We start from the raw sequence: 115,038 nt of genomic DNA, 5'->3' as shown, positions 1-115,038 counted from the left end.
AGGAGCGGCAGGAACTCGTCGGTGCTGCCGGCCGTACCCGGCCGGGCGATCGGGGCGGTCGGTTCGACCACCAGCGCCGGGTGCAGATCGCCCTCGATCAGCACCAGGCCGCTGGTGACACCCAGCACGGCCTGGTCGCCCTGGTCGGCGCCGGCCGCGCCGGACTGCGCCGGCTCGTTGCCGGTGATGGACCGGACGGCGCCCTGGAGCTGGTCCTCGGCGACCTGGACGACCTGGGAGGGGATGCAGGTGGCGTGGGCGAAGGCGAGGACCGCGGTCTCCTCGCCGACGAACAGCACCGTGCTGGTCCGCTCCTGTTCGGAGTCGCCAGGGGTGCGGCAGGACGTGCAGTCGTAACTGCCCGGGGAGTTGTCGCCGGCCAGCAGCCGGTCGGCTTCCTCGTCGCCGATCTCGGCGCGTACGTCCTCGCTGACATCGAGCATGCGCGGCACGGGTGGCTCCTCGAACTCGGTGCGTGGGCCGGGCTGTTCCCGGCTCGTACAGAAGACAACGGGTGAGCCGTGGCCCGGGTCACGCGGATCGGGGAACGGAAATCGAACCGTCCGGCACCGCGGCGACCGATCGGCGGGAATCAGTCACCGCGTCCAACGCCCGGCGGGGACGGGCACGTTGACCCGGGGTCCCGGGCGGGACGGTCGTCACGTCGACGGATCGATTCGGCGCAGGTGGCGACCGTGCCGTCACGGTCGACACATCGGGAAGTCGATGATCGGGGGAGGTGGCCGGAAAACGCCTGGTCCTTTCGGTCGCCGGCGCGCCGCCCGTACCGGATCGCGCGCATCTGCTCGAAATCGGCACCGAACGCTCCATTCGAGCGTCTAACCGGTCGAGCCGATACGACAGGGACGACGAGGGGGACCCACCCACGTATGCGCCTTTCCTTCCTGCTCCACAACGCCTACGCCGTCGGCGGGACGATCCGGGCGACGTTCACGCTCGCCGCCGCGCTGGCCGAGCGGCACGAGGTCGAGATCGTCTCGGTCTTCCGGCACCGGGACGAGCCGGCCCTGGGCGCGCCCGCCGGCGTCGAACTGCGGCACCTGGTCGACCTGCGGCCCGGCAGCCCCCGGTACGACGGCGAGGCCGCGGAGCACGGGCGCGCCAGGATCTTCCCGGCCGGCGACAGCAGGTACCGCCAGTACAGCGCCCTCACCGACCACCGGATCGGCGCCCACCTGCGCTCCCTGGAGGCGGACGTCGTCATCGGCACCCGCCCCGGGCTCAATGTCCACCTCGCGCGGCAGGCGCGCCGGGGCCCGGTCCGGGTCGGCCAGGAGCACCTGAGCCTCGACACCCACGCGAGCCGCCTGCGCCGCGAGATCCGCCACCGCTACCGGCTGCTCGACGCCGTCACCACCGTCACCGAGGCCGACTCCCGCGCCTACCGGACCGGGCTGCGGCTGCCCGGCGTACGGATCACGGCGATTCCCAACAGCGTGCCCGCGCCCACCGTCGCCCCCGCCGACTGCACCGGCAAATGGGTGGTCGCGGCCGGCCGGCTCACCAGGGTCAAGCGGTACGACCTGCTGGTACGGGCCTTCGCCCGGGTGGTGGACGTCCGCCCCGACTGGCGCCTGCGGATCTACGGCGGCGGCGACGCGTCCGGCGACGAGAAGGACACGCTGCGCGGGCTGGTCGAGGAGTACGGCCTGCACGAGCACGTCCTGCTGATGGGGTCCGCCACCCCGCTGGAGGCGGAGTGGGTCAAGGGGTCCGTCGCCGCCGTCACCTCCAGCCGCGAGTCCTTCGGCATGACCATCGTCGAGGCGATGCGCTGCGGCGTCCCGGTCGTCGCGACCGACTGCCCGCACGGCCCCGCCGAGATCATCGAGGACGGGGTCGACGGGCGGCTCGTGCGCAACGGGGACCTGGACGCGATCTCCGGCGCGCTCCTCGCCCTGATCCAGGACGACGCGCTGCGCGGCCGCACCGGCCGGGCCGCGCTCGCCGCCTCCGCCCGGTTCGACCCCGCGCTGATCGCCACCCGCCACGAGGCGCTCTTCACCGAGCTGGCCAAGGGCTCGCGCGGCAGGCTGCGCGACCCGCTGCACCGGGGCCGGGGCGCCGTACTGGCCCGCGCGCACAGCGCGCGCAACCTCGCCGTCGACGTGATCCGGAAGGGCAGGACCCCATGAGCGAGGACCCCAGGAGCGGGCGGAACGGACGGCGCCGGGCGGCGGAACGGATCGCCGACTGCATCGCCGACTCCGCGGGAGGCATCACCTTCGACCTCGCGGGAGCGGCCGGGCCCGCCCCGGTGCTCGTCCTGCGCCGGCGCGACGGCGCCCCCGAGGACGGCACCGACCACGAGGTACGGCTGCCGCTCACCGGAGGCGGCGGGCACGGGCCGGGGGCGGGCGCCGGGCCGGCGCTGCGGGCCGTCCTGCCCAGCACGGTGCATCTGGCCGAGGGGTACTGGGACGTCAGGACGGGGGCCGACGGCGAACACGCCGTACGCCCCGGGGTCAGGGACGTACGGGCGCTCGTGGACCGGATCCCCGGCTCCGACCGGGTCGCCGCCCGGATCCCGTACCCGACGGGCGACGGCCGGCTCGCCGTCCGCAGCTGGGTCCGCACCCCGCACGCCGAGGCCGGCGCGATCCGCTGCGAGCGGGGCGCGATGACGGTCGGGGGAGTGCTGTACGGCGCCGAGGCGCGGCCCGGCGCGGTGGCCGAGGCGCGGCTGCGCGGCGGCGGCGCGGTCCACCGGGTCCCGGTCACCGGCCGGGGGTCGTCCTTCGCCTTCACCCTCCCGTACGCCCTGCTGGCCGACGCGCCGGTCGGGCGGCGGCAGCGGTGGGACCTGTGGCTGCGGCCCGCGCCGGACGCGGACGGCGTCCGGATCTCCCGCATCCTGGACGACATCTGGGACAAGCGGAACATCCTCGTCTACCCGCGCTTCGTCCGCCGGGGCCCCGGGGCCTGGTCGGCCGCTCCCTGTTACGCGGCCGACAACGGCCTCTGCGTCCGCCTGGAGCCCGCGGCGGCCGCGCCGTAGGGCGGGTCCGCGAGCCCCGCCCCGCGGGTCTGCCCGGCGCTCACGCCGCGCTTACTTGAGAGCGAAGTGACCGAAAACGAACGGGCCGGCCGTGTCCGCCGTCGGTGGATCGTGCGAGGGAATCGTGAATTCCGCATGGTCCGACAATTCTCCGGCACTCTCGCCGGGACGGCGGCGGTGTGAATTCGGTAAGGGTGAATTTATGTGATCTTAGGGGGCGTGGAATTACTCCGGAGTGCCGAATCGGAGGGCCGAACGAGTGAAGTCGGGGCGTTGCTCCAGGAGGCGTGATCCTGTGACACAAGTGTGACGGCGGACCGGCGGGAAGGGTCCGTGTCCGGCGATTGCCCGGCTTCCTTCCTCGCCCCGGGGCGCCTACCGTGAGTGGCATGGCACCCACACCGACCCCCCAGGACCCGCCCTCCGACGACCTCGGTTCGTACGTGGGGCTCGACGCCGACGACGCCGGGAGCCGGGCCCGGCAGCGCGGCTGGACGACGGTCCGGGCGCTGCCGCCCGGCGCGATCATCACCATGGAGTACGTGGTGGGGCGCCTCAATTTCGAGGTCGAGCACAACCGGGTGGTGCGGTGCTGGCGCGGCTGAGACGCCGCACGAGCGCGGAAAAGGCCCCCGGCCTCGGCCGGGGGCCTTTCGTGTCCTCCAAGCGCCCTGAAAGCCCCTCCCGGGGCGTCCCGGTGTCCTCGGCGGCCGCTCAGCCGCCCGTCACCGGCCGCGAGCGCGGCGGACGGCGGCTGCCGGCCGGGGTGATGGGCGTACGTTCCGAGCGGACCGCGTGCGGGCGCGGCTGCGTGTGCGTCGCGGGCCGCCCGGCCGCCGTCCGCCCGGGGTGACCGGCGCCGATGGGCTCGCGCGGCGCGTCGTCGTCCTCCGGGTGTCCGCCCCGCACCGGGACGGGCCGGGGACCGCCCGCGGCGACCGGGGCCGGCGCCGCGAGCCTCCCGCGGGCGCGCAGCCGGTCCAGGACGGAGTCTCGTACGGCGAGGATCGCGCGCTCCATCCGGCCGATCATCGGCTCGCACCACGGCAGGGCGAGCAGGATCAGCAGCCCGGCCGCCCAGCCCAGCAGGACGTCGCTCAGCCAGTGCGTACCCAGGTAGACGGTGGTCGCGCCGACCCCCAGGGCCACCATGGACGACGTGATCGACAGATACCGCCTGGCCCGGGGCGTACTGGCCAGATAGGCCAGGATTCCCCAGGTCACGACGGCGTTGGCGGTGTGTCCCGAAGGAAATATATCGCCGCCCGCGAACAGCTCGGCCGAGCCGATCTGGGTCGCGTAGTGGGGGCCGAGCCGCCCGAGGCCGATCTTGACCGCCCCGACGGTGATGTTGAGCAGCAGCAGGGCGGTGCCCAGGGCCAGCAGGGGCCGCACCGTGTGCTGGCGCCAGGAGCGCCACCCGAGCCAGGCCGCGATCATCACGGCCGTGGGGCCGCGCTGCCCGAGCACCACGAAGTAGTCGAGGAAGGCGTGGAGTCCCGGCCACTGCTGGTACGGCCGGAACAGCATGACCTTCCAGTCGAGGGTCACCAGCCAGGAATCGGCGAGCACGGCGACGACGATGGCGAGATAGAACGCCAACGTTCCGCCGAGGAGAGCCTTGCGGGTGCGACTCATCCGCGGGATCTCTATCTTCGGCGGCTCCGGCTCCCGATCCAGGCGGGCAAAGATGTTGGTGCGCACGTAATCGACGTTACAGCGAGTGAGTGACCGAACAGGGCGATCAGGTCTCTTTGTGATGACGATGTGATGTGGAGTATGTCTCAGGTCACGGTTTATCCGGCCCCGTTCCCGAAATCCACGGGACTCCGAACCCTATTCACCGGCATGGCGTTCCCGGAACTGTCTTTGTGCGGAACAGAATGAGTTCACCGGGACGCCGTGTGGAATTTCCCCGCCGCTTGCGGGAGCCCCGGCCGCGACGGAGATGTCCGGTGTGGCGCACGCCACACCGGATGATCCGAACCGTGAGACCTGCACCACGTGACATGCGCGTTCCCTCGCGTACTGTGGCGGATCACCCGCGCGTCGACGCTGGGTCGCTGTGGGGTCGCCCGGTGAGGCTAGGGTCCCGGTCGGCCCTCCGAGTGCGGGGGACGCATCGGGAGGTACTCAGATGACCGGGACCACCACGGCCGCCGCACGGTCGCGCGCCGCCGTCGGCGGTGCCAACCGTTGGGTCGTCCTCGTCGTCCTCTGCGTCAGCCTCCTGCTGGTCGCGCTGGACGCGACCGTGCTGCACGTGGCCGTCCCCTCCGTCACCGCGGACCTGAACCCGAGCGGCGTCCAGCTGCTCTGGATCGTGGACGCCTACCCGCTGGTCTGCGCCGCCCTGCTGATCCTCTTCGGCACCCTCGGCGACCGCGTCGGACGCCGGCGGGTGCTGCTGCTCGGGTACGGGCTCTTCGCCGCCGCCTCCGCCGTCGCCGCCTTCGCGGGCTCGCCCGCCGTGCTGATCGGGGCGCGCGCCCTGCTCGGCGTCGGCGGCGCGATGATCATGCCGGCCACCCTGTCCATCCTCCGCGCGGTCTTCCCCGACCGGCGGGAGCGGGCGGTGGCCATCGGGGTGTGGACGGCGGTCGCCGCGGTGGGCGCCGCCGTGGGGCCCGTCCTCGGCGGCTTCCTCGTCGAGCACTTCTGGTGGGGCTCGGTCTTCCTGATCAACCTGCCGCTGCTGGCGGTCATCCTGCCGCTCGGCCGCCTCGTGCTCCCCGAGTCCAAGGGCAGCACCGACGGCCCGTGGGACGTGCTCGGCGCGCTGATGGCCGCGGCGGGGGTGCTCGGCCTGGTCTTCGGGGTGAAGCGCCTCGGCGCCGGGGAGGGCCCGCTCGGCCCCACCACCCTCGTCCCGCTCTGCGCCGGCGCCGCCCTGCTGGTCCTCTTCGTCCGGAGGCAGCGCCGCCGGGCCAACCCGCTGATCGACATGCGGATGTTCGCCAGGCCCACGTTCTCCGTCTCCATCGGCTGCATCGTCCTCGCGATGCTGGCGCTGGTCGGCCTGGAGCTGATCGCCGTCCAGTACCTCCAGCTGGTGCTGGGGCTCAGCCCGCTGGAGACCGGGCTGCGGCTGCTGCCGCTGACCTTCGCCGCGATGGCCGCGGGCGCCACGGGATCGCTCACCCTGCGCCGGATCGGGCCGCGCCGGATGGTGTCCTGGGGCTTCTCCCTCACCGCCGCCGCCGTGCTGCTGCTCGTGATGATGGGCCAGCACGACCGGCCGGGACTGCTGACCGCCGCGTTCGTCCTGCTCGGCTTCGGGGTCCAGTCCACGCTCTTCGGCGCGTACGAGTCGATGCTCAGCGAGGCCCCCGCCGACCAGGCGGGCGGGGCCGCCGCCATCGGCGAGACGTCGTACCAACTCGGCGCGGGCATGGGGATCGCCCTGCTCGGCAGTGTGATGAACGCGTCCTACGCGCCCGCGCTGGCGTCCGTGAAGGGGGTCCGCACGTCGGACTCCACGGCCGCCTCCCAGTCCCTCGGGGAGGCGTACCAGGTCGCCGACCGGCTGGGCGGACCGGCCGGGGACTCCCTGCGGAGCGCCGCCCGCCACGCGTACGTCCACGGTCTGCACGTCACGCTGCTGGTCAGCGCGGCCCTGCTGCTGCTCGGCGCGCTGGCCGCGCTGCGGCTGCCCCGGATCATGGAGTGCCCGGCGCCCGGCACCGCGGCGGGCGCACCGGAGCCGGCGGGGACCTCGACGGCTCCGGCGGCTCCGGAGGCGGCGGTACGCGAGCCGGCGGGCGTGATACCGGAACAGCGGGCGCAGGAGCGTCACGTACCTGACCTCCGCAAGGCCGCGCCCCCGGAGAAGGAGCAGCAGCCGGACCCGTCACGCCGGCGGCCCGCCCTGGTGCCCCGCGGCCCGTCCGGCTGACCGCGGCCCGCTGCCCCCTGGGGGCGTTGCGGTTGCCGCACCGGCGCCGTAACGTCTGCGCCGAGCCGTAACTAACACTGCTAGTTTGACCCGCGCCGAGCCGCCGGAGGCAGCCCCCATGCCCGTCCCTTCCTTCGACCCCGGTGATCCGCTCGGCCTCGACGACCTCCTCGGCCCGGAGGACCTGGCGATCCGGGGCACCGTCCGCGCCTGGGCGGCCGACCGGGTCCTGCCGCACATCGCCGAGTGGTACGAGAACGGCGAACTGCCCGTCCTGCGCGAACTGGCCCGGGAACTCGGCGGGCTGGGCGCGCTCGGCATGTCCCTGACCGGATACGGCTGCGCGGGCGCCACCGCCGTCCAGTACGGGCTCGCCTGCCTGGAGCTGGAGGCCGCCGACTCCGGCATCCGCTCCCTCGTCTCCGTCCAGGGCTCCCTCGCGATGTACGCGATCCACCGCTACGGCTCCGAGGAGCAGAAGCGGCGGTGGCTCCCCGGCATGGCGGCCGGCGAACTGATCGGCTGCTTCGGCCTCACCGAGCCCGACCACGGCTCCGACCCGGCGGGGATGCGCACCCGCGCCCGCCGCGACGGCACCGACTGGGTCCTCGACGGCCGCAAGATGTGGATCACCAACGGCTCGGTGGCCGATGTCGCGGTCGTCTGGGCGCAGACCACCGACCAGCCGGACGGGGTGCGGGGTTTCCTCGTACCGGCGGGCACCCCCGGATTCTCCGCCCCGGAAATCACCCGAAAGTGGTCACTGCGTGCCTCGGTCACCAGCGAACTGGTCCTCGACGGGGTGAGGCTGCCGGCCGACGCCGTCCTCCCGGAGGTCTCCGGGCTGCGCGGACCGCTCAGCTGTCTCAACCACGCGCGGTACGGAATCGTCTGGGGCGCGATGGGGGCCGCGCGGTCCAGTTTCGAGTCGGCGCTGGAGTACGCGCGGACGCGGGAGCAGTTCGGCCGGCCGATCGGCGGGTTCCAGCTCACCCAGGCCAAGCTCGCCGACATGGCCCTCGAACTCCACAAGGGCATCCTGCTCGCCCACCATCTGGGGCGGCGGATGGACGCCGGCCGGCTCCGCCCGGAGCAGGTCAGCTTCGGGAAGCTGAACAACGTCCGGGAGGCCATCGGGATCTGCCGTACCGCGCGCACGATCCTCGGCGCCAACGGGATCTCGCTCGCCTACCCGGTCATGCGGCACGCGACGAACCTGGAGTCGGTCCTCACGTACGAGGGCACGGTCGAGATGCACCAATTGGTCCTGGGCAAGGCGCTCACCGGTCTCGACGCCTTCCGGTGATCCGGGCGATTCCCGGATGAAACCGGACGGACCGGTGCGCGCCCCGCTCAGCTCTGGTTGAAGAAGCCGTCCTGCGCGCGGCCCGCGGGCTCACCGTTGACGATCTCGGTGTCGGCGGGGGTCAGCAGGAAGACCCGGGTGGCGACGCGTTCGATCGAGCCGCGCAGCCCGAAGGCCAGCCCGGCGGCGAAGTCCACGACCCGCTTGGCGTCGGAGGGCTCCATGGCGGTGAGGTTCATGATGACCGGGGTGCCGGCCCGGAAGAGCTCGCCGATGTGCCGGGCGTCCCGGAAGCCGTCCGGGGAGACCGTGGCGATCCTGCGGTCCTCGGGGGCGGCCTGGGAGGCGACCCGCGCCCGGGGGTCGGTCTGCCAGGTGTCGTCGTTCTCCGCACCCTCGGCGTACTCGTCGTCGTAGTAACGCTCGTCGTTGTCCTCGACGAGGCCCAGCCAAGCACTCGCCTTGCGCACCGATCCCATGGACGCCTCCTCTCACCGCGGTCACTAGTGGTTCCGCACTCCCTATGGTCGACCATGATGCGGATTCCGCGCCAAGGGGATAGCGGCCGCACAGGGCATTCGTGACGGTACTGGTGCAGAAGATGTGGCGGTTCGTCAAGGTTCCTCCTGCGTACGGGCCCTGACGCGGTACAAAATATGACGTTCGGGCCAGATGGGTGACGCGGGGGTCGTACGGGTGAACGGGGGAGTCGATACGATGCCCACCGCACAGACGAACGACTCCGGGGGGACCGTCGTGTTCGGAATCGTCAGACCCTGCGGGCACCGTCTCGCCGACGGCCTCAAGGCCGAGTGGACGGCCCATCTCTGCGGAATGTGCCTGGCACTTCGCTCCGACCACGGGCAGCTGTCCCGGGTCGTCACCAACTACGACGGCCTGATCGTCTCGGTCCTGACGGAGGCTCAGTCGGGACCCGGGCCCGGCCGGCGGCGCACCGCGGGCCCCTGCCCGCTGCGCGGCCTGCGGACCGCGCCGGTCGCCCGGGGGGAGGGCGCGCGCCTCGCCGCCGCCGTGTCGCTCGTCCTGGCCTCGGCGAAGGTACGGGACCACGTGGCCGACGGGGACGGGCTGTTGAAGCGCCGACCGCTGGCCGCCGCCGCGCGCAGGGTCGCCGCCGGCTGGGACCGGGCGGGCGCCCGTACCGGCGCGGAGCTGGGATTCGACACGTCCGTCCTGGTCGACGCCGTCGACCGGCAGCAGGGGATCGAGGCCCTCGCCGGTCCCGGCACCGCGCTGCCGGCCGTCACCGAGCCGACCGAGACGGCGACGGGCGCCGCCTTCGCGCACACCGCCGTGCTGGCGGGCCGGCCGGGGAATCGCGCGCCGCTGACCGAGGCGGGACGGCTCTTCGGACGGCTCGCGCACCTGCTGGACGCCGTGGAGGACCAGGAGGCCGACGCCGCGTCGGGAGCCTGGAACCCGCTCACCGCGACCGGCACGCCCCGGGCGGAGGCCCGGCGGCTCGCCGACGACGCCGTGCACGGCATCCGTCTCGCACTGCGGGACGCGGAGTTCACCGACGGCCGGCTCGCGCACGTGCTGCTCGCCCACGAACTGCGGGTGTCGGTGGACCGGGCGTTCGGCACGACGGCGTGCGCGCACCCGGGGCACGGCGGCGCGCCGGCCGGACACCTGCCGGGCACACCCCCGCAGGCACCCGGGGCGCCGGGCGTGCCGGGAGCGCCCCAGGGGCCGCACCCCGAGCCGCCCCGGCCGGGCTCACGCGGATTCCTGGCCGGCTGCGCGGCCTTCGCCGCGCTGTGCTGTACGTGTCGGATGTGCTGCGCGGAGAGCTACGAGGGCCCGTGGTCGGGGAAGCAGCGGGAGGGCTGCTGCCACAAGTGCGACTGCGACGGGAACTGCTGTGACTGTGACGGCGGTTGCTGTGACTGCTGCGGATGCTGCGACTGCAGCTGCTGACAGGGCGCGAGGGGGATGACGCGTGGAGCGCCGCATGTGAAGGCACGCGGGAGACGGCGGATGAGCGCCGGTGGTACGGAGGCCGTGCAGGGCGTCAGCTCAACAGGACGAGGACCACACTCGACCGAAGTCGATGTGGGAGCGGGTGACCAGCCACTGCTGCGCATACATGTGCCAAGTGGAACAGGCATCCGTTTCCCCGTCAACCGAGCACCCCGGTACGCCCGGAGTATGGACAAGCTTGACAGCGGACGGTACGGACCGCTTAGCCTCTGAGCCACAAGCGGATCGTGCTGAGGGGCTCGGTCCGCCCGCGTTTTCACGTGAAGGCACATCCCGTGTTCGATCTCTGTATCCACGGAGCCTTCGCATGCCTGTGTCCTCGGAGCCCACCCGTACCCCTGTCCCTACGCGCCTCACCCGGTCCGTCGTCGTGGTCGGCGCGGGCCCGCGCGGCACGGGATTCCTGGAACGGTTCGCCGCCAACGCGCCCGCCCTGTACGACGGCCGGCCCCTCGCCATCCACCTGGTCGACCCGTTCCCGCCGGGCGGTGGCCGGATATGGCGCCGCGCGCAGTCGCCGCTCCTCTGGATGAACTCCATGGCCGAGGACGTCACCATGTTCACCGACGACTCCGTCCGGCTCGGCGGACCCGTCACCGAGGGGCCCGCGCTCCACGACTGGGCGCGGGACGTCGCGGAGGGCAGGGCCGGCCTCTCCGGGGAGACCGCGCGCGCCGATCCGGGACTGCGCGCCGAGATAGTCGCCCTGAGCGGCCAGGCCTTTCCCAGCAGGCGGGTGCAGAGCGCCTATCTGAGCTGGGTGTACGAGCGGACCGTGGCCGCCCTGCCGCCCGGCGTCACCCTGCACCGGCACCCGACCCGCGCCCTGCGCGTCAGCGGACCGCGCGGCGGGCGACAGCGCGTCTGGCTGGAGGACCGTACGGAACCCCTGCTCGCCGACCTGGTGGTCCTGACGCTCGGTCACCTCGACGCGGAACCGGAGCCCGAGCACGTGGAGCTGGCGGGGTTCGCCCGGCGGCACGGGCTGACGCACGTCCCGCCCGACTTCACCGCCGACAGCGACCTGTCGGCCCTGCCCGCCGGTGAGCCCCTGATCGTGCGCGGCTTCGGCCTCGCCTTCGTGGACCTCATGGTGCTGCTCACCGAGGGCCGGGGCGGGCGCTACTCGGTGGCGCCCGGAGAACCGGCGGAGGGCGTCGGCGAGGAGCTGGTCTACCACCCGTCCGGGCGGGAGCCGGTGCTGTACGTCGGATCGCGGCGCGGGGTCCCGTACCACTCCAAGATCGGCTACGGCCTGACCGGCGAGAGACCGCCGCTGCCCCGCTTCCTCGGTCCCGAGCAGATCGACGCACTGCTCCGCGGGCCCCGGCCGCTCGACTTCCGGCGCGACGTCCGGCCCCTGGTCGACAAGGAGCTGGGCTTCGCCCACTACCACCGCCTCTTCACCGCCCATCCCGGGCGCACCCGCATGGCCTGGACGGACTTCGAGGAGAAGTACGCCGCCGCCGCGCCCGGCAGCCCGGAGCTGGACGCGCTCACCGCCGCCGCCGTGCCCGACCCCGCCGACCGGCTCGACCTCGGCCTGCTCGACCGTCCGCTGACCGGCGTGCGCTTCGCCTCGCCCGAGGCGCTCCAGGACGGCCTGCGCGCCTACATCACCGCCGACCTCACCCGCAGACACGACCCGGCCCACAGCGCCGACCTCGCCGTCTTCCTCGGACTCCTCTCCGTCTACGGGCAGTTGACCCGGCTCGGCGACCTCGGCGACCTGGGCGGCCAGTGGCACGGCTTCTTCAGCTACCTCGCCTCGGGACCGCCGGGACCCCGGCTGCGCCAGCTCCTCGCCCTGTCCCGGGCCGGGATCGTCCGCTTCCTCGGCGCCGACACGACGGTCGAGGCCGACGAGCGGACCGGACTCTTCCGGGCGGGGAGCCCGTCCCTGCCGGGGCATCACGTCGAAGCGCGCGCCCTGGTCGAGGCCCGGCTCCCCGACCCGTCGCCGGAGCGCACCCGCAGCCCGCTGCTGCGCGCGCTGTACGAGGAGGGCGCCGCCGCCACCTCCGCCGGGCTCGTCCGGGTCGACCCCGACGACGGGCGGCTGGTCGAGCGCGACGGGCGCCCGCATCCGCGCCGCTTCGCCCTCGGCCCGTACACCACCGCCCGGTCCAGTGGCGCCTTCACCCGGCCCCGGACCGGCGGCCCCGCCTTCCGGCAGAACGACGACGTGGCACGGGCCGTCCTGACCTTCCTCCGGGATCCCGCCGATCACCTGGATCCTGCCAACCTCCCGGACCCCGGAGACTTCCCGGACCCAGCAGACCAACCGGACCCAGCAGACCATCCGGACCCCGCAGACCGTCCGGATCCCGCAGACCGTCCGGACCCTGCCGACCGTCCGGACCCCGCCGACCACCGGGACCTCGCCGACACGCCCTAGGACGTGCGCGTGTGGTGTTCCGACTCCTGAACCGAAGCTGAGAGGCCCGACCTTGTCCGCCACCCGACCCCTGCATCTCGCCGCCGAGATCGGCGGTCCGCCGCGGTACGACGCCGCCGACTACGTCGCCCTCGCCCGGCTCGCCGAGCGGGGCGCCCTCGACTTCGTCACCCTCCAGGACTCGTTCACCCGGCCGGGACTCGACGCGCTCGCCGTCCTGTCCCGGGTCGCCCCGGCCACCGAGCGGATCGGGCTGGTCGCGACGGTCACCACCACCCACACCGAGCCGTTCCACGTCTCCTCCGCCGTGGCCACCCTGGACTGGGTGAGCCGCGGCCGGGCCGGCTGGGTGGTCGACGTGTCGACCACCCCGGCGCAGGCCCGGCTCTTCGGCCGCCGCCACGCGGCGCCCGCCGAGGCCGTGTGGCGGGAGGCGGGCGAGGTCGCCGAGGTGGCGGCGCGGCTGTGGGACAGCCGCGAGGACGACGCCTGCGTCCACGACACGTCGACAGGGCGCTTCATCGACCGCGCCACGCTCCACCCTGTCGACTTCGAGGGGACGACGTTCAGGGTCCGTGGCCCGGCGACCGTGCCGAGGCCCCCGCAGGGCCACCCCGTCACCGTCGTGGACGCGGCCGGCGAGCACAGCGAGGACATCGCGGCCCGCCACGCGGACGTCGTCCTCGTCAGGGCCACCCGCCCGGAGGAGGCGGCGGGGATCCGCGAGCGGCTTCGCGCCCGCGCCGCCGCCCACGGCCGGCGGCCCGACGCCCTGCGGGTGCTCGCGGCGCTCACGGTCGACCTCGGGGACGGCGAACGCCCGGCGGAACCGGGGCTGGAGCGCGCGCCCCGTACCACCGGCGGCGCCGGCGGACCGTACTACCGGGGCGGCCCCGTCGACCTCGCCGAGCTGATCGCCGCCTGGCACCGGGGCGGCGCCGTGGACGGCTTCCACGTCGCGCCCGCCGAACCGGCCCGCGACCTGGAACGGCTGGTCAACGGTACGGTCGCGCTGCTCCAGCACCGCAGCCGGTTCCGCACCTTCTACCCGGGCGGCACGCTGCGCGAGCACCTGGGCCTGACCCGGCCCGCCAACCGGTACACCCACGCCGGGGGAGCCTCATGACCGCCGGCCGCAGTACAACGGACCGCGGTGCTTCCGGCCGCGCTGCCGCCGGCCGCGAGGGCGACGGCCGCAGGACCCTCCACCTCGCCGCCCGCTTCCCCGGCGCCGACAGCACCACCGTCCGGGCCGGCTCCCGTACCGGGTCGCCGATCGAGTTCTCCTCCTTCGAGCGGCTGGCCCGTACCGCCGAGCGCGGCCTGTTCGACTTCCTGCTCCTCGCCGACGAGCCGCGGCCGTACGAGCAGCAAGGACCGGTCCACGACCCGGACCTCGCCGGCCGGCCCGAATCGATCACCGTGCTCAACGCCCTCGCCGCCGTCACCGACCGGCTCGGCCTCGCCGCCACCGCAAACGCCGCCTTCTACGAGCCGTTCGAACTGGCCCGCAGGCTCGCCACCCTCGACCGCCTCAGCGAGGGCCGCGCCGCCTGGCACGTGGTGACCTCCTGCGACGCCGTCACCGGGCAGAACTTCCGGCGCGGCGGCTACCTCGACCGCGCCGACCGCCACACCAGGGCCGCCGAGTTCGTCGCCACCGCCCGCGAACTCTGGGACTCCTGGACCCCGGCCGCGCCCGGCGCCCCGTACGGCGTCCCGCGCCCCTTCGCGCACACCGGCCGACACTTCGCGATCGAGGGCGAGTTCACCGTCCCCCGCTCCCCGCAGGGCCACCCCGTCGTCATCCAGGCCGGTGACTCCGAGGAGGGCAGGGAGTTCGCCGCCTCGGCCGCCGACGTCGTCCTCGGCCGCCACACCACCCCGGAGGCGGGCCGGGCCTTCTACGCCGACGTCAAGGCCCGGCTGGCGCGGTACGGCAGACGGCCCGGCGACCTGAAGATCATGCCGGGCGTGACCTACGTCCTCGGCGACACCGACGCCGAGGCCCAGGAGCGCGCCGCCGGGATCCGGCGGCAGCAGGTCTCCCCGCGCGACGCCCTCCTCGCCCTGGAACGCGTCTGGGGCCGCGACCTCTCCGCGTACGACCCCGACGGGCCGCTCCCGGACGCCGACCCCGACCCCGCCGCCGTCACCGGCCGGGGCGGGACGGCGGACGGCGGCCCGCTCGCGGTCGCCGCGCGCTGGCGCGCCCTGTCCGAGGCCAAGGGACTGTCCATCCGGGACACCGTGGTCGAGACCACCGCCCGGCAGTCCTTCATCGGCACCCCCCTGACCGTCGCCGAGGCGCTCGACACCTTGGTGCGGCAGGAGGCGGCGGACGGTTTCCTCCTCGTCCCCCCTCCCGTCCCCGGCGGCCTGGACGACTTCGTCGACCGGGTCGTACCGCTGCTCCAGGAACGCGGTGTCTTCCGTACGGAGTACGCGGGGACCACGTTGCGGTCCCATCTGGGGCTTCCCGACCCCGTCTGGAAAGGCTGATCAGCATGACCACCGACACCTCCGGCGCACCCGGCACGGCGACCGGCACCGACCCGGCCGAGGAGTGGAGGCGCTGGCACGAACAGCGCGTCTTCGCCGTCTCCGCGCCCTACGGCCCGCTCTCCCTCACCGGCACCCACTGGCTCACCGACTTCCCCGGGGGCCGCCTGCCCGCCGTACCGGGTGAGTGGCGCGCGGACGGCGACGAGGTGGTGCTCACCGCCGGGGACGGCGACGGCCTCACCGCCGACGGCGTACCGCTCACCGGGGAGATCCGGCTGACGGCCGACACGGGGGCCTTCGAGGACAGCAGGATCGCGGCCGGGTCACGCCGGCTCGTCGTGCTGCGCCGCGAAGGACTGTGGGCGGTACGCGACATCGACCCCGGATCCCCGGCCCGGCGGTCGTTCCTGGGCATCGAGGCGGCCCCGTACGACGGCGACTGGGCGCTGACCGGGCACTTCCGGCCGTACGAGAGCCGTACGATCCTGCTCCCGAACGCGGACGGACGCGAACGGGACTTCACGCTCGGCGGTGAGATCTCCTTCTCCGTGGACGGTACGGACCACACCCTCCAGGCCGCCGTGGAGCCCGACGGCTCCCTGTGGGTCGTCTTCGCCGACACGACCAGCGGGGTGGACAGCTTCGGGTTCCGCTTCCTGCGGCCGCCGGCCCCGGACGCGGACGGCACGGTGAGCGTCGACCTCAACCGGGCGGTGCTGCCGCCGTGCGCCTTCGCGGACCACTTCCTCTGCCCGTTCCCGCCGCCCGGTAACCGGCTCCCGATCGCCGTCCCGGCCGGCGAACGGCGGCTCGTGACCGGCTGATCCGGCACTTCCTGCCCTCCGGCACCGCCCGTCGCGGCGGCCCTGAGGGCGCCCTTGCGCCGGGGAGCCGACGGCCTCAATACTCCCCAACAGCGCCGGGCCGTCTCTTCCGGATCCTGCCTGACCCGCACGATCCGGAAGAGGCGGCCTTGCCGGGAGACGCCTGTCCGGGATGCGGACGGCCGCCCGGCTGCGCCTCACGGGCCGGGCACCCCACCGCCGGGCCCCCGATTCCCCCGGAGGAACGACACGTGAGGATCAAGCGCACCAACCCCCCAGGCCCGAGGGCGAACAGGACCCGGCTGGTGGCCGTCGCCACCGGACTCGTGGCCGCCGCCGCGCTCGCGATCCCGGCCGCCGGGGCGAGCGCACAGGACCGGTCCACCGCCTTCGGCGCCCAGCAGCTCGCCGCGGCGAGCGACGCCGTCCTCGCCGCCGACGTGCCGGGCACCGCCTGGTACACGGACCGGGCCACCGGCGAACTGGTCGTCACGGCCGACCGTACGGTCTCCGCGACCGAGATCGCCTCGATCCGGCGCGCGGCCGGGGCCAACGCCGGCGCCCTGCGCGTCGAACGCACCCCGGGCACGCTGTCCCGCCTCATATCCGGCGGCGACGCCGTCTACGCCCCCGGCCGGCGCTGCACCGTGGGATTCAACGTCCGCAGCGGCTCCACCTACTACTTCCTGACGGCGGGTCACTGCACGGAGGGCTCCCCGCCCTGGTACGCGGACCCGGCGCAGACCATCAGCATCGGCCCCACGGTCGGCACCAGCTTCCCGGGCAACGACTTCGGCCTCGTCCGGTACGACAACCCCGCCGTGCCCCACCCGGGCACGGTCGGCGCCGTCGACATCACCGGCGCGGCCAACGCCACGGTCGGCATGCAGGTCACCCGCATGGGCTCCACCACCGGAGTCCACAGCGGTACGGTCACCGCCCTCAACGCCACGGTCAACTACGGCGGAGGCGACGTCGTCTCCGGCCTCATCCGTACCACCGTCTGCGCGGAACCGGGCGACAGCGGCGGCCCGCTCCACTCGGCCGGCCGGGCCATCGGCCTGACGTCGGGCGGCAACGGCAACTGCGCCTCCGGCGGCACCACGTACTTCCAGCCGGTCACGGAGGCGCTGAGCGTCTACGGCGTCAGCGTCTACTGACGCGGCCGCGGCGCCCGGTGAGCCCCTGTCCCGGCCGGACGGGGGCTCGCCTCTGCGAGAATGCCGGGTGGTCGGTGGTACGGAACGGGGGGCCGCGGGCAGTGGAACGCATCGGAGTGACCGGTCACCGGGACATCCCCGCGGCGGCCAGGGCACACATCAGGGCCGCCATCCTGGCCGTGCTCCGCGCCCAGCCGGGCGCGCTGGAGGCGCTCTCCAGCCTGGCGGCGGGCGCGGACCAGCTCTTCGCGGACCTCGCGCTCGACCGGGGCGCGGAACTGACCGTCGTCATCCCCAGCGGGGACTACGAGGACGGCTTCGACGACCCCGAGGAACTGGCCCGCTACCGGCACCTCAAGGACCGGGCCACCCTGGAGGTCAGGATGGCGTTCCCGCACTCCACGGACGAGGCCTACTACGCGGCGGGCGCGTACATCGCCGACCACTGCGACCGGCTGCTGGCGGTGTGGGACGGCCGCCCGGCCCGCGGCCTCGGCGGGACGGGCGACATCGTGCGGTACGCGCGTGAGCGGGGGAAGCCGGTGACGGTGATCTGGTGCGAAGGGGTGGAGCGGGCCTGACGGTTCGCGCCCTCGGCCGCCCCCCGAGCGCCCACCTCTTCGACGCCCCCACCCCGTCGACGCCCGCGCCTCAACTCCGGTGCCGTGCCAGCCAGTCCGTGTGCTGCGGCGAGACGATCCGCTCGGTCTCGTACACGGCGTTCGCCCACTGCGCCTCGGTGACCATCGTCGCCATCGCGGTGTGCATCGCCGCCAGATCGTCCTCCACCAACGAGTGCGCGGAGATGAGCGGTTGATGGCGCCGTATCTCGTTCCACGCCAGGCAGGCCGCCGCGGACGCCGACAACAGCCCCAGCACGGCGGACGATCCGGTGACGGAGAACGTACGCAGCACGGCGAGGAGGAGCGCCAGCAGGGTGAGGAGGGTGATGGTCACCCCCCAGAGAGTGGTGGCGTGACGGGAGATCACCGTGCGCCGGTGATACCAGTTGCGCTGCTCGATGAGCCGGTCCCTGACGTAGGTCTCCTTGCGGGCGCTGAACGCCTTGTCACGCAGCATCTGCATGGGGGGAGTGATGAGCCGGGCCGCCCCCGCCGGGGCTGCGTCCCCGTCCCGCGGGTCCTCCCAGCCGACCTTCTTGAGTTCCCGCAGGCCCGCCTCCATCCGGGTGGTGAAGAGCCCGGCCGGATCCTCGGCCCCGGAATCGAAGGGGGCTCCGTGCACCGCGTACCGCCAGGACATCGACTTGATGAACTCGGCGGCGGAGCGGTTGAGTTGCCAATGCGACTTTGCTCGGTGTCCCGCGGACCTGAGGGTGAACAGGAGTACGCCCGCGTACGCCAACGCGCTGAGCGCGCCCACGAGTTGGAACGAGCCCCCGAGCTTCCCCTCCCACGGCAGCGCGGCCAGCGCGGCGGCCAGGACCAGGAGCACCAGCTGGCTGCGGTTGGCGTTCACGGCCTGCCGCTGGCGCCTGATGGCGATCGCGTCCGCGTGGTGGAAGAGAACCGGCAGATCAGCGTTTCGGAAGACCATACTGTGCAGTGGTCCGCGTAACTCGGCCATGCGCGCGCCCCCGTCTGCTGTGGTGTTGTCACTCGTTCAGCTGAATGGCGCCTTCCGCGCCGCGCCGCGAATTCCTGACAACGCTTTTGTCTCGGCCGCCCGTGCCGAGTTGCTGTACGAGTTCTGAAGAGTAAAGTCGAGCCGCTGACACTGCAACGGTGCCGTGTCTCCTGTTCGCACCTGATGATCAAGGACGGCCGTCGTGACCTTTCAGACCTCTGTCACCTTCGCTCCTGCGAAGAAGAACCGAGTCCCTCTCGCGGAGATCGACGTACGCGACACCGAGGTCGCCAAGAAGCTCAACCGGGTCCTGCCCATGCCCACCGGCCGTGTCGCGCGCGTTTCGAGCTTCAACTCCGCCCTCTAGACTGGCGGAATGACTGGACCCCTGGTCCCATTCCGCGAGATCGTCTTAAAGGTCCACAGCCGGTGCGATCTCGCTTGTGACCACTGCTACATCTACGAACACGCCGACCAGAGCTGGCGCACCCGCCCGAAGGCGATCTCTGACGAGGCGATTACCTGGACGGCTCTGCGACTGGCAGAGCATGCCAAGACTCATGCCCTGCCCTCCGTGTCAGTGATCCTGCACGGAGGGGAGCCTCTGCTGGCGGGGCCCGCGCGGCTGCGGCAGGTCTGCGCCGAACTCACCGCGGCCCTCGACGGTATCGCTGCCCTCGATCTGCGCATCCACACCAACGGGCTCCAGCTTTCTCCCCGTTATCTCGACCTCTTCGACGAATTCGGCGTCCGGGTGGGCATCTCCCTGGACGGCGACCGGACGGCCAACGACCGCCACCGCCGCTACGCGGACGGCCGCACCAGCCACCCCCAGGTCCTCAAGGCCGTCGCCCTGCTCCACGAGGAGCGCTACCGCCACCTCGACCTCGGACTGCTCTGCACGATCGACGTGGCCAACGACCCCCTCGCGGTGTACGACGCGCTCGCCGCCCTCGACCCGCCGCGCGTCGACTTCCTCCTCCCGCACGCGACCTGGGACGAACCCCCGCCGCGCCCCGACGGCTCGCCCACCGCGTACGCCGACTGGCTGCTCGCCGTGTTCGACCGCTGGGAGGAGCAGGGCAGGCCCATGCCGGTACGGCTCTTCGAGTCGGTGCTCTCCACCCTCGCCGGCGGCCCCAGCCTCACCGAGTCCCTCGGACTGGCCCCCACCGACCTGGTCGTCGTGGAGACCGACGGCACGCTGGAGCAGGTCGACTCGCTCAAGAGCGCCTACGACGGCGCGGCGGCCACCGGCTTCGACGTCTTCTCCCACCCCCTGGACGAGGTCGCCGCCCACCCCGGCGTACGGACCCGTCAGCTCGGCCTCGCCGGGGTGAGCGAGACCTGCCGGCGGTGCCCGGTCGTCCGCTCCTGCGGCGGCGGCCTCTACACCCACCGGTACGGCTCCGGCGCCGCGTCCGGGCCCGCCGCGGGGCCCGCCGGCTTCGACCGGACCTCGGTGTACTGCGCGGACCTCGAAGCCCTGATCCGCGGCATCGAGTCCCGTACGGCCGCCGCGACCACCTCGCCCGCCGTCACGGACACCGGCGAACTGCTCGGCGCCCAGCTGGACCTGACCCGCTCCCTCCTCGCGGAGCTGCACGCCGAACTGGACGGCCGGGGCGGCGCGTCCTGGCAGGAGGCGTGGGAGCTGGCCGGCGCGGTCGAGCGGCGCTCCGACGCACTGGACGAGCTGCTCGCCCACCCGTACACCCGGCCCTGGCTGGTCGACTCCGTCGCGGCCCTGCGCGAGGAGCGGCCCGGGGCGACGGGCACCGCGCGCCGCCTGGCGGCCTACGTCGCCGCCGCCGTGATCCGCGGCGGCCTGGACCTGCCCGTCCGGGTCGGCCACCGGGACGGCGCCCTGCACCTGCCGACCCTCGGGGTGCTGCGGCTGGACGACGGCGCGGGACCGTACAGCGCCCGCCCCGGATCGCACGCCGGCGCGTCCGGGGACGCCGAGGTGCGCGTCGTGGAGCACGGCTTCCTGGTGCGCGCCGGCGCGGTGGAGCGGCTGGTCGTACGCCCCGGGGAGGCCACCCCGTACTGGCGGCCCGTGCGCCGGCTCGGCCGGGACGGCGCACCCGACCTCGCGCCCGATCTCGCGCTCGACGACCTCGATCCGTACCGCGACCGCTTCGGCGCCCCCGTCCACCCGGGGCTCGGGGACGCGGAGGCGGCCGGCTGGAGCGCCCGGCTGGCGGCGGCCTGGGGGCTGCTGCGGGACGCCGTACCGGACCAGGCGGCGGAGGCGGCGGGGACGCTGTCGACGCTGACACCGCTGCTGTCGGCGGCCACCGGAACGGGGAGCGGCCCGCCCGGCTACGGAGCCCTGGGGGTCCCCGTCCACGGAGACGCCGGGGAGCTGGCGCCCGCCCTCCTGCGCGGCTTCCGCGCGGCGAAGTTCCGGGCGCTCACCGAGGTCACGGACCTGTACGCGCGGGACACCGTGCCCGGCCAGTTCCGCCGGGCGCCCTGGCGGGACACGCCGGTCCCGGTGCCGGAGCTGCTGGCGGGGGCGTACGAACGCGTGGGTCTCGCGGCGTACGACACCGCCTACCGCGACCACGCGCGCCGGGCGCTGGACGCGCTGGAGGACACGGCCGAACTCACGGTCGGCGGGAAGAGCCTGCTGGCCGCCCTGTGGAAAGAGGTCGACCATGCCTGACGCGACGGACGAGGCGGCGGCGCCCACGGAGGCCGGGGCGGCCGGCCGCGCCGCGACCGCGGCCGAACTGGCCTCCGAGCTGGCGGCCCTGGGGGTGACGGACGGGTCGATCCTCCTCGTCCACGCCTCCCTGCGCTCCACCGGCCTCGACGCCGACACCCTGCGCACCGCCCTGCTGACCGCCGTGGGCGACACGGGCACCCTGGTCGTGCCGGCCTTCACGGAGGACAACTCCGACACCTCCTCGGCCCATCTGGCGCGGATCCGGGGGAAGACACGCCGGGAGGCGGCCGCGTTCCGGGAGCGGATGCCCGCCTTCGACGCGGCGACCACGCCCTCCACGGGGATGGGCCGGCTGGCCGAGTCCGTGCGCACCCATCCGGGGGCCGTGCGCAGCGCCCATCCGCAGACCTCTTTCGCGGCCGTCGGACGCCGGGCGAAGGAATTGCTGGCCGTGCATCCGCTGCACAGTCATCTGGGCGAGGACTCCCCGCTGGGCGCTCTCGCCGCGGCCGGTGCGCACGTTCTGATGATCAATGTGGGATTCGCCGTCTGCACCGCGTTCCATCTCGCGGAATACCGGGCCGGCGCGCCGACACGTTCCTACCGCTGTGTGGTGAAAGGCCCTGACGGGATCGCGCGATGGGTGGAATATGAGGATGTCACCCTCGACGACAGTGATTTTGAATCCGTGGGCGCTTCGTTCCCCTGGGGGATGGAACAGAAGGGACAACTGGGCGGAACATCCGCGCGGCTCTTCCCGATCAAAGACGCGGTGGATCACGCGGAGTCGTGGATGACCGAAAAGCGGCGTTGATTGACCGAACGTCACGGGGATGGAGGGGGCTCCGCTCCGGAATGATGAGTTCGCCAAGACACAGGACGGGGGTCGTGTGCAGGCGTCACCGCGGCAACGAGCGGCTGACCATCGGCCGTATTTCTTTCTGAGTTACGCACACACACCGAGGGACGGGGCGGGAGGGCCCGACCCGGACATGTGGGTCGAGCGGCTCTTCCGGGATCTGTGCGGCCATGTGCTGGCCATGACCGATTTGCCGGCGGGCGCGCCGCCCGGCTTCATCGACCGGGAGATACGCTCCGGCGAGGGCTGGTCGGAACGGCTCGGCGAAGTCCTCTCCACCTGCCGGGTGTTCGTGCCGCTGTTCTCGCCGCGCTACTTCGCCAGCGAGATGTGCGGCAAGGAGTGGTACGCGTTCGCGCAGCGTGTCATCTACCAGCAGGCGAAGAGCAACAACCCGTCGGACGCGATCGTGCCGGCCCTCTGGGTGCCGGTGCCGCCGCAACAACTCCCGGGCCCCGCCGAGCGGTTGCAGTTCAACCACCGCGACTTCGGGGACCGTTACGTCACCGACGGGCTCTACGGGCTGATCAAGCTCCGGATCTTCGCCGAGGAGTACGAGCGGGCGGTGTACGAACTCGCCAAACGCATCGTCAGTGTCGCCGACACCGCGGCCGTCGGTCCCGGCCGGCCCCTCGACTACCGCCAGGTGCCCAGCGCGTTCGGGGTCAACGGCGGTCCGCGGCCCATGCAGGTCACCGTGGCCGCGCCCACCCACCACGACCTGCCCGAGGGGCGGACGCCGCACTACTACGGCGGTACGGCGCAGGACTGGAATCCCTACCACCCGGACTCCGTCAGGCCGTTGGCGTACGTTGCCCGGGATCTGGTGCGCTCGCTCAACTACCAGGCGGACATCATGTCGTTCGACGACGTCGCCGTACCGCACGACGGCAAACAGGCGCCCACCCGGCCGGAGATCCTGCTGGTCGACCGGTGGGCGCTGCACGACGAGGAACAGCGCGAGCGGCTCGCCGCGTTCGACGCCGAGCACCGGCCCTGGGTGAGCGTTGTCGTGCCGTGGAACCGCGAGGACCAGCAGAGCAGGGCGGCCGAGACGGAGCTGAGCGAACAGCTGGAGCGGACCATGCCCCGGAAGATGGGGCAGGGCCGCACCGCCTGCCGGGCCGCCGCCAAGGGCGTGCCCAGCATGGAGGCGTTCGGCCAGATCCTGCCGCAGGTCGTCGAGGCGGCGGCCCAGCAGTACCTGAGACACGCGGCGGTCTACCCGCCGGCCGGCGGCGGCCACACCGAACGGCCGCGCCTGCGCGGCCCGATGGCCGCCGAGTACGCGACGACCTACTACCTGCCCGAGACGCACGACCCGGCGCCCGATGCGGAGGACACGGATGACAGAACGTCGTGACGGACGCATCGTCACCTTCTACTCGTACAAGGGAGGTACGGGCCGCACGATGGCCCTCGCCAACACGGCCTGGATTCTCGCCGCCAACGGGAAACGCGTTCTGGCGGTCGACTGGGACCTGGAGGCCCCCGGCCTGCACCGGTTCTTCCACCCCTTCCTCGACCCTTCCACCCTCGGTGCCACCACCGGGGTCATCGACCTGATCACCGAGTACGCGTGGGCCGCGACCAGTCCCGTGGAGCGGTCCGACGACTGGCACCGTGACTACGCGCGTATCCAGCCGCACGCCGTCTCCCTCACCCCGGAGAACCGGGGCTGGGAGTTCCCGGCCGGCGGCACGCTCGACTTCGTGTCCGCCGGGAAGCAGAACCGCGAGTACTCCGCGACGGTCTCCACCTTCGACTGGGACAACTTCTACGACCGGCTCGGCGGCGGCCACTTCTTCGACGCGCTGCGCGACGACATGAAGGCCCACTACGACTACGTCCTCATCGACAGCAGGACCGGTCTGAGCGACATCGCCGACATCTGCACCGTCCACCTGCCCGACGTCCTCGTCGACTGCTTCACCCTCAGCGACCAGTCCATCGACGGCGCGGCGGCCGTCGCCCGCCAGATCGACGAGCGCTACGGCGGCCGGGGCATCAAGATCTTCCCCGTGCCGATGCGGATCGACGAGGGCGAGAAGGAGAAGGCCGACGCCGGACGCGCCCTCGCCCGGCTCAAGTTCGACCGGTTCCCCGCCGGGCTCTCCGGGGAGGAACTCACCGCCTACTGGGGCGCGGTGGAGATTCCGTACCGCCCCTACTACGCGTACGAGGAGACCCTCGCGACCTTCGGCGACGAGGCCGGGCTGAGCAACTCGCTGCTCTCCGCCTTCGAACGGGTCACCGCCTACGTCACCGAGGGCGCCGTCACCGCGATGCCCACCGTCGGGGAGGAGGCGCGGCTGCGCATCAGGGACGCCTTCACCCGCCGCCGCCCCTCGTTGCCCGCCGACCTCTTCCTCAGCTACGTCGCCGAGAACCGGATGTGGGCGGACTGGGTCGAATCGGTGCTCACCCGGGCCGGGTTCCGGGTCGTGCCCCGGGACGTCTCCGCCGATCCGGACGCGGCGGGGACCGGCAAGGGCGCGGCCGCGACCGCCGAGACGGCGGCCCGTACCGTCGTGCTGCTGTCCGCCGCCTACCTCAAGTCCGCCCGGGCCGTGGAGGTGTGGACCCGCGCCGCCTCCGAGGACCCCGGCGGCGGCCGGCGGCAGCTGGTGCCGCTGCGGGTCGGGGACGTACGGCTCACCACGCCGTACATCGACCGCAACCCCGTCGACCTCTACCGGCTGGACGAAGTCCACGCCACCACCGCCCTGTTACGCGCACTGGAGCGGCCCGTCCAGCTCACCGACGCGGTCGCGCCGGGCCCGCGCTTCCCCGGCACCGTCCCCAAGATCTGGAACGCGCCCGCCCGCAACCCCGGCTTCACCGGGCGCTCCCTCGTCCTGGAGCGGATGCGCGACCAGCTCGGCGGCGGCATGGCCGTGGTGCTGCCCCAGCCGCAGACCCTGTACGGACTCGGCGGCATCGGCAAGACCCAGGTCGCCCTGGAGTACGTGCACCGCTTCATGGCCGACTACGACCTGGTCTGGTGGATCTCCTCCGAACAGGTCGCGGACGTGGTGGCCGGCCTCGCCGAACTGGCCGTACGGCTCGGGGCCCAGGGCGGCGAGGACATGGCCGCCGCCTCGCAGGAGGCCGTCGACCTGCTGCGGCGCGGCGTACCGTCCTCGCGCTGGCTGCTGGTCTTCGACAACGCCGACGACCCCGAACTCCTCAAGCGCTTCTTCCCGTCGGGCGGCCCCGGGCACGTGCTGGTGACCTCGCGCAACCAGACCTGGTCGCAGTACGGCGACGCGCTGCCCGTCGACGTCTTCCTGCGCGAGGAGTCCGTCGAACACCTCCAGCGGCGTGCGCCCGGGCTGAGCACCGCGGACGCCGACAAGGTCGCCACCGCCGTCGGCGACCTGCCGCTCGCCGTCGAACAGGCCGCCGCCTGGATCGCCGAGACCGCCACCCCCGTCGGCGACTACCTGGAGCAACTGGCCCAGCAGGCCCCCAGCGTGCTGGCCCTCAACCAGCCCGTCGGCTACCCCGAACCGGTCGCCGCCACCTGGAACATCTCCATCGAGCGGCTCAAGGAACGCTCACCCGCGGCGGTACGGCTGCTCCAGCTCTGCGCCTTCTTCGCCCCCGAGCCGATCTCCGCGAACCTCCTCTACAGCAAGGAGATGATCGAGGCGCTCAAGCCGTACGACGCCTCGCTCCAGGAGACGCTGGTCCTCGGCCGCGTCATCCGGGAGATCGGCCGGTTCGCGCTGGCCAAGGTCGACCAGGTCGGCAACAGCATCCAGGTGCACCGGCTGGTCCAGGCGATCATCAGGGCCCAGCTCACCGAGGAGGAGCAGCAGGACGCCCGGCACGCCGTCCACCGGATCCTGGCGGGCGCCAGGCCCGACGACGACGAGCCGATCGACAACCCCGGCACCTGGGAGCGGTTCAACACCATCTGGCCGCACCTCGTGCCGTCGGACGCCGCCCGGTGCAAGAAGCCGGAGACCCGCCGGCTGATGATCGACCGCGTGCGCTACCTCTGGAAGCGCGGCGACCTGCCGGCCGCCTTCGAACTCGCCAGCGACCTGCGGGACGTCTGGCGTGAGAAGCTCGGCAACGACGATCTCCAATACCTCTACCTGCGGTTCCACCTCTCCAACATCCTCCGCTCGCAAGGCCGTTACGTGGAGGCGCGGGAGCTGGACGAGGAGACCCTGGCGCGCCAGCGCGTGGTGCTGGGGGCGTCCCACCCGCACACGTACATGACCACCAGCGGGCTCGCCATGGACCTGGGCACCCTCGGCGAGTACGGCAGGGCGATGGAGCTGGCGACGGAGGCGCACGAAGGGTTCAGCTCGATCTTCCACGAGTCGCACCCCCGGACGCTCGCCGCCGCCAACAACCTGGCCCTGAACCTGCGGATGGTCGGATACTTCGCCCGTGCGCGGGAGTTGGACCAGGACGTCTTCGACCGGCGCACCGAGGTGCTCGGCCCGGTGCACCCGTACACCCTCTCCTCCGCCGCCAGCCTCGGGCGGGACCTGCGGGAGATCGGCCGGTACGAGGACTCGGCGGCGCTGCTCAGCCGGACGTACGCGACGCTCAAGGAGCAGATGGGGCAGGCGTTCCCGGGCACGCTCGTCGCGGCCAAGAGCCTGGCCGTGTCGCTGCGCAGGGCGGGCCGCCTGGAGGACGCGCGGCGGCTGACCACGGCCACCCGCAACCGCTACCGCGCCAAGTACGGCACGGAGGTCAACCCGGACTCGCTGGCCTGCGACCTGAACCTGGCCGCCGACCACTTCTCGGCCGGGGAGCCGGTGGCGGCCAGGGACCTGGCGCAGGAGGTCGTGGACCAGTACATGAAGGTGCCGGGGGAGCGGCACCCGTACACCCTCGCCGCGATCAACAACCTCGGTATCTACCACTGGGGTTGCGGGGCGCCCGAGCTGGCGGAGCAACTGCTCCAGGGCGCTCTGCGGGCCATGCGGGAGGTGCTGGGGGACGAACACCCGCACACGCTCTTCTGCACGGTCAACCTCGCCAACGCCAAGGCGGACCTGGGGGAGTTGGAAGAGGCGCTGGCCATCGAGCGGGAGGCGGTGGCCGGGTTGCGCGAGTCGCTGGGCGCGCACCACCCCGAAGTGCTCGCCGTCGTCTCCAACCTCTGTGTGACGCTGGGGGCGTCGGGGCGCAAGGACGAGGCGGCGCCGATCCGCGCGGAGACGGTGGAGGAGCTGACCCAGCTGCTCGGCGAGGACCACGCGCTGACCCGGCTGGCGCGGGACGAGCGCAGGGTGCACCGCGACCTGGAGCCGCTGGTGGTGTAGGCGTCTCCTTCCCGGTGCCGGACGGGCACGGGCCCGTCCGGCACCGGGAAGGAAGCTCCGGCTACCGCCCCACCGCCGGGTCGAAGCGGTCCCAGGCGCGGTGGTGGGCCAGCAGTTCGGTGACGCCGTCCAGCACCGCCGCGTGGTCGGTGGCGGTGGTCACCACGCCGGGGGCGTCGGGTGCGATGCCGGCGGTCTCCAGGACGTCGGCCCCGTCCGCCCACGCGCCCAGCGCCTTGCCGTGCCGGTACGCCTCCGTGACCAGCAGGAGGACCCGGGGGTCGATCCCGGCGGCCACCGCCAGGTCGTCGTCGACCTTGGCGTCACGGGCACCGCGCGCGTCGGCCCCGGGGGCCGGTGCGCCGGCGAGGAGGACGGCGTCGAACTCGGTGGAGCGGGCGGTGGCGAAGGTGCGCTGCACGGTGACGGGTTCGCCGTCCTGGTCGAGCTTCCCGCCGGTCGGGGCGATGACCAGCGGGACCATGCCGGCGTCCAGCACCGCCCGGCGGACCTCCCGTACACCGGACAGATCCTGGTCTCCGGCGGTGACGATGCCGATGATCCGGCCGTCGCCCGGCCACCTGCCGCCCAGCTGCGACAGGGCGGGGCTGGGCTGCGGCTCGGTCAGGGGTACGGTCGCCGCCGGCGCCGGCAGACCCAGTCCGGCGGCGACCTGCTCGCACAGCTCGCCGTCGATGTTGGCGAGGACGAGCAGGGCACGTTCCTTGACCGCCTGCTCCCAGCACTTGTTCAGCTCGAAGGTGTACGCGGCCACGATGTGCTCGCGTTCCGTGGGTGTCATGCTGACCCAGAACAGCCGGGCCTGGCTGAAGTGGTCGTCGAAGGACGCCGGGTTCTCGCGGACCTTGCGGGACGCCGGCACCTCGACCGGTACCTCGATGTAGGCACCGGTGTCGGCGCCGGCCAGGAACGGGCAGCCACCGTCGAGGGAGTTCGGCCGGTAGGGCGCCACACCGCTGTGGACGGCGCTCTGGTGCATGCCGTCGCGCAGCATGTCGTTGACCGGCGCGTGGGTGCGGTTGACCGGCAGCTGCCCGAAGTTGGGGCCGCCCAGCCGGCTGATCTGGGTGTCGAGGTAGGAGAACAGGCGGCCCTGGAGCAGCGGGTCGTTGGTGACGTCGATGCCGGGCACCAGGTGGCCGACGTGGAAGGCGACCTGCTCGGTCTCGGCGAAGTAGTTCGACGGGTTCGCGTCGAGCGTCATCAGCCCGATCGGCTGGATCGGCGCCAGTTCCTCCGGCACGAATTTGGTCGGGTCCAGCAGATCGATGCCCTGGAACATCTGGTCGTCGGTGTCGGGGAAGGTCTGCACTCCCAGTTCCCACTGGGGGAACGCGCCCGCCTCGATCGCGTCGGCCAGGTCCCTGCGGTGGAAGTCCGGGTCGACGCCCGCGGTGATCTGCGCCTCCTCCCAGACCAGCGAGTGGACGCCCAGCTTCGGCTTCCAGTGGAACTTCACCAGCGTGGTGGTGCCCTCGGCGTTCTCCAGCCGGAAGGTGTGGACGCCGAAGCCCTCCATCATGCGGTAGGACCGCGGGATGCCCCGGTCCGACATGTTCCACAGCGTGTGGTGGGTGGCCTCGGTGTGCAGGGTGACGAAGTCCCAGAACGTGTCGTGCGCGCTCTGGGCCTGCGGGATCTCCCGGTCGGGGTGCGGCTTGCCGGCGTGGATCACGTCGGGGAACTTGATCGCGTCCTGGATGAAGAAGACCGGGATGTTGTTGCCGACCAGGTCGAAGACGCCCTCGGAGGTGTAGAACTTCGTCGCGAAGCCCCGGGTGTCGCGAACGGTGTCGGCGGAACCGCGCGAGCCGAGCACGGTGGAGAAGCGGACGAACACGGGCGTCTCGACGTCCTTCGCGAGGAACGCGGCCCTGCTGATCCCCGACGCGGTGCCGTAGCCCTGGAAGACACCGTGTGCGGCGGCGCCCCGGGCGTGCACCACCCGCTCGGGGATGCGCTCGTGGTCGAAGTGGGTGATCTTCTCCCGCAGGTGGTGGTCCTGCAACAGCACCGGTCCGCGCGGGCCGGCCTTGAGCGAGTGATCGGTGTCGTACAGCCGGGCCCCCTGCGCGGTCGTCAGCCGCTCCCCGCCCTGCGCCACCTTCTTCGGGGGGACTCCGGTCTCCTGCCCGGTCGGGCTGTACGTGTCGGGCCCGCGCTGGTCGGGCTTGGGCGGCAGCGGACCGGTCGGCTCGGTCGGCTCGTCCAGCGGCGGCGGCACCGGTCCCGGGGCGCCCGGGATCTCGTTGCCGGGCCGGACGGCGTCCTGCACCTTCTCGGCCACCTTGTCGGCGACAGCCGTCACGGGGTTCTTCTTCTTGGCGCTCACTGTGTTCCGATCGTTGGGGGGGGGAGGGCGGAGTGACGCCGGGTGCCACAGGGGACAGTGTCCGGAATCGCCTAAGACGGGTGCCCCTTCTGCGGCCCTTGACGCGGCGAAGCCGCCCACCGATCGACGGGTTCACCCGATGGGGGCACCGGGAGGTCGCCGGATCCCGGGGGAGACGGGGGCGTCGCCCTCCGGCAGGCCGGAAAGCGCCGCCGCCCGCTCGGTGTCGTCCGGCTCGGGGCCGATCCACTCGCACAGCAGGACGGTGGCGTCGTCCCGGAGCGCGCCGTCGTGGTGGGCGAGCACCGCCTGGACCAGGCGGCGGAGGGTCTCTGGGACGGGCAGGCCGTCGGCGTGATGCCGGATGATGAAGTCGGTGAAGCGCGTGAGGCCGAACTCCTCCCCGCCCGGACGGCGCGCTTCGGTGATGCCGTCCGTGTAGAGCACGACGCGGTCACCGGGTTCGAGTTGTTCCCGGCAGACGGTGGCCGGCAGGCCCAGACCGGTGCCCAGGGGGTGGGCGGGCCGGCACTCGGGGTGCGTGCTCCAGCGGCTGCCGCGGATGATGATGGGCTGCTGGTGACCGCGGTTGACCCAGCTCAACAGGCCGGTACGGGTGTCCAGGGTGGCCAGGACGCCGGTCACGTAACGCCGGTGGTGGTACTCCTCGATCAGCGCCGCCTCCGCCACCTCGCCCGTGGTGATCAGACCGGCGCCCTCCCGGCGGGCGTTGCGGCAGGCTCCCAGGGCCAGCGCCGCGCAGAGGCCGGCGGCGGTGTCGTGCCCCATGGCGTCGAAGAGGGACAGGTGGACCAGCGGACCGTCGACGGCGTATTCGTACGCGTCGCCGCTGATCCGGTGGGCCGGTTCCATGGACGCGCAGATCACCACCCGCCCGTCGGCGTAGGTGCTGGGGGGCATCAGGTTCCACTGCATCTCGGCGGCGATGGTCAGGGGGCCGGTCCTGGCCAGTTTGGCCAGGGTGTCGCTGGAGGTCCGTTTGCTGACGATGATCAGCGCGAGGAGGGCCGCGAGCCGGTCCATGTCCTCCCGCGTCCGGGCGTCGTCCCGCTCCGCCGTCACACGGAGCACGCCGAGGCGTTCGGTACCGTCCAGGAGCGGCACCCACCAGGACGACCCGGAGTCTCCGGGCGGGGCGGCGTGGAGGACGTGGCCGTACTGGTAGGCCCGGCCGGGAGTGGTGCCGTCGACGCGCATCTCCCTCGCGTGCCCGGCACCCGTCAGGTCCGTCCCGCCGAGCAGGCGCATCACCCTCCGTTCCAGGTCACCGAGGTAGATCAGCACCTGGGTGAACCCCGCGGCCCGTGCGTGGGCGGCCGTCGCCTCCGGGAGCCGCTCGATGGGCATCAGATGACTGGCGGCCAGCAGGCCGGCGAGCATGCGCCGCCCGCCCGCCTCGCGCTCCTGGTCCATGCTGTGTCACCTTTCTTCCCGGCGGCCGGGGACGTCGCGGGATTGTCCCCCGGGCAAGGACGCAAGGCGGGGCGCCACTCCGAACGGGCGCGGGCGCGGGTCAGTCGTTGAGCAGCCAGGTGAGGGTACGGGGCAGGGCGTGCAGCGCGGCGAAGTGCGCGGCGGCCGGCTCCAGCACGGTCGTCACGTCCGGGATGCGCTCCGCCAGCCAGCGGGTGTGACCGACCGGGGAGAAGACGTCCTGCTCGCCGTGCCACAGCAGCACGGGCCCCCGGATGTCGGCGGGGTCGAAGCCCCACGGGCTGCAGAAGGCGAGGGCGTCGTCGATCCAGCCGTACGCCGACGTCCTCAGCGCCTCCTGGTAGTTGCGCAGCAGCATCATCCTGACACCGGCGTCGGCGACCACCCTGCGGTCGGAGTCGGTCAGCTCCCTGCGCAGATCGTCCAGCAGCCGCACCGGGTCCTTCCTGATCGCGTCGGCGCGCGGGGTGAGCCGGGCCGCCACCCCGTCCGGGTCCACGGACGCGGTGGTGTACTCCAGGACGTTCGAGGCGGCCATGCCCTCGAACCAGTCGAGCCCGGCCGCGTCCCGGGGCGCGAGGGTGACCAGCGCGGCGGTACGGGTCACCCGGTCGGGCAGCAGCGCGGCGCAGGCCAGCGCGTGCGGGGCGCCGCCCGAGCGGCCCACGACGGCGAACCGCTCCAGGCCCAGGGCGTCGGCGATCGTGGTCACGTCCTGGGCCACGTCGGCGACGCTGCGCCCCTGGAGCCGGTCGGAATCGCCGTACCCCGGACGGTCGTAGGCGATCAGCTGCATCCCCCGCTGGTACAGGACCAGGCCGCGGGGGGCGGGGCCGAGTCTGCTGCCCGGCGTGCCGTGCATCAGGAAGATCGGTCTGCCGTGCGGGTCGCCCAGTCGCTCCACCATCAGATGCCGCCCGTCCGCCCCGCGCACGCGACGTCGCAACCCCCACCCCTCCCTCGTGTACAAGCACCGTGTTCCTGCATTCCCCGCCGGCGGGCTGATCACCCATCAGGGCGGCCCGCGCGGCCGGTTCACGCCGTTTGTCCCACGGCGGCCGTGACAGCCGTGGGGCCGCTGGGACGGAGGTGAGCGGTGAGGGTCTGTTTCAGGACAGGACTAGTCCTTACCCCCTGCTGCCCCGGTGGTCGCACCGGGTGTTCGCACCTGGAACCGTTCCTGTCCCGCCCCGGATGGCCGAGGGGTCCGGGGCCGTTCGGCTGGCGGTGAGCGCGTCCTGAACTCGGCCTTGTGTGCCGCTCGCCGGTCTCGGAATAGTGGGCGCCTCATCCCCGTGCCAGGACACCCCACATGCTCCGGCACGGTTCCCCCCACAGGAGGTCGATGGTGCAGCACCGGCGCATTTCGAAGAAGCGGGCGACGCTGGCAGGTGGTGCGGTGGTCGCGTTGGTGGCGGCCGGCCTTACCTTCCAGACTGCGAACGCCAGCGAAGGAACGGCCCCTCCCACCCTGAAGCCACTGACGGCCGCGGCGGCCGGAAACCTCGCCTCGACGCTCGGCGACAGCCTCGGCGGCGACGCGGCCGGCTCGTACTACGACGCCACGTCCAAGACGCTGGTGGTGAACGTGGTGGACGAGCAGGCCGCCGAGACGGTCCGCGAGGCCGGCGGCCGGGCCAGACTGGTCGAGAACACCCTGGGCGAGCTCAAGGACGCGGCGGGGACCCTCACCGACCGGGCGTCCCTCCCCGGCACGTCCTGGGCGGTCGACCCGGTGACCAACAAGCTCGCCGTCACGGCCGACAGCACGGTCGTGGGCGCCGCCTGGCAGAAGCTCAGCGGTGTGGTGAAGGACCTGGGAGGCAAGGCCGAACTGTCCAAGGTGGCCGGGGAGTTCAAGCCCTTCGTGGCCGGCGGTGACGCGATCACGGGCCCCGGCGGACGCTGCTCGCTCGGCTTCAACGTGGTCAAGGACGGCCAGCCGTTCTTCCTGACGGCGGGGCACTGCACGGCGGCCATCCAGACCTGGTCCGACGCGCAGGGCACCCCGATCGGGACCAACGCGGGCTCCAGCTTCCCCGACAACGACTACGGCCTGGTCCAGTACGCCGCCGGGATCGCCCACCCCAGCGAGGTCGATCTCTACAACGGCAGCGCGCAGGCGATCACCGGGGCGGGCGCGGCGACGGTCGGGCAGCAGGTGACCCGGAGCGGCTCCACCACCCAGGTGCACAGCGGCCAGGTCACCGGGCTCGACGCCACCGTGAACTACGGCAACGGCGACATCGTCAACGGGCTGATCCAGACCACGGTCTGCGCGGAGCCGGGCGACAGCGGCGGCTCGCTGTTCGCGGGCTCCACGGCGCTCGGGCTGACCTCGGGCGGCAGCGGCGACTGCACGGCGGGCGGGACGACGTTCTTCCAGCCGGTGCCGGAGGCGCTGGCGGCGTTCGGGGCGCAGATCGGCTGACGCCGCGCCTCTTTTCTTTCCTTTGACCGACTGATCGACCTCACGCGCCGGACGGGCCCGCACATCGGCCCCGTCCGGCGCGTGAGGCGTTCCCGGGGTGGCGCAGGGGCCGGGGCGGCGCAGGGCTCGGGATATCCCCGCAGGTGGGAGGGGGTCGGGTGGGCGCGGGGACGCTAATCGTACGCACGTTCGAAACTTGGTCTATGGTGGGGGACGGGGAGGTGAGAACGGTGAGAACGGACGGAGCCAGGAGGTGCCGATGCCCGGGTTCACGCATCTGCGCACCGTCTCCGGGTTCTCCCTGCGGTACGGGGCCTCGCACCCGGAGCGGCTGGCCGAGCGCGCGGCCGCGCGGGGCATGGACGCCCTCGCGCTGACCGACCGCGACACCCTCGCGGGCACGGTCCGCTTCGCCCAGGCGTGCGCCGAGGAGGGGATCCGTCCGCTGTTCGGGGTGGAGCTGGCGGTGGGGGAGCGGTCCGCCGAGGGGGCCCGTACGGTCCGTACGGAACCGCGATCCGGCGGCGGTGCGTGGGCCCGTACGGCACCCGCCGACGGGACCGCCCGCCGCCGGGTGCCCGTACGGGGCGGGGCCTTCGTGGACGAGTCCGCGCCCCGCGCCGTTTTCCTCGCCCGGGACGGCGCGGCCGGCTGGGCCGACCTGTGCCGGCTCGTCTCCACCGCGCACGCCGCCGGGGACGGCGGCCCGCTGCTGCCCTGGCAGGACAACCACGGCGACGGGCTGACCGTGCTCCTCGGACCCGGCTCCGAGACCGGCCGGGCCCTCGCCGCGGGACGCCCCGACCGGGCCGCCCGGCTCCTCGCGCCCTGGCGCGAGGTCTACGGGGACGCGCTGCGCCTGGAGATCGTGCACCACGGCCGTACGGGCACCGGCCCCGGCTCGCTGCGGCACGCCGCCCGCACGCTCGGGTTCGCCACCGACCAGGGGGTACGGGCCGTGCTCAGCAACGCCGTGCGCTACGCCGACCCCGGGCAGGGGCCGGTCGCCGACGTGCTCGACTCGGCCCGCAGGCTGGTGCCCATCGACCCGCGCGGCGGCCTCGACAGCGGGGAGCGCTGGCTCAAGGACCCGGACGCGATGGTCCGTACCGCCGAGCTGGTCGCCGAGGCCGCCGGATTCCGGCGGGACATCGCGCACCGGCTGCTCGCCCTGACCGAGGAGACCGCCGCGAGCTGTGCGGTCGACCCCGAGGACGACCTGGGCATCGGCACCGTCCACTTCCCCGAGCCCCGGCTGGTCGGCGCGGACCGCCGCAGCGCCGCGCGGGTCCTGCGCTCCCGCGCCGCCGCCGGGATGGTGCTGCGCGGCTACGACCGGCGCGCTGACCACCGGGAGTACTGGGACCGGATGGACGCCGAGCTGCGCACGATCGACCGACTCGGCTTCGCCTCCTACTTCCTGACGGTGGCTCAGGTCGTGGACGACGTGAAGGGGATGGGGGTCAGGGTCGCCGCGCGGGGCTCCGGCGCGGGGTCCCTGGTCAACCACCTGTTGGGCATCGCCCACGCCGACCCGGTCGCGCACGGCCTCCTGATGGAACGTTTCCTCTCCACCCGCAGAAAGGGCCTCCCCGACATCGACATCGACGTCGAGTCCGCGCGGCGCCTGGAGGTCTACCGCGCGATCCTCGACCGGTTCGGCCCCGAGCGGGTCGCGGCCGTCGCCATGCCGGAGACGTACCGGGTGCGCCATGCCGTACGGGACGTCGGCGCGGCCCTCTCCATGGACCCCGCCGACATCGACCGGATCGCCAAGTCCTTCCCGCACATCCGGGCCAGGGACGCCCGCGCCGCGATGGAGGAACTGCCCGAACTGCGCGCGCTGGCCGGGGAGTCGGAGCGGGGCGGGGCGAAGTACGCCCGGCTGTGGGACCTGGTGGAGGCGCTGGACGCGCTGCCGCGCGGGATCGCCATGCACCCGTGCGGGGTGCTGCTCTCGGACGCCTCGCTGCTGCGCCGTACCCCGGTGGTGCCCACCAGCGGCGAGCACTTCCCCATGGCCCAGTTCGACAAGGAGGACGTCGAGCGGCTGGGGCTGCTCAAACTCGACGTCCTGGGCGTACGGATGCAGTCGGCGATGGCCCACGCGGTCACGGAGATCGCGCGCGCCACGGGCGAGGACCTGGACCTGGACGATCCGGCACAGGTGCCCGAGGGCGACCCGGAGACGTACCGGCTGATCCGCTCGGCCGAGACCCTGGGCTGTTTCCAGATCGAGTCGCCGGGACAGCGCGACCTGGTCGGCCGGCTCCAGCCCGCGACCTTCCACGACCTGGTGGTCGACATCTCGCTCTTCCGGCCGGGACCGGTGGCGGCCGACATGGTGCGCCCGTTCATCGAGGCCCGGCACGGCCGGGCGCCCGTCCGCTACCCCCACGCCCACCTGGAGGACGCGTTGAGCGAGACGTACGGGGTGGTCGTCTTCCACGAACAGATCATCCGGATGGTGGACATCATGACGGGCTGCGGCAAGGAGGAGGCGGACAAGGTGCGGAGAGGACTGTCCGACCCCGGGTCGCAGGGCCGGATCAAGGTCTGGTTCGAGCGGCTGACGCGGGAGCGGGGGTACGCGCCCGACGTGATCGCGCGCACCTGGGAGATCATCGAGGCGTTCGGCTCGTACGGCTTCTGCAAGGCGCACGCGGTCGCGTTCGCCGTACCGACCTATCAGTCGGCCTGGCTCAAGGCGCACCACCCGGCCGCCTTCTACGCGGGGCTGCTCACCCATGACCCGGGGATGTACCCGAAGAGGCTGCTGCTGGCGGACGCGCGGCGGCGGGGGGTGCCGGTGCTGCCGCTGGACGTGAACCGGTCGGCCGTCACCCATCGAATCGAACTGGTGTCCGGTGAAGGGGTGTCGCCGGGGACCTGGGGGCTGCGGCTGGCGCTCTCCGACGTCCACGGCATCAGCGAGGCGGAGGCGGCACGGATCGAGGCGGGGCAGCCGTACTCCTCACTGCTGGACTTCTGGCAGCGGGCCAGGCCGGGCCGCCCGGTGGCCGAACGGCTCGCGCAGGTGGGCGCGTTGGACGCCTTCGGCGCCAACCGCCGGGACCTGCTGCTGCACCTGTCCGAACTGCACGGCGCACAGCGGCGGGTGGGCTCCCGCGGTGACCAACTCCCGCTGGACGGCGGGCAGCGGACCGCTCCCGTCGGACTGCCCGACCTGGGCGACGCGGAGCGTCTCAGCGCCGAGTTGGGTGTCCTCGGCATGGACGCCTCCCGCCATCTGATGGGGGATCACTACGCGTTCCTCAAGGAGCTGGGCGCGATCTCGGCCAAACGGCTGCGGGACGTGCCCCACGGCAGGACCGTCCTGGTGGCGGGGGCCAAGGTGGCGACCCAGACCCCGCCGATCCGCTCCGGCAAGCGGGTCATCTTCACGACGCTGGACGACGGGACGGGCCTGGTCGACCTGGCCTTCTTCGACGACAGCCACGAGGCGTGCGCGCACACGGTGTTCCACTCCTGGCTGCTGCTGGTACGGGGCGTGGTGCAGCGGCGCGGTTCGCAGAGCCTGAGCGTGGTCGGGGCGGCGGCGTGGAACCTGGCGGAGCTGGTGGAGCTGCGGAAGGAGGGCGGGCTGGAGGCGGTCGCGGCGGCGCTGGACGCGGCGGCGACGGCTCCTTCGCCTTCCTCGTCTTCTTCGTCTTCTTCGCCCGGCCCGGCTCCCGGACCGGCGCTCGGCCCGCCGGCCTCTCCGGCCGCCCCCGCCGCGTCCGGGGACAACGGCCGGCGGATCAAGATGTCCACCGGGTACGAGATGAACCCGTGGTCCGACCTCCGGCCGCCCGGCGAAGGCCTGCCCACCGGGCGGAAGTTGTGGCACTCCAGCCCCGGGAGCGCGGGATGATCCTCTGCGTACGGCTGCCCCGCGACGCCGAACCGGCCCTGCCCGCGCTGCTCGGGCTGATCGAGGACATCAGCCCGGTCGTCCAGGTGCTGCCCCCCGGCTCCGCGCTGGTCGATGTGCGCGGCGCCGAACGGTACTTCGGCCTCGACGCGGCCGGGATCGCCGCCGTCCTGCGGGTGCGGGCGCTCGCGCACCTCGGGACCGGCTGTGTGATCGGGGTGGCCGCCACCCCGATGCTGGCCCGGATGGCCGCGCACGAGGCCGCGCCGGGGACGACGTACGTGGTGCCCGACGACGAGCGCGCGGTCGAGCGGTTCCTGGCGCCGGGGCCCGTCGGCGCGCTGCCCGGCGTCGGTACGGCGACGGCCCGCACGCTGCGGTCGTACGGTCTCGACACCATCGGCGCGGCCGCCGCCGTACCGCTCCCGACGCTCCAGCGGCTCATCGGGGTGCGCCTGGGGCGCGAGGTGTACGAGAAGGCGCACGGCATCGACCGTACGGCGGTCGTCCCGAACGCCGCCGCGCGCTCGATCGCGGCCGAACGGACCTTCCCGCTGGACGAGTTGCACCAGGAACGGCAGCGGCGCGCGCTGCTCTCGATCACGGAGGAGCTGGGGGCCGGGATGCGGGGGGCGGGCCAGGTGTGCGGGGCCCTCACCCTCACCGTGCGGTACGCGGACCGGTCCACGACCGTCCGTACCCGCGCGCTGCGGGAGCCGACCGCGCACTCCGCGGCGCTCGCCGGAGCCGTGTACCGGATCCATGGGTCGCTCGGACTGCAACGGGCGCGGGTGCGGGCTCTTTCCGTACGGGCCGAGGGGCTGGTCCCGGCCGACCGGGCCGCCCGGCAGCTGACGTTCGACCCGGCCGACGAGCGGGCGCGGCGGATCGAGGCGGTGGCCGACCTGGTCCGGGCGAAGTTCGGGGCCGGAGTGTTGCTGCCGGGATCGCTGGCCGCGTGAGGCTAACGTGAAGCGCGTGGAGTACGTGAAGCACGTCACATTTTACTGACGCGTAACTTCCCTTCTGCTTTCTACTCGTGCGTAACTTGCAGGAGAACAGCCAACCTTGTGGTCCGGGCCATATGGGCTGAGAGTCATCGCCATTTCCCTTGAGCCGCAAGGAGATCGCCCGATGCTGCCCTGGAACGATCCGCACAGACGGTCGTGGAAGCGTGTGCCGGTGCTGCTGGCCGCGCTGCTGACCGCACTGACGATCGCCGTGACCCCGGCCGCCGCGACCACGATCGACACCCCCGCACGCGCCTCCGCCACTGCCTCCGCCTCCGCCGTGAGTAGGGGGTGGAACGACTACTCCTGCAAGCCCTCGGCGGCGCACCCCCGTCCGGTCGTCCTCGTCCACGGCACCTTCGGGAACGCCGTCGACAACTGGCTCGGGCTCGCGCCCTACCTGGTCGACCGGGGTTACTGCGTCTTCTCGCTCGACTACGGCCAACTCCCCGGCGTGCCGCTGTTCTACGGCCTCGGCCCCATCGACGCCTCCGCCGCGCAGCTCGCCACGTACGTCGACCGGGTGCTCGCCGCGACCGGCGCGGCCGAGGCGGACCTCGTCGGGCACTCGCAGGGCGGGATGATGCCGCGCCACTACCTCAAGTTCCTCGGCGGGGCGGCGAAGGTCAACGCCCTGGTCGGGATCGCCCCCGACAACCACGGCACCACCCTGCTCGGGCTCACCGGCCTCCTGCCGTACTTCCCGGGCGCGCGGGACCTGTTGACCGAGAAGACACCGGGGCTCGCCGACCAGGTGGCCGGGTCCCCCTTCCTGACGCGGCTCAACGAGGGCGGTGACACCGTCCCCGGGGTGCGCTACACCGTCATCGCCACGCGGTACGACCAGGTGGTCACGCCGTACCGCTCCCAGTTCCTGACCGGCCCCGGTGTGCGCAACGTACTGCTCCAGGACCTCTGCCCGGTCGACCTCTCCGACCACGTGGCCATCGGGCTCCTCGACCGCGTCGCCTTCCACGAGGTGGCCAACGCGCTGGACCCGGGCCGGGCGACGCCGACCACCTGCGCGTCGGTGCTCGGCTGACCCGCGCCACGCCGGGTCCGCGGCGGGTTTCGTAACTCGTTGTGATGAAGGGCCGGTTGATTACGGTTGGTGAGCGGCCAGAAGCAGCAGTCTTCCCCTCGGCGGACACACCCCGTGTCCGCGTTCCGACGGAAGGACACCCTCGTGCTGCGCATTCTGGCCGGCTCCCTCGCCACGGTCGCCGCTCTCGGCATCGGCCTCACCAGCCCCGCGACCGCCACGACGACGGCTTCGGCACCTCCGGCGGCGGCCGCCCCCGTGGCAGCCGCCCCGGTCCCCGTGACGGGGCTGACGTGTGACGGTGATACGTACAAGTGTACGGCGGACCTGCGGTTCGGTGACGGTCGGTGGAAGGCGCGTTGGGACGCGTCGGTGTTCCACCAGGCCGGGTCGGCGGAGCGGAGCGCGGCGGCGGTCGCGGCTCCGGTCCCCGTGACGGGGCTGACGTGTGACGGGGACACGTACAAGTGCACGGCGGACCTGAAGTTCGGTGACGGCCGGTGGAAGGCGCGTTGGGACGCGTCGGTGTTCCACCAGGCGCCGGGCTCGATGGAGCGGAGCGCGGCGGCGCTCGCCGCTCCGGTCCCGGTGACCGGACTGACGTGTGACGGCGACACCGGCACGTGTACGGCGGACCTGAAGTTCGGCGACGGCCGGTGGAAGGCGCGTTGGGGCGCGACCATCTTCCACCAGGGCTAGCCGGACTTCCGCCGGCCCCCGGTCGGCGGTCCCGGACAGCGGTGGGCCCCGGTGTGACGAGCGCTCGTCACACCGGGGCCCACCCGCGTCCGCGGGTGCTCAGCGGCCGTGGCGTCCGGAGGGGACGGCCCTGCGGCGGACCGTGCCGAACATCACCGCGGCGCCGATGGCCAGCGCGGCCGTGCCACCGATCGCGAAGTACGGGGTGCTGCCGTCGGCGCCGGTCTCGGCGAGGTTCTCCTCGGAGCCGGTGGGCTGCGCGGCGGCGGTGTCAGTGGCAGTGGTATTGGCGGCGGTGTCGGCGGAGTCGGCTGCGGCGGGAGCCTGTTCGGCCGGGGCGGCGGCGTTCTTGGCCTCGGGGTAGTTGGCGTCGTCGTCGTCCTCCGGGCCGGCCGCCGGCTTCTCCGCGGCGGCCGTGGCCCCGGTCGTACCGGAGTCGCTTCCGCTGCCGGGGCCGGTGGACGCGTCGTTGTCACCGTGCCCGTTGTGCTCGATGGTCGACTTCTCCGTACCGGCGGCGACCTCCTGCTCGGTGGGCGCGGACGGGGCCGGTACGGCGCCGTCGACCGTACCGTTGTCCTTGCCGAAGACCACGTCGGAGCAGGTGTAGAAGGCCTCGGGGCTGTCCGAGCGCTGCCAGATCGAGTAGATCAGGTGACGGCCCGTCTTCTTCGGGACGATCCCCGTGAACACGTAGTCGCCGTTCACCAGCTTCGGGTCGGTGACCTTGAGGAACGGCTTCGCCTCCAGGTCCGACCAGGTGAGCGGCTTGGCCGGGTCGTATCCGTCCTTCGTGACGTACAGCTCGAAGGAACCCCGGTGCGGCGCCGTGCCCTTGTAGCGGAAGGTGCGGTTGCCCGCCGTCATCGGGGACGACGGCCAGTCGGCGCGCGCCAGGTCGAGCCCCTTGAACTTGTCGTTGCCCGCGCTGCACAGCTTGCCGTCCGGGATCAACTGCCGGGACTTCCCGTCCGCGTTGGCGATGTTGACCCCGTTCCAGTCGTACAGCGCCTGGGTGCCCCCGGCCGCCACCGCCGCCTTGCACGCCTCCGACCTGGGGTTCTCGGGACCCTCGGCGAAGCACGCGGCCACCCGGCTGACCGGGTCCGTCATCGAACCGTGCGCGGCGGCCGGGCCGGCGGCGAGCGCGGCCAGCGCGAGGGGAGCGGCGCCGAGGACGACGATCCCGGTGGCGGTACGACGAGCGGTCATGAAGTGGTTCTCCTTCTGAGCGGCACCAGCTGCGGGGAGCTGTACAGGCGAACAGTCCGGAGCGGGAGGCACCAGCCGGCAAGGCAACCTCCCGATGCCCTGCCCTCCGGTGCCGACCCCGCTCCGGCGCTCAGCAAACTAGCCGCTCCCGGCCCCCGAATCCGGCGCCACCAGGGGGCGGAGCCGATCCTTATGCCTCCTTTAAGGAAGACCTAAGAGGCCCCTGAGGAAACCACCGCGCGGGCTCCACCACCCCGCACCGCACTCAGCCGATCCACCGGTAGCGCCGCTCCGGCCGCCCCGTCCCCCCGTACTTGAGCGTCACCCGCGCCCGTCCCGTATCCGCGAAGTACTCCAGGTAGCGCCGGGCGCTCACCCGCGACAGGGCCCCCGCGTCCGCGCACTCCGTCGCCGACAACCCGTCCGGGTACTCCCGCAACGTACGTTCCACCAGGTCCGCCGTATGGGCGGCGAGCCCCTTCGGCAGTTCCCTGCTCCCCGGCGGCCGGGTGCCGAAGAGCTGGTCGACGTCCTCCTGGCGCGCCTCGCCCAGCCCCGCCAGCCGGGTCCGCAGCGCCGCCACGTGCCGCAGCTGCTCCTGGAGCGCCGTCTGGTTGAACGGCTTGATCAGATAGTGCAGCGCACCGGTCCGCAGCGCGGCCCGGATCACCCCCGCGTCCCGGGCCGCCGTGATGAACAGCGCGTCGGCCACCGCGCGGCCCGTGTCCCGCTCCTCCGCCGCCCGCAGCTCGCGCAGCACGCTGATGCCGTCCATGTCCGGCAGGTAGATGTCGAGCAGGACCACGTCGGGGCGCAGCGCCTCGGCGGCGCGCAGCGCGTCGGCGCCGTTGTGCGCCACCCCGACGACCGTGAAGCCGTCCATCGCCGACACAAAACGGCTGTGCAGCTTCGCGACCATGAAGTCGTCGTCCACCACCAGCACTTTCATCACGCCGACACCGTAGGGCGCGACCACAACGACCACAACGTCCGTTGGTTCCGGAAGAGAGACAGCTTGTTAACACGCGGGCAACATGTGGGCCACTTCACAGTTTTCCGAGGGAAATCCGAAAGGAAATCCGAAAGGCGGCACACGTGCGACTCCGCACTCCCCTCGCCCTGCTCGGGTCGGCACTGCTGGTGCTGGTGGGGCCGCCCCTGCTCACCGCGGGCAGCGGCGACGACACCGGCACGCAGATCCCCGGCCTGCGGTTCATGGTCCCCAACACGCCCGGCGGCGGGTACGACATCACGGCACGCACCCTGGCGAAGAACGCCGAGGACGCGGAGCTGACCCACAACATCGAGGTGTTCAACCTGCCGGGCGCCGGCGGCACCGTCGGCCTCACCCGGCTCGTCGGGGAGCACGGCAACGGCAAACTCGCCATGTCCATGGGCCTCGGCGTCGTCGGCGCCGTCCACACCAACAAGTCCCCCAAGACCCTCGCCGACACCACTCCGATCGCCCGGATCACGGAGGAGTCGGACATCGTCGTGGTCGGCAAGAACTCCCCGTACCGCACCATCGCCGACCTGCTCACCGCCTGGAAGAAGGACCCCGCCAAGGTGCCGGTCGGCGGCGGGTCCTCGCCCGGCGGCCCCGACCACCTCGCCCCCATGCTGATGGCGAAGGCCGCGGGCATCGCGCCCAAGACCGTCAACTACGTGCCCTTCGACGGCGGCGGGGAACTGCTCGCCTCCATCCTCGGCGACAAGGTCGCCTTCGGCGTCTCGGGCCTCGGGGAGTACCTCGACCAGATCAAGGCCGGTGAGCTGCGGCTCCTCGCCGTCACCGGACCGGAGCGGATACCCGGCCTGGACGCCCCCACCCTGCGCGAGGCGGGCCTCGACACCGACTTCACCAACTGGCGCGGCATCGTCGCCCCGCCCGGCCTCTCCGACGCGGAGAACGCCAAACTCCTCGCTTTCGTCAAGAAGCTGCACGACTCGCCCGAGTGGCGCGAGTCCCTCAAGAAGAACGGCTGGGACGACGCCTTCCTCACCGGCGACGCGTTCGGCGACTTCCTCGCCGCCGAGGACCGCCGGGTGGACTCCGTCCTGAAGGAGCTGGGACTGTGACCACACCGACCGAATCCACCGCGACACCCCCCGGGACCCCCGCGGCACCCGCCGGCGGGCCCGGCGCGCGCCGCGCCTGGCTGCGCGAACACTCCGAGATCGGCGTCGGCGCCCTGCTGCTCGCCCTCGGCGTCCTCGTCCTCACCGACGCTCTCACCATGGACGTCGAGATCACCCAGCGCGGCCCCGTCGGCCCCAAGACCGTCCCGATCGTGGTCGGCGTCGGCCTGGTCGTCGTCGCCGTCCTGCTCACCCTCGACGTCCTGCGCGGCGGCCGGGGCGAGGCCGAGGGCGGCGAGGACATCGACCTGAGCGAACCGGCCGACTGGCGTACGGTCCTGCTCCTCGCCGGAGTCTTCCTCGGCAACGCCGTCCTCATCGGCCCCCTCGGCTTCCCGATATCCGGCGCCCTGCTCTTCTGGGGCTCGGCGTACGCGCTCGGCAGCCGCCACCTCGACCGGGACCCGCTGATCGCCGCGGGCCTCTCCCTCGTCACCTACTTCGTCTTCGACAACCTGCTCGGTGTCCCCCTCCCCGGTGGCCCGCTGATGGGGGTGCTGTAAGAAATGGACTCCCTCAACTCCCTGATGGACGGGTTCGGTACGGCTCTCACGCCGATGAACCTGCTCTGGGCCGCGATCGGTGTGCTGCTCGGCACGGCGATCGGCGTCCTGCCCGGCATCGGCCCGGCCATGGCCGTCGCCCTGCTGCTCCCGGTCACCTACGGACTCGAACCCACCGGCGCGTTCATCATGTTCGCCGGGATCTACTACGGCGCGATGTTCGGCGGCTCCACCACCTCGATCCTGCTCAACACCCCCGGCGAGAGCGCGGCCGTCGTCGCGGCCATCGAGGGCAACCCGATGGCCAAGGCGGGACGCGGCGCCCAGGCCCTGGCGGCCGCCGCGGGCGGCCACTTCGCCGGCGGCATGATCGGTACGATCCTGCTCGTCGTCCTCGCCCCGACCGTCGCCTCCCTCGCGGTGGACATCGGCGCCCCCGACTACTTCGCGATCATGGTGCTGGCCTTCATCGCCGTCACCTCCGTCCTCGGCTCTTCCCGGATCCGCGGACTCGCCTCGCTGCTCATCGGCCTCACCCTCGGCCTCGTCGGCCTGGACCAGATGACCGGCCAGCAGCGCCTCACCTTCGGCTCGCTCCAACTCGCCGACGGCATCGACGTGGTGATCGTCGCGGTCGGCCTCTTCGCGATCGGCGAGGCCCTGTGGGTCGCCGCCCACCTGCGCCGCTCCTCGGGCGAGGCGATCCCGGTCGGCCGCCCCTGGCTCGGCAAGGAGGACGTACGGCGTACCTGGAAGCCCTGGCTGCGCGGGCCGCTCATCGGCTTCCCGTTCGGCGCGATCCCGGCCGGCGGCGCGGAGATCCCGACCTTCCTCTCGTACGTCACCGAGAAGCGGCTCTCCAAGCACAAGGACCAGTTCGGCAAGGGCGCCATCGAGGGTGTCGCGGGCCCCGAGTCGGCGGCCTCGGCCTCGGCCGCCGGGACGCTCGTCTCGATGCTCACGCTGGGCCTGCCCACCACGGCCGTCGCCGCCGTGATGCTCGCCGCCTTCCAGCAGTACGGCATCCAGCCCGGCCCGCTCCTCTTCGAACGCGAACCCGACCTGGTGTGGGGCCTGATCGCCTCGCTCTTCGTCGGCATGGTGCTGCTGCTCGCGCTCAACCTGCCGCTCGCGCCGGTCTGGGCGAAGCTGCTGCGCATCCCGAGGCCCTACCTCTACGCGGGGATCCTCTTCTTCGCGGCCGTCGGCGCGTACGCGGTCGGCGGGGAGGCGCTGGACCTGGTGATCCTGCTGATCATCGGTCTGATCGGATTCGGGATGCGGCGGTACGGGCTGCCCGTGCTGCCCGCCGTCATCGGGGTGATCCTCGGCCCGGCGGCGGAACAACAGCTGCGGCGCGCGCTCCAGATCAGTGACGGAAGTGTGAGCGGGCTCGTCAACACACCCTTCTCGGTCACCGTGTACGCGGTGGTGTTCCTGTTGCTGGTGTGGCCGTTGGTGGGCAAGCTGCTCGCCCGTGGGCGGGGGCGTGGCGAGTCCACGCCATAGCCGTCCACATGGGCCGGAAGCAGGCCCCCGCACGCCGTCGTCCTCGGACGCCGGGGAGCTCTCCCCGGCGCCCGAGGACACACAGCGTGGCCGAAAACCGCTCAACTCGGGCATGCTCCCCGGAAAAGGTGACCGCGGGTGACCGTGAATGGGCTTCCACTGTCAGTGGTGGCTGGCACCATCGGAACATGACCTCGATCGACTGGGACGCTCTCGCAGACTCCTTCGACCAGGAGCCGGACCACGGGCTGCTGGACTCCGCCGTCCGGATGGCCTGGGCCGACCGCATGCGGGACTGGCTGCCCCAGGAGCCGTCCCAGGTGCTCGACCTCGGGTGCGGTACGGGCACGCTGGCCCTGCTCGCCGCCGAGCAGGGCCACCGCGTGACCGGCGTCGACCTCTCGCCCGCCATGGCCGCCCAGGCGAGGGCCAAGCTCGCCGGGCGGGACGCCGAGATCCTGGTGGGGGACGCGACGAGCCCCCCGGTGGGGGAGCGGACCTTCGACGTGATCCTCGCCCGGCACGTGCTGTGGCTCCTGCCGGACCCCGGCGAAGTGCTGCGCCACTGGGCGTCCCTGCTCAGACCCGGCGGCAGGTTCGTGCTGGTCGAAGGGGTCTGGTCCGGTACGGGACTGGCCCCGGCCCGGCTCATGGAGGCGCTGGCCCCGCTCACCGAGCGCGTCCACTACGAACGCCTCTCCGCCGACCACGAGTTGTGGGGCCGGCCGGTGGACGACGAGCGGTATGTCCTGGTGGCGCGGGCCGCCCGCCCCGGGCGCCACACCGAGGTGGTCGACGTCCACCTCATCCTGCGCAGGGGCGACGACGTGCTGCTGGCCCGCCGGGCGGGCACCGGGTACGGGGACGGCCTGCTCAACGGCCCCTCCGGGCACGTCGAGGCGGGCGAGGACGTCCAGGCGGCCATGATCCGCGAGGCCGACGAGGAGATCGGCGTCGAGCTGGCGCCCGAGGACCTGAAGGTCGCCCTGGTCATGCAGCACCGGGGCCCGGGCGGCGGCGCCCGCATCGGCTGGTTCTTCGAGGCGGAGTACGGACGGGGAGGAGAGCCGTACAACAGAGAGCCGCAGAAGTGTTCCGGCCTCTCCTGGCACCCCCTCGCCGACCTCCCGGATGACATGGTCGCGTACTGCCGGGCGGGCCTGGAGGCCTATCGCGCCGGCGAGCGGTTCCTCATCCACCGGCACGAGGACCACGACCCGATCCGGTACGCCCCCGACGGGCCGACCCGGGCCGTCCCGCTGCCCGCCACCACCGGCGGCGCGCTCCACCACATAGAGCTGTGGGTCCCCGACCTGCCCGCCGCCGAGGCGCGCTGGGGCTGGCTGCTCGGTGAGCTGGGCTACGCCCCGTACCGCCGCTGGGCGCACGGACGCAGCTTCCGGCGCGCCGACACGCATGTGGTGATCGAGCAGTCGCCCGGCATGCGGCCCGGGGCGCACGACCGCCGGGCCCCGGGGCTCAACCACCTCGCGTTCCACGCGGCGGACCGGACCGCGCTGGACGCCCTGGTGGCCAGGGCGCCGGAGCACGGCTGGACGCTGCTGTACGGAGACCGCCATCCGTTCGCGGGCGGGGAGGACCACTTTGCGGCGTATCTGGAGGACCCGGCCGGGTACGAGGTGGAGCTGGTGGCGCCGACCAGGCCGGTACGGCTCTGACGACCGGGGGCGCTCTCGTGCTCCGTACGGCTCCGGAAGCCGGCGTCCGGCGAGCATCCGGACCTCAGCCCAGCGTCCGGACGTCGGGCGAGCGCCCCGACGTCAGCCCAGCGTCCGGACGTGCCGGACCTCGCTCGCGCAGATCTCGTAGCCGAACCACTTGTTGACCGCCAGCATCGGGCCGTTCTCCCCGTCGTTGGAGGTGAACGCGTCCGTGTATCCCGCCGCGCGGGCGCGCCGCAGCGAGTCGGACTTGGCGAGCTTGGCCAGCCCCCGGCCGCGGAACGCGCGCCGGGTCCCCGTCATGCCGGAGACGTAGGTGGCCACCCCGTCCGTCACCGCCGCCGTGAACGAGGCGACCCGGCCGTCCGCCGACACCACCACCGTCGAGAGGGCACGGTCGAGCGTCGGATCGTTCCAGGTGTGGTGCAGCCAGTCCTCGTAGTCGTCCAGCTCGGAGCTGATGTCGCTCGGCACGTCGGACGTCGACTCCGCGTCCGCGTCGAACAGCGGCCGGGGGTTGTCCGCGAAGTCCTCCGCCGTGCGCAGGGCGAAACCCGGCGGCAGCGGCGGCGGTTCCGGCAGGGCGGCCCCGGCCAGGTCGAGCCGCTGGAAGTGCGCGCCGCGCGTGGGCCGGTAGCCACGGCGAGCGGCGAAGGCGAGCGACGTCGGTTCGTCGGCCACCCAGACGTACACGTCGCTCGCCCCCTCGGCGGCCAGGTGCTCCTCGGCCGTGCGGAGCAGCAGCGACCCGGCGCCCCGGCCGCGCCGGTCCGGAAGGACCTGCGGGGTGACGAACGACTGGCCGGGCTCGACGCTGTCGTACACGATGCCCGTGTAGGCCGTACCGATGATCACCCCCTCCTCCTCGGCGATCAACAGCCGGTACTTCTTCGCCGGGTTGGCGGTGGCCACCCCGAACAGGACGAACTCCTTGGTCACGACCTGGTGGGGGACACAGACGCGCCGCAGGGCGGTCACGGCCTGGGCGTCCTCGGTACGGAAATCACGGACGAGCACAGTCATGGGGCGGCACGCTACGGGGACAGGGCGGCGGATCGCCTCTCCTTTTCCCGGCCCGCGGGGGAGAATCGGAGCGTGACCCTGAAGATCGTGATCGACCCGGCCGCCGCGACGGCTCCGTACGAGCAGCTGCGTACCCAGATCTCCGCGAAGGCCCGCTCCGGCGCGCTGCCGGTCGGCTACCGCCTCCCGACCGTGCGGGGACTCGCCGAACAGCTGGGGCTCGCCGCCAACACCGTCGCCAAGGCGTACCGGACGCTGGAGGGCGACGGGGTGATCGAGACGCGGGGGAGGAACGGCACGTTCGTCGCCGCCGCCGGGGAGGCGGCCGAGCGCGAGGCGGCGGCCGCCGCCCAGGCGTACGCGGAGCGCGTCCAGCGGCTCGGCCTCAGCAGGGACGCGGCGCTGGGGGCGGCGGAGGAGGCGGTGCGGGCGGCGTACGCGAAGTGAGCGGGCGCGGGCCCGGCCCTTTCCGTGCGCGCGCCTCTTTCCCCGCGGCCGCCCGGGGCCGGCGCCCCGGGACGACGGCTCAGAGGTAGAGGCCCGCGTCCGAGCCCGCGTGCTGGGCCGGGACCGACGCCGGGCCGCTGCCCCGCCGCATCGCGTACAGCTCCGCCAGCGTCGCCCCCTCGCGGCCGACCACCGACTCCCGCTCGCCGTCCTCCGGGCCCAGCCAGGCCAGCGCCTCCGCCCGCGTCAGCGAACCGACCTCGATCCTCGCCATGCACCGGCCCGGCCTGACCACCGCCGGGTGCAGCCGCTCCAGGTCCTCGTTGGTCGTCACCCCCACCAGCACGTTCCTGCCCTGGCCGAGCAGCCCGTCGGTGAGGTTCAGCAGCCGCGACAGCGCCTGGCCGGCGGTGTGCTTGGCCTCGCCGCGGATCAGTTCGTCGCAGTCCTCCAGCAGGAGCAGCCGCCAGCGCCCCTTCGCCGAGCCGTCGTCCTCGCCGATGGCGATGTCCATCAGGTAGCCGACGTCGTTGAAGAGCCGCTCCGGGTCCAGGACGCAGTCCACCTGGCACCAGTCGCGCCACGAACGGGCCAGCGTGCGCAGTGCGGAGGTCTTGCCGGTGCCGGGCGGTCCGTGCAGCAGGAGCAGGCGCCCCGCGATGTCGTCCGGGGTGACCTTCATCAGCCGGTCCATCGCCTCGGCCACCGGTGCCGTGTAGTTGGGCCTGACCTCGTCCCATGTCCCGGCGGCGATCTGGCGGGTGGTGCGGTGCGGGCCGCGCCGGGGTGACACGTACCAGAAGCCCATCGTCACATTGTCGGGCTGCGGCTCCGGCTCGTCCTGGGCGCCGTCGGTCGTCTGCTGGTGGACCGTCTCGGCGAGTTCGGCGGTGACCGCCGTCACGGTCACGTCCGCGCCCCGGTTCCAGCGGGACACCAGCAGCGTCCAGCCGTCGCCCTCGGCGAGGGTGGCGCTGCGGTCGTCGTCCTTGGCGCGGCGCAGGATCGTCGCGCCGGGCGGCAGCAGGGGCGCGCCCGACTTGACCCGGTCGATCGTCGAACTGTGCGAGAACGGCTGCTCGCCCGTCGCGAAGCGACCGAGGAACAGCGCGTCGACCACATCCGACGGCGAGTCGCTGTCGTCGACGTTGAGCCGGATCGGCAGGGCGTCCTGAGGCTTGGCAGACATGTCGCCCATGATCCGGCACGGGAACGTCCGACGCACGGTGTTTTGCCCCGTGGCGGGCGCGTGGGCGCGCGGTGGCCCCCGCGCGCCCACGCACCCGCGCTGCCGTCAGCCGCGGCCCGCGCCCACCGCGCGGCGTGCGGCGGCGCGGGTCCGGCGGACCACGGCGTACCCTCGGGTCAGGGCCCGGTCCCTGGCGAAGATCCGGCCGAGCGACCGGCCCTCGATCAGATGTCCGAACTCTTCGATGCCGGTCGAGCGCCGGACGGTCACCCGCTCCAGCGCGTACGGGCCCTGGCGCGGGCGGGCGAGGGCGTTGCCCACGGCGAGCGACTGGGCGAACCCGGCCTCGCGGACCGTACGGCGGACCCGCCGGCTCGAGTAGCCGTACGGGTACGCGAAGGAGACCGGCGGCGCGCCGCCCAGCCGGTCGCCGATGACGTCCCGGCAGTGGAGCGCCTCGAACCGCAGGCGCTCCGGGGCGAGTTGGTCCAGCTGGGGGTGGGTGTGGCTGTGGCCGCCGATCTCGGCGCCGGCCGCCGCCAACTCCCGTACCTGGCCCCAGTCGAGCATGATGTCGAGCGCGCCGCCGGTGTGCCCCGGCCCGCGCAGCCACCCGGTCGTCAGGAACACGGTGGCGGCGAAGCCGTGCGCGGCGAGGACGGGGAGGGCGTGCCGGTGCACGCCCTCGTAACCGTCGTCGAAGGTGATCAGCACAGGGCGCGGAGGCAGCGCACCCCCGGTACGCCAGGCACGCCCGAGCGCCGCCGTGGTGACGGGCGTGAACCCGCGCACGTCGAGCAACTCCATCTGCGCCGCGAAGGCTTCAGGAGAAACGGACAGCGCGTGGGTGGCGGGGGCGGGCCGGTGCGCGACGGCGTGATACATCAGAACCGGCACGGGCTCCCGCGCGTCCAGGACCGGACCTGCCGGACCCGCCGCGGACGGCGGGTCCGGCAGGCCGGGTGGTTCTTCCGTCACGCCGCGGCTCCCCTGGGGCTGCCGAGGTGGGGGGTTCTTTCGATCGGGCCGGACGAGAACGCCGTACCGCCGCCGCGTGTCCGGTAGCTGCCCAGCAGGTAGCCGGCCGCCGCCGCGACGACGCCCGTCACGATCGCGGCGGCCCGGCCCAGGCCGCCGGGACGGCCCCGTACCGCGTCGAGCAGCCCCCGTACCACCCCGGCGGGCAGCACGCGGGTGGCGTAGCGCCGTTCGGACTCAAGTCCCTTGCCCGCGCCGACACTTCGGGCCACCAGGGCCTTCGAGAGGCCCTCGGCGTAGGCGCGGGTGCGGAAGTACCCGAACCGCTCCCGTGCCTCGGGGACCTTGTGGTGGATCAGCGCCCGGTCGTCGATCAGCAGCACCGCGTCCGGTACGGCCCCGGCGAGCCGGATGCACAACTCCGTCTCCTCGCATCCCAGGGGCCGCCTGTCGCCGTCGCGCCCGATGCCGGTCGCGAACCCTCCGGCGGCGTCGAACGCCGACCGCCGGAAGGACGCGTTCCCGCCCAGGACGTTGCGGACCCGGGCCTTCCCCCCGGGCAGGCCCCGGTACGTACAGCCGACGACCCAGTCGAACTCCTCGGGGAACCACACCGGCCTGCGGCCCGACGCCCAGGCGGGCAGCGTGCGCCCGCCGACCGCCAGCACCCGCGGATCGTCGTACGACTCGTCGAAGAACCGCAGCCAGTCCCGCTCGGCCACGGCGTCGTCGTCGAGGAACGCCACGATCTCCCCCCGGGCGGCGGCGATCCCGGTGTTGCGGCCCGCGGAAAGGCCGCGAACCCCCGCGTTGGCGAGCACCCGCACCTCCCCGCGCGCCGCGAACTCCCCGTACTCCAAGCGGAGTCGCTCCAGCAGAGCGGGGTGGTGATCGACCACGACGAGGATCTCCAGCGCCGGCAACGACTGGTGGCGCACTGAGTCGACCGCCGCGAGGATGTCGTCCCAGCGGTCCTCGGTGTAGACGCAGATCACCACCGAGAACGGCCGGTGACGGTGCGGGCGGTGGGGGCGCTGCGGAGGGTGTGGACGGTGGAGGTGGCCGGTCAAGACACCTCTCCCCGCAGCGCCGTGATCCGGAGCCCCGCCGGCCGCCGCCGCGTCGCGCGCGGCACGCCCTTCTCCCGGAGGATCACCCTGAGGACCCGCAGTCCGTCCCTGACGGCCCGCAGGTTGCTGACCCCGTGGATCCGGTCGAACTCGTGGCTCGGGATCTCCTGCACCCTCAACCCGGCCTGCACGACTCGGATGTTCATCAGCGTCTCGACCTCGAAGCCCGTGCAGTCGAGCGTGATGTCGTCCAGGCAGCGCCGCCAGAACGCGTTGTAGCCGTAGCAGAGATCGGTGTACCGCGCGCCGAACTTGGCGTTGACGACCGCGCACAGGGCGCGGTTGCCGAGCCGCCGGATCACCGTCATGTCGTCCGTGCCCCCACCGTTGGCGAACCGCGAGCCCTTGGCGAAGTCGGCCCCGGAGACCAGCGCGGAGACGTAGGACACGATCTCGTTGCCGTCGGCCGAGCCGTCCGCGTCGATCATGACGATGATGTCCCCCGTGCAGGCGGCGAACCCGCTGATCAGCGCGTCCCCCTTGCCCTTCCCGCGCTGGGTGACGACCTTGACGTCCGGCCGCAGTTCCCGCGCCACCCGGACGGTGTCGTCGGTCGATCTGCCGTCCACCAGGACCACTTCGTGGATCCAGTCGGGCAGGGTCTTGAAGACGTACGGAAGGTTCTCCGCCTCGTTCATGGCGGGGATGACGACGCTCACGGGCGGAGCGATCGCCAGATGGAGTGAGACCGGGCGGTACGGACGCGCTGTTCTCTGGGACCCGTTCCTGACAGCGAGCGTCTGCGCGGAACCGGCTGAATTCCGCGACCGCTCCGTTAACGGATCTTCGCCCGGCAGGGCCGGGCGCACAAAAGAGCTCACGAGTCTGTTTCCCTCTCGTCCGGTGGACCGCCCACCCCCGGGCGGTCCGGCTGTGTTTCCGGTTCGAAAGGGGGGTTCTCACCCCCGCCGACAACGAGACCCCTGCCAGGACGGCACGGATCTCCTTGTCGCATGGGTGAGTTGTGGAACTGGCCGCGCGGCACGCGCCTCGGCACTAACTGCGGTCACCGAGCACGGCACCCCCCTACCGCGCCCCGCCCCGGGAACCATCGCGACGCTTGAGCCCTCCCCAGGATGCCGCTTTGCGTGATGGACCGACGCGGGTGGTCGTAAGACGGTATTGAGGGCGGGGACGGTATGGCAAGGGCTGGAACGTGCCGTAATGTTCTTGACATGGACACTTCCAGTGAGGGGTGGGGCCTGGTACTAAAGGAGAGGCAGAAAACCTGCTAAAGGGAGGTTCCATGAAACTGTCCCGAATCGCGGCATTCTCGTCCGCGTTATTCCTGGGAGCCGTGCTCGCTCTCACCGGCGCGGCCTCCGCGCAGGCCGCCCCGTCCGCCGCCGCCACCGACTACGTGGCGCTGGGCGACTCCTACTCCTCCGGACTCGGCGCCGGCGCGTACGACTCCGCCGCCGGCGACTGCAAGCGCACCGCCCGCGCGTACCCGGCCCTCTGGGCGGCCGCGCATTCACCCGCCACGTTCGCGTTCACCGCTTGCTCGGGCGCTCGTACGGGTGATGTGACCGCCGGTCAGCTGACCCCCCTCAACGCCTCCACCGACCTCGTGAGCATCACCATCGGCGGCAACGACGCCGGCTTCGCGGACGTCATGACCACCTGCGTCCTCCAGTCGGAGTCCACCTGCCTCAACCGGGTCGCCCAGGCCCGCGCGTTCGTCGACAGCACCCTGCCCGCCAACCTCGACCGCGTCTACACGGCGATCTCGGCCAGAGCCCCCTCGGCGAGAGTGGTCGTGCTCGGCTACCCCCGCTTCTACCAGCTCAGCGGCTCCTGCATCGCAGGCCTCTCCGAGCGGGAGCGCTCCGCGATCAACAGCGCCTCCGACTACCTCAACGACGCGACCGCCAAGCGGGCGGCCGACCACGGCTTCACCTTCGCCGGAGTCGCGTCCGCCTTCCAGGGGCACGAGATCTGCTCGGGCTCCTCGTGGCTCCACAGCGTCAACCTGCTCAACATCAGCGAGTCCTACCACCCGACGGCCGCCGGCCAGTCCGGCGGCTACCTGCCGGTCTTCGCCTCGGCCGCGTAAACCGCGCAAAGAGCGCGAAGCGCCGTACCTCCGTGCGAAGAGGCCCCGGGCGACCGGGGCCTCTTCGTGTCAGGTCGGCGGCATCCAGCGCCAGTTGGTGCGCCGGTCAACCACCGTCCCCGGGGTGAACTGTCCAACTCGCCCTGAATTAGGATGGATCAGACAGGAGAAGTCAACCCCCTTGTACGGGGGGTGAATCCTGAAGACGGGATACACGAGTGTCAGTAGGGGAAGATAGGGTTAACCTGCCCGGGTCGGGTGCCCTCGTACGGGTGGGGAGTGACATGAAACAGATAACGGTCCACAGCAGGGCGCGAGTCCCTGCGATCACGTGCGGAACCAGCGCGACCAGTTCGCGCCTCGACCGCCATCTCTCGGTGCTCGGCGGTCCCGCCGTGCCCCAGCGGGAGACGGCCGAGGCGACTCTGCTGATGCGTGAACTGACCTCGCGGGACCGGACGGAGACCCAGAAGAGCAGGAGCGCGCGCGTCTCGCTCTTCGCGCCGCTGCGGCGCCTGCGCCGCTCTCTCTTCGGCAGCCGCGGCTGACCCCTATCGCTCCCGCTCCTTCCGTACCACCCTCGGTGACCTGGCCGGTGGACCCACTCCCCGCCACCGGTCGGCTCACTTCCCGCTGTTGGCGTACCGCCGCACGGTCAGCGGTACGAACACGGCGAGCAGCGCCAGCGACCAGAGCAGGGAACCGGCCAGCGGACGGGCCGTCGGCCAGGCCGCGTCCACGGCCGGCGCCGCGTTGCCGAAGAGATCGCGCAGGGCCCCCGCGATCGCGCTGATCGGATTCCACTCCGCGACCGTCCGCAGCCGGCCCGGCAGCCCCTCCGTCGGGATGTACGCGCTGGACAGCAGCGGCAGGACGAACGTGACCGCGCCCAACTGCCCCGCCACCTCCTCGTTCCGGAGGACCAGCCCGAGGTACGTGCCCACCCACGCCGTCGCGAAGCGGAACAGCAGCAGCACCCCGACCGCCCCGAGCGCGCCCGGTACACCCCCCTCGATCCGCCAGCCCACCGCCAGCCCCACGAGCATCAGCGGGACGATCCCGGCGGCGGTGGTGAGACTGGCCGACGCGGGCGGCATCGCGGCCGTCTCCATGCGCCACGTGGCGGCCGAGCTGGGCTGCGGCACGATGTCGCTCTACAACTACGTGCCGCGCAAGGAGGATCTGTACGAGCTGATGTTCGACGCGGCGGCCGGGGAGTTCCCGCTGCCGGAGAAGCCGTCCGGCGACTGGCGGGCCGACACGGCGGCGCTGGCGCACCGGGGGCGCGCGATGATGCACCGCCATCCGTGGATGTCGACGGTGATGTCGTCGAACTACGGCTTCACCCCGAACGGCCTGCTGTACCTCGAATTCAGCCTGGCGTGCCTCGATCCGCTCGACCTGCCCCCCGGCGAGAAGATGGAGCTGATCTCGATGATCAGCGGGGTGGTCACCACCTTCGTCGCCCACGAACTCCAGACGGCGGAGCGCAACCGCACCCTGCCGTGGTCGGCGGAACAGGAACAGGCCGCCCGCATGGCCTACTTGGGCCGCGAGATCGCCTCCGGCCGCTTCCCGCGCCTGGCGGCCCTGATGACGTCGGCGTCCGAACCGGTGGACCTGGACGCGGTGTTCGAACGGGCACTGGACCGCGTCCTGGACTCGTTCGGCGGACAGGCGCGCGGGGGTTCGTGACGGGGAAGAGGGACGGGGCGATCCCCCGGGCCGGGGCCTAGATCAGGGCGAGCTGGCCGTCCGGGCCCTCTTCGTGGTGGTCCAGTACCGAGGCGGGGCGGCGCGCCGACGGTGGGGCCGGGAGGACGCCGGTCGTGTGCAGTTCGTCGCGCGTGAGGGTGGGGCCGGTGAGCAGCCCGGCGGTGAGCAACTGCTCGCGGCGCGGCTCCAGTTCGGCGAGGAGGGACAGGATGGTGATCAGGTCGAGCAGCTCCGAGGTCCACTCCCGCCGCCAGCCCGGCGGCCGGATCGCCGCCAGCGTGCCGGGCTCGGTTCCTTCCGGGAGCGCGGCACGCCGCTCGAACCACAGCTCCAGGATCCGTACGCCCCCGACCATGAAGTCCCAGGCCCCTGCCGGCACCGGCGCGACGCGGCCCGTACCGAGCGCCAGCACCTCCTCCGCCGGGTCGTACGCGAGCGACCCGGGACGGTCGGGGACCGTGGCGCGTACGTACGGCCTGCGGCCACCCGGCAGCCGGTGCCGTACGCCGCCGTGCGCGCCCCGCAGCTGGATCGCGGTCATCAGCCGCCCCAGCTCCACCCCGGCGGACCACACGCCGGGGTCGGCGGCGAGCGGCACCACCGGGCCGCGCGGCGACGGGACGGCCACCGCGACCGCCCAGGCCAGCACCTCCTCCGGGGCGACCTCCCGGCCGTGGCGCGCGCTCAGCAGGGCCGTCAGGCCCGGAGTCACGTTGGGCTCCAGGCCGCCGGGCCTGCGGTAGAGCGGGCGGATCCGGCCGGGGCGCCCGGCGGTCGGCGCGCCGTCCGGGAGCAGGGCGCTGACCAGCAGCGCGGGCCCGGCGGCCCCGGGGACGTACCCCTGCTCCACCGCGAAGACCTGAGGGGCGCCGGCGACCCGCCACAGCTCGGGGCGGGCCGCGTCGATCAGCCGGTGGTCGGGGATGAGCCACTGCTCGTCGAACGGGCCGTGGAGCACCCGCAGCGGCTCGGGGCAGCGCCCCGACTCCCGTACGAACCGGCCGGTGCCCGCGACGTGCCCGGTGCCGGCGACCTGCCCCGTGCCCGCGACCTGTCCGGGCAGCGCGGGGACGGCGCTCTGCGGGGTACGGGCCCGGGTCGGCCCGAACAGCGCCTCGCGCTCGGCCTCTTCGGCCCGTACCAGCCGGTCCCAGCGGGCGGTGAGCGAGGCCGCGTCCGGGGCGAGGACCCACGACCTGCCGAGCCGCAGCGGGGCGGCCGACCACGGCATGAGGTCGCTCAGCAGGGGCGCGTCCGCCGGCACGCGGTCGCCCTCCCCGCCGGCCCGTGTCGATGCCATCGCGGCCCTCCCCGTCGCCTCTGCCTCCCTCTGCACCGCCCGCGGCATCGTAACGCCGCACCCCCGGCGGCCGGGCAGGGGAAGCGTTCCCCGCCCGCTACCCCTCCGTCTCCACCGTCACCGAGAACGCGAACCGGTCACCCCGGTAACGGATCCGGGCCACGTCGACCACCCGGCCCCGCTCGTCGTACGTCACCCCGGTGTAGTGCAGGATCGGGCTGAGCAGCGGCACCCGCAGCAGCTCCGCCGTCGCCGGGTCGGCGAGCCGCGCCTCCACCGTGTCGGTGACCCGGCTGATCCGTACCCCCGGCATGTCCCGCAGGACCCGCGTCATCGGCCGGCTCGCCAGATCCCCTACGTCGATACCGGCCGCGACGTCCGGACGGACCGCGTTCTCCGCCCAGTTGACCGGCTCGCCGCTCTCCGCGTCGCGGCGCAGCCGGCGGTACGTCATCACCTCGTCCAACCCCGGGAAGAACTCGGCGAGTTCACCCGGCACCGGACCGGGCCCGTGGCCGAGGACCGTCGTCAGCTCGCCCGACTGCTGCGCCACGATGGCGTCGATCGAACCGAGCAGCCTGCGCGGCGCGCCCCGCCGCGCCCCCGGCTCGATGAAGGTGCCGCGCCGCCGGTGCCGGCTGATCAGGCCCTCCTCCTCCAGCTCCTTGAGCGCCTGACGCATCGTCAGCACACTGACACCGTAGTGACCGGCGAGCTGCTCCTCCGTGGGCAGCCGCAGCGGGTCGTCCGGGCGGCGGCCGAGTATGGAGGCGCGCAGCGACTGCGAGACCTGGTACCAGAGGGGCAGTTTCCTGTTCAGGACCAGCGAGTCGGGGGCGAAGGCGGTCACGGTTCAACTCCGTATCAAGGCCTGAAGTGGCGCTCAAGACCCTCCCACACCCGGTCGTAGCCGGACTGGAGGTGGTCGGCCCCGGCCGCCTGGGCGGTGGTGGTCACCGGCCAGCGGGTCTCGAACATGAAGGCCAGCCCGTCGTCGATCCGCTGCGGCCGCAGCTCGGCCGCGCTCGCCCGGTCGAACGTCTCCCGGTCGGGCCCGTGCGCCGACATCATGTTGTGCAGGGACCCGCCGCCGGGCACGAACCCGCCCCGGCCCGCCGTCTTCGCGTCGTACGCGCCCTCGATCAGGCCCATGTACTCGCTCATCACGTTGCGGTGGAAGTACGGCGGCCGGAACGTATCCTCGCCCACCAGCCAGCGCGGCGCGAACACCACGAAGTCGACGCCCGCCAGCCCCGGGGTGTCCGACGGCGACGTCAGCACCGTGAAGATCGACGGGTCGGGGTGGTCGTAGCTGATGGACCCGAGGACGTTGAAGCGCCGCAGGTCGTAGACGTACGGCACGTGGTTGCCGTGCCAGGCCACCACGTCGAGCGGCGAGTGGTTGTACGTCGCCGACCAGAGATTCCCGCAGAACTTGTTGACCACCTCCACCGGCCGCTCGACGTCCTCGTACGCGGCCACCGGCGCGAGGAAGTCCCGTGCGTTGGCAAGGCCGTTGGCGCCGATCGGGCCGAGGTCGGGGAGCACGAAGGGGCGGCCGTAGTTCTCGCAGACGTACCCGCGCGCCGTCTCGTCGAGCAGCTCGACCCGGAAGCGGATCCCGCGCGGGACGAGGGCCACCTCGCCGGGACGGGCGGCGAGCAGGCCCAGTTCGGTACGGATCAGCAGCCCGCCGCGCTCCGGGACGATCAGCAGCTCGCCGTCGGCGTCACTGAACACCCGGTCGGTCATGGGCGCGTTGGCGGCGTAGAGGTGAATCGCCATGCCCGTGCGCTGTGTTACGTCGCCGTTGCCGCCCAGCGTCCAGAGGCCGGCGAGGAAGTCCGTACCGGGAGCGGGGTCGGGCAGCGGGTCCCAGCGCAGCCGGTTGGGATCGGGCACGGTCTCGGTGAAGGGCGCGCCGCGCAGCCCGCCGTTGCCGGTCCGCCGGAACGGCGGGTGCGCGGCCGACGGGCGGATGCGGTAGAGCCAGGAGCGCCGGTTGTGGGCGCGCGGCTCGGTGAACGCGCTGCCGCTCAGCTGCTCCGCGTAGAGGCCGAGCGGGGCGCGCTGCGGGGCGTTGCGCCCGTGCGGGAGCGCACCCGGTACGGCCTCCGAACCGTGCTCGTTGCCGAAACCGGCGGAGTGGGCCAGATCCCCGGCCGTCTTCCTCGCCTGCTCGATGCCGTGCTCGCTGCCGCTCATCGTCCGCTCCCGTGCTTGGAATCCTATGCTCAACCGTAGGATTGCGGGGGCGGCACGTCAACGGGGACGCGCGGCATGATGGAGTACGTGCCCCACGACCGTACGAACGCGAACCGCGCCCCGGAGGCGGGCGATGGCGGGGGGAGCGCGGGCGGCAGGCTGCGCAGGGCGCCCGTGCAGCGGCGCAGCGCGGAGCGGCTCACCCGGATCCTCGACAGCTGCGCGGCGCTGCTCGACGAGGCGGGCTACGAACAGCTCACGACCCGCGCCGTGGCCTCCCGCGCGGGCGTCCCCATAGGGTCCGTCTACCGCTTCTTCGACAACAAGCGCGCGTTGGTGGACGCCCTCGCGCGGCGCAACCTGGACCGGTACGCCGAGCGGGTCACGGACCGGTTCGCCGTGCTGGAGCCGGGGGACTGGCGGGGCGCGGTCGACGTGGTGCTGGACGAGTACCTCGCGATGAAACGTACGGTGCCGGGGTTCGGGGCCGTCGACTTCGGCGCCGACCTGGGGCCGGCCGCGCGGGGGCGGGGGGCCGCGCGGGGCCGGGGGGCCGTCGCCAAGAACGCCAACCAGCAGGTCGCGGGCCGCCTCACCGTCCTGCTCGCGGCCCACCTCGGCCGCGGCCCCGACGCGTCCCTGCACCGCACGGTCCTGGTGGCGGTGGAGGCGGCGGACGCGCTGCTCCAGCTGGCGTTCCGCACGGACGGGGAGGGGGACGCGGGGATCGTGGCGGAGACGCGAACGCTGTTGCTCGCGTATCTCGCGGGGGCGCTCGGTTGATCGGTACGTTTGCCCGGTGCCGGGTGCGGTTGCTGCTTGTCCTCGCGCTGGACGGGCGTCTGCGCCCCGGTGGTGGGCGCGGCTTCCTGCTTGTCCTCAATCGCCGGACGGGCTTGATTTTGCCCGCTGCGGGCCGCGTTTCCCGGCGCGGGTTGTCGCCGGGGGCCGGTCAGGGGTCGTGTCCTGCACTGCATGTTTTACGTCGCGTGCGCGCCCTTGTTTTGCGTAACGGTAGTCATGCGACACAAAACACGCTTTACGTTCCGGACACGACCCCTGCCCGTCCCCCTTCCCGGCCCGCGTCACTACCCGGCCCACCCCGGGGCGGGGGGAGTCGTTCACCTTCCCCGGCGGCGTGAGGGGGGCGGGGTCGGAGGAGGTGCGTGTGTCCGGACGTAAAGCGTGTTTTGTGGCGCATGATCCCGGCCAACTGAACGACCCGTTGAACGCGCCGTAAAACATGCAGTCCGGACATACGTACCTCCGGAGGCCCCGCCCCCCGTCACCACGACAAACCCAGCCCGTCCGGCGATTGAGGACATCAGTAAGCCGCGCCCGCGCACCGGGCAGAGGCGACAACCAAGCCCGTCCGGCGTTTGAGGACAAGTAGTAAGCCGCGCCCGCGCCCCGGGCAGACGCACAACCAAGCCCGTCCGGCGATTGAGGACAAACAGACAGCGCAACGCCACACCGGCTACCCTGCCAACATTCGTACCGGTCGGTATGTCCGCTGACGGAGGATCCCCCATGGCACCCCAACACGCCCCCCGCATCTGCCCCCTCTGCGAAGCCACCTGCGGCCTCACCCTCACCATCGACGGCACCCGCGTCACCCACGCCAGGGGCGACCGCGACGACGTCTTCAGCCGCGGGTTCATCTGTCCCAAAGGCGCTTCCTTCGGCGAGCTGGACGCCGATCCCGACCGGCTCACCGCCCCGCTCGTCCGTGGTGAGGACGGAACGCTGCGGGAGGCCGGCTGGGAGGAGGCGTTCGACCTGGTCGCCGCCCGGCTGCGGCCGATGATCGAGGCGTACGGCCCGGACTGCGTCGGGGCCGTCCTCGGCAACCCCAACGTCCACACCATGGCCGGCCAGCTCTACCCGCCCCTGCTGCTCGCCGCGCTCGGCACGCGCAACGTCTTCACGGCCAGCACGCTCGACCAGATGCCCAAGCACGTCTCCAGCGGACTGCTCTTCGGCGACCCGTTCGCCATCCCCGTACCCGACCTGGACCACACCGGCCATCTGCTGCTCCTCGGCGCCAACCCCCTGGAATCCAACGGCAGTCTGTGCACCGCCCCCGACTTCCCCGGCAAGCTCAAGGCGCTGCGGGCACGCGGCGGCACCCTGACCGTCGTGGACCCGCGCCGTACCCGCACCGCGCGGCTCGCGGACCGGCACCTCGCCATCAGGCCCGGTACGGACGCCCTGTTGCTCGCCGCCGTCGCGCACGTCCTCTTCGAGGAGAAGCTCACCGACCTCGGCCGGCTCACGGACCTGGTCGACGGAGTGGCCGAAGTCCGGGAGGCGACGGCCGGGTTCACGCCGGAGGCCGTCGCGTCCGCCTGCGACCTGGACGCCGGGGAGATCCGTACGATCGCCCGTGAACTGGCCGCCGCACCCACCGCCGCCGTGTACGGGCGCGTCGGCAGCTGCACCGTCGAGCACGGCACCCTCACCAGCTGGCTCGTCGACGTGCTGAACATCCTCACCGGCAACCTCGACCGGCCCGGCGGCGCGCTCTTCCCGCTCTCCGCCACCGACCGGCCGCCCCGGAAACCCGGCCCGGGCAAGGGATTCGCCCTCGGCCGCTGGACCAGCCGGGTGGGCGGTCACCCCGAGGCCAAGAGCGAACTGCCGCTGGCGGCGCTCGCCGAGGAGATGGAGACGCCGGGGGAGGGGCAGATCCGCGCGGTGGTCGCCGTCGCCGCCAACCCCGTGCTGTCCGCACCGGACGGGGACCGGCTCGACCGGGCCCTGGCCGGACTGGAGTTCATGGTCAGCGTCGACCCGTACCTCAACGAGACCTCGCGCCACGCGGACGTGATCTTGCCCCCGCCGCCGCCCTCCAGGAGCGCCCACTTCGACTTCGCGTTCAACGGCTTCGCCGTACGCAACCAGGTCCGCTACTCCCCGGCGGCCATTCCCCTGGAGGAGGGCCGCCCCGACGAGAGCGAGATCCTCGCCCGGCTGGTCCTCGCGGCGGCCGGAACACCCGGCGCCTCCCCGGAGGTCGTCGACGAAGGAGTGATCGACCGTACGCTCGCCACAGCGGTCGCCGACCCGCGCTCCCCGGTCCACGGCCGCGACCCGCGTGAACTGTCCGCGCACCTCACCGGCTTGACCGGCCCCGAACGCCGGCTGGACCTGATGCTGCGCCTTGGCCCGTACGGTGCCGGCTTCGCGCCGAACGCGGAAGACGCGCCCGACGAGAGCGCGGACGGGGAAAGCGCCGCTTCCCTCCCAGCCCAAGGCCTCACCCTGGCGCGCTTGTTGGCCCATCCCCACGGCATCGACCTCGGGCCCCTGCGCCCCCGCCTCCCCGCGCTGCTCAAGACCCGCAGCGGCCGGATCGAACTGTTCCCCGCCCCTCTCGCCGCCGATCTCCCCAGGCTCCGGGCCGCGTTGGCCGCCCGGCCCGCCGCCCTCGTCCTGGTCGGCCGCCGCCATCTGCGTTCCAACAACAGCTGGATGCACAACGTGCCCGCCCTGACGGGCGGTTCGAACCGCTGCACGCTCCAGATCCACCCGGCCGACGCGGCCCGGCTCGGCATCGAGGACGGCGTGCGGGTCCGGATCACCGCCGACGGCGGAGCCGTGGAGGCCCCGGCGGAGATCACCGACGCCGTACGGACCGGTGTGGTGAGCCTGCCGCACGGCTGGGGCCACGACCGCCCCGGCACCCGTACGACGGTGGCGAGCGCCCGCCCCGGAGTCAACGTCAACCAACTCCTCGACGGCTCCCGCCTCGACCCGCTCTCCGGCACGGCGGTCCTCAACGGCTTCCCGGTCACCCTGACCCCCCTGACCGGTGACCGGGCCCCCGCTCGGACCGCCCACCTCTGACGCCCGCGGAGGGTACGGGGGCCGGACGTGGTGCGCCACGTCCGGCCCGCGCGGAACCCGGACCCGCCCGCGCCGCCTCTCCGGCCCCCCGCCCGGTCCGGTGCGTTTCGGCTACGTCTCACGGCCGGATACCGTCCACCGCATCCGCCGTATTGCATCCGTGTTGCGCCCGGCCCTCCGTCCCGGCCGAGCCGCCTCGTACCACAAGATCCGCAGGTCCGGGGCCACTTGAGGGGCCCCACGCCCCGCCGGCCGCACCGGGCGCGACCTTCGCGCGAGTCATTCCCTGACCGCGCGTAGTCGGCTAGTTTCAGGCGTCGCAGCCGCTCCACCTCCTCTTCCGGGCGGAACCATCATGAGTCGCGCCATTTCTCTGCACAGGGTCAGCAAGGTGTACGGACGGGGCACCCGCGCCGTCGACCGGTTCTCGCTCGACATCGCGCCCGGCGAGTTCGTCGTGCTCCTCGGGCCCTCCGGCTGCGGCAAGTCCACCGTGCTCCGCATGATCGCCGGCCTGGAGGACATCAGCGAGGGCGACCTGCTGCTCGACGGCGAGCGCGCCAACCTCGTACCGCCCCGCGAACGCGGCATGGCCATGGTGTTCCAGAATTTCGCGCTCTACCCGAGGATGACCAACCGCGACAACATCGGCTTCCCGCTGCGCCTGGAGAACCCCCGAGAGGACAGCTCCGCGCGCGTCGAGGCGACCGCCAGGATGCTCGGCATCGAGAGCATCCTGGACCGCTACCCGAGCCAGCTCTCCGGCGGCGAGCGCCAGCGCGTCGCGATGGGCCGGGCCATCTCCCGGCGGCCCTCGGCGTTCCTGATGGACGAGCCGCTGTCCAACCTCGACGCCAAGCTCCGCAACCATCTGCGCGCCGAGATCGCCCGGCTGACCGCCGACCTCGGTGTCACCACCGTGTACGTGACCCACGACCAGGCCGAGGCGATGTCCCTGGGCGACCGCGTCGCCGTGATGCGCGGCGGGGTCCTCCAACAGGTCAGCGCACCGCGCGAGGTGTACGCCCTGCCCGAGAACGTGTTCGTCGCCGCCTTCATCGGCACCCCGCGGATCAACCTGCTCCAGGGCGTGGTCTACGCCCCGTTGGACGGGCGCATGTCGATCGACCTCGGCCGCCAGCGACTCCCGTTGCCCGAACCGCTCAGCCGGGACCACCAGTTGCTCCGCATCCAGCAGGGCCGGCAGGTCATCGTCGGACTGCGCTCCGAGGCGGTCCGTATCGCCCCGCCCAGCCAGGCCCGCCCCGGGGAGGTGGCGCTGAGCGGCATCGTCGAGCACATGGAGTACCAGGGGCACGAGGCGCTGGTGCACCTCAACACCGGCTCCCGGGCGGCGGTGGTCACCGATCTGGAATCGCCGAGGCCCCGGACGGGCCCGCGCCGCCGCAGAACCGGCGGTCCGGGTGTGCTGGAACGCCTGCGGGAGCGCACGGCGGGACGGCGGGGCGGCGGCCGCGGCACCGGCGGGGAGAACGGGAACGGGCAGGGGTACGGCAGCGGGCAGGGGTACGGCAGCGGCAACGGGCACCCGGCCGGCCACGGTGACGCGCACGCCACCCCCCACGAGCACGGCAGAACCGGCGCCCCGGCCGGCGGCGGCCACGTCAGCGGGCCCGTCGTGGTGCTAGACGACCTGAGCGGCGACACGCCCTCCTCCCCGCAGGAGCGGCCCGCCCTCGCGGCCAGCGACCTCGTGGTGCGAACCGGCCCCGACCTGCGCCTGCGCACCGGCGCCCAGGTCCCCCTCCTGGTCGACCTGGCCCACCTCTACGTCTTCGACCACCAGGGCCGCCGGATCTGCCCGGCACCCCGGGACCTGCCGGGCCTCGACGGCTGAGCGCGGCCGGAAGCCGGGAGCCGGGAGCGGGGAGCGGGAGCCCGGAGCGGAGGCCGGGAGCCGTACGACTGTGGGCAGCGACACCCTGGCGCCGTAAAACTAACGCCGCTAGTTTGGACGGGACGCCGACGCGCACGCGTACCGAGGCGCCGACTCGGCAGGCCCGGAGGGAATCACCATGAAGGCACACGACGGCATGTACATCGGCGGTCAGTGGCGGCCCGCCGCGGGGACGGACACGATCGCCGTCGTGAACCCCACGGACGAACAGGTCATCGCCACGGTCCCGGCCGGCACGGCCGAGGACGTCGACGCGGCCGTCCGCGCCGCGCGGGCCGCCCTGCCCGCCTGGGCCGCCACCCCGCCCGCCGAACGCGCGGCCGGGATCGCCGCGCTGGCGGCGGCCATGACGGCCCGCCGGGACGACATCGCCGCGACCGTCACCGCCGAGCTGGGCTCGACCGTCACCTTCGCCCGGCGCGTCCAGGCGGGACTGCCGATACGGGTCATGGAGTCGTACGCCGAACTCGCCGCCACCTACGCCTTCGAGACGACGGTCGGCAACTCGACCGTGTTCCAGGAGCCGGTGGGGGTCGTCGGCGCGATCACCCCCTGGAACTACCCGCTGCACCAGATCGTCGCCAAGGTCGCCCCCGCGCTCGCCGCGGGCTGCACGATCGTGGTCAAGCCCGCCGAGGACACCCCGCTCACCGCCCAGCTCTTCGCCGACCTGGTTGACGAAGCGGGCCTGCCCGCGGGGGTGTTCAACCTGGTGACCGGCCTGGGCCCGGTCGCGGGCCAGGCGCTCGCCGAGCACCCGGACGTCGACCTCGTCTCCTTCACCGGCTCGACGGCGGTCGGCCGCCGCATCGGCGCGGTGGCGGGCGCCGCCGTGAAGCGGGTCGCTCTGGAGCTGGGCGGCAAGTCCGCCAACGTCGTCCTGCCCAGCGCCGACCTCGCCAAGGCCGTCACCACCGGCGTCGCGAACGTCATGTCCAACTCCGGCCAGACGTGCAGCGCCTGGACCCGGATCCTGGTCCACACCGACCGGTACGACGAGGCGGTGGAGCTGGCGAGGACCGCCGCGGCCACCCATGTCGCGGGCGACCCGCGCGACGAGGCGAGCCGCCTCGGCCCCCTCGTCAACGCCACCCAACAGGCGCGGGTACGCGGGTACATCGAGGCGGGCATCGCGGCCGGCGCCCGGGTCGTCGCGGGCGGCCCCCAATCCCCCCACGACACGGGCTACTTCGTCGCGCCGACCGTCTTCGCCGACGTCACGCCGGACATGTCCATAGCCCAGGAGGAGATCTTCGGCCCGGTCGTCTCCCTGCTGCGGTACGAGGACGAGGAGGACGCCCTCCGTATCGCCAACGGCACCGTCTACGGCCTCGCGGGCGCGGTCTGGGCCGGCGACGACGCCGAGGCGACCGCCTTCGCGCGCCGCATGGACACCGGCCAGGTCCACATCAACGGCGGCCGTTTCAACCCCCTCGCGCCCTTCGGCGGCTACAAGCAGTCGGGCGTGGGCCGCGAGTTCGGGGTGCACGGCCTCACCGAGTACCTCCAGACCAAGTCCCTCCAGTTCTGAGCCGGGAGACCGCCCTCGTGGTACGCGCCGCTGTCCTGTCCGCCGTCGGAGCCCCGCTGGAGATCACCGGGATCGAGCTGCCCGAGCCCGGTCCCGGCCGGGTACGGATCCGGCTCGCCGCCGCCGGGGTCTGCCACTCCGACCTGTCCCTGTCCGACGGCACCATGCGGATACCGCTGCCCGCCGTCCTCGGCCACGAGGGCGCGGGCACCGTGATCTCCGTGGGCGAGGGCGTCACCCATGTCGCCCCGGGTGACGGGGTGGTCCTCAACTGGGCACCCGCGTGCGGGCTTTGCCACGCCTGCGTGATCGGCGAGGTCTGGCTCTGCTCCGACGCGCTCGCGGGCGCGGGCGGGCTGCACGCCCGTACGGCCGACGGTCGCGACCTCCACCCGGGCCTGAACGTGGGCGCGTTCGCCGAGGAGACCGTCGTCGCCGCGAACTGCGTCCTGCCGCTCCCGGACGGCATCCCGCTCACCGACGCGGCCCTGCTCGGCTGCGCGGTCCTCACCGGATACGGCGCCGTCCACCACTCCGCGCGGGTCCGCGCGGGCGAGTCGGTGGCCGTCTTCGGCGTCGGCGGGGTCGGCCTGGCGGCCCTCCAGGCGGCGCGCATCGCGGGGGCCTCGACGATCGTGGCCGTCGATGTCTCCCCGGAGAAGGAGGAGTTGGCGCGGGCCGCCGGTGCGACGGAGTACGTGGTTGCCTCGGCCACCACCGCGAAGGACATCCGCCGCCTGACGGGCGGCCGGGGCGCGGATGTGGCCGTCGAGTGCGTCGGACGCGCCGTCACGATCCGTACGGCCTGGGACTCCACCCGGCGCGGCGGCCGCACGACGGTGGTCGGCATCGGCGGCAAGGACCAGCAAGTCGCCTTCCACGCGCTGGAGTTGTTCCACTGGGGCCGCACGCTCTCCGGCTGCGTATACGGCAACAGCGACCCGTCGAAGGACCTCCCGATCCTGGCGGACCACATCCGCGCGGGCCGCTTCGACCTGAGCGCCCTGGTCACACAACGCATCACCCTGGACGAGGTCCCAGCAACCCTGGCCGCGCTGCCGACGAACCGCGGCGGCCGGGCTTTGGTGGTGTTCTAGAACGCGCCCGCGAGACTGCGGCGTGCGCCGTGCCCCCCGCCCGCAGGCGGGGGGCACGGCGGAGTCTCGCCGCCGCCGACGTAGGTACGTGGCCGGTCCGGCGGCGAGCGCGCGTGCGGGAGGACGCGCCCCCCAGGGCGTGTCGGCGAGGCGGTGCCCGCCCGTGGCGCCCGGGCCGCGCGCTCGCCGCGTTGTCGGACGGGGCGAGTCCGGCCCGTACGCCCTCGGTCCTCCGCCTTGCGGTCGCGGGCGCCAAGTGCCCCGCACCGCGCGCCGGGGATCGCCTCACTTCGCCGGTGCGCCCTCGCCCGGTCGGACCGGCGGCGGAGTCGGAGCCACGTCCCCGCCCGGGCGCTCCCGGCGGCCGGAGCGGGAGAGGGCTACGCCTGCCAGGCAGAGGGCGCCGCCCGCCAGGGTCAGGAGGGCCGGGACCTCGTCCAGGGTCAGCCAGGCCATCAGGACGACCAGCGCGGGCACGGCGTACGTCGTCGCGCCCATGCGGCCCGCCGTCGTGCGCGCCAGCGCGTACGCCCAGGTCGTGAAGGCCAGGGCCGTCGGGAAGACGCCCAGGTAGAGCATGTTGAGCGTCGCCGACAGCGGCGCGTCGCCGGCCTCCCCGATCAGCTGCCCCGCGAACGGCAGGCAGGCCACCGCGCCGATCAGGCAGCCGAACGTCGTCGCCTGGAGCGCGCTCGCGTGCGCCAGCACCGGCTTCTGGGCCACCACCCCGCTCGCGTACGCCATCGCCGCCAGCACGCACAGCGCCACTCCGAGCACCGACGCGTGCCCCTCGCCCGACATCGACAGCCCCACCGCCACCGCGCCCGCGAACGACACCGCCATCCCGGCCAGCAGGCGCGGCGGGAGGGACTCGCCGAGCAGCTTCCCGCCGAGCAGGGCGATGAGGATCGGGCCGATGTTCACCACCATCGCCGCCGTGCCCGCGTCGACCTCCTGCTCACCCCAGTTGAGCACCACCATGTAGACGCCGAACCACAGCACCCCCGACACGGCGATCCCGCGCCAGGCGGCCCGGGGCGGCAGCCCCTCGCGGCGTACCGCGCACACCACCCCGAGCACCAGCGCCCCCGCGAGCAGCCGCCCGAGCGCCAGCGCCCCCGGCGAGTAGGCGGAACCGGCGCTGCGGATCGACACGAAGGCCGACGCCCAGAGCACCACAGTCACCCCCGCGGCGGCGAGCGGCAACCACCGCGCGGGCGCGGAAGGGGTGGGGGAAGGGGAAGAGGCAGCGGAAAGGGAAGAGGCAGGGGCGGGCGGAGACGCCGGTATCGCCACCGGGTCGGTCCGAGCGGGGTTCGTCATGCCCGAGAACGTACGCCCTGGGGCGTGTCCGTGACGTGGCGCCTGGCCCGCGGCGTCTGGCACGCCCCAGCACCCCGCCCCCTTCACCGCAATATCGCCTCGTACTGCACCGACAGCCCGTCGATCAGCGCCCGTACCCCCGTCTCGAACGCCCCCTCGTCCACCTGCTCCTGCCGCTCCGCGAGCAGATGCGCCTGCCCCAGGTGCGGATAGTCCGCCGGGTCGTACGCCGTCGCGTCGTCCACGAACCCCCGGGCGAACGAGCCCAGCGCCGAGCCCGTGATGAAGTACCGCATCAGCGCGCCGATGTACGTGGCCTGCGCCGCCGGCCAGCCCGCCCGGACCATCGCCCCGAACACCGCGTCCGCCACCCGCAGTCCGGCCGGCCGCCGCCCGGGACCGCGCGCGAGCACCGGCACGATGTGCGGGTGGTCGGTGAGGGCGGCCCGGTAGGAGACGGCCCAGTCGTGCAGCGCCGTACGCCAGTCGCGGCCGTCGCTCTCGTCGAACATCGACAGGTCGACCTGCGCGCTGACCGCGTCCGCGACCGCTTCAAGGATCTCGTCCTTGGTACGGAAGTGGTTGTAGAGGGACGGACCGCTCACCCCCAGCTCCGCCGCGAGCCGCCGCGTGGAGACCGCCTCCAGCCCCTCCGCGTCCACGAGCGCGCTCGCCGCCCCGACGATGAGTTCTCGGCTTAGGAGGGGCTTGCGCGGTCTGGCCATGGCACTCATAGTAGGCGTGGCGACAGGAAACTAGCAGTGCTAATTAAGGCTGGTCGGCCGATCGGCGACCAGCTGACCAAGGGGGTGTCCTTCGGTGAACCTTGAGCTGAGCGAGGAGCAGGAGGCGGCGCGCACGCTCGCCGAGGACTTCGTCGACCGGGAGATCACCCCCTTCGTCGTCGACTGGGACCGCGACGAGAGCGTCGACCGGGCGATCGTCGGCAAGCTCGGCACGCTGGGCTTCCTGGGGCTCACGATCCCCGAGGAGTACGGCGGCTCGGGCGGCGACCACGTCACGTACTGCCTGGTCACCGAGGAACTGGGCCGCGGCGACTCGTCGGTGCGCGGCATCGTCTCCGTCTCGCTGGGGCTGGTCGCCAAGACCGTCGCCGCCTGGGGCGACGAGGAGCAGAAGCGGGCGTGGCTGCCCCGGCTCACCTCGGGCCAGGCCCTCGGCTGCTTCGGGCTGACCGAGCCCGGCACCGGCTCCGACGCGGGAAACCTCACCACGAAGGCCGTACGGGACGGCGGCGGCGACGGCGCCGACTGGATCATCAGCGGCTCCAAGATGTTCATCACCAACGGCACCTGGGCCGACGTGGTCCTCCTCTTCGCGCGCACCAACACCACCCCCGGCCACCGGGGGATCTCCGCCTTCCTCGTCCCGGCCGACAGCCCCGGCCTGACCCGCCGCACCCTCCACGGCAAGCTCGGGCTGCGTGGCCAGCCCACGGCCGAACTGGTCCTGGAGGACGTACGGGTCCCGGCCGGCGCGCTGCTCGGCCCCGAGGGCAAGGGCTTCTCCGTCGCGATGTCCGCGCTCGCCAAGGGCCGCATGTCGGTCGCCGCCGGCTGCGTCGGCATCGCGCGGGCGGCGCTGGACGCGGCCGTCGGATACGCGGGGGAGCGCGAGCAGTTCGGCAAACCCATCGCCCACCACCAGCTGGTGCAGGAGCTGATCAGCGACATCGCGGTCGACGTGGACGCGGCGCGGCTTCTCACCTGGCGGGTCGCCGATCTCATCGACCGGGGCCGGGAGTTCGCGACGGCCGCCTCCCAGGCGAAGCTCTTCGCGTCCGAGGCCGCCGTACGGTCCGCCAACAACGCCCTCCAGGTCTTCGGCGGTTACGGCTACATCGACGAGTACCCGGTCGGCAAACTCCTGCGCGACGCACGGGTGATGACCCTCTACGAGGGCACCAGCCAGATCCAGAAACTGATCATCGGCCGCGCGCTGACGGGCGTTTCGGCGTTCTGAGCCGCAGCCGCAGCCGCAGCCGCAGTCGGTGCCGGGGCGGAAGCCGCAGCCGCGCACGTACGGGCCGAGCCGCCCTGAGTACCGCCTGAGTACGGCAGCGGATGCGGCCGCCGCCCCGGCACGCGGATGCTGTCCCCATGACCGACACACCCGTCAAGCAGCAGAACACCGGCGCCTACTACGGACAGGCCGTCCTCTCCTTCGGCCTCGCGCTCGCCGCCATCACCATCGGCATCTACCGCCTCGACGCCAACGCGTGGGTACGGGGCTTCCTCGCCATCGCGGTCCTCTACCTCACCACCTCCGCCTTCACCCTCGCCAAGGTGATCAGGGACCGCCAGGAGGCCGGCCAGATCGTCAGCCGCGTCGACCAGGCCAGGCTGGAGAAGATCCTCGCGGACCACGACCCCTTCCAGAAGCTCTGAGCTCTAAGCGCTTGCTCACCCTCCCGGGTAGGGTGACCCTTCTGCCGACTCGAAGGGATGAGCGATGCGTACGGTGGAGCACGCGGGCGACGGTGAGGACACGCCCTGGGCCGACGTCGCCCCGGAGGCGGCCAGGAGGCTGATGGTCGCCGCCGTCGAGGCGTTCGCCGAGCGTGGGTACCACGCCACCACCACCCGCGACATCGCGAGCCGCGCCGGGATGAGCCCCGCCGCGCTCTACATCCACTTCAAGACCAAGGAAGAGCTGCTCCACCGGATCAGCAGGATCGGACACGACCGGGCGCTCGCCCTGCTCACCGACGCGGCCGACGGCGGCGGTACGGCGACCCGGCGGCTCGACGAGGTCGTCCGCCGCTTCGTCCGCTGGCACGCCGAGCGGCACACGACCGCGCGGGTCGTGCAGTACGAGCTGGACGCGCTCGCCCCCGAGCACCGCGCGGAGATCGTGGAGCTGCGGCGGCGCAGCGACGCCGTGGTGCGGCGCATCCTGACCGACGGGGTACGGGACGGGGAGTTCGACGTCCCCGACGTGCCGGGCACCACCCTCGCCGTCCTGTCCCTCTGCATCGACGTGGCCCGCTGGTTCAACGTGGCGGGCCGCCGTACGGCCGACGAGGTCGGCGCGCTCTACGCGGACCTCGTCCTGCGGATGGTCACGGCCCGGAAGCAGTGAGCGCCGGGTTCCGGTCCACCCACGCCAGGAGGAGGCGGCGGCGGGGCCGGTGCCGCCCTGGGACGGCACCGGCCCCGCCTCCGGATCAGGGCACCAGGCGGCTGACCAACTGGCCGCGCACGCGGGCCGGCAGGTCAGGGGCGAAGCGCTTCAGGTAGTGGTCGAGGTGCGTGTCGTCGGTGATCAGGAACGGCAGGTCGAAGAGGAGGAGCTTCCGTACCGCCAGCAGCGGCACGGGCGCCCGGAGCGGGCGGAAGTCGGTGTTCCAGAGCCCCGGTTCGTCGCACACCGGGTGGAACTGGCCGATCATCAGGCCGTCGGCCACGAACTCGTCCTTGGCCTTGCGCTGGAGTTCGTCCAGCTCGGCCGAGTCGGAGCGGTCGAATTGCGGTAACACCAGCAGCAGGGTGAGCAGTTCGCGGCCGTCGTCGTCCAGGTCCGCCGAGATCCGCTCGTGCCACGCGCGTAGAGAGCCCACAGCGGCGGACAGGTCTTCCTCCTGGTCGTCGGCCGGCACCGCCAGATGGAACAGGCCCTTGCGCAGGGACGGCTGGGTGTACGGGCACACCGGGCCGCCCCGGCCCAGCTCGGGATGGCCGGAGACCAGGAAGTCCCCGCTCCAGTCGAGGACTTCGCGCAGGTGCGGCAGGTGCCTGGCCGGCACCTCGCCCCGCGCCACCTCGGCCGCGGACCACACGTGGATGCGCTCGTCGCCGTCCACCGGGGGGCTCGTCACCTCGTCGCCGCCCACCGGCGGCAGCGTCACCTCGCCGCCGCTCACCGGGGGTCCCGCCACATCGGCCGCAGGGACGGGCCGCCGTCCGGGAGGACGATGTCCTCGCCCAGCCGGCGGAAGCCCACCGCCCGGCACGAGGCCTCGCCGCCCGGTGAACTCGTCTCCGCGTACGTGCCGTACCCGCCCCGGTCGGCGCGTACGAGCAGCTCCGCCAGCAGCGCGGAGAGCAGCCCGCGCCGCCGGTGCGAGCCGCGTACGGCGGCGAACGACGCGTAGTAGTGGTCGACCTCCGCCGGGTGGCGTTCGGCCTGGAGGCGGACGATGGTCCCCAGCGCCGTCGCGTGGTCACCCAGGACCGCGCCGAACCGCGCGGCGAGTTCGTCCTCCCGCCGGTCCACCTCCTGGGAGGCGCCCGGAGGCAGGAACAGGACGACGGCGTTGCCGCAGGGCGAGACGGACACCCCGTCGTAGTCGTGCGAGATCTCGATGAAGACCTTGAAGAAGCCGGGCAGCAGTTCGGCCCGGTGCGCGTCGTCCGCGATGATCCAGCGGGTCAGCGGATCGTCGTGGAAGGCCTCGGCCATCAGTGCGGCCAGAGCGTCCGTATCGGACCTGGCGGGACGGCGCAGGACACCGCGCGGCGGACGTTCGATCGTGGACAACGGATTCCCTCCGGAAGGCGTTGCGGGGGCCGGGACTACCGCTCGCGGCCGCTGACCGCGAGCTGCTCCACCCGGGCGTGCAGGTGGTCGAGGTAGTGCTCGGCCTCCGGCTTGATCAGGACACTGCGCATCACCCGTGCCGTTTCGGCGTCGCGGACGATCCGCGGATGCCGGCGGACGAACGCCTCGGCGTCCGTACGCAGCACGCTCAGGAAGACCGGCTCCTCGGGAGCGGTCATGCCGTCTCGCAGGAGACGGGCGGACGCTGCGTCCACGGCGGACAGCGTGGCCGGCCGGGTCGCGGGGAAGTAGGTGACGATGTCGAGGTCGGGCCGCTGGTAGAGCTCCAGGGCCGGCGAGTCCTCGATCAGGTCCGCCCACCGCAGGGCCGCGCGGCGGTCGGCGGCGAGGATCGCCCCGAATCCGTCCGGGGTCAGCGGGAGCAGCTGGAGCGTCAGCCACAGGCCGGCCGCCGCCGCGCCGGCCCGCGAGCACTCCAGGCTGATCTCGCCCAGGTGCAGTTCGGCCTCGGTGAAATAGGTGTACGACGAGTCGTGCGCGAAGTGCCGTCCGGCCCCCGGGTCGGCGAAGAGGACCGCGCCGCATCCGTAGGGCTGGAGGCCGTGCTTGTGCGGGTCGACCACCACGGAGTCGCACGCGGAGATCGCCTGCCAGGGCCGGGGGTCGATGCCACCGGGCCGGGGGCCGGCCCCGCCGGGCGCGCTGCCGGTCCCGTCGGGCCGCGGATCCGTCCCGCCGGCCGCGTCCGACCGGCCGAGCAGGGCGTAGAAACCGCCGTACGCCGCGTCCACGTGCACCCGCGCTCCGTACCGCCGGGCCAGCGGGAGGACTTCGTGGACGGGGTCGACCGTACCCAGACCGGTGGTGCCCGTCGTCACGACGACGGTGCCCACCCGGCCCGTACGCAACAACGCCTCCAGCGCGTCCAGATCGATCCGGCCGTGCGCGTCGACCCCGACCTGATGCCCTTCCACGCCCAGCACGCGGCACATCCGCTCATGCGTGTAGTGGCACTCCGAGCTGTACGCGATCCCCCGGTCCGGGTGCAGGAGGCGGGCCACGTAGAGCGCTTCGAGGTTCGCGATCGTGCCGCTCGTCGTGAGGTGCCCCACGTGCGCGGGCAGTCCGAACATCCCCGCCAGCGCGGCGACGCACTCGCGCTCCATCTCCGTGGTGGCGGGGCCGCCCTCGGCCGCGTGGTTGTTGGGGTTGAAGAGCATCGCCGTGAGGTAGCCGACCACGGCCGCCGGGTGCGGCGGCTTCACCATCTGGCCCGCGTAACGGGGGTGGAAGAAGGGGTAGTTGTCGTCCATCCGCTTGGCGAAGCGCCCGAACGCCTCACCGAAGGCGGCGTCGTCCACCTGGTGGGCGGCGTGCGGCTCGAACGGTCCGAACTGCTCGCCGAACCGCTCGGCCACCTCCACCGCGCGCGGCAACCAGTAGCGCAGATCCACGGTCAGCTCTCCCCCGCATACGACTCGGACGTACGACGCGCCGCACGGCCGCGCCGCAGGCACGAGTACGTATACGGGGGCACCCGCAAGCACCGCGCAATGTGGCGGCGCACGCGTCCTAGGGTGGGCTCAGGAACGTCGAGAACGCGCCACCGGCTCCGTCCCGGGGATGTGAGAGGCCACCACGGGCCGCACGAGGACGAAAGCAGAAGGAGAGATCAGCATGGCGATCCAGCGGATGGACAACGTCGGCATCGTCGTCGAGGACCTGGACGCCGCCGTCGCGTTCTTCCTGGAGCTCGGGATGGAGCTGGAGGGCACGGCGCGGGTCGAGGGCGCCTTCGCCGACCGGTGCACCGGACTTGACGGCGTCCGCTGTGACATCGCGATGGTCAGGACCCCGGACGGGCACGGCCGGCTGGAGCTGGCGAAGTACCTCAGCCCCGAGGCGGCCCCCGCCGGGCCGCGCGACCGGCCGCACAACATCCTGGGCACGCACCGCGTGATGTTCGCCGTCGACGACATCGAGGACACCGTCGCCCGGCTGCGCCCGCACGGCGCGGAGGTGCTCGGTGAGATCGCGCGGTACGAGGACAGCAATCTGCTCTGCTACGTCCGCGGCCCGGAGGGCATCATCGTCGGCCTGGCCCAGCAACTGTCCTAGAAGTAGTACCGCGACACCGACTCCGCCACACAGACCGGCTTCGTACCGCCCTCGCGCTCCACGGTGACGAGGGCGGTCAGCTGTACGCCGCCGCCCGCCTCCTCGACGCTCTGGAGGACGGCCGAGGCGCGCAGCCGCGAGCCGACCGGCACCGGGGCGGGGAACCTGACCTTGTTGGTGCCGTAGTTGACGCCCATGGTCACGTTCTCGACGGCGATGATCTGCGGTACGAACACCGGCAGCAGCGACAGGGTCAGATAGCCGTGCGCGATCGTCGTGCCGAAGGGCCCGGCCGCCGCGCGCTCCGGGTCCACGTGGATCCACTGGTGGTCGCCGGTGGCCTCGGCGAAGAGGTCGATCCGCTTCTGGTCGACCTCCAGCCAGTCGCTGTGGCCCAGCTGCTCGCCGACCCCGGCGCGCAGCTCCTCGGCGGAGGTGAAGATCCTCGGCTCAGCCATGTCCCCGTGCCTGCCTCTCGAAGTGTCCGGCTCTCGACGCGTCCCGTGGTGTCTAAGCGCTTGCTCAGCATGGGCGGCCGGAAGTGCTTCTGTCAACGCGACTCCAAGCGGCTCCATGCGCCCCCGCACGGGGACAGTAGGCTCCGAGGGGTGCCGCAGATTCCGGAGAAGATCCATGAACTCACCGTCGGTCAGCTGTCCGCGCGCAGTGGCGCCGCCGTGTCGGCCCTGCACTTCTACGAGGCCAAAGGGCTGATCAGCAGCCGCAGGACCAGCGGCAACCAGCGCCGTTACAGCAGGGACACCCTCCGCCGGGTGGCCTTCGTCCGGGCCGCCCAGCGGGTCGGCATCCCGCTGGCCACGATCCGGGACGCCCTGTCGGAGCTGCCGGAGGAGCGCACCCCCAACCGCGAGGACTGGGCGCGCCTCTCGGAGACCTGGCGCTCCGAGCTGGACCGGCGCATCCAGCAGCTCGGCCGGCTCCGGGACCATCTGACGGACTGCATCGGCTGCGGCTGTCTCTCGCTGGAGAACTGCGTGCTCTCCAACCCGGACGACGTCTTCGGCGACCGGCTCACCGGCTCCCGCCTCCTGCCGGGCCGCCTCCCGCCGCCCGCGAGCGAGGAGTGCGCCGCACCCTGACCGGGCGGGCGCACCGCCGTCACCCGGTCCGCGGCGCGTCCGTGCGGCCACCGGACAGGCGCGCCCGGCACCACTCCGGTACCGGGCACCTCACCGATGCCGCGGCGGCGCGGGGGTCACGCCGCCGAGGCCAGTTCCTTGAGCCGGGCCTTCTTGGCGCGGGCCAGGGCCTCGGACGTGAGAACGGGCTGCGGCACGACGATGCCACAGCCCCGGCAGACCGGTCCCGACCACGGCTCGTTGGAGAGATCCGGCTGCCAGACGATGCCCCGCTCCGCGCAGACCGGGCAGGCCGCTCCCGGGCCCGACTCCAGTCCGGAGATCAGCCGGCGCAGCACCTCGGCGAGCGACTGCGACGGGTGGACCGCCGGATCGTCGCACCGGGCCACACCGTTGCCGCCCCAGGTCCGCCGGTGCCAGTCGTCGAAACTCCCGGGCCTCCGCAGCCCGTCGTGCTTCTCCCGCTTGCGCCGTTCCGCGAATTCTTCCTCGTACGCGAGCCACACGTCCCGCGCCTCTTCCAGTTCGTCCAGCGCGGCCACCAGCCGTGCCGGGTCCGGCGCCCGGTCCTCGGGACCGATGCCGTGCCGCGCGCACAGATGGTCCCAGGTCGCCCGGTGACCGTAAGGGGCGAATCGTTCCAGGCACTTGCGCAGTGAATACCGTCGCAAGGCCAGATCGCACCCCGGGTCACGCACCTGTCTCGCAAGACTCCGGAATTTGGCCATGCATGCCACCTCCGTCGCTGATACCTCGGCGTTGAGGAATGGACGTACGCCTGCCCCGTTCGGATCCATCAAAAAACAACTGGCGGGAACGAAACTTCCATAACGCCCCCTATCGAGCAATGTTCGAGGCGGATTCACAGAAAACTCTTATCTGCGGCCGGGAAAAGGTGACTGGTGTTCATCTTACTGATGGGTCCTACCGGCAGTAACGTCCGGCGCATCGGCCTCTCCGAGGAGCCCTCATGCGACGACGCACCGGAAGACTCACGAGCGCCACTCCCGCCCGACCGGCCACCAGGACCCTCTCCACCACCGCCCTCACCGCCGCCGCGGTGTTCGCGCTCGGTGCCGCCCTGCTCTCCCCACCGTCCCGGGCCGCCGCGGCCGACCCCGACTCCCTCCCCGCCGCCGTCCCCGTGGCGGACCACTGCGCGAGCCAGTGCGACGACATCCTGCCGCCCGGCGAGAACGGCAACGCGACCCTCGCCGACATCCTCGGCAACATCCTGTTCGGCACCCATCCGGCCCACAGCTCCGACCAGCTGGCCCGGTACGACGCGCTGGTCGCCGGCCGCAACACCCTCACCGACGCCACCCTCACCACGTTCTTCAACGACGCCTCCTTCGGCGTCCCGGCGGGCCAGGTCGAGTCCGTCACCACCCCGCGCCCGGACGTCACGATCACCCGCGACAAGCAGACCGGCGTGCCCCACATCAAGGGCACCACCCGGTACGGCACCGAGTTCGGCGCCGGTTTCGCGGCGGGCCAGGACCGGCTCTGGATGATGGACCTCTTCCGCCACATCGGCCGGGGCGAGCTGACGTCCTTCGCCGGCGGCGCCCTCGCCAACCAGGGCCTGGAGCAGCAGTTCTGGCCCTCGGCCCCGTACACGGAAGCCGACCTCCAGGCCCAGGTCGACCGCATCAGGACCACCGAGGGGGAGCGCGGCGAGCTGGCCATGGCCGACGCCCAGGCGTACGTCGACGGCATCAACGCCTACCGCCAGAAGTCCAAGGACGGCCGCTACTTCCCCGGCGAGTACGTCCTCACCGGGAAGATCGACTCGATCACCAACGTGGGCGAGATCCAGCCCTTCAGGATCACCGACCTGATCTCCATCGCGTCGGTCGTCGGCGGCCAGTTCGGCGGCGGAGGCGGCGGCGAGGTCCAGGCCGCGCTCTCCCTCCTCGCCGCCCAGCAGAAGTACGGCGTGGCCGAGGGCACCGAGATCTGGGAGTCCTTCCGCCAGCGCGACGACCCCGAGGCCGTCCTCACCCTCCACGGGGGCGAGAGCTTCCCGTACGCGCGGAAACCCGCGCAGCCGCGCGGCACGGCCCTGCCCGACCGCGGCTCCGTCCAGGCGGAACCGCTCGTGTACGACAGGACCGGCTCGGCCGTCACCCGCGCCAAGGCCCCCGTGAACGCCCCGAAGAAGCTCAGGCCCGCGCAGGGCATCTTCGACGACGGAGTCGTCCCGCCCGGCTCGCTCGACCCGAAACGCGGGATGTCCAACGCCCTGCTGGTCTCCGGCGCGCACACCGCCAGCGGCAATCCCGTCGCCGTGTTCGGCCCGCAAACCGGCTATTTCGCGCCACAGCTCATGATGCTCCAGGAGCTCCAGGGCCCCGGCATCAGCGCGCGGGGCGTCGCCTTCGCCGGGGTCGGGATGTACGTGCAGATGGGCCGCAGCCAGGACTACGCGTGGAGCGCCACCTCGGCGGCCCAGGACATCACCGACACGTACGCGATCGAGCTGTGCGAGCCGGACGGCTCCCCGGCCACCAGGGCCTCCGCCCACTACCTCTACCGCTCCGTCTGCACCCCGATGGAGAAGATGGAGCGCGTCAACTCCTGGAAGCCGTCGGTGGCCGACTCCACCGCCGCCGGCTCGTACCGGCTCCAGGTCTGGCGGACGAAGTACGGCCTGGTCACGCACCGCGCCACCGTCGGCGGCAAGCCCGTCGCGTACACCTCCCTGCGCACCACCTACCGGCACGAGGCCGACTCGATCATCGGCTTCCAGATGCTCAACGACCCCGGGCAGACGACGGACGCCGCGTCCTTCCAGGAGGCCGCGCAGCGCATCGGCTACGCCTTCAACTGGTTCTACGCGGACTCCCGCACCGCCGCCTTCTACAACAGCGGCCTGAACCCGGTCCGCGCGGCCGGCGTGGACGCCGCGCTGCCCGTCAGGGCCGAGCCCGCGTACGAATGGCAGGACTACGACCCGGCGTTCAACACGGCCGCGTACACCCCGCCCGCCGAGCATCCCCGGTCCACCGGGCAGGACTACTACATCTCGTGGAACAACCGGCAGGCCAAGGACTACAACACGGCCGCCTTCGGCTTCGGCGCCGTCCACCGGGGCGACCTGCTGGACGGCCGGGTGAAGAAGCTGGTCGCGACCGGGGGAGTCACCCGCGCCTCGCTCACCCGGGCGATGGCCGACGCCGCGCTGACCGACCTGCGCGGGGAACAGGTGCTGCCCGAACTGCTCAAGGTCATCAGGTCCTCCGCCGTCACCGACCCCCAGCTGAACACCGCCGTGCAGCAGCTCGACGCGTGGCGGGCCGCCGGGTCCGAACGCCGGGAGACCGCGCAGGGATCGCACACGTACACCCATGCCACCGCCGTGCGGATCATGGACGCGTGGTGGCCCCGGCTGGTCGAGGCGCAGTTCGAGCCGGGGCTCGGCGACGAGCTGTACGGCGCGTTCACCGCGTCGCTGCCCATCGACGAGTCACCGGCCGCCTCCCACGGGCCGACCGGCGCGCACGGCGGATCCGCCTTCCAGTACGGCTGGTGGGGGTACGTCGACAAGGACCTGAGGCAGGTCCTCGGCGACCCGGTGCAGGCCCCCTCACCCCGTACGTACTGCGGCAACGGAACGCTGAGCACCTGCCGCGACACACTGCTGACCACCCTCAAGGCAGCCGTGGCGGTGCCCGCCGCCCAGGTCTACCCGGGGGACGACAGCTGCGGCGCGGGTGACCAGTGGTGCTCGGACGCGATCATCCACCGGGCGCTGGGCGGGATCACCCACCCCACGATCAGCTGGCAGAACAGGCCGACGTACCAGCAGGTGGTGGAGTTCCCCTCGCACCGCTGACCGGCGCGCGCGAACGCCGGACAGGCCGCACCACGGCCTGTCCGGCACGTCGTCGTCCGCCCTCTCTTCCCCGGAACATACCGACTGGCTTCCCCCGAACATACCGACTGGTTAGTCTGCTGAGGTCGGCGCAGAGGCCGGCACCGCCCCGCGGCAGGATGGCCGGAAGGCCCGGAAGGCAGGTCCCATGAGTTCGGTGCAGGGTGCGCGGGTTGTGGTCACGGGAGCCGGCGGCGGCATCGGCGCCGCCCTCGCCCGCAGATTCGCCGCCGAAGGGGCGAAGGTCGTCGTCAACGACCTCGACGCCGACAAGGCCACCGCCGTCGCCGACGGCATCGGCGCCCTCACCGTCCCCGGTGACGCCTCCCTCATCGTGGAGGCCGCCCGCGAGGCCCTTGGCGGGACGGTCGACATCTACTGCGCCAACGCGGGCCTCGGCTCGGGCGGCGACGGGCTGGCCGGGGACGACATATGGGCGGACGCCTGGGACGTCAACGTCATGGCGCACGTCCGGGCGGTCCGCGCCCTGCTGCCCGACTGGCTGGAGCGCGGCAGCGGCCGGTTCGTCTCGACCGTCTCGGCCGCCGGACTGCTCACCATGATCGGCGCGGCGCCGTACAGCGCCACCAAACACGCGGCGCTCGCCTACGCGGAATGGCTCTCCCTGACCTACCGGCACCGCGGCCTCAAGGTCCACGCCATCTGCCCGCAGGGCGTCCGTACGGACATGCTCACCGCGTCCGGCACCGCCGGCGAACTGGTCCTCGCCCCCACCGCCGTCGAGCCGGAGGCGGTCGCCGACGCCCTGTTCACCGCCATGGCCGAGGACCGCTTCCTGGTCCTCCCGCACCCCGAGGTCGCCCGCTACGCCCAGGCGCGCGCCGGCGACCCCGACCGCTGGCTGCGCGGGATGAACCGCGTCCAGCGCGCCTGGGAAGAGGCGGCGGAATGACGGCGTCCGGCTACGCGGCCAAACCCTGGCTCCACCTGCTGACCGAGGCCCAGCGTGCCCCCGTCCACCCGCCGGACTCCGTGGTGCACGCGCTGCGCGCCGCCGTGGCCCGTACCCCGGACCACACCGCGCTCGCCTACTTCGACGGCCGGCTCGACTACCGCGAGACGGACGCGCTCTCCGACTCCGTGGCCGGCCACCTCGCCGCGCGGGGCCTGCGGCGCGGCGACCGGGTCGCGATCATGCTCCAGAACAGCCCGCAGTTCGTCCTCGCGCTGCTCGGCGCGTGGAAGGCCGGCGCCACCGTCGTCCCGGTCAACCCCATGTACAAGTCGGCCGAGGTCGGCCATGTCCTGGCCGACGCCGAGGTCACCGCGCTGGTCTGCGCGGACCGGTCCTGGGAGGCGTTCCTGCGCGACACGGTCGCCGTCTCGTCCGTCCGGATCGTCCTCACCACCTGCGAACGCGACCTCCAGACCCGCGACGACCCGCGCGTCCTCGCCTTCGACCGGCTGCCCGTGCCCGCCGACACCGACGACCTGCTCGCCGTCGCGAGCCGGGGTCTCCCGGCGCCCGCCGAACGCGGTCCCGCCGCCGGGGACGTGGCCCTGATCAGTTACACCTCGGGGACGAGCGGCCGGCCCAAGGGCGCCATGAACACCCACGCGAACATCATGGTCAACGCGGAACGCCAGCGCGCCGGCCACCCGCTCGCGCCGGGCGCCCGCTACTTCGCGCTCGCGCCGCTCTTCCACATCACCGGCATGGTCTGCCAGCTGGCCGCCTGCCTCACCAACGCGGGCACCCTCGTCCTCGCGTACCGCTTCCACCCCGGCGTGGTGCTCGACGCCTTCGCCGAACACCGCCCGGCGTACACCGTCGGCCCGTCCACCGCGTTCATGGCGCTCGCCGCCCACCCGGGCGCGACCCCGGGCCACTTCGAGTCCTTCCAGGTGATCTCGTCGGGCGGGGCGCCGCTGCCGCCCGCGCTGGTCGAGACGTTCCGCGCGGGCTTCGGTCCGTACCTGCGCAACGGCTACGGGCTCACCGAGTGCACCGCGCCCTGCGCCTCCGTACCGCCCGAGCGGGAAGCACCGGTGGACCCCGCCTCCGGCACGCTGTCGGTCGGCGTGCCGGGACCGGACACGGTCGTACGGATCGTGGACGAGGCGGGCGAGGACGTGCCGTTCGGCGAGCAGGGCGAGATCGCCGTACGGGGACCGCAGGTCGTCCCCGGCTACTGGCGGCTGCCCGAGGCGACCGGGGAGACCTTCCCCGGCGGGGAACTGCGCACCGGTGACATCGGATTCATGGACCGGGACGGCTGGCTGTACGTGGTCGACCGCAAGAAGGACATGATCAACGCGTCGGGGTTCAAGGTCTGGCCGCGCGAGGTCGAGGACGTGCTGTACACCCACCCCGCCGTGCGCGAGGCGGCGGTGGTCGGCGTCCCCGACGCGTACCGGGGCGAAAGCGTCAAGGCGTACGTCAGCCTGCGCCCCGGCACGTCGGCGGAGCCCGGCGAGCTGGGCGCGTACTGCGCGGAGCGGCTGGCCGCGTACAAGTACCCGCGCGAGGTCGAGATCCTGGAGGAACTGCCCAAGACGGCGAGTGGGAAGATCCTCAGGCGGGAACTGCGTTCTCTCTCGGGGTGAGATGCGTCTCAGTCACGCCGGGAGTCCGTCCGGAGTGCGGTCCGGACACGTGGCACAGATATGCGTACAGATGTGCGGTACGGAACGAGAGGCAGGTGGCGGCACATGGCCAGGACCACGGAGGAGGGCGGGGCACCCGTCCCCCAGCGGCTGCTGGCCGCCGCCACCCGGCTCTTCGCGGAGCAGGGGTACGACCGGACGTCCGTCCAGGAGATCGTGGAGGGGGCGGGTGTCACCAAGGGCGCGCTCTACCACTACTTCGGCTCCAAGGAGGATCTTCTCCAGGAGGTCTACGCCCGCGTCCTCCGCCTCCAGCAGGAACGCCTCGACGCCTTCGCCGGCGCGGACGAACCGGTGGAACGGCGCCTGAGGGCGGCCGCGGCCGACGTCGTCGTGACGACGATCGAGAACCTGGACGACGCGGCGATCTTCTTCCGCTCGATGCACCACCTGAGCCCGGAGAAGAACAAGGAGGTCCGGGTCGAGCGGCGCCGCTACCACGAGCGCTTCCGCGCGCTGGTGGAGGAGGGGCAGCGGAGCGGCGTCTTCTCCACGGCCACGCCCGCGGACCTGGTGGTGGACTACCACTTCGGCTCGGTCCACCACCTCTCGACGTGGTACCGCCCGGACGGCCCGCTCACCCCGCAACAGGTCGCGGACCACCTGGCGGACCTGCTGCTGCGGGCGCTGCGTCCGTAGGCGGGCCGGCTAGCCCTTGCCCTTGCCCTGGTCCTGGTCCTGGAGCTTTTCCCGGATCGCCGTGATCGCGGCCGACACGTGCGCCTCGGTGCTCGCCTTGTCCAGGCCGAGCCCGCTGAGGACGCCCGTGCCGTTCTCCTGCTCCAGCAGGGCCAGCAGTACGTGCTCCGTGCCGACGTAGTTGTGGCCCAGCCGCAGTGCCTCGCGGAAGGTGAGCTCCAGGGCCTTCTTCGCCCCGGCGTCGAAGGGGACGAGGTCGGGCACGGGCTCCCCGGAGGGCTCCGGCAACGCGCTGGCCGCGGCCGCCCGGACGGTCTCCAGCTCCACGCCCTGCGCGACGAGCACCTGGGCGGCGAGGCCCTGGGGGTCGTCGAGCAGGCCGAGCACGAGATGTCCGGTGCCGATCTGGGTGTGCCCGCGTTCGCGGGCCTCGTTCTGGGACGCGACGACGACGTTCCTGGCGCGGGGCGTGAACCTGCTGAAGTCCTGGTTGACGTTGGGCGCCGGCTCGTCCTTCGTCACGAACCGCTTCTGGACGGCCTGCCGCGTGACGCCCATGGACGCGCCGATCTCGGTCCACGAGGCGCCGGAGCGGCGGGCCTGGTCCACGAAGTGGCCGATGAGGTGGTCGGCGACGTCACCGAGGTGGTCGGCGGCGACGACGGCGCTCTGTAGCTGTTCGAGGGGGTTGCCGTGAACGTTCTTGATGGCGTCGATGAGGTCGTCCAGGCGGACGGGATTGTTGACCTGAGTGGGATTCACCATGCGTCAACCTTAGGTTGACACTTCCGTGTCCGTCAACCCGTAGTTGACACATGGCGCCCCGGTGGGGAGCGCGGCTTCCCTCTTTGTCCTCAATCGCCGGACGGGCTTCTGCGGCCCGGTGGTGGGCGCGCCTCACTGATGTCCTCAATCGCCGGACGGGCTGGGTGTGTCGTGGTGACGGGGGGCGGGGCCTGCGGAGGTACGTATGTCCGGACTGCATGTTTTACGGCGCGTGCGGCCGGTCGTATTGATTGACGATCGCCATGCGCCACAAAACACGCTTTACGTCCGGACACACGCACCTCCTCCGACCCCACCCCCCTCACGCCGGGGGTGAACTGAACGGCCCCGCCCGCCCCGGGGTCCCTGCTGTCCGGGGCGCGGGCGCGGCTCACTGATGTCCTCAATCGCCGGACGGGCTGGATGGTGCCCCCGCGCGGCGCGCCGGTGCGGATCAGGGTCATCCTCAAGCGCCGGATGGGCTGGGGGTGCGTCCTGGCGGGCTGAGAGTGTGGCCCGGGCGGTGCTTTGGGTGCGGGTTACGGATGTCCTCAATCGCCGGACGGGCTTGGGAGGTCTCCGGGCGGGCTGGATTTTGGCCTCCGTGCCGGTGTGGGGTGCGGCTTCCTTCTTTGTCCTCAAACGCCGGACAGGTTTGAAGGTCCGTGGGCGGCCTGGGGTGTGCGCCGGGCGGGCTCGGGGTGCCTTTGGGCGGGCTTCAGACCCGGGGTGGGCCGGGTTGTTTTGGCGCGGGCCTGGAAGGGGGACGGGCAGGGGTCGTGTCCGGAACGTAAAGCGTGTTTTGTGTCGCATGGCGATCGTCAATCAGTACGACCGGTCGCACGCGACGTAAAACATGCAGTGCAGGACACGACCCCTGACCGGCCCCCGGCAACCGGCCCGCGCCGGAAAACGCGGCCCGCAGCGGGCAAAATCAAGCCCGTCCGGCGCTTGAGGACATCAGTGACCCGCACCCGGCACCGGGCGCGCGGGCACCATCAAGCCCGTCCGGCGCTTGAGGACATCAGTAAGCCGCGCCCGCGCCCCGGGCAGACGCCACCAACAAGCCCGTCCGGCGATTGAGGACAAAGGAGGAAGCCGCGCCGCCCACCGGGACGCAGACGCCCGTCCGGCGCGAGGACAAAAACGACCGCGACGCGGTCACGCGTATCGCGACAGCTCCCGCCTCGCCAGCGACCGCTGATGCACCTCGTCCGGCCCATCCGCCAGCCGCAACGTCCGCGCCCCCGCCCAAAGCTCCGCCAGCGGAAAGTCCTGGCTCACCCCACCCGCCCCGTGCAACTGCACCGCCCGGTCCAGGATGTCCACCACCGCCCGCGGCGTCGCGATCTTGATCGCCTGGATCTCCGTGTGCGCCCCGCGATTCCCCACCGTGTCCATCAGCCACGCCGTCTTCAGCACCAGCAGCCGCAACTGCTCCACCGTCACCCGCGCGTCCGCGATCCAGTTCCCCACCACGCCCTGCTCGGCGAGCGGACGGCCGAAGGCCGTACGGGACACCGCGCGCCGGCACATCAGCTCGATCGCCCGCTCCGCCATGCCGATCAGCCGCATGCAGTGGTGGATCCGGCCCGGCCCGAGCCTCGCCTGCGCGATCGCGAACCCGCCGCCCTCCTCGCCGATCAGGTACGACGCCGGCACCCGCGCCCCGGTGAAGACGACCTCCGCGTGGCCGCCATGCCCGTGGTCCTCGTACCCGTACACCCGCATCGCCCGCCGCACCTCGACCCCGGGCGTGTCGCGCGGGACGAGGATCATCGACTGCTGGCGGCGGACGTCCGTACCGTCCGGGTCGGTCTTGCCCATCACGATGAAGACCGCGCAGGCCGGGTTCATCGCCCCGGAGATGTACCACTTGCGGCCCGTGACGACGTACTCGTCCCCGTCCCGCTCGATGCTCGTCCGTACGTTCGTCGCGTCGGAGGAGGCGACCTCGGGCTCCGTCATCGCGAACGCGGAGCGGATCTCGCCCGCCAGCAGCGGTTCAAGCCACTGCTTCTTCTGCGCCTCCGAGCCGAACTGCGCGAGCACCTCCATGTTCCCGGTGTCCGGCGCCGCGCAGTTCAGCGCGGTCGGCGCCAGGTCCGGCGAACGCCCGGTGATCTCCGCGAGCGGCGCGTACTGGAGGTTGGTCAGGCCCGCGCCGTGCCCCGCCCCGTGCTCCCCGTCCGGCAGGAAGAGGTTCCACAGCCCCTGCCGGCGCGCCTCCGCCTTCAGCTCGCCCACCACCGCCGGCGTGTCCCAGGGGCTCGCCAGCCGTTCCCGCTGCTCCCGCGCGACCTCCTCGGCCGGGTAGACGTACGCGTCCATGAAGGCGAGCAGCCGCTCGCGCAGCTCTTCCGTACGGGTGTCGAATGCGAAGTCCATGGGGTACTCAGCCTTCCTGGAGGGTGGTGAGGCCGTGCCGGATGAAGACGGGGACGAGCGCGCCGATCCGGTCGAAGCCGGGTCCGACGGTCTGTCCGAGGGTGTAGCGGTAGTGGATGCCCTCCAGGATCACGGCGAGCTTGAACCACGCGAACGCCGTGTACCAGGCGATCGCGCCGGTGTCCCGGCCGGAGCGCGCGGCGTACCGCTCGACCAGTTCGGCCGGCTCCGGGTGCCCGGCCGCGCCCGCCGTCGTACTGATGGGCGAGCCGGTCACCTCCAGGCGCGCGCTGTACATCACCAGCAGGCCGAGGTCCGTCAGCGGATCGCCGAGCGTGGACATCTCCCAGTCGAGGACGGCGTTGATCCGGTCGCCCTCGCCGATCAGGACGTTGTCGAGCCGGAAGTCGCCGTGGATCACGGTGGGTTCGGGGGAGTGGGGGAGCGCGCGGCCGAGGGCGGCCTGGAGTTCGTCGATGCCGGCCAGCTCCCGCCCCCGGGAGGCCGCCAACTGCTTCCCCCAGCGCCGCAGTTGCCGGTCGAGAAAGCCGTCAGGCCGCCCGAAGTCGCCCAGGCCGACGGCCTCGGGGTCGACGGCGTGCAGGTCGACCAGCGTGTCCACCAGGGAGAGGATCGCCGCGCGGGTGCGCGCGGGGCCGAGCGGGGCGAGCTGTTCGGCCGTACGGTACGGCGTGCCCGCCACGTGCTCCATGACGTAGAAGGGGGCGCCGAGGACGGACTCGTCGGCGCAGAACAGCAGCGGTTCCGGGACCGGCACGTTCGTCGGGTGCAGCGCGCTGATCACGCGGTACTCCCGCCTCATGTCGTGCGCGGTGGCCAGGACATGGCCGAGCGGGGGCCTGCGGACCACCCAACTGCCCGTCCCGTCCGTGACGGTGTAGGTGAGATTGGACCGGCCGCCCTCGATCAGCCGTGCGTCGAGAGGGCCGCTCACCAGCCCCGGTCGCGCGCGGTCCAGGTGCGCGCGCAGCTTCTCCGGGTCGAGTCCTGGCGGGACTGGGCTCATCGTGCCTACCTCCGTGGCTCACGACGGCGGGCGTACCGTCGTGGGCCCCATGATGCCGACCAGTCGGTATGCAGTCCACCACGGGTCCCGTGAAAGATGTTCCGAAGCGCGGCGCGGAGAGGCACGGAGAGATGGACACCACCGTCCCCGCCTCTAGCTCCACGGTCGTGCCTCTGAATAGAGTTCACGTATGAATACCGCGCTGCTCATCGACGAGGTCCGGCTCACCCCCATCCTCATCGCCGACCCACCGCTGCTGAACACCCAGGGCGTCCACCAGCCCTACACCCCCCGGCTCGTCGTGGAGGTCGTCACACGCGGCGGTGTCACGGGGATCGGCGAGACGTACGGCGACGGCAAGTACCTGGAGCTGGCGGAGCCGCTGGCGCGGGCGCTCCCGGGCCGCGCGGTCAGCGACGTGAACGGGCTCTTCGCCCTGGCGGACGAGGTGTGCGGCGATCCGGACACCACGGACGCGCGGGTGGACGCGGGCGGGCTGCGCGGGGTGCAGACCGCCGACAAGCTCCGCCTCTCCGTCGTCTCCGGCTTCGAGGTCGCCTGCCTGGACGCCCTCGGCAGGACGCTGGGCCTGCCCGTGCACGCGCTGCTCGGCGGCAAGGTACGGGACTCCGTCGAGTACAGCGCGTACCTCTTCTACCGCTGGGCGGAGCACCCGGGCGGTGGCGCGGAGGACGACTGGGACGCGGCCCTCGACCCGGCGGGCGTGGTCGCCCAGGCGCGGCGCTTCGCCCGCGACCACGGCTTCTCGTCGTTCAAGCTCAAGGGCGGGGTGTTCGAGCCCGAGCAGGAGATCGCGGCCGTGCGGGCGCTCGCGGAGGCGTTCCCCGGGCAGCCCCTGCGGCTCGACCCCAACGGCGCCTGGTCCGTACCGACTTCGCTGTACGTCGCCGAGCAGCTGGCGGACGTCCTCGAATACCTGGAGGACCCGGCGAACGGCACGGACCTGATGGCCCAGGTGTCGGCGGGCACGTCCGTGCCGCTGGCCACCAACATGTGCGTCACGACCGTCCCCGAGATCGCCGGGGCCTTCGCGTCGGACGCCGTGCAGGTCGTGCTCTCCGACCACCACTACTGGGGCGGACTGCACCGGACGCGCGAACTCGCCGCCGTGTGCCGCACGTTCGGCGTGGGGCTGTCGATGCACTCCAACACCCACCTCGGGATCAGCCTGGCCGCGATGACCCACGTCGCCGCGACCGTCCCCAACCTCGACTACGCCTGCGACAGCCACTACCCCTGGCAGACCGAGGACGTCATCACCGTCCGGCACACCTTCCGGGACGGCCGCCTCGACGTCTCCGACGCGCCGGGCCTCGGCGTGGAGTTGGACCGCGAGAAGCTAGCCGTCCTGCACCGGCGCTGGCTGGACGACGACGGCAGGATGCGGGAACGCGACGACGCGGCGGCGATGCGCGAGGCGGACCCGGCGTGGCAGACGCCGACGATCCCGCGCTGGTGAGCGAATCCGCGTTGGTGAGCGGTCCGGCTCCCGTCGAAGGCGCCTGATCGCTGGGCGGCTGGCGCCGGAATCCTGGTGGGGCCACACGCGGGGGAGCGGGCAGCGGGCCGCCAACTGACCGCTGTGGTGGCGTGTGTTGTACGGGGAGCGCCACCCCGGTCGTCACCATCGACACTCGCAGCCCCTCGGCCCTGAGCGGTGTGGCGGCAGTGTCGACGAGCAGCCACCCGCCGCCGTCCGGCTGGACGCAGGCGTGCGCCCCGGGCGCGACGCCGACGGAGGTACGGATCCGCGCCAGGCAGGGGAATCCCCTGGTCGGGGCGGTGCTGTCCGCGCCGGGACTGGCAGCCGCCACCGTGCATGGGCCACCTCCGCACGGGCCCCGGGAAACCGGCAGGCGGCCGGCCCTCAGTCGTCCCAACCCTGCGCCGCCGCAAACGCGTCCCCGTACTCCGCCGACCAGCGCCCCAGCGCCCCGATCGGCTCCAGCAGGCTCCTGCCGAGTGCGGTCAGCCCGTACTCGACACGCGGCGGGGACCGTACGTACGCGACCCGCTCGACCAGCGCGTACCCCTCCAGCCGGCGCAGCGTCTCGACCAGGACCTTGGTGCTGATGCCGCCGATCTCCGCGCGCAACGCGCCGGGGCGGCGCGGCCCTTCGGCCAGGGCGAGGAGCACGACGGGGTTCCAGGTGTTCCCCAGCAGGTCGAAGGCGAGCCTCGCCCGGCAGTCCGCGAGCAGTCTGTCCACAGGTCCTCCGCACCTCCGTACCACCCCGGTCCGTACCACCCAGGCCGGGCACCGAACGGTCACCGGAGCCCTGCCTAACGTCGTACCGGCACGTTACGGGAACGGCGGAAGGACATCGGAGCGATGCGCATCGGAATCGTCGGCACCGGCGCCATGGCGGAGGCGTTGGGCGCTCACTGGGCCCGCGCCGGGCACGCGTTGCTGATCGGCGGCCGCTCGGCGGCCCGCGCGGACGGCCTCGCCCGCCGTCTCGGCGGCCGGCCGGGCACCCCGGCCGAGGCCGCGCTCTTCGGCGACGCGGCTCTGCTCGCCGTACCGTACGACGCGGTCGCGCCCGTCCTGGACGAGGCGGGGGCGGCGGAGGGCGCGCTGCGGGACCATGTCCTGATCGACTGCACCAACGCCGTCGGCCCCGGCTTCGTCCTCACCACCGGTACGGGCCCCGGCGCGGCCCGCCGTATCGCCGCCGCGACCGGCGCGCGGGTCGTCAAGGCCTTCAACCACTGCCCGGACCACGTCTGGAGCCTGACCCCGCCGGCCTTCCCCGCCGGTCCGCGAGGCGCCGGCGGCCCGCTCGCCGAGCCCCTTGTGGTGCCGCTGTGCGGGGACGACGACGCGGCCCTCGCCGTCGTACACACCCTGGTCGGGGACATCGGCTGCGTCCCGCTCACCGTGGGCCCGCTGCTCCGCGCCGACCAGCTGGAGGCCACGACGGCCTTCCTCATCTCGCTCTGGAAGACCGGCCAGGACCCCCGCCGCATGCTGCCGCCCCTCGCGGCGGTCACGCCATGAACGCCCGTCCCAGACCCGTCAGTCACGCTCAAACCCGTCACGCCCACGCCCGTCACACCCACGACCGTCACGCCATGACCGCCACCGCGAGCCCCGCCAGCAGCAGCGTGCACGCCGCCGCCGCGACCGCCGGCGCCCGTGACAGCGGACGGGGTTCCGCCGCGGTCAGCGCGATCAGGCGGCGGTGCGTGAGCGCCACGAAGCCCAGCCACACCAGGACGGTCAGGGCGATGCCGACCGCCCCCGTGGTCGTACCGCCGTGGTGGACCGCCTGCCGTGCCGCCAGCACCGCGACCACCGTGCAGGCCAGCGCCGTACGCCGCCAGGCCAGCCCGGTCCGCTCCGGCTGGAGCCCCGGATCCCTGGCCCGGTCGTCGCCCTGGCCCTCACCGTGGCCCTCGCCCTGGTCCTCGGCCGCCATCAACGGCCCCCGCCCAGCGCGACCACCACCACCATCACCACCGCGACCACCGCCACCACCAGACTCAGCACCGTCGGGAAGCGCGAGACGGGCAGCGCCTGCCCGCGCCGCATCGCCCGCTCGCACCGCACCCAGTGGTCGACCGCCTGGAGCGCGCACAGCGCCCCGGCCGCGAGCAGCGCCACCGCCAGCCCGACCCGTACGCCCCATCGCAGGTCCGGCAGGAACTGGTCCACCGCGAAGCCGCCGCCCACCAGCGCCAGCGCGGTACGCAGCCAGGCCAGGAACGTACGCTCGTTGGCCAGCGTGAAGCGGTAGTCGGGCGTCTCGCCCTCGTCGCCGAGGCGCTGGGGCGCGAACCACAGCCGCAGGCTCCGTACGAACTCGATCACACCGCGCACCCTACGCGCGGCGGGCGCGGAGCCGCTCGTACGCCGCGAGCCCGTCCGGCGCCCACTCCCACCCGCCCGGCAGCAGCCGCCGCTCCACCTCCTCCTCCGGGAGGAACGCGTGCCACGCCACCTCCTCCACCTGCGGCCGCACCGGCAGGACGCAGCGCACCTCGTACACGTACGACCACCAGCTCTGGCCGCTGTCGGCGGACTCGTACAGGAACGGGAAGAGCGGCTCCGGACGCGGCAGCCCCGAGACCCCCAGCTCCTCCTCGGCCTCCCGCAGCGCCGCCGCGTCATAGGTCTCGCCCGCGCCTAGGACGCCGCCCACGAACATGTCGTACAGCGAGGGGAAGATCAGCTTCTCCGCCGTCCTGCGGTGCACGAACACCCGGTCCTCCGCGTCCCGCGCGAGGACGAACACACACCGGTGGCGCAGCCGCTTCGCGTACACCTCCCCGCGCGGGGCCTGCCCCACCACACGGTCGTTCTCGTCCACGACGTCCAGGATCTCGTCCGCTGCTCCCATGCCCCCATCCAAGCAGCCCCTCCGCCGGGCCGGCCGATCAATGCGCCTGAGACGGTTGACTCGTTACTCGCGCGTACGGAAGATCGGACCATTCGCTCGCCCACCCGCACCGTGACGGATCCGCGAAGGATGGAAGCCCATGGCGTACGACGCTGATGTGATCGTGATCGGGGCGGGACTGGCCGGCCTGGTCGCCGCCGCCGAACTCGTCGACGCGGGCCGCTCCGTCCTCGTACTGGACCAGGAGCCCGAGCAGTCGCTCGGCGGGCAGGCCCACTGGTCCTTCGGCGGGCTGTTCTTCGTCAACTCGCCGGAACAGCGCCGCCTGCGCGTCAGGGACAGCCGGGAGCTGGCGCTCCAGGACTGGCTGGGCACGGCGGGCTTCGACCGTGCGGAGGACCACTGGCCGCGCAAGTGGGCCGAGGCGTACGTCGACTTCGCGGCGGGCGAGAAACGGGCGTGGCTGCACCGGCAGGGGATGCGGTTCTTCCCCGTCGCGTCCTGGGCGGAGCGCGGCGGGTACGGCGCGGCGGGGCTCGGCAACTCGGTGCCGCGCTTCCACGTCACCTGGGGGACAGGGCCCGGAGTGGTCGAGCCGTTCGCACGGCGGGTGCGCGAGGGTGTCGACCGGGGGCTGGTGGAGTTCCGGTTCCGGCACCGGGTGACCGGGCTCGGCAACACGGCGGGGGTCGTGGACACCGTGACCGGCGAGGTCCTGGCGCCGAGCGACATCGCGCGCGGGGAGGCGAGCACCCGTCGGATCACCGGCGCGTTCGAGCTCAGGGCCCAGGCCGTGATCATCACGTCGGGCGGCATCGGCGGCAACCCCGACCTGGTCCGCGCGCAGTGGCCCGAGCGGCTCGGCCGCCCGCCGCGCACCATGCTCTCCGGGGTGCCCGCGCACGTGGACGGCCTGATGCTCGGCATCGCGGAATCGGCGGGCGCCCACCACATCAACCGCGACCGGATGTGGCACTACACCGAGGGCATAGAGAACTGGAACCCGGTCTGGGCGCGGCACGGCATCCGGATCCTCCCGGGGCCGTCCTCGCTGTGGCTGGACGCGCGGGGCCGCCGCCTGCCGGGGCCGCTGTTCCCCGGCTTCGACACGCTCGGGACGCTGGAACACATCATGAGGACCGGGTACGAGTACACCTGGTTCGTCCTCGACCAGCGCATCATCGGCAAGGAGTTCGCCCTCTCGGGCTCCGAGCAGAACCCCGACCTCACGGGCAAGTCGGTCCGCGACGTCATCGGCCGGGCGCGGGCCGAGGTGCCGGGTCCGGTGAAGGCGTTCATGGACAAGGGCGCCGACTTCGTCGTGGAGAAGGACCTGCCTGCGCTGGTACGCGGGATGAACGCGCTCACCGAGGAGCCGCTGATCGACGAGGCCGAGCTGCGCCGGGAGATCGTCGCGCGGGACCGGGCGACGGTGAACCCGTTCGGGAAGGACGCGCAGATCACGGCGGTCCGGGGCGCGCGCGGATACCTGGGCGACAAGCTGATCCGTACGGTCGCGCCGCATCCGCTGCTCGACCCGGCGGCGGGGCCGCTGATAGCCGTACGGCTGCGCATCCTCACCCGGAAGTCCCTCGGCGGTCTGGAGACCGACCTGTCGTCCCGCGTCCTGACCGAGGGCGGCGACCCGCTGCCCGGGGTGTACGCGGCGGGGGAGGCGGCGGGTTTCGGCGGCGGCGGGATGCACGGCTACCGCTCGCTGGAGGGGACGTTCCTGGGCGGCTGCATCTTCTCGGGGCGCGCGGCCGGGCGGGCGGCGGCGAAGGCGGTGGGCTGACAGGGGTTCACGCAAAGAGGAGAAGGCCCCCGGTCGTCACAGCCGCTCCACCACCCGGAAGCTCTCCACCACCAGCAACGTCCCGTCGTGGACGGTGAATTCGGGGTCGCCCAGCGCCTCCCGCATCTCCTCGCCGTGCCAGAAGCGCTCGTGGTCCGCCCGCCAGGCCGCCACCGAGGTGTGCCCCTCGCCCTCGTCCACGGCCAGTTGGACGTCGACCGCGCCGAGCGGCAGCACCCGTACCCCCGTCAGTTCCACCACCGCGACCTCGCGGCCGTCCGAGTCGATCAGGGCCGATCGCTCCCCGACCGGGGGCAGTTCCTCGCGCTCCGCCTCGTACTCGGCGAGCAGCCCGGTCGTCGAGACCTTCCGCCCGTCGAGCACGGCCGCCACCAGACGGTCACGCACCGGCCCGGGGAAGGCGAGCAGTAAGGGCGCCAGGGGTTCTCGGTTCTCCATGAGAGCCACCCTAGAGCGTGTCCATGATGCCCCCCCGCCTGGCCGAAAAGCGTCCCATCTGGGCTTATGCGGACGGAGGCGGTCCGCGCCCTTTGCCCGGAAGGCGCAACCACGCCCAAGGCGGGGCAATATGACTGTGCCTTACATCGAGATACCGCTTGACGGGAGGCCATACCTACCGATTTGCTGTGCCCGGTCCTTTCTCGTCCACGCGCCCTGGAGGAATTCCGCGGATGTCCCCGCCTCCGCCACCCCTCGGCCGTGCCCGAAGACGTAGCCCACGTTCCGGCCAATCCTTCGACCCCGCACTGGACGACACCGAACTCGCCTCCGTACGCGATCAGTTGGCCCAAGGACGGTGGTCCGAGGCCCGCTCCCTCCTCGCCCGTACCGGCGACGACTGGGACCGCAGAGGCCACCGGACCGTCGTCCTCGCCCAGGCCTCCGGCGCCGCCGCCTGGACCCGCGACTGGCTCCTCGCCGAACCGGAGAGCCCCGACGCGGCCACCCTCCTCGCCTGCGCCACCGTCTTCGCCGCCCTGCGCGGCAAGGAACCGGAACACCGCGCCGTGGACGCCTGCCGTGACGCCGTCCGGCGCGCCCCCGCCGACCCCACCCCCTGGCTCGGCCTGCTGCTCCTCGCCCGCACGCTCGGTACGGACGAGGAGACCTCGCAGCTCTTCGAGGAGGTGCGGACCCGCCACCCCGACCACCACCACGCCCACCACCTGATGGCGGCCCGCCTCGCCGAACGCCGCCCGGAGGCAGGCCAGGACCCGCTCCACGAGGTGTACGACTTCGCCGCCTGGGCGGCCGAACAGGCCCCCGCGGACTCGCCGCTCGCCGTCCTGCCCGTCGTCGCCCACGCCGAGCGCTACCGCGTCCTCGCCGCCGCCCGCGTGGAGCCCGCCGACCCGGCCGCCTCCGCCCACTGGACCGGCCGCCGGGCCCGCCAGGGGCTCAAGGGCGCCTTCGACTGGTGGCTGGAGTGGGAGAGCGGGGACCACCCCCGCAACCGCGTCGACCTCAACTTCCTCGCCCACGCCCAGTGGTACGACGGACGCGTCGCCGAGGCCGCCGCGCTCTTCCACCGCATCGGCCCGCACATCACCCCGGCTCCCTGGTCCTACCCGGACCGGGACCCGCACCACGCCTTCCTCACCGCGCGCAGCGCCGCGCTCGGCTCCGTCTGAACGGCGCGCCGCGATCCGTACAAGCGATCCATCCGCACCCCCGATCCATCCGCACCAGCGATCCCCGAAAGGACACCCCTGTCATGTCGACGGGCAATTCGAGCACGGGCACGAGTTCCGGCTCGAACTCCAACGCGCACACGAGCACGGGCACGACCACCGGCCCCCGGACCGGTCAGGGCCCGGGCACGGCTTCCGGCACGGGTGAGATCAGCACCTTCAAGGGCCAGGAGCGGGCCCTGCGCGCGGACCGCCTCGGCACGGCGGGCCTCCTCCTGTCCGTGCTCGCCGCCAGCGCGCCCCTGATGACCGTCGCCGGTGTCATGCCCACCGTCTACGGCGTGGTGGGGATCGTCGGACAACCCCTGCTGTACGTCATCCTCGGGGTGGTCCTCGTCCTGTTCAGCTTCGGGTACGCCGAGATGAGCCGCCACGTCCACAACGCCGGCGCCTTCTACGCGTACATAGCCCGCGGGCTCGGCGCGACGGCCGGCGCCAGCGCCTCGCTCGTCGCCCTCCTCGCGTACAACGCCATGCAGGTCGGCATCTACGGCCTCTTCGGCTTCGAGGTCTCCGGGCTCTTCGCCACCTACCTCGACCTGACCGTCGCCTGGTGGGTGCCCGCCGTGACCGCCGCCGTGGTCGTCGGGCTGCTCGGCTGGCTGAAGATCGACCTGAACGCCAAGGTCCTCGGCGTCCTGATCCTCATCGAGGTCGCGCTCGTCGTGATCTTCGACATCGCCTTCGTCGCCGACCCGGGCAAGGACGGTGTCTCGCTGCACGCCTTCAACCCGGACACCCTCACCAGCGCGGGCTTCGGCACCGCGCTGTGCTTCTGCATCGCCGCCTTCGTCGGCTTCGAGCAGGCCCCGGTCTACGCGGAGGAGACCAGCCGCCCGAACGTCGTCGTCCGCCGCGTGATGTTCCTCGCCGTCGGCCTCTCCGCGCTGTTCCTCGCCCTCAGCGCCTGGGCGATCTCCGTCGCCACCGGGCCCGGCTCGGTGGTCGCGACGGCGGGGGAGCAGGGTCCCGGCCTGATCTTCGGCCTCACCGAGGACCGCCTCGGCACGACCTTCACCGACGTCCTCCACGTGCTGTTCGTCACCGGGATGTTCGCCGCGCTGCTCAGCTTCCACAACGTCGTCGCCCGCTACGCGTTCGCGATGGGCCGCGAGGGACTGCTGCCGGCCGCCTTCGGCCGTACCAGCACGTCCAGCGGAGCCCCCGCCTACGGTTCCGCCCTCCAGTCCGTGTTCTCCCTGGTCGTGGTGGTGGCCTTCGCCGTCACCGACGACAAGCCGGTGGGCGACCCGACCGCGCCGATCCTGCGGCTCTTCACCTGGATGGCCAACATCGGCGCGCTCGGCGTCATCCTGCTGATGGCCGCGGCCTCCTTCGCTGTGATCGCGTTCTTCGTACGGCGCGGCGCGGCGGGCGCGCAGGCCGCCCGCCTCGTCGCCTCGGCCCTGGCCGGCCTCTCCCTCGTCGCCGTCGCCGTCTACACGGTCAAGGACTTCGACCTGCTGGTCGGGGCCGGCCCCGACTCCGCGCTGAGCTGGATCCTGCCGGGGATCGTCGGTCTCACCCTGGTGGGCGGTCTGGTGTACGGAGCGGTCCTGCGCTCGGTCAGGCCCGACGTCCACGCGAGGATCGGCCTGGGGAACGAGGCGTTCCAGCTGGAGAAGGCCGCACAGTCGTGACGTTCTTCACCCCCGGCTTCACCCCGGCGTTCCCGACCACGGCTTTCACCGGCCAGGTCTGACGAAAGTCTGACGGAATCCCGCGGTCCCTGGCTTCCGGGGACCGCGGGTGGTCGAATCGATGCGTGAACCATCAACAGAATGAGCCCGCCGGAACACCGGTGGGGCGGCGCGTTCTGCTCTCCACCCTGGGCCTGGGCGCCGCGGGACTCGTCGCGGCCCCGTATCTCCAGCGCGGGCTCGACTCGTTCCTGGGCGCGGTGTCCAGCCAGGACCCGACGGGCCTGACCGGGCTGCTGCCCAACGGCGGCGGGTTCCGCTACTACTCGGTGACCGGTTCCGTACCGCACAAGGACGCCGGGAACTACCGGCTGAAGATCGACGGCCTGGTCGACCGGCCCGCCACGTACACACTCGACGCCCTGCGGAAGATGCCCCAGACGCGGGTCGTGCGCGACGTGCAGTGCGTCACCGGCTGGCGCGTCCCGCACACCCCGTTCGAGGGGGTCAAGGTCTCGCAGCTCCTCGACGCGGCGGGGGTCCGCCCGGACGCCAGGGCGATCCGGTTCACCTGCTTCGACGGGACGTACACCGAGAGCCTCACGCTCCAGCAGGCGCGGCGCGCCGACGTGCTGGTGGCGCTCAGGATGCAGGACAAGCCGATCGGGCACGCGCACGGCGGCCCGGTCCGGCTGTACGTGGCGCCGATGTACTTCTACAAGTCGGCGAAATGGCTCTCCGGGATCTCCGTCACCTCCGACGTCCGCCCCGGCTACTGGGAGGAGCGTGGCTATGACGTCGACGGCTGGGTCGGCCGGTCCAACGGACGCGACGACACCCCCACCGTCTGAGAGCGGACGGGGACCGGGGGAGGGGGCCGCGGGCACCGGACGGCTGCGGCGCCGTTTCAGCCCCGCCGAGCGGTGGGTCCACCGGACCACGGGCGTCCTGATGCTGGTGTGCGTGGCGACGGCGGGCTGTCTGTACGTGCCCCAGCTCGCCGAACTCGTCGGCCGCCGCTACTTCGTCGTCACGCTGCACGAGTGGTCGGGGCTGCTGCTGCCCGTCCCCGTGCTGGTGGGCCTCGCCTCCCGCCACTTCCGCGCCGACCTCGGCCGGCTGAACCGCTTCTTCCCGCACGACAAGGAGTGGCTGCGGGCGGTACGGCGGCGTGACGCCAGGCCCGAGTCCCGGCCCGCCGGGAAGTTCAACGCGGGCCAGAAGATCTACGCGGCCTGGATCGCGGGCGCGGTGCTGGTGATGCTCGGGACGGGCCTGCTGATGTGGTTCACCGGGTTCGCCCCGCTGGTGTGGCGGACGAGCGCCACCTTCCTGCACGACTGGCTGGCGCTCGCCATCGGCGTCGTACTCCTCGGGCACATCGGCATGGCGTACGGGGATCCCGAGGCGCGGCGCGGGATGCGGACGGGGTCGGTGGAGCGGGCGTGGGCGAAGAGGGAGCACTCGGAGTGGGGGGAGGAGGACTCCTGAGGGCGCGGGGGCCGACGGGTCCGGGGCGCGACCCGGTCCCGGTCCCGACCATACGGCCCCGATTCGGTACGGCCCTGATCCCGTACGGCCCTGATCCCGTACGGCCCCGGCCCGCGCCGGCCCCCCGCCGGTCACCGCCCCCGCAGCGCCTCCGCCGCCCGCCCGGCGATCTCCTCCGGTGTCCCGGTCACCTCCACCGTCACCCCCGCCTCGTCGTCCTCCAGCGGCTGGAGCGCGGCGAACTGGGAGTCGAGCAGCGCGGTCGGCATGAAGTGCCCCTTGCGCGCGGCCATCCGCTTCTCGATCAGCGCCCGGTCACCGGCGAGATGCACGAAGACCAGGTCGGGGGCGGCGGCCCGCAGCCGTTCCCGGTAGGAGCGCTTGAGCGAGGAGGCCGCGACCACCCCGCCCTGGCCCGCCCGCCCGGCGGCCCACGCTCCGACCGCGTCCAGCCAGGGCCACCGGTCGTCGTCGTCCAGCGGGGTGCCGGCCGACATCTTGGCGATGTTCTCCGGCGGATGGAAGTCGTCCCCCTCCGCGTACGGAACGTCCAGTGCCTCGGCGAGCAGCTGCCCGATCGTGGTCTTGCCGGTGCCGGACACCCCCATCACGACCACGACGTACGGATCACTCATCGGTTTTCCCTGCCCCTCCCTGATCACCACTGAAGCCTGACGGCGGCAAGTATCCCGTCCCCGTTCCCGGCCGCTCCCGCCTCCTGCCCCCGCCCCCTCACCCCACCGCCCCCGACGCGAGATAGTAGGTCCCGGACAGAGTCGTTCGCGGTGTACGAGGAAAGCGGGTTGTTCCATGGCGCAGCAGGTGCGAGGGGTCGTCGCCCCCGGCAAGAACGAGCCGGTGCGGATCGAGACCATCGTCGTCCCCGATCCCGGCCCCGGTGAGGCGGTGGTGAAGGTCCAGGCGTGCGGTGTCTGTCACACCGATCTGCACTACAAGCAGGGCGGGATCAACGACGACTACCCCTTCCTCCTCGGCCATGAGGCCGCCGGGATCGTGGAGTCGGTCGGCGACGACGTCACCGATGTCGCCCCCGGCGACTTCGTGATCCTCAACTGGCGTGCGGTCTGCGGAAGTTGCCGGGCCTGTCTGCGCGGCCGGCCGTGGTACTGCTTCAACACCCACAACGCGACGCAGAAGATGACGCTCCTCGACGGCACGGAACTCTCCCCGGCCCTCGGCATCGGCGCCTTCGCCGAGAAGACCCTCGTCGCCGCCGGCCAGTGCACCAAGGTCGACCCCGGTGTGTCACCCGCCGTCGCGGGCCTCCTCGGCTGCGGGGTGATGGCCGGCATCGGCGCCGCGATCAACACCGGCCAGGTCGGACGCGGCGACACGGTCGCCGTCATCGGCTGCGGCGGGGTCGGCGACGCCGCCGTCGTCGGCGCCCGGCTCGCCGGCGCGGCCCGGATCATCGCCGTCGACATCGACGACCGCAAGCTGGAGACGGCGAGGACGATGGGCGCCACCCACACCGTCAACTCCCGCTCCACCGACCCCGTCGAGGCCATCCGCGAACTCACCGGCGGCTTCGGCGCGGACGTCGTCATCGAGGCCGTCGGCCGCCCGGAGACGTACGAACAGGCCTTCTACGCACGGGACCTGGCCGGGACCGTCGTCCTGGTCGGCGTCCCCACGCCCGAGATGAAGCTCGAACTGCCCCTGCTGGACGTCTTCGGCCGCGGCGGCTCGCTCAAGTCGTCCTGGTACGGGGACTGCCTGCCCTCCCGGGACTTCCCGATGCTCATCGACCTCCACCAGCAGGGCCGGATCGACCTCGCCGCGTTCGTCAGCGAGACCATCGAACTCGGCGACGTGGAGAAGGCGTTCGTGCGGATGCACGAGGGCGACGCGCTGCGTTCGGTGGTGGTGTTCTGATGACCGCCTCCGCCGCTTCGGGCGCCCGCGTCGACCACCTCGTCACCTCCGGCACCTTCTCCCTCGACGGCGGCACCTGGGACGTCGACAACAACGTCTGGATCGTCGGCGACGACTCCGAGGCGATCGTCATCGACGCCGCGCACGACGCCGCCGCCATCGAGGCCGCCCTCGGCGGCCGTACGCTGCGCGCCGTCGTCTGCACCCACGCCCACAACGACCACATCGACGCGGCCCCCGCCCTCGCCGACGCGACCGGCGCGCCGATCCTGCTCCACCCCGACGACCTGCCGCTGTGGAAGCAGACCCACCCGGACCGGGCCCCCGACGGCGAACTGACCGACGGCGCCACGCTCGACGTCGGCGGGATCACGCTGACCGTGCTCCACACCCCCGGCCACGCGCCGGGCGCGGTCTGCCTGTACGCCCCCGCGCTGTCGACGGTCTTCACCGGCGACACGCTCTTCCAGGGCGGCCCCGGCGCCACCGGCCGCTCGTTCTCGCACTTCCCGACGATCATCGACTCGATCCGCGACCGGCTCCTCGCGCTGCCCCCGGAGACGGCGGTCCGCACCGGCCACGGCGACCCGACCACGATCGGCGCCGAGGCCCCGCACCTGGAGGAGTGGATTCAGCGCGGCCACTGAGCGGGCGGCAGCAGGCGCGACCCGCTCGTGAAACGGAACGCTTCACCGGTCAGCGGATCGGTGAACTCCAGCACGCTCGCGAGGAGTTGCAGCGGCCGCGCGTAGTCGTCGGGCGCGGCCTCCCGTACGACCGGGTAGAGCGGGTCGTACAGGAGCGGCAGCCCGAGGCCGTTCATGTGGACCCGCAGCTGATGGGTGCGGCCGGTGGCCGGCAGCAGCCGGTACCGGCCGAACCCGCCCCGGTGCTCCAGCAGTTCGACCCGGCTCTCGCTGTTGGGCTCCCCGGGGACCTCCCGGGCCGCCCGCTCCCCGCGCTCCTTCTCGATCCGGCTCCGTACGGTGACGGGAAGCGCCACCGCCGGGTCGTACGGCGCGACCGCCTCGTACTCCTTGCGGACGGCCCGGTCCCGGAACAGCGTCTGGTACGCGCCGCGGTCCCGGGCCCGTACGACACACAGCACCAGCCCGGCCGTCAGCCGGTCGAGGCGGTGCGCGGGCTGGAGCTCCGGCAGCTCCCACGCGCGGCGCAGCCGGGCCGGCAAGGTCTCGGTGATGTGCGAACCACGCGGGGTGGTGGCCAGGAAGTGCGGCTTGTCCGCGACGAGGATCCGCTCGTCCCGGTACACGATCCCCACCTCGAACGGCACCCGCTCCTCGGGCGCGAAGTCGCGGTGGAACCAGAGATACCGCCCGGCGGTGTACGGCTCCGACGCGCGGACCGGCCCGTCCACGCCCACCACACGCCCCTCGCGGAACATCGCGTCGACCCGCTCCGTACCGATCGCCGCTCCGAACCGTGCCACGAGATGGTCCCGTACCGACTCCCACGCCCCGCCGGGATCGGCGGGCAGCCGCAGCCGCACCGCGTCGACCCCTTCGCGCTGCGGCAGGGGGGAGGGCGGCGGGGTGCGATGCCGGTGCCCCACGGATCCCACCCCTTTCCCGGCCCGGGCGGTGTCCTTCACGACTCCGGGCGGCGCCGGTCGCACGGGGCTCCCCACCCTACCGACCCGGGGGTAGCCCGTTCGGCCCACGCCTCGCGTCCCCGGCCGGGATGAGAGCGGATCCCGCGCCGGCCGCCCGCATGATGGACCGGTGATCAGTGTCCTGTTCGCCGTCCTGACCGCGATCAGCAACGGCTCCGCCTCGGTGCTCCAGCGGCGCGCCGCGTCCACGGTGCCCGACTCGGACGCCCTCCACTTCTCGCTGATCAGGCACCTGCTCCGGCAGCGGGTGTGGCTGGCGGGCATCGGCCTGGTCATCGTGGCCGCCGTCTGTCAGGCGATCGCGCTCGCCACCGGCGCCATCGCCGTGGTCCAGCCGATCTTCGTCATCGAGCTGCCCGTGACGCTGCTGATCGCGAGTTACGTCTTCCGGTCCCGGCTGCCGGGCAGTGCGTGGCTGGGGGTCGCCGCCGTGACCGTCGGCCTGGCCGTCGGACTGGGCTCGGCGTCGCCGGGCGGGGGCAGCGAGACCGTGGACGGCCTCTCCTGGATCCCGGCGCTGATCATCACCCTGGGCTTCGAGGCGGTGCTGATCGGCGCGGCGCAGCGGGTCAGGGGCAACGCGCGCGCCGCGCTCTTCGGACTCGCCGCCGCCGTCGGCTACGCGCTGACCGCCGCGCTGCTGAAGGACGCCGTGTCCCGGATCGAGGACGGCTCGGGCGTCGTCGCGCTGCTCTCCGCCTGGCAGTTGTACGCGACCGCCGCGGCCGGGATCGGTTCGCTCTTCCTCCTCCAGAACGCGCTCCAGGCGGGATCTCTGGTGGCGTCCCAGCCGATGCTGACCCTCGGGGACGCGCTGATCAGCATCACGTACGGGGTCACGCTGTTCGGCGAGAACGTGCGTACCGGCTGGTGGCTGATCCCGGAGCTGATCGGCGTCGCCCTGATCACCGCGGGCTGTGTCGAACTGGCCCGCTCACCCCTGGCGTCGGGCACCGCCCCGCCCACGTCCCGCGTGCGCTGACATCCTCTCTCCGCCGGGCCGACGCCTGGCCGTCCGCCGTGCTGCCCAATTGATCGTCGTGTGTAAACCGTTGACAAACTGGTGACACGATTGGAACCTGTGACTCGCAAAAAACTGTGCAAGTGGCTCAATTTTTTCAGAAGCTCCTCGCAACTTCGTGGCAAGAGTCCGACCCGCAGGCCCCCCTCCCGCGGCCCCCCACTCTCTCGTTCCGACAGACAGAGGACCCATGAAACGAACGCAGCTCAGCAGACGGTGGATCACCGGCCTGGTCATGGCCGGCCTGATCGCCTTCGGGCTCATACCTCTCTCCGGCACCACCACCGCCACCGCGGCCGACCGCCCCAACGTCGCCGCCGGCCGGACCGCCTCGGCGAGCGGGTCCGAGGGCAGCCACCCCGCCGCCAACGTCACGGACGGCAATCAGCAGACGTACTGGGAAGGGCCGAACAACGGCTTCCCCGGCTGGGTCCAGGCCGACCTCGGCAGCGCCGTCGCCGTCGACCAGGTGGTCCTCAAACTGCCGACGACGTGGGAGGCGCGCACCCAGGCCGTCGCCGTACAGGGCAGCACCAACGGGACGACCTTCAGCACCCTCTCCGCCTCGGCGGCCCGGGCGTTCTCCCCGGCCTCGGCCAACACCGTCACCATCGACTTCACCTCGACGAGCGTCCGGTACGTCCGGGTGAACATCACCGGGAACACCGGCTGGCCCGCCGCGCAGGTCTCCGAGCTGGCGGTGTACGGCCCGGCCGCCACCGACCCGGGTCCCGGCCCCGATCCCGACCCGGGCACGGGCACCAACCTGGCACGCGGCAAGGCCGTCGAGGCGAACTCCTCGGTCTTCTCGTTCGTCGCGGCCAACGCCAACGACAACAACCTCGCCACGTACTGGGAGTCCAACGGGCAGCCGTCGAACCTGACCGTGAAGCTCGGCGCCGACGCCGACCTCAGCTCCGTCGTGGTCAAGCTCAACCCCGACTCCGCGTGGGGGCCCAGGACCCAGAGCATCCAGGTCCTCGGACGCGCCTACAGCGCCGCCGGCTTCACGTCGCTCAAGGCGCGGGCCGACTACGCCTTCAACCCGGCGACGAACCAGAACTCGGTGACGATCCCGGTCACCGGCCGCGTCTCCGACCTCCAGCTCCAGATCTTCGGCAACACCGGGGCGGGCGGCGGCCAGGTCGCCGAGATCCAGGTCATCGGAGTCCCGGCGCCCAACCCGGACCTGACCGTCACCGCGCTGACGTGGACCCCCGCCGCACCGGTGGAGACCGACACGACCACGGTCAACGCGACCGTACGCAACGCCGGTACGGCCGCCTCCCCGGCGACCACCGTCAACGTCAGCGTCGGCGGCGCCGTCGCGGGCAGCGCCCCGGTCGGCGCGCTCGCCGCGGGCGCCTCGGCCACCGTGCCCGTCGCCGTCGGCAAGCGCTCCGAGGGCAGTTACCGGGTGACCGCCGTGGTCGACCCGACCGACACGGTCGTCGAGCAGGACAACAACAACAACAGCTTCGCCGCGACGGCGCAGCTGGTCGTCGGCCAGGCCCCGGGCCCCGACCTCCAGGTGCTCAGCATCGACTCCACCCCGGCCAACCCGGCCGTCGGAGCGCCGGTGCAGTTCACCGTGGCGGTGAAGAACCGCGGCACCACCGCGTCGGGCGCCACCACGGTCACCCGCCTCGCGGTCGGCGGCACGACCCTCAACACCAACACCCCGTCGATCGCCGCCGGCGCCACCGCCAACGTGAGCGTCAACGGCAGCTGGACCGCCACCAGCGGCGGCGCGACCCTCGTGGCCACCGCCGACGCCACCAACGTCGTCACGGAGACCAACGAGACCAACAACGCGTTCTCCCGGTCCATCGTGGTCGGGCGCGGCGCGGCGGTCCCGTACACCGAGTACGAGGCCGAAGCCGGCCGGTATCAGGGCACGTTGCTGGAGACCGACGCCGAACGCACCTTCGGGCACACCAACTTCGCCACCGAGTCCTCGGGCCGCAAGTCGGTACGCCTCAACAGCACCGGCCAGTTCGTGGAGTTCACCTCCACCGTGCCGACCAACTCCATCGTGGTCCGCAACTCCATCCCGGACGCGGCGAACGGCGGCGGCATCGAGGCCACCATCGGCCTCTACGTCAACGACACGTTCGTCAGGAAGCTCACCTTCTCCTCGAAGCACAGCTGGCTGTACGGGGACACGGACGGCCCCGAGGCCCTGACCAACACCCCGCAGGCCGACGCCCGGAGGCTCTTCGACGAGTCGAACGCGCTGCTGTCGACGACGTATCCGGCAGGCACCAAGTTCAAGCTCCAGCGGGACGCGAGCGACACCGCGTCCTTCTACATCATCGACCTGATCGACCTGGAGCAGGTCGCGCCGCCGACGAGCAAGCCGGCGGAGTGCACCTCGATCACGGCGTACGGCGCGGTGCCCGACGACGGCATCGACGACACGGCCGCCATCCAGCGGGCGGTGACGGACAACCAGACCGACGTCATCGACTGCGTGTGGATCCCGGTGGGGCAGTGGCGCCAGGAGAAGAAGATCCTGACCGACGACCCGCTGAACCGCGGGCAGTACAACCAGGTCGGCATCAGCAACGTCACCATCCGCGGCGCGGGCATGTGGCACTCCCAGCTCTACACACTGACCGAGCCGCACCTGGCGGTGGGCAGCATCAACCACCCGCACGAGGGCAACTTCGGCTTCGACATCGACAACAACACCCAGATCTCCGACATCGCGATCTTCGGCTCCGGCCGGATCCGCGGCGGCCCGGGCGGCGCTGAGGGCGGAGTCGCCCTGAACGGCCGCTTCGGCAAGAACACCAAGATCGCCAATGTCTGGATCGAGCATGCCAACGTCGGTGTCTGGGTCGGCCGTGACTACGACAACATCCCGGAGCTGTGGGGCCCCGCCGACGGGCTGGAGCTCACCGGCATGCGTATCCGCGACACGTACGCCGACGGGATCAACTTCACCAACGGCACGCGGAACTCCAAGGTGTTCAACTCCTCGTTCCGCACCACCGGCGACGACTCCCTGGCGGTCTGGGCCAACCGGTACGTCAAGGACACCTCGGTCGACGTCGCGCACGACAACCAGTTCATCAACAACACGATCCAACTGCCCTGGCGGGCCACGGGCATCGCGGTCTACGGCGGCTACGGCAACAAGATCGAGAACAACCTCGTGTACGACACCGCCAACTACCCCGGCATCATGCTGGCGACCGACCACGACCCCCTGCCCTTCACCGGTCAGACCCTGATCGCCAACAACGGCCTGTACCGCACCGGCGGAGCCTTCTGGAACGAGGACCAGGAGTTCGGCGCCATCACGCTCTTCGCCCAGAGCAGGGACATCCCCGGCGTCACGATCCGGGACACTGACATCTACGACTCCACCTTCGACGGCATCCAGTTCAAGACCGGCGGCGGCAACGTGCCCGGCGTCGTCATCAACAACGTCAAGATCGACAAATCCAACAACGGCGCCGGCATCCTCGCCATGAGCGGCGCCCGAGGCAGCGCGACCCTGACGAACGTGACCATCACGAACTCGGCCGACGGCAACATCGTCACCCAGCCGGGATCCCAGTTCGTCATCACGGGCGGCACCACAGCAACCCGAGCCTGGGGCCGCGCGAACCGGTAACCGACACACCGCACAGCACCACGAAGGCGGCGGGCCCGGAGAGAGACAAACCTCTCCGGGCCCGCTCGCCGGCGTCCGACGCCACATCAGGGCTGGCCAGGTCCTGGTTGGCGGAACGGAAGACCACTGAGTCGAAGGTCCCGTTCGCGGTTCAGGCGGCCAGTGCCGCGGGTTCCCCCAGCCGCGTCACCGCCGTCTTCCAGGCCGCGGTGACGGCGAAGTGGGCCTGGGTGGTGACCAACGGCCCGTCGCCGTCGAGCAGGAGCGGAGATCCGACGTGGACGTGAAGGCGGGGGCGCCGCAGCGGCGCGGTGGCCAGTCCCGCGACCTGCTTGACGGCCGAGCCGGAGACGACACGTCGCGCACCGGCCTGGCCGACCGGGATGACGGGCGCGCCGGTCCGCCGCGCGAGCCGGGCGAGCCCGGAACGGAACGTACCCGGCGCGGCGTCCGCCGCGTCCCGGCGGTCGGGGAGCCCGCCCTCGGCGTAGATGAGGATGTGCCGGCCCTGTTCCAGTGCCTCCGCGGCGAGGTCGAGCGCCCGGGCCGCCCGGGGATCGCCGCGGTGGACGGGGATGTGCCCCTCCCGGGCCAGGACCCGGCCGAGCAGGGGTACGCGCCAGAGGCCGGCGGCCGCCATCACCACGGGCCGGGTCCCGAGGCGTTGCAGCGCGGCCAGGACGATCGCCGGATCCGCGAGTGAGCTGTGGTTGGCGACGACGATGCCGACGGGGAGGCGCCCGGCCCCGTCGTCGGCGGTGACCGTCAACTGCCCGAAGGCGGGGACCACACGACTGGCGAGTCGGCTGAGCATGCGCTTCTCCTGTTCATCGAGACGACCCTCATCGTCACCGACGAGCCCGCGGCGCGCCTGAGTGTCCCTACTCATTCGTCCTGTACGCCCGCGCGAGAGCAAGTCCGGCCCACCGGTTGCCCGGCCTTTCGTCTCGCCCGACAGCGGTATGGTCGTGATGGCTCCGCCGTCACGCCACGCGATCCGGTCGACGTCAATTCGCTTCCGGGCGCGTGTTGTTGTCCGTCCCCGGGAGTTCTTCATTCCGCTACGCCCTGTTGTTCGAAAAGACATTCCCGAGTCTTCCGAAAGAGAGAGACTGACCGCCCGTTTCCTCCAGGAGGCCTCGTGGCCACCCACAGAGCCGAGACCGACCGGACCCCTCGGACCGACGAACCCGTCTTACGGGTCGGCGGTCCCGCCCCGGCGCGTCGCGGCCGGGTACGCCGCCTGCTGCCGCGGGGGATCGCCCTGCTCACGTCCGTCTGGACCCTTGTTGTCCTGATCAACGGCCATGCGGCTCTGCCGTTCCAGCGCATCGTGACGATCGAGGCCAAGATGGCCTCCAAGGCGGACTACTTCGGGGACCCCGAGGTCCAGCGGCTGCTCGTCCGGCACGGCATCCGGGTACGGATCACCCGCATGGGCTCGCGCGAGATCGCCGCTCAGAGCTACGAAGGGTACGACGTCGTATTCCCTTCCGGGCAGCCCGCCTCCGACCAGATCACCCGTAAGCGGGCCACCGAGGGCCGCCCGGTGACGGCGTACCGTCCCTTCGTCAGCCCGATCGTCCTCGCCACCTACCGCGAGTACGCGCAGACACTCGCCGACCACGCGATCGCAGAGCCACTGACAGGCGCCCCTGCCGGGGCCGAACCGCTCTACTACCGCCTGGACATGAAGAAGTTCCTCGGTGTGACGCGAGCGGGCACGCGCTGGAACGACCTCGGACTCCAGAAGCACGGCGGCACACACAACGACAACAGGGTCCTGGCCCAGACCTCACACATCTGCGAGTCCAACTCCGCGGGCACCTACCTCGGACTCGTCTCCTATGTGGATCACACCGTGGGCCCGCACGCGGACAGGCGCGGGGGCGGGATCCCCCGCTCGGCCGCCGAGGCCGACGCCTTCGCCCGGGACATCAAAGAACTCCTCAACGGCCAGGGGATGCCGGCCTCGGACAAGAACAGGACGTACGTGTCGCCCGAAGGCAGGAGCACCTCCCCGATCTCGGTCATCTACGAGCACCAGTTCCTCGCCCACCAGATACGGGCCGAGGCGCGGACGGGCCGGGTCGACGACGAACGGGTCCTGCTCTATCCCTCGACGCGGTTCGTCACCGAACCACAGCTCATCGCGCTCACCCCGGAGGGCGACCGGCTCGGCCGGCTCGTCACCGACGATCCCGCACTGCGACGACGCGCGATGGAACTCGGCTTCCGGGTGGGCGCCGACGACAACTCCGCCAGCAACTCCGCCGGCGAAGCCCTCACCCGTTTCCTGTCGGAGCACCACATCCAGGTACCGGCGCTGTCGGAGGACGACACCAAGGCGGTCCTTCCCCAGCTCCCGCTGTTCGAGCGGATGGTCGAACTCGTCGGCGACTGCGCCCCCGTGCCGCGGGCGACCGGTACGGAGGCGCCGTGACCAGAAACCACCACCTCGGGATCCGTCCGGAGGCCGGCCACCGTCCGAGCGACGACGCGGGTGACACCTCGGTCACCGGCCGGCCGGTCGTGCAGGAGCCGGAACCGCTCGCGCCGTTCCCGCCCGCTGCCTTGAAGGAGATCCGTGGCTGTCACTGAGGCCCAGTGGTGGGGTGCGTGGTGGGGATGGATGGCCTGGTGGCTGGCGGCCGCCGCCGGCCTCGTGACGCTCGCCGCGCTGGCCGTGCGCCGGCTGTCGGCGCGCCGGCGCCGGCGTCTCGGGCGTGCCAGCTACAGCCCCCTGTACCTCGATGACGAAGCCGTCGAGGACCACTACAAGTTCGGCAACCACACAGCGGCGCTGGAGAAGGCGGTCGAAGAGCGGCGCAGCCGCAGCGTGGGCCTCTGGGCGAGTCTGCCGGTCGTGTCCTGGTTCACCGCGAAAAGGGACAGCAGCCAGGAGGTGTTCGTCTCCTACATCCAGGAGAGCGAACCGATCTCGGTGGTCGGCATGCTGCTGTCGGTGTTCGAACGCGAGGACGCCATCGTCCACGTCCGCCTGCGCTCCGCCACCTTCACCCCGAACCGCGCCCTCGTCCGTGAACTCGCCCGCCGTGAGCCGGACGAGGGTCACGCCGACGGTGTACCTTTGAGCGAGATCAGCGAATTCGTCATGGTGGAGGCCAAGTTCGAATCGCTCCCCGGCGGCGACGACAAGACCCGGATCATGCGGGCGGCGTACCGCGACGGCCAACGCACCGCGCACCTGCGCGTCGTGCTGCGGGCCGACAGGCTGCGCAGCGCCGACAAACAATTACCGTCGGGCCAGTTCCAGGCACGGTGTCTGGGCAAGGTCACGAGCTGGAACCCGGCGACCGGGGAGACCGTCCTGGAACACCCGATCGCCGTGTTCCGCTGATCGCCGCCGGTAGGCCGGTGTCCCCGCGTCGGTCGGCCCACAAAAAACTCCCGGCCCGGACGAGTCCGTGCTGGGAGTTCTGTGAAGCCGATCAGGGCATTTATATGAACTGCCCCTGGTGTCCGAGGGGGGACTTGAACCCCCACGCCCGATAAAGGGCACTAGCACCTCAAGCTAGCGCGTCTGCCATTCCGCCACCCGGACCGGGTGTCCGCCGGGCGGCCCAGGGCCGTTCCGACGTGGAAAACCATAGCAAACATTCGGGGGTGCCCGATCACCGGGCGATCCGGCCGGCAGGTCCGTGTGACAGGCGTGTGTCAGCCGGTGCGGCGGCCGGGTCCGCCCTTGGGGCGGGGGCTCCGGCGCGGGAGTATGGGGGGAGTATCAGGAGGACCACCAGCAACGACCGTGGGAGTGAGCAGCGTGAGCGAGTCGAGCTCGGGCACAACCGTTTCGGGCGAGGACGAGGTCGTCGACCTCTGCCGTGACCTCATCCGGATCGACACCAGCAACTACGGCGACCACTCGGGACCCGGGGAGCGGGCCGCCGCCGAGTACGTCGCGGAGAAGCTCGCCGAGGTGGGCCTTGAACCGAAGATCTTCGAGTCGCACCCCGGCCGCGCCTCCACGGTCGCCCGGATCGAGGGCGAGGACCCCTCCCGGCCCGCCCTGCTCATCCACGGGCACACCGACGTGGTCCCCGCCAACGCCGACGACTGGACGCACCACCCGTTCTCCGGGGAGGTCGCGGACGGCTGTGTCTGGGGCCGGGGCGCCGTCGACATGAAGGACATGGACGCGATGACCCTCGCGGTCGTACGGGACCGGCTGCGCAGCGGCCGCAAGCCCCCGCGCGACATCGTGCTGGCCTTCCTCGCCGACGAGGAGGCGGGCGGTACGTACGGGGCGCGCTTCCTGGTCGACAAGCACCCGGACCTCTTCGAGGGCGTCACCGAGGCGATCAGCGAGGTCGGCGGTTTCTCGTACACCGTCAACGAGAATCTGCGGCTCTACCTGGTCGAGACGGCGGAGAAGGGCATCAACTGGATGCGCCTGACCGTCGAGGGCACCGCCGGCCACGGCTCGATGATCAGCAAGGACAACGCGGTCACGGAGCTGTGCGAGGCCGTCGCCCGGCTCGGCCGGCACAAGTGGCCGGTGCGGGTGACCAAGTCCGTACGGTCCTTCCTGGACGAGCTGTCCGACGCGTTCGGCTTCACGGTCGACCCCGACGACATGGAGGCCACGCTGGTCCGCCTCGGCGGCATCGCCAAGATGATCGGCGCCACCCTCAACAACTCCGCCGCCCCCACCATGCTCAACGCCGGGTACAAGGTGAACGTGATCCCCGGCGAGGCGGTGGCGCACGTGGACGGCCGGTTCCTGCCCGGGTACGAGGAGGAGTTCCTCTCCGAGGTCGACCGGCTCCTCGGCCCCCGGGTCAAGCGGGAGACCGTCAAGCGGGACAAGGCGCTGGAGACCAGCTTCGACGGCGCGCTGGTCGAGGCGATGCAGAACGCGCTCGCCGCCGAGGACCCGATCGCGCGGGCCGTCCCCTACATGCTCTCGGGCGGTACGGACGCCAAGTCCTTCGACGACCTCGGCATCCGCGGCTTCGGTTTCGCCCCCCTCAAGCTGCCGCCGGAGCTGGACTTCGCCGGCATGTTCCACGGGGTGGACGAGCGGGTGCCGGTCGACGGCCTCCAGTTCGGGGTGCGCGTACTCGACCGGTTCATCGACAACAGCTGAGCGACAGCTGAGACGACAGTTGATGTAACGCCAGGAATCGCCCGTACGTGCGCACTTGACTGAAAAGAGTGAATGCGACGATACGCTCGTAGCCTGAATGGCTCCTTCTCGTTACTGGTGTGCGGTCTGTGGTCGGGACCGCATTGCCAACAAGGAGGAATACATGATCAAGAAGATCGTCGCCGCTGCGGTTGCCACCGGTGGTCTGGTGCTCGCGGGTGCGGGCATGGCCGTCGCCGACGCCGGTGCCCAGGGTGCCGCAGTGGGCTCGCCGGGCGTGGCCTCGGGCAACGTCATCCAGGTGCCCGTCCACGTTCCGGTGAACGTGTGCGGCAACACGGTCTCCGTGATCGGGCTGCTGAACCCCGCCTTCGGCAACACCTGCATCAACCAGTGACGTGGAACGACTGACGTTCCTCAACCCGTAAGGGTCTGAGCCCGGGCGGCCCCGGAGTGCGCGCCACGCACTCCGGGGCCGCTGGGCATCCCCGCCCCGGCACCGAAGCCCTGGGGCAATCCGGTACGCAGAAGGCAGGGAGCAGAAGCTATGAGACAGGTCACGCGCAAAGGCCTGATCACCGTGGCGGCCGCGGGCGGCGTCATCGTCCTCGGCGGCGGTTACGCGCACGCCGACTCGGGAGCCCGTGGGGCCGCGACCGGTTCCCCGGGCGTCCTGTCCGGGAACAACGTCCAGGTCCCGGTGCACATCCCGGTCAACGCGTGCGGGAACACCGTGAACGTCATCGGTGTGCTCAATCCGGCGTTCGGCAACAGGTGCGCCAACGTGTCGGACCAGGGTCACGGCGGCAAGGGCGGCAACGGTACGGGCGGCCGGCACGGCGGCGGCTACGGCGACGACGGCCCGGAGACCACCCCGCCGCGCGGGGGCTCGCACGGCAGCGGCTCGAACGGCGGTTCGCATGCCGGCGGCGGTACGGGCGGCTCGCCCGGCGTCGGCTCGGGCAACACCGTCGAGATCCTGATCGACGTCCCCGTGAACGTCTGTGGCCTCGGCGTCACCGCCGTCGGCCTGGGCAATCCGGTCTTCGGCAACGACTGCGAGAACGACTCGCCGGAGCCCGCCCCGCCGGGCCCGGCGAAGCCCGTGCAGCCGACCGCGCCCACCCCGCCGGTCACGCCCACGGTCCCGCCCGCCGCGCACACCCCATCCGTCCCGAACGCGCCAAAGCCGCAGATCGCCGCGCCGCCCGCCCTCACCGACGAACTGGCCCACACGGGTGCCGGCGGGCTCGGGACGGCGATTCCGGTCGGTGCGGGGCTGCTGCTCTCGGGCGGCGTGCTTTACCGCCGCGCCCGTACCCGGTCCCGTACCGGCGCGTAGCGGCACGAACACGGACACGGACGGACGCGCGCGGAGACGCGTACGCCGACGTGTACGGACATGCCTGGGGCGGGCCTCGCAGCAGCGGGGCCCGCTCCGTCGTCGTCACCAGGTGGCGCGGACCTGTCGGATGATGCGCCGGCGCAGCCGCACTCTGCGGCTGCCGTCCCGATGCAGGCTCAGACGGTCCAATTCCCAGTGTCCGTACTCGGCGTGGTCGGTCAGCAGACGGGTCGCTTCCTTGCGGGAGACCCCGCGCGGCACGTACACGTCGACAAATTCGTATTCCGGCATCGCATCTATTGTGCGGCCAGAGCCCTCGTACGGATAGCGTCTGCTCTATGTCTGATGCTGCGCAGCCCACCGCTGCCGAGGTACGTGCCGCCGCCGAGGCGGTCAAGGTAGCCCTGGACCGCCACCTCGCGGCGGTCGAACACCGCACGGGGGAGGACGACCCGGCGGTGTCCGAGGCCTTCAACGCCCTCGCCGTCGCCGCCGAGGTGTACGACGAGCGGCTCTACCACCGGTACGACGAGGTCACTCCCTTCGAGATCCCAGATCCGGACGACTCGCTTCCGCCATACGCGGGACCCGAGGAGCCGAACGCCCTCAGCGTGCTGATCCGGCGCGACTACGCGGTGGCGGAGCCACAGCGGCTGCTCGCGCAGGCGCAGCGCATCGCCGACGTGGAGGGTGACGACGGGACCGGGGCGGTGGTGGGCAGCAGTGTGCACGCCGCGCTCGGGGTGCTCTTCGGGGAGTACGAACCGGACGAGATCGCGTCCCGGCACAAGGAATTCGGCCTCGAGGAGGGCGATTCCACGCTGTGGGTGGCGGCGGCGGAGGAGCTGCCGGAGCCGGGGGAGTGGCTGAGCGCGCCGTTCGACCACGCGGATCCGCAGCAGGTGGTGTGCCGGTTCGATGTGAGCGCGGTGTTCGACGAGGACGATCTGGATGCGGACCTGGACGATTTGGAGGAGCAGGAGGCGTAGCGCTTGGCGCGGGCGCCGGTTTTTGGTTGCGCTTACTGCTTGTCCTCAATCGCCGGACGGGCTTGGGTTTGTCGTGGTGACGGGGGGCGGGGCCTCCGGAGGTACGTATGTCCGGACTGCATGTTTTACGGCGCGTTCAACGGGTCGTTCAGTTGGCC

The 115,038-nt window shown here is 72.4% G+C and carries 97 protein-coding genes, 1 tRNA gene and 2 pseudogenes (1 of these 100 only partly in view); 62 read left to right on the top strand and 38 right to left on the bottom strand.

Going from position 1 to position 115,038, the window contains the following annotated elements:
- On the bottom strand, positions 1–452 hold the 5' portion of the coding sequence (locus tag ACIODU_RS28440; RefSeq protein WP_356431759.1) for a hypothetical protein. It extends 337 nt beyond the left edge of the window; 452 of the gene's 789 nt are visible here — the first part of the coding sequence; it begins with the start codon at positions 450–452; its stop codon lies beyond the left edge, outside the window.
- Positions 453–890: 438 nt separating this feature from the next.
- Here ACIODU_RS28440 and ACIODU_RS28435 point away from each other — a divergent pair, with 438 nt between their 5' ends.
- The 3 genes from ACIODU_RS28435 to ACIODU_RS28425 all read left to right on the top strand — a co-directional run bounded on the left by ACIODU_RS28435 (position 891) and on the right by ACIODU_RS28425 (position 3,624).
- On the top strand, positions 891–2,156 hold the full coding sequence (locus tag ACIODU_RS28435) for a glycosyltransferase (protein ID WP_401771014.1): 1,266 nt from the start codon (positions 891–893) through the stop codon (positions 2,154–2,156).
- Positions 2,153–3,019, top strand: coding sequence for a hypothetical protein (locus ACIODU_RS28430; protein ID WP_401771011.1), 867 nt, complete (start codon positions 2,153–2,155; stop codon positions 3,017–3,019). The genes ACIODU_RS28435 and ACIODU_RS28430 overlap by 4 nt, the downstream gene beginning before the upstream one ends.
- Positions 3,020–3,408: 389 nt before the next feature.
- Entirely contained in the window at positions 3,409–3,624 is a 216-nt protein-coding gene (locus ACIODU_RS28425) for an I78 family peptidase inhibitor (RefSeq protein WP_356431754.1), read from the top strand.
- A 109-nt stretch (positions 3,625–3,733) separates the two neighbouring features.
- Here the strand turns inward: ACIODU_RS28425 and ACIODU_RS28420 are convergent, their stop codons facing one another.
- Positions 3,734–4,723: a phosphatase PAP2 family protein gene (locus tag ACIODU_RS28420; protein WP_356431752.1), complete on the bottom strand. Its 990-nt coding sequence runs from the start codon at positions 4,721–4,723 to the stop codon at positions 3,734–3,736.
- A 433-nt stretch (positions 4,724–5,156) separates the two neighbouring features.
- On the opposite strand from ACIODU_RS28420, the gene ACIODU_RS28415 reads away from it, so the two are divergent.
- Entirely contained in the window at positions 5,157–6,914 is a 1,758-nt protein-coding gene (locus tag ACIODU_RS28415) for an MFS transporter (protein WP_401771008.1), read from the top strand.
- A 118-nt stretch (positions 6,915–7,032) separates the two neighbouring features.
- Positions 7,033–8,220 (top strand): acyl-CoA dehydrogenase family protein, encoded by a 1,188-nt coding sequence (locus tag ACIODU_RS28410; protein ID WP_401771005.1) that lies wholly within the window; start codon positions 7,033–7,035, stop codon positions 8,218–8,220.
- A 47-nt stretch (positions 8,221–8,267) separates the two neighbouring features.
- Here the strand turns inward: ACIODU_RS28410 and ACIODU_RS28405 are convergent, their stop codons facing one another.
- Entirely contained in the window at positions 8,268–8,699 is a 432-nt protein-coding gene (locus ACIODU_RS28405; RefSeq protein ID WP_356431747.1) for a cell division protein SepF, read from the bottom strand.
- 238 nt (positions 8,700–8,937) lie between these two features.
- On the opposite strand from ACIODU_RS28405, the gene ACIODU_RS28400 reads away from it, so the two are divergent.
- The 7 genes from ACIODU_RS28400 to ACIODU_RS28370 all read left to right on the top strand — a co-directional run bounded on the left by ACIODU_RS28400 (position 8,938) and on the right by ACIODU_RS28370 (position 17,692).
- Positions 8,938–10,161 carry a DUF5685 family protein gene (locus ACIODU_RS28400; protein WP_401771002.1) on the top strand — a complete coding sequence of 408 codons (1,224 nt, stop codon included), beginning with the start codon at positions 8,938–8,940 and terminating at the stop codon, positions 10,159–10,161.
- A 370-nt stretch (positions 10,162–10,531) separates the two neighbouring features.
- Positions 10,532–12,622 carry an FAD/NAD(P)-binding protein gene (locus ACIODU_RS28395; RefSeq protein ID WP_401771000.1) on the top strand — a complete coding sequence of 697 codons (2,091 nt, stop codon included), beginning with the start codon at positions 10,532–10,534 and terminating at the stop codon, positions 12,620–12,622.
- Positions 12,623–12,674: 52 nt separating this feature from the next.
- Positions 12,675–13,748, top strand: coding sequence for an LLM class flavin-dependent oxidoreductase (locus ACIODU_RS28390; RefSeq protein WP_401770998.1), 1,074 nt, complete (start codon positions 12,675–12,677; stop codon positions 13,746–13,748).
- Complete coding sequence (locus ACIODU_RS28385; protein WP_401770995.1) at positions 13,745–15,124, top strand: NtaA/DmoA family FMN-dependent monooxygenase; 1,380 nt, start codon at positions 13,745–13,747, stop codon at positions 15,122–15,124. The genes ACIODU_RS28390 and ACIODU_RS28385 overlap by 4 nt, the downstream gene beginning before the upstream one ends.
- 5 nt (positions 15,125–15,129) lie before the next feature.
- Positions 15,130–15,951: a DUF1684 domain-containing protein gene (locus ACIODU_RS28380; RefSeq protein WP_401770992.1), complete on the top strand. Its 822-nt coding sequence runs from the start codon at positions 15,130–15,132 to the stop codon at positions 15,949–15,951.
- A 251-nt stretch (positions 15,952–16,202) separates the two neighbouring features.
- Positions 16,203–17,111 (top strand): S1 family peptidase, encoded by a 909-nt coding sequence (locus ACIODU_RS28375; RefSeq protein ID WP_356431735.1) that lies wholly within the window; start codon positions 16,203–16,205, stop codon positions 17,109–17,111.
- Positions 17,112–17,212: 101 nt separating this feature from the next.
- Positions 17,213–17,692, top strand: a complete 480-nt coding sequence (locus ACIODU_RS28370) for a hypothetical protein (protein WP_401770988.1) — start codon at positions 17,213–17,215, stop codon at positions 17,690–17,692.
- A gap of 70 nt (positions 17,693–17,762) precedes the next feature.
- On the opposite strand, the gene ACIODU_RS28365 is transcribed toward ACIODU_RS28370, so the two are convergent.
- Positions 17,763–18,668, bottom strand: coding sequence for a DUF4231 domain-containing protein (locus ACIODU_RS28365; RefSeq protein ID WP_401770986.1), 906 nt, complete (start codon positions 18,666–18,668; stop codon positions 17,763–17,765).
- Positions 18,669–18,900: 232 nt separating this feature from the next.
- Between ACIODU_RS28365 and ACIODU_RS28360 the strand changes: the two genes are divergently transcribed.
- Genes ACIODU_RS28360 through fxsT form a run of 5 tightly spaced genes read left to right on the top strand, consistent with a single transcriptional unit; the run spans position 18,901 to position 27,525 of the window.
- Positions 18,901–19,065 (top strand): FXSXX-COOH protein, encoded by a 165-nt coding sequence (locus tag ACIODU_RS28360; protein ID WP_327237289.1) that lies wholly within the window; start codon positions 18,901–18,903, stop codon positions 19,063–19,065.
- Between the two features lie 9 nt (positions 19,066–19,074).
- Positions 19,075–21,369: a radical SAM/SPASM protein FxsBH, inactivated beta-hydroxylase extension form gene (gene fxsBH / locus ACIODU_RS28355; RefSeq protein ID WP_401770983.1), complete on the top strand. Its 2,295-nt coding sequence runs from the start codon at positions 19,075–19,077 to the stop codon at positions 21,367–21,369.
- Positions 21,362–22,186, top strand: coding sequence for an aminoglycoside N(3)-acetyltransferase (locus ACIODU_RS28350; protein WP_401770980.1), 825 nt, complete (start codon positions 21,362–21,364; stop codon positions 22,184–22,186). The genes fxsBH and ACIODU_RS28350 overlap by 8 nt, the downstream gene beginning before the upstream one ends.
- Positions 22,187–22,205: 19 nt before the next feature.
- Positions 22,206–23,594, top strand: a complete 1,389-nt coding sequence (fsxC, locus tag ACIODU_RS28345; RefSeq protein WP_401770977.1) for an FxsC protein — start codon at positions 22,206–22,208, stop codon at positions 23,592–23,594.
- A complete protein-coding gene (fxsT, locus tag ACIODU_RS28340) occupies positions 23,578–27,525 on the top strand; it encodes an FxSxx-COOH system tetratricopeptide repeat protein (protein WP_401770974.1) in 3,948 nt (1,315 codons plus the stop codon). Before fsxC ends, fxsT begins: the two co-directional genes overlap by 17 nt.
- A 61-nt stretch (positions 27,526–27,586) precedes the next feature.
- On the opposite strand, the gene ACIODU_RS28335 is transcribed toward fxsT, so the two are convergent.
- The 3 genes from ACIODU_RS28335 to ACIODU_RS28325 form a co-directional block, all read right to left on the bottom strand.
- Positions 27,587–29,854, bottom strand: a complete 2,268-nt coding sequence (locus ACIODU_RS28335) for a catalase (protein ID WP_401770972.1) — start codon at positions 29,852–29,854, stop codon at positions 27,587–27,589.
- A gap of 156 nt (positions 29,855–30,010) precedes the next feature.
- Positions 30,011–31,312 (bottom strand): PP2C family protein-serine/threonine phosphatase, encoded by a 1,302-nt coding sequence (locus tag ACIODU_RS28330; protein ID WP_356431721.1) that lies wholly within the window; start codon positions 31,310–31,312, stop codon positions 30,011–30,013.
- A 100-nt stretch (positions 31,313–31,412) separates the two neighbouring features.
- Complete coding sequence (locus ACIODU_RS28325; protein ID WP_356431720.1) at positions 31,413–32,279, bottom strand: alpha/beta fold hydrolase; 867 nt, start codon at positions 32,277–32,279, stop codon at positions 31,413–31,415.
- A 402-nt stretch (positions 32,280–32,681) separates the two neighbouring features.
- On the opposite strand from ACIODU_RS28325, the gene ACIODU_RS28320 reads away from it, so the two are divergent.
- The 5 genes from ACIODU_RS28320 to ACIODU_RS28300 all read left to right on the top strand — a co-directional run bounded on the left by ACIODU_RS28320 (position 32,682) and on the right by ACIODU_RS28300 (position 40,389).
- The gene (locus tag ACIODU_RS28320; RefSeq protein WP_401771084.1) at positions 32,682–33,764 is read left to right on the top strand and encodes a S1 family peptidase; all 1,083 of its coding nucleotides are present in this window, start codon (positions 32,682–32,684) and stop codon (positions 33,762–33,764) included.
- Positions 33,765–34,023: 259 nt separating this feature from the next.
- Entirely contained in the window at positions 34,024–37,638 is a 3,615-nt protein-coding gene (locus ACIODU_RS28315; RefSeq protein WP_401770969.1) for a DNA polymerase III subunit alpha, read from the top strand.
- Positions 37,635–38,600 carry a DNA polymerase thumb domain-containing protein gene (locus ACIODU_RS28310; protein ID WP_401771081.1) on the top strand — a complete coding sequence of 322 codons (966 nt, stop codon included), beginning with the start codon at positions 37,635–37,637 and terminating at the stop codon, positions 38,598–38,600. The genes ACIODU_RS28315 and ACIODU_RS28310 overlap by 4 nt, the downstream gene beginning before the upstream one ends.
- A 172-nt stretch (positions 38,601–38,772) precedes the next feature.
- Positions 38,773–39,690, top strand: a complete 918-nt coding sequence (locus ACIODU_RS28305) for an esterase/lipase family protein (RefSeq protein ID WP_401770966.1) — start codon at positions 38,773–38,775, stop codon at positions 39,688–39,690.
- A 144-nt stretch (positions 39,691–39,834) separates the two neighbouring features.
- Entirely contained in the window at positions 39,835–40,389 is a 555-nt protein-coding gene (locus ACIODU_RS28300) for a hypothetical protein (protein WP_401770964.1), read from the top strand.
- Positions 40,390–40,488: 99 nt separating this feature from the next.
- Here the strand turns inward: ACIODU_RS28300 and ACIODU_RS28295 are convergent, their stop codons facing one another.
- Positions 40,489–41,601, bottom strand: a complete 1,113-nt coding sequence (locus tag ACIODU_RS28295; RefSeq protein ID WP_401770961.1) for a lytic polysaccharide monooxygenase — start codon at positions 41,599–41,601, stop codon at positions 40,489–40,491.
- 265 nt (positions 41,602–41,866) lie between these two features.
- Positions 41,867–42,550, bottom strand: a complete 684-nt coding sequence (locus ACIODU_RS28290) for a response regulator (protein WP_356433216.1) — start codon at positions 42,548–42,550, stop codon at positions 41,867–41,869.
- A gap of 146 nt (positions 42,551–42,696) precedes the next feature.
- Between ACIODU_RS28290 and ACIODU_RS28285 the strand changes: the two genes are divergently transcribed.
- The 4 genes from ACIODU_RS28285 (at position 42,697) to ACIODU_RS28270 (ending at position 47,431) form a co-directional block, all read left to right on the top strand.
- Positions 42,697–43,680 carry a tripartite tricarboxylate transporter substrate-binding protein gene (locus tag ACIODU_RS28285; RefSeq protein WP_356433211.1) on the top strand — a complete coding sequence of 328 codons (984 nt, stop codon included), beginning with the start codon at positions 42,697–42,699 and terminating at the stop codon, positions 43,678–43,680.
- A complete protein-coding gene (locus tag ACIODU_RS28280) occupies positions 43,677–44,243 on the top strand; it encodes a tripartite tricarboxylate transporter TctB family protein (protein WP_401770959.1) in 567 nt (188 codons plus the stop codon). Before ACIODU_RS28285 ends, ACIODU_RS28280 begins: the two co-directional genes overlap by 4 nt.
- A gap of 3 nt (positions 44,244–44,246) precedes the next feature.
- Positions 44,247–45,752 carry a tripartite tricarboxylate transporter permease gene (locus tag ACIODU_RS28275; protein WP_356433209.1) on the top strand — a complete coding sequence of 502 codons (1,506 nt, stop codon included), beginning with the start codon at positions 44,247–44,249 and terminating at the stop codon, positions 45,750–45,752.
- Positions 45,753–45,940: 188 nt separating this feature from the next.
- Positions 45,941–47,431: a trifunctional class I SAM-dependent methyltransferase/NUDIX hydrolase/VOC family protein gene (locus ACIODU_RS28270; protein WP_401770956.1), complete on the top strand. Its 1,491-nt coding sequence runs from the start codon at positions 45,941–45,943 to the stop codon at positions 47,429–47,431.
- 102 nt (positions 47,432–47,533) lie between these two features.
- On the opposite strand, the gene ACIODU_RS28265 is transcribed toward ACIODU_RS28270, so the two are convergent.
- Positions 47,534–48,457, bottom strand: coding sequence for a GNAT family N-acetyltransferase (locus tag ACIODU_RS28265; RefSeq protein ID WP_401770953.1), 924 nt, complete (start codon positions 48,455–48,457; stop codon positions 47,534–47,536).
- 72 nt (positions 48,458–48,529) lie between these two features.
- Here ACIODU_RS28265 and ACIODU_RS28260 point away from each other — a divergent pair, with 72 nt between their 5' ends.
- A complete protein-coding gene (locus ACIODU_RS28260) occupies positions 48,530–48,904 on the top strand; it encodes a GntR family transcriptional regulator (protein WP_356433203.1) in 375 nt (124 codons plus the stop codon).
- Positions 48,905–48,983: 79 nt separating this feature from the next.
- Here ACIODU_RS28260 and ACIODU_RS28255 read toward each other — a convergent pair whose 3' ends face one another.
- From ACIODU_RS28255 to ACIODU_RS28240, 4 genes are all read right to left on the bottom strand, one after another.
- On the bottom strand, positions 48,984–50,093 hold the full coding sequence (locus ACIODU_RS28255) for a DUF5925 domain-containing protein (protein WP_401770951.1): 1,110 nt from the start codon (positions 50,091–50,093) through the stop codon (positions 48,984–48,986).
- A gap of 105 nt (positions 50,094–50,198) precedes the next feature.
- Entirely contained in the window at positions 50,199–50,978 is a 780-nt protein-coding gene (locus ACIODU_RS28250) for a polysaccharide deacetylase family protein (protein ID WP_401771078.1), read from the bottom strand.
- 89 nt (positions 50,979–51,067) lie between these two features.
- Positions 51,068–52,069 carry a glycosyltransferase family 2 protein gene (locus ACIODU_RS28245; RefSeq protein WP_401771076.1) on the bottom strand — a complete coding sequence of 334 codons (1,002 nt, stop codon included), beginning with the start codon at positions 52,067–52,069 and terminating at the stop codon, positions 51,068–51,070.
- Positions 52,070–52,137: 68 nt separating this feature from the next.
- On the bottom strand, positions 52,138–53,022 hold the full coding sequence (locus ACIODU_RS28240; RefSeq protein WP_401770948.1) for a glycosyltransferase family 2 protein: 885 nt from the start codon (positions 53,020–53,022) through the stop codon (positions 52,138–52,140).
- A gap of 425 nt (positions 53,023–53,447) precedes the next feature.
- Between ACIODU_RS28240 and ACIODU_RS28235 the strand changes: the two genes are divergently transcribed.
- Both ACIODU_RS28235 and ACIODU_RS28230 read left to right on the top strand, forming a co-directional pair.
- Entirely contained in the window at positions 53,448–54,257 is an 810-nt protein-coding gene (locus ACIODU_RS28235; protein WP_356433147.1) for an SGNH/GDSL hydrolase family protein, read from the top strand.
- A gap of 284 nt (positions 54,258–54,541) precedes the next feature.
- Positions 54,542–54,805 carry a hypothetical protein gene (locus tag ACIODU_RS28230; RefSeq protein WP_327237311.1) on the top strand — a complete coding sequence of 88 codons (264 nt, stop codon included), beginning with the start codon at positions 54,542–54,544 and terminating at the stop codon, positions 54,803–54,805.
- Between the two features lie 75 nt (positions 54,806–54,880).
- Here the strand turns inward: ACIODU_RS28230 and ACIODU_RS28225 are convergent.
- A pseudogene (locus ACIODU_RS28225) lies at positions 54,881–55,333 on the bottom strand (ABC transporter permease); the annotation flags it as partial.
- Between ACIODU_RS28225 and ACIODU_RS28220 the strand changes: the two are divergent.
- Positions 55,293–55,952, top strand: a pseudogene (locus tag ACIODU_RS28220) (TetR/AcrR family transcriptional regulator); the annotation flags it as partial. The pseudogenes ACIODU_RS28225 and ACIODU_RS28220 sit on opposite strands and share 41 nt — an antisense overlap.
- Before the next feature lie 37 nt (positions 55,953–55,989).
- Here the strand turns inward: ACIODU_RS28220 and ACIODU_RS28215 are convergent.
- From ACIODU_RS28215 to hmgA, 3 genes are all read right to left on the bottom strand, one after another.
- Positions 55,990–57,273, bottom strand: coding sequence for a type ISP restriction/modification enzyme (locus ACIODU_RS28215; RefSeq protein ID WP_401770946.1), 1,284 nt, complete (start codon positions 57,271–57,273; stop codon positions 55,990–55,992).
- 97 nt (positions 57,274–57,370) lie between these two features.
- Positions 57,371–58,123, bottom strand: coding sequence for a GntR family transcriptional regulator (locus tag ACIODU_RS28210; protein ID WP_401770944.1), 753 nt, complete (start codon positions 58,121–58,123; stop codon positions 57,371–57,373).
- Between the two features lie 14 nt (positions 58,124–58,137).
- A complete protein-coding gene (hmgA, locus tag ACIODU_RS28205) occupies positions 58,138–59,478 on the bottom strand; it encodes a homogentisate 1,2-dioxygenase (protein WP_401770942.1) in 1,341 nt (446 codons plus the stop codon).
- A gap of 78 nt (positions 59,479–59,556) precedes the next feature.
- Between hmgA and ACIODU_RS28200 the strand changes: the two genes are divergently transcribed.
- The 5 genes from ACIODU_RS28200 to ACIODU_RS28180 all read left to right on the top strand — a co-directional run bounded on the left by ACIODU_RS28200 (position 59,557) and on the right by ACIODU_RS28180 (position 67,873).
- Positions 59,557–60,261 carry a TetR family transcriptional regulator gene (locus ACIODU_RS28200; RefSeq protein WP_401771073.1) on the top strand — a complete coding sequence of 235 codons (705 nt, stop codon included), beginning with the start codon at positions 59,557–59,559 and terminating at the stop codon, positions 60,259–60,261.
- Between the two features lie 747 nt (positions 60,262–61,008).
- Positions 61,009–63,327: a molybdopterin oxidoreductase family protein gene (locus ACIODU_RS28195; protein WP_401770940.1), complete on the top strand. Its 2,319-nt coding sequence runs from the start codon at positions 61,009–61,011 to the stop codon at positions 63,325–63,327.
- A gap of 355 nt (positions 63,328–63,682) precedes the next feature.
- Positions 63,683–65,185 (top strand): ABC transporter ATP-binding protein, encoded by a 1,503-nt coding sequence (locus ACIODU_RS28190; protein ID WP_401770938.1) that lies wholly within the window; start codon positions 63,683–63,685, stop codon positions 65,183–65,185.
- A gap of 178 nt (positions 65,186–65,363) precedes the next feature.
- Entirely contained in the window at positions 65,364–66,776 is a 1,413-nt protein-coding gene (locus ACIODU_RS28185) for an aldehyde dehydrogenase family protein (RefSeq protein ID WP_401770936.1), read from the top strand.
- Between the two features lie 17 nt (positions 66,777–66,793).
- Positions 66,794–67,873 carry a Zn-dependent alcohol dehydrogenase gene (locus tag ACIODU_RS28180; protein WP_401770934.1) on the top strand — a complete coding sequence of 360 codons (1,080 nt, stop codon included), beginning with the start codon at positions 66,794–66,796 and terminating at the stop codon, positions 67,871–67,873.
- A 285-nt stretch (positions 67,874–68,158) separates the two neighbouring features.
- Here the strand turns inward: ACIODU_RS28180 and ACIODU_RS28175 are convergent, their stop codons facing one another.
- Complete coding sequence (locus ACIODU_RS28175; RefSeq protein ID WP_401771070.1) at positions 68,159–69,079, bottom strand: DMT family transporter; 921 nt, start codon at positions 69,077–69,079, stop codon at positions 68,159–68,161.
- 200 nt (positions 69,080–69,279) lie between these two features.
- Positions 69,280–69,921, bottom strand: coding sequence for a TetR/AcrR family transcriptional regulator (locus ACIODU_RS28170; RefSeq protein WP_401770932.1), 642 nt, complete (start codon positions 69,919–69,921; stop codon positions 69,280–69,282).
- A 94-nt stretch (positions 69,922–70,015) separates the two neighbouring features.
- Between ACIODU_RS28170 and ACIODU_RS28165 the strand changes: the two genes are divergently transcribed.
- The 3 genes from ACIODU_RS28165 to ACIODU_RS28155 all read left to right on the top strand — a co-directional run bounded on the left by ACIODU_RS28165 (position 70,016) and on the right by ACIODU_RS28155 (position 72,298).
- Positions 70,016–71,179: an acyl-CoA dehydrogenase family protein gene (locus tag ACIODU_RS28165; protein WP_401770929.1), complete on the top strand. Its 1,164-nt coding sequence runs from the start codon at positions 70,016–70,018 to the stop codon at positions 71,177–71,179.
- A 137-nt stretch (positions 71,180–71,316) separates the two neighbouring features.
- Positions 71,317–71,604, top strand: coding sequence for a YiaA/YiaB family inner membrane protein (locus ACIODU_RS28160; protein WP_401770926.1), 288 nt, complete (start codon positions 71,317–71,319; stop codon positions 71,602–71,604).
- 64 nt (positions 71,605–71,668) lie between these two features.
- The gene (locus ACIODU_RS28155) at positions 71,669–72,298 is read left to right on the top strand and encodes a TetR/AcrR family transcriptional regulator (protein ID WP_401770923.1); all 630 of its coding nucleotides are present in this window, start codon (positions 71,669–71,671) and stop codon (positions 72,296–72,298) included.
- Positions 72,299–72,383: 85 nt separating this feature from the next.
- Here ACIODU_RS28155 and ACIODU_RS28150 read toward each other — a convergent pair whose 3' ends face one another.
- The 3 genes from ACIODU_RS28150 to ACIODU_RS28140 are packed head-to-tail and all read right to left on the bottom strand — an operon-like array spanning position 72,384 to position 75,171.
- Complete coding sequence (locus ACIODU_RS28150; protein WP_401770920.1) at positions 72,384–73,079, bottom strand: DUF6875 domain-containing protein; 696 nt, start codon at positions 73,077–73,079, stop codon at positions 72,384–72,386.
- On the bottom strand, positions 73,076–73,696 hold the full coding sequence (locus ACIODU_RS28145) for a hypothetical protein (protein WP_401770918.1): 621 nt from the start codon (positions 73,694–73,696) through the stop codon (positions 73,076–73,078). Before ACIODU_RS28145 ends, ACIODU_RS28150 begins: the two co-directional genes overlap by 4 nt.
- A 35-nt stretch (positions 73,697–73,731) precedes the next feature.
- A complete protein-coding gene (locus ACIODU_RS28140; protein ID WP_356432716.1) occupies positions 73,732–75,171 on the bottom strand; it encodes an aminotransferase class V-fold PLP-dependent enzyme in 1,440 nt (479 codons plus the stop codon).
- A gap of 223 nt (positions 75,172–75,394) precedes the next feature.
- On the opposite strand from ACIODU_RS28140, the gene ACIODU_RS28135 reads away from it, so the two are divergent.
- Positions 75,395–75,835 carry a VOC family protein gene (locus ACIODU_RS28135; RefSeq protein WP_401770915.1) on the top strand — a complete coding sequence of 147 codons (441 nt, stop codon included), beginning with the start codon at positions 75,395–75,397 and terminating at the stop codon, positions 75,833–75,835.
- Here the strand turns inward: ACIODU_RS28135 and ACIODU_RS28130 are convergent.
- Positions 75,832–76,293 carry a MaoC family dehydratase gene (locus ACIODU_RS28130; protein ID WP_356432720.1) on the bottom strand — a complete coding sequence of 154 codons (462 nt, stop codon included), beginning with the start codon at positions 76,291–76,293 and terminating at the stop codon, positions 75,832–75,834. The genes ACIODU_RS28135 and ACIODU_RS28130 overlap by 4 nt on opposite strands.
- Positions 76,294–76,443: 150 nt before the next feature.
- Between ACIODU_RS28130 and soxR the strand changes: the two genes are divergently transcribed.
- A complete protein-coding gene (gene soxR, locus ACIODU_RS28125) occupies positions 76,444–76,935 on the top strand; it encodes a redox-sensitive transcriptional activator SoxR (protein WP_356432721.1) in 492 nt (163 codons plus the stop codon).
- 116 nt (positions 76,936–77,051) lie between these two features.
- Here the strand turns inward: soxR and ACIODU_RS28120 are convergent, their stop codons facing one another.
- Positions 77,052–77,663 carry a hypothetical protein gene (locus ACIODU_RS28120; RefSeq protein WP_356432723.1) on the bottom strand — a complete coding sequence of 204 codons (612 nt, stop codon included), beginning with the start codon at positions 77,661–77,663 and terminating at the stop codon, positions 77,052–77,054.
- Positions 77,664–77,905: 242 nt separating this feature from the next.
- Between ACIODU_RS28120 and ACIODU_RS28115 the strand changes: the two genes are divergently transcribed.
- The 4 genes from ACIODU_RS28115 (at position 77,906) to ACIODU_RS28100 (ending at position 84,079) form a co-directional block, all read left to right on the top strand.
- Positions 77,906–80,773, top strand: a complete 2,868-nt coding sequence (locus ACIODU_RS28115) for a penicillin acylase family protein (protein WP_401770910.1) — start codon at positions 77,906–77,908, stop codon at positions 80,771–80,773.
- A gap of 187 nt (positions 80,774–80,960) precedes the next feature.
- Positions 80,961–81,725 (top strand): SDR family oxidoreductase, encoded by a 765-nt coding sequence (locus tag ACIODU_RS28110; protein WP_356432727.1) that lies wholly within the window; start codon positions 80,961–80,963, stop codon positions 81,723–81,725.
- Positions 81,722–83,380, top strand: coding sequence for a class I adenylate-forming enzyme family protein (locus ACIODU_RS28105; protein ID WP_401770908.1), 1,659 nt, complete (start codon positions 81,722–81,724; stop codon positions 83,378–83,380). Before ACIODU_RS28110 ends, ACIODU_RS28105 begins: the two co-directional genes overlap by 4 nt.
- A gap of 105 nt (positions 83,381–83,485) precedes the next feature.
- Positions 83,486–84,079: a TetR/AcrR family transcriptional regulator gene (locus ACIODU_RS28100; protein ID WP_356432731.1), complete on the top strand. Its 594-nt coding sequence runs from the start codon at positions 83,486–83,488 to the stop codon at positions 84,077–84,079.
- Between the two features lie 9 nt (positions 84,080–84,088).
- On the opposite strand, the gene ACIODU_RS28095 is transcribed toward ACIODU_RS28100, so the two are convergent.
- From ACIODU_RS28095 to ACIODU_RS28085, 3 genes are all read right to left on the bottom strand, one after another.
- Positions 84,089–84,844, bottom strand: a complete 756-nt coding sequence (locus ACIODU_RS28095) for a Clp protease N-terminal domain-containing protein (RefSeq protein WP_401770906.1) — start codon at positions 84,842–84,844, stop codon at positions 84,089–84,091.
- A gap of 1,161 nt (positions 84,845–86,005) precedes the next feature.
- On the bottom strand, positions 86,006–87,232 hold the full coding sequence (locus ACIODU_RS28090; RefSeq protein ID WP_401770903.1) for an acyl-CoA dehydrogenase family protein: 1,227 nt from the start codon (positions 87,230–87,232) through the stop codon (positions 86,006–86,008).
- A gap of 7 nt (positions 87,233–87,239) precedes the next feature.
- On the bottom strand, positions 87,240–88,259 hold the full coding sequence (locus ACIODU_RS28085) for a phosphotransferase family protein (protein WP_401770900.1): 1,020 nt from the start codon (positions 88,257–88,259) through the stop codon (positions 87,240–87,242).
- A 190-nt stretch (positions 88,260–88,449) separates the two neighbouring features.
- Here ACIODU_RS28085 and ACIODU_RS28080 point away from each other — a divergent pair, with 190 nt between their 5' ends.
- Complete coding sequence (locus ACIODU_RS28080) at positions 88,450–89,739, top strand: glucarate dehydratase family protein (RefSeq protein WP_401770898.1); 1,290 nt, start codon at positions 88,450–88,452, stop codon at positions 89,737–89,739.
- Positions 89,740–90,147: 408 nt separating this feature from the next.
- Here the strand turns inward: ACIODU_RS28080 and ACIODU_RS28075 are convergent, their stop codons facing one another.
- Positions 90,148–90,489 carry a helix-turn-helix domain-containing protein gene (locus tag ACIODU_RS28075; RefSeq protein WP_356429019.1) on the bottom strand — a complete coding sequence of 114 codons (342 nt, stop codon included), beginning with the start codon at positions 90,487–90,489 and terminating at the stop codon, positions 90,148–90,150.
- Positions 90,490–90,612: 123 nt separating this feature from the next.
- Between ACIODU_RS28075 and ACIODU_RS28070 the strand changes: the two genes are divergently transcribed.
- The gene (locus tag ACIODU_RS28070) at positions 90,613–91,281 is read left to right on the top strand and encodes an NADPH-dependent F420 reductase (protein WP_401770896.1); all 669 of its coding nucleotides are present in this window, start codon (positions 90,613–90,615) and stop codon (positions 91,279–91,281) included.
- A 67-nt stretch (positions 91,282–91,348) separates the two neighbouring features.
- Here ACIODU_RS28070 and ACIODU_RS28065 read toward each other — a convergent pair whose 3' ends face one another.
- Genes ACIODU_RS28065 through ACIODU_RS28055 form a run of 3 tightly spaced genes read right to left on the bottom strand, consistent with a single transcriptional unit; the run spans position 91,349 to position 92,623 of the window.
- Entirely contained in the window at positions 91,349–91,702 is a 354-nt protein-coding gene (locus tag ACIODU_RS28065; protein WP_401770894.1) for a DUF202 domain-containing protein, read from the bottom strand.
- The gene (locus ACIODU_RS28060) at positions 91,702–92,094 is read right to left on the bottom strand and encodes a DUF202 domain-containing protein (protein WP_356429010.1); all 393 of its coding nucleotides are present in this window, start codon (positions 92,092–92,094) and stop codon (positions 91,702–91,704) included. The genes ACIODU_RS28065 and ACIODU_RS28060 overlap by 1 nt, the downstream gene beginning before the upstream one ends.
- A gap of 10 nt (positions 92,095–92,104) precedes the next feature.
- Positions 92,105–92,623 (bottom strand): NUDIX domain-containing protein, encoded by a 519-nt coding sequence (locus tag ACIODU_RS28055; RefSeq protein ID WP_356429007.1) that lies wholly within the window; start codon positions 92,621–92,623, stop codon positions 92,105–92,107.
- A gap of 139 nt (positions 92,624–92,762) precedes the next feature.
- On the opposite strand from ACIODU_RS28055, the gene ACIODU_RS28050 reads away from it, so the two are divergent.
- Positions 92,763–94,418 carry an FAD-binding dehydrogenase gene (locus tag ACIODU_RS28050; protein WP_401770890.1) on the top strand — a complete coding sequence of 552 codons (1,656 nt, stop codon included), beginning with the start codon at positions 92,763–92,765 and terminating at the stop codon, positions 94,416–94,418.
- 36 nt (positions 94,419–94,454) lie between these two features.
- Here ACIODU_RS28050 and ACIODU_RS28045 read toward each other — a convergent pair whose 3' ends face one another.
- The gene (locus ACIODU_RS28045; RefSeq protein ID WP_401770889.1) at positions 94,455–94,877 is read right to left on the bottom strand and encodes an ASCH domain-containing protein; all 423 of its coding nucleotides are present in this window, start codon (positions 94,875–94,877) and stop codon (positions 94,455–94,457) included.
- 233 nt (positions 94,878–95,110) lie between these two features.
- Between ACIODU_RS28045 and ACIODU_RS28040 the strand changes: the two genes are divergently transcribed.
- The 4 genes from ACIODU_RS28040 to ACIODU_RS28025 all read left to right on the top strand — a co-directional run bounded on the left by ACIODU_RS28040 (position 95,111) and on the right by ACIODU_RS28025 (position 99,261).
- Positions 95,111–96,070 carry a hypothetical protein gene (locus tag ACIODU_RS28040; RefSeq protein ID WP_401770887.1) on the top strand — a complete coding sequence of 320 codons (960 nt, stop codon included), beginning with the start codon at positions 95,111–95,113 and terminating at the stop codon, positions 96,068–96,070.
- Between the two features lie 83 nt (positions 96,071–96,153).
- Positions 96,154–97,770, top strand: a complete 1,617-nt coding sequence (locus tag ACIODU_RS28035; RefSeq protein WP_401770884.1) for an APC family permease — start codon at positions 96,154–96,156, stop codon at positions 97,768–97,770.
- 125 nt (positions 97,771–97,895) lie between these two features.
- Positions 97,896–98,621: a molybdopterin-dependent oxidoreductase gene (locus ACIODU_RS28030; protein ID WP_356428993.1), complete on the top strand. Its 726-nt coding sequence runs from the start codon at positions 97,896–97,898 to the stop codon at positions 98,619–98,621.
- Positions 98,563–99,261, top strand: coding sequence for a cytochrome b/b6 domain-containing protein (locus ACIODU_RS28025; protein ID WP_401770881.1), 699 nt, complete (start codon positions 98,563–98,565; stop codon positions 99,259–99,261). Before ACIODU_RS28030 ends, ACIODU_RS28025 begins: the two co-directional genes overlap by 59 nt.
- 131 nt (positions 99,262–99,392) lie before the next feature.
- Here the strand turns inward: ACIODU_RS28025 and ACIODU_RS28020 are convergent, their stop codons facing one another.
- Positions 99,393–99,896, bottom strand: a complete 504-nt coding sequence (locus tag ACIODU_RS28020; RefSeq protein ID WP_401770880.1) for a gluconokinase — start codon at positions 99,894–99,896, stop codon at positions 99,393–99,395.
- Positions 99,897–100,071: 175 nt separating this feature from the next.
- Here ACIODU_RS28020 and ACIODU_RS28015 point away from each other — a divergent pair, with 175 nt between their 5' ends.
- Both ACIODU_RS28015 and ACIODU_RS28010 read left to right on the top strand, forming a co-directional pair.
- Positions 100,072–101,157, top strand: coding sequence for an S-(hydroxymethyl)mycothiol dehydrogenase (locus ACIODU_RS28015; RefSeq protein ID WP_401770878.1), 1,086 nt, complete (start codon positions 100,072–100,074; stop codon positions 101,155–101,157).
- Positions 101,157–101,804, top strand: coding sequence for an MBL fold metallo-hydrolase (locus ACIODU_RS28010; protein WP_401770876.1), 648 nt, complete (start codon positions 101,157–101,159; stop codon positions 101,802–101,804). The genes ACIODU_RS28015 and ACIODU_RS28010 overlap by 1 nt, the downstream gene beginning before the upstream one ends.
- On the opposite strand, the gene ACIODU_RS28005 is transcribed toward ACIODU_RS28010, so the two are convergent.
- The gene (locus ACIODU_RS28005) at positions 101,789–102,730 is read right to left on the bottom strand and encodes a pseudouridine synthase (RefSeq protein WP_401770874.1); all 942 of its coding nucleotides are present in this window, start codon (positions 102,728–102,730) and stop codon (positions 101,789–101,791) included. The two genes, ACIODU_RS28010 and ACIODU_RS28005, sit on opposite strands and share 16 nt — an antisense overlap.
- A 169-nt stretch (positions 102,731–102,899) precedes the next feature.
- Between ACIODU_RS28005 and ACIODU_RS28000 the strand changes: the two genes are divergently transcribed.
- Both ACIODU_RS28000 and ACIODU_RS27995 read left to right on the top strand, forming a co-directional pair.
- Positions 102,900–103,772, top strand: coding sequence for a DMT family transporter (locus ACIODU_RS28000; RefSeq protein WP_401770871.1), 873 nt, complete (start codon positions 102,900–102,902; stop codon positions 103,770–103,772).
- A gap of 229 nt (positions 103,773–104,001) precedes the next feature.
- Entirely contained in the window at positions 104,002–107,436 is a 3,435-nt protein-coding gene (locus tag ACIODU_RS27995; RefSeq protein WP_401770868.1) for a CARDB domain-containing protein, read from the top strand.
- 151 nt (positions 107,437–107,587) lie between these two features.
- Here ACIODU_RS27995 and ACIODU_RS27990 read toward each other — a convergent pair whose 3' ends face one another.
- Entirely contained in the window at positions 107,588–108,250 is a 663-nt protein-coding gene (locus ACIODU_RS27990; protein ID WP_401770866.1) for a lysophospholipid acyltransferase family protein, read from the bottom strand.
- Between the two features lie 327 nt (positions 108,251–108,577).
- Between ACIODU_RS27990 and ACIODU_RS27985 the strand changes: the two genes are divergently transcribed.
- The 3 genes from ACIODU_RS27985 to ACIODU_RS27975 are packed head-to-tail and all read left to right on the top strand — an operon-like array spanning position 108,578 to position 110,797.
- Positions 108,578–109,879, top strand: a complete 1,302-nt coding sequence (locus ACIODU_RS27985; RefSeq protein ID WP_401770864.1) for a hypothetical protein — start codon at positions 108,578–108,580, stop codon at positions 109,877–109,879.
- Positions 109,876–110,037: a hypothetical protein gene (locus ACIODU_RS27980; protein WP_401770861.1), complete on the top strand. Its 162-nt coding sequence runs from the start codon at positions 109,876–109,878 to the stop codon at positions 110,035–110,037. Before ACIODU_RS27985 ends, ACIODU_RS27980 begins: the two co-directional genes overlap by 4 nt.
- Positions 110,024–110,797, top strand: a complete 774-nt coding sequence (locus tag ACIODU_RS27975) for a hypothetical protein (protein WP_401770859.1) — start codon at positions 110,024–110,026, stop codon at positions 110,795–110,797. Before ACIODU_RS27980 ends, ACIODU_RS27975 begins: the two co-directional genes overlap by 14 nt.
- Before the next feature lie 116 nt (positions 110,798–110,913).
- Here the strand turns inward: ACIODU_RS27975 and ACIODU_RS27970 are convergent.
- Positions 110,914–111,001, bottom strand: a tRNA-Leu gene (locus tag ACIODU_RS27970).
- Between the two features lie 168 nt (positions 111,002–111,169).
- Here ACIODU_RS27970 and ACIODU_RS27965 point away from each other — a divergent pair.
- From ACIODU_RS27965 to ACIODU_RS27955, 3 genes are all read left to right on the top strand, one after another.
- Positions 111,170–112,546 (top strand): M20/M25/M40 family metallo-hydrolase, encoded by a 1,377-nt coding sequence (locus tag ACIODU_RS27965; protein ID WP_401770856.1) that lies wholly within the window; start codon positions 111,170–111,172, stop codon positions 112,544–112,546.
- Between the two features lie 163 nt (positions 112,547–112,709).
- Positions 112,710–112,943 carry a chaplin ChpH gene (gene chpH, locus ACIODU_RS27960; protein WP_356428961.1) on the top strand — a complete coding sequence of 78 codons (234 nt, stop codon included), beginning with the start codon at positions 112,710–112,712 and terminating at the stop codon, positions 112,941–112,943.
- Positions 112,944–113,093: 150 nt separating this feature from the next.
- Positions 113,094–113,888, top strand: coding sequence for a chaplin (locus ACIODU_RS27955; RefSeq protein WP_401770853.1), 795 nt, complete (start codon positions 113,094–113,096; stop codon positions 113,886–113,888).
- A gap of 105 nt (positions 113,889–113,993) precedes the next feature.
- On the opposite strand, the gene ACIODU_RS27950 is transcribed toward ACIODU_RS27955, so the two are convergent.
- Positions 113,994–114,182 (bottom strand): DUF5703 family protein, encoded by a 189-nt coding sequence (locus ACIODU_RS27950; protein WP_005319466.1) that lies wholly within the window; start codon positions 114,180–114,182, stop codon positions 113,994–113,996.
- Positions 114,183–114,229: 47 nt separating this feature from the next.
- On the opposite strand from ACIODU_RS27950, the gene ACIODU_RS27945 reads away from it, so the two are divergent.
- On the top strand, positions 114,230–114,880 hold the full coding sequence (locus tag ACIODU_RS27945; RefSeq protein WP_356428955.1) for a hypothetical protein: 651 nt from the start codon (positions 114,230–114,232) through the stop codon (positions 114,878–114,880).
- The last annotated feature ends 158 nt before the right edge of the window (positions 114,881–115,038 follow it).

This window comes from Streptomyces sp. NPDC088261, from assembly GCF_044740805.1.
In the GTDB taxonomy this organism is placed as follows: Bacteria; Actinomycetota; Actinomycetes; order Streptomycetales; family Streptomycetaceae; genus Streptomyces.
This window is presented reverse-complemented; position numbering and strand designations above follow the sequence as displayed.

Bases quoted from the DNA above. Each gene is read 5' to 3' on its own strand.
- ACIODU_RS28435 (WP_401771014.1), top strand. From the start codon at position 891: ATGCGCCTTTCCTTCCTGCTCCACAACGCCTACGCCGTCGGCGGGACG.
- ACIODU_RS28430 (WP_401771011.1), top strand. From the start codon at position 2,153: ATGAGCGAGGACCCCAGGAGCGGGCGGAACGGACGGCGCCGGGCGGCG.
- ACIODU_RS28425 (WP_356431754.1), top strand. From the start codon at position 3,409: ATGGCACCCACACCGACCCCCCAGGACCCGCCCTCCGACGACCTCGGT.
- ACIODU_RS28415 (WP_401771008.1), top strand. From the start codon at position 5,157: ATGACCGGGACCACCACGGCCGCCGCACGGTCGCGCGCCGCCGTCGGC.
- ACIODU_RS28410 (WP_401771005.1), top strand. From the start codon at position 7,033: ATGCCCGTCCCTTCCTTCGACCCCGGTGATCCGCTCGGCCTCGACGAC.
- ACIODU_RS28405 (WP_356431747.1), bottom strand. From the start codon at position 8,699: ATGGGATCGGTGCGCAAGGCGAGTGCTTGGCTGGGCCTCGTCGAGGAC.
- ACIODU_RS28400 (WP_401771002.1), top strand. From the start codon at position 8,938: ATGCCCACCGCACAGACGAACGACTCCGGGGGGACCGTCGTGTTCGGA.
- ACIODU_RS28395 (WP_401771000.1), top strand. From the start codon at position 10,532: ATGCCTGTGTCCTCGGAGCCCACCCGTACCCCTGTCCCTACGCGCCTC.
- ACIODU_RS28385 (WP_401770995.1), top strand. From the start codon at position 13,745: ATGACCGCCGGCCGCAGTACAACGGACCGCGGTGCTTCCGGCCGCGCT.
- ACIODU_RS28380 (WP_401770992.1), top strand. From the start codon at position 15,130: ATGACCACCGACACCTCCGGCGCACCCGGCACGGCGACCGGCACCGAC.
- ACIODU_RS28365 (WP_401770986.1), bottom strand. From the start codon at position 18,668: ATGGTCTTCCGAAACGCTGATCTGCCGGTTCTCTTCCACCACGCGGAC.
- fxsBH (WP_401770983.1), top strand. From the start codon at position 19,075: ATGACTGGACCCCTGGTCCCATTCCGCGAGATCGTCTTAAAGGTCCAC.
- ACIODU_RS28350 (WP_401770980.1), top strand. From the start codon at position 21,362: ATGCCTGACGCGACGGACGAGGCGGCGGCGCCCACGGAGGCCGGGGCG.
- fsxC (WP_401770977.1), top strand. From the start codon at position 22,206: ATGGAGGGGGCTCCGCTCCGGAATGATGAGTTCGCCAAGACACAGGAC.
- fxsT (WP_401770974.1), top strand. From the start codon at position 23,578: ATGACAGAACGTCGTGACGGACGCATCGTCACCTTCTACTCGTACAAG.
- ACIODU_RS28330 (WP_356431721.1), bottom strand. From the start codon at position 31,312: ATGGACCAGGAGCGCGAGGCGGGCGGGCGGCGCATGCTCGCCGGCCTG.
- ACIODU_RS28315 (WP_401770969.1), top strand. From the start codon at position 34,024: ATGCCCGGGTTCACGCATCTGCGCACCGTCTCCGGGTTCTCCCTGCGG.
- ACIODU_RS28310 (WP_401771081.1), top strand. From the start codon at position 37,635: ATGATCCTCTGCGTACGGCTGCCCCGCGACGCCGAACCGGCCCTGCCC.
- ACIODU_RS28305 (WP_401770966.1), top strand. From the start codon at position 38,773: ATGCTGCCCTGGAACGATCCGCACAGACGGTCGTGGAAGCGTGTGCCG.
- ACIODU_RS28295 (WP_401770961.1), bottom strand. From the start codon at position 41,601: ATGACCGCTCGTCGTACCGCCACCGGGATCGTCGTCCTCGGCGCCGCT.
- ACIODU_RS28290 (WP_356433216.1), bottom strand. From the start codon at position 42,550: ATGAAAGTGCTGGTGGTGGACGACGACTTCATGGTCGCGAAGCTGCAC.
- ACIODU_RS28275 (WP_356433209.1), top strand. From the start codon at position 44,247: ATGGACTCCCTCAACTCCCTGATGGACGGGTTCGGTACGGCTCTCACG.
- ACIODU_RS28270 (WP_401770956.1), top strand. From the start codon at position 45,941: ATGACCTCGATCGACTGGGACGCTCTCGCAGACTCCTTCGACCAGGAG.
- ACIODU_RS28265 (WP_401770953.1), bottom strand. From the start codon at position 48,457: ATGACTGTGCTCGTCCGTGATTTCCGTACCGAGGACGCCCAGGCCGTG.
- ACIODU_RS28255 (WP_401770951.1), bottom strand. From the start codon at position 50,093: ATGTCTGCCAAGCCTCAGGACGCCCTGCCGATCCGGCTCAACGTCGAC.
- ACIODU_RS28250 (WP_401771078.1), bottom strand. From the start codon at position 50,978: ATGTATCACGCCGTCGCGCACCGGCCCGCCCCCGCCACCCACGCGCTG.
- ACIODU_RS28235 (WP_356433147.1), top strand. From the start codon at position 53,448: ATGAAACTGTCCCGAATCGCGGCATTCTCGTCCGCGTTATTCCTGGGA.
- ACIODU_RS28230 (WP_327237311.1), top strand. From the start codon at position 54,542: ATGAAACAGATAACGGTCCACAGCAGGGCGCGAGTCCCTGCGATCACG.
- ACIODU_RS28215 (WP_401770946.1), bottom strand. From the start codon at position 57,273: ATGGCATCGACACGGGCCGGCGGGGAGGGCGACCGCGTGCCGGCGGAC.
- hmgA (WP_401770942.1), bottom strand. From the start codon at position 59,478: ATGAGCGGCAGCGAGCACGGCATCGAGCAGGCGAGGAAGACGGCCGGG.
- ACIODU_RS28200 (WP_401771073.1), top strand. From the start codon at position 59,557: ATGGAGTACGTGCCCCACGACCGTACGAACGCGAACCGCGCCCCGGAG.
- ACIODU_RS28195 (WP_401770940.1), top strand. From the start codon at position 61,009: ATGGCACCCCAACACGCCCCCCGCATCTGCCCCCTCTGCGAAGCCACC.
- ACIODU_RS28190 (WP_401770938.1), top strand. From the start codon at position 63,683: ATGAGTCGCGCCATTTCTCTGCACAGGGTCAGCAAGGTGTACGGACGG.
- ACIODU_RS28185 (WP_401770936.1), top strand. From the start codon at position 65,364: ATGAAGGCACACGACGGCATGTACATCGGCGGTCAGTGGCGGCCCGCC.
- ACIODU_RS28170 (WP_401770932.1), bottom strand. From the start codon at position 69,921: ATGGCCAGACCGCGCAAGCCCCTCCTAAGCCGAGAACTCATCGTCGGG.
- ACIODU_RS28160 (WP_401770926.1), top strand. From the start codon at position 71,317: ATGACCGACACACCCGTCAAGCAGCAGAACACCGGCGCCTACTACGGA.
- ACIODU_RS28155 (WP_401770923.1), top strand. From the start codon at position 71,669: ATGCGTACGGTGGAGCACGCGGGCGACGGTGAGGACACGCCCTGGGCC.
- ACIODU_RS28135 (WP_401770915.1), top strand. From the start codon at position 75,395: ATGGCGATCCAGCGGATGGACAACGTCGGCATCGTCGTCGAGGACCTG.
- ACIODU_RS28130 (WP_356432720.1), bottom strand. From the start codon at position 76,293: ATGGCTGAGCCGAGGATCTTCACCTCCGCCGAGGAGCTGCGCGCCGGG.
- ACIODU_RS28120 (WP_356432723.1), bottom strand. From the start codon at position 77,663: ATGGCCAAATTCCGGAGTCTTGCGAGACAGGTGCGTGACCCGGGGTGC.
- ACIODU_RS28115 (WP_401770910.1), top strand. From the start codon at position 77,906: ATGCGACGACGCACCGGAAGACTCACGAGCGCCACTCCCGCCCGACCG.
- ACIODU_RS28110 (WP_356432727.1), top strand. From the start codon at position 80,961: ATGAGTTCGGTGCAGGGTGCGCGGGTTGTGGTCACGGGAGCCGGCGGC.
- ACIODU_RS28105 (WP_401770908.1), top strand. From the start codon at position 81,722: ATGACGGCGTCCGGCTACGCGGCCAAACCCTGGCTCCACCTGCTGACC.
- ACIODU_RS28100 (WP_356432731.1), top strand. From the start codon at position 83,486: ATGGCCAGGACCACGGAGGAGGGCGGGGCACCCGTCCCCCAGCGGCTG.
- ACIODU_RS28095 (WP_401770906.1), bottom strand. From the start codon at position 84,844: ATGGTGAATCCCACTCAGGTCAACAATCCCGTCCGCCTGGACGACCTC.
- ACIODU_RS28090 (WP_401770903.1), bottom strand. From the start codon at position 87,232: ATGGACTTCGCATTCGACACCCGTACGGAAGAGCTGCGCGAGCGGCTG.
- ACIODU_RS28085 (WP_401770900.1), bottom strand. From the start codon at position 88,259: ATGAGCCCAGTCCCGCCAGGACTCGACCCGGAGAAGCTGCGCGCGCAC.
- ACIODU_RS28080 (WP_401770898.1), top strand. From the start codon at position 88,450: ATGAATACCGCGCTGCTCATCGACGAGGTCCGGCTCACCCCCATCCTC.
- ACIODU_RS28070 (WP_401770896.1), top strand. From the start codon at position 90,613: ATGCGCATCGGAATCGTCGGCACCGGCGCCATGGCGGAGGCGTTGGGC.
- ACIODU_RS28065 (WP_401770894.1), bottom strand. From the start codon at position 91,702: ATGGCGGCCGAGGACCAGGGCGAGGGCCACGGTGAGGGCCAGGGCGAC.
- ACIODU_RS28055 (WP_356429007.1), bottom strand. From the start codon at position 92,623: ATGGGAGCAGCGGACGAGATCCTGGACGTCGTGGACGAGAACGACCGT.
- ACIODU_RS28050 (WP_401770890.1), top strand. From the start codon at position 92,763: ATGGCGTACGACGCTGATGTGATCGTGATCGGGGCGGGACTGGCCGGC.
- ACIODU_RS28045 (WP_401770889.1), bottom strand. From the start codon at position 94,877: ATGGAGAACCGAGAACCCCTGGCGCCCTTACTGCTCGCCTTCCCCGGG.
- ACIODU_RS28040 (WP_401770887.1), top strand. From the start codon at position 95,111: ATGTCCCCGCCTCCGCCACCCCTCGGCCGTGCCCGAAGACGTAGCCCA.
- ACIODU_RS28035 (WP_401770884.1), top strand. From the start codon at position 96,154: ATGTCGACGGGCAATTCGAGCACGGGCACGAGTTCCGGCTCGAACTCC.
- ACIODU_RS28025 (WP_401770881.1), top strand. From the start codon at position 98,563: ATGACGTCGACGGCTGGGTCGGCCGGTCCAACGGACGCGACGACACCC.
- ACIODU_RS28020 (WP_401770880.1), bottom strand. From the start codon at position 99,896: ATGAGTGATCCGTACGTCGTGGTCGTGATGGGGGTGTCCGGCACCGGC.
- ACIODU_RS28015 (WP_401770878.1), top strand. From the start codon at position 100,072: ATGGCGCAGCAGGTGCGAGGGGTCGTCGCCCCCGGCAAGAACGAGCCG.
- ACIODU_RS28010 (WP_401770876.1), top strand. From the start codon at position 101,157: ATGACCGCCTCCGCCGCTTCGGGCGCCCGCGTCGACCACCTCGTCACC.
- ACIODU_RS27995 (WP_401770868.1), top strand. From the start codon at position 104,002: ATGAAACGAACGCAGCTCAGCAGACGGTGGATCACCGGCCTGGTCATG.
- ACIODU_RS27990 (WP_401770866.1), bottom strand. From the start codon at position 108,250: ATGCTCAGCCGACTCGCCAGTCGTGTGGTCCCCGCCTTCGGGCAGTTG.
- ACIODU_RS27965 (WP_401770856.1), top strand. From the start codon at position 111,170: ATGGGGGGAGTATCAGGAGGACCACCAGCAACGACCGTGGGAGTGAGC.
- chpH (WP_356428961.1), top strand. From the start codon at position 112,710: ATGATCAAGAAGATCGTCGCCGCTGCGGTTGCCACCGGTGGTCTGGTG.
- ACIODU_RS27955 (WP_401770853.1), top strand. From the start codon at position 113,094: ATGAGACAGGTCACGCGCAAAGGCCTGATCACCGTGGCGGCCGCGGGC.
- ACIODU_RS27950 (WP_005319466.1), bottom strand. From the start codon at position 114,182: ATGCCGGAATACGAATTTGTCGACGTGTACGTGCCGCGCGGGGTCTCC.
- ACIODU_RS27945 (WP_356428955.1), top strand. From the start codon at position 114,230: ATGTCTGATGCTGCGCAGCCCACCGCTGCCGAGGTACGTGCCGCCGCC.